The organism is Parerythrobacter aestuarii, assembly GCF_030140925.1.
Lineage (GTDB): Bacteria > Pseudomonadota > Alphaproteobacteria > Sphingomonadales > Sphingomonadaceae > Parerythrobacter > Parerythrobacter aestuarii.
Map to the genome: position 1 here is coordinate 732,986 of NZ_JARBWD010000001.1, position 115,343 is coordinate 848,328.

A 115,343-nucleotide genomic window follows, 5' to 3' on the forward strand; every position below is an offset into this window, starting at 1 on the left:
GCGTTCTGTGTTGCCGGCAGCGGCTAACGCCAGCTCGGCTTGCACCAGCGACACATGTTCCGGTGCCAACAGGTCGAAAAGTCGAGGCGGGATCAATAAGGGGAACCTGCCGTTGCTCTCATTTAGCGCCAAGTATTCGATGCCTTGCGAGGCCTGCAAGACAAATCCTTCTGCATCGGTTTTAAATACAATGTCTGAGAAAGTATCCGATGCGAGCGTGCACAAGCGTGCAAGCTCCGAAGCTGAAAAATCCAGCGCCATCCCGCGATTGCCCCCAATTGCGCCGATCACATAAATATTGCGACCAGTATAAAAGTAATAACCCTGTTAGTCGATTTATATAACTTGATTTATTTTCGAATCGACTTGACTTGTATTAACTATATTTCGCGAATTTGGGAAGGTTGCACTTACAGGTCGATCATGATCCGAACCTGGTGAGGAGCGCAGCCATAGGCTTCGGAAACAACGGCGCGGGCTTCGGCAATGGCTGCCTCGGCGTGGCTAACATCGCGCCCGGTAATGAGTTCGGCCTCCGCTACGCCCAGGGTTTCTGCCAGCGCTTCGATCCGGCTCGTCACCGGTTGTGAGCGATCATGCTCCCACGCCCATACCGTAGGCTTGCTGACCCCCAGTTGGTCGGCGACTTGAGCCAGTGTCAGGCCGCGCTCCTGTCGCAACTTCGCCAGCCGCTTGCCGAGCGAGCCGTGTGCTGCTCCGGTGACAGGGACGGCCTCCTCGGGAGGGGCGATCGCGCTCTTCAACTCGGTTGCGCTGAGGGTTGACGAAGGAAGGGCTTCGACGAACCGACACCCATGCAGGGATGCGCTGCGCCATACGACCTTGGCGACGGTCGGCCCGGCTTCCGGCAGGTCGATCACTACTTCTTCGCCAATTTCCAACGCGACGTCGCTTTCCAGCATCAGCCCGCCGGCCGAGATATTGTGCAGCCGGATGAGGGCCTCCTCACCATCTTCGCGCATGCCTTCGGTGGCGACACGAACGTTGCGGCGCGGGGCATCGCGTCCCGTTCCTTCGGTCTTGGTCAGGTTTAGCAGGCCGGGAATTGCCACGTTACAGATCTCCTCGAATGAGGAGAAAGGCTCGGCCTCAAAGAGTTAATTCCGGGTAAGGGGGGTTGGTTAACGGCAGTTAGCTAGCGCGACTGTCGAGCCAGCGGGCTACAGCGACACCGCCGGTGATCAGGAACGGCACCAACACGATGCTGAGTGTGACCTTGGCGAGCACCTGGCCGATCAGCAGGTTGGTAATGTCGAACTCGCCATAGAATGCGAGAGTGACGAAAATCACCGAATCGATTGCCTGGCTTAGCGCCGACGCGATCGCTCCTCGTACCATCAACGATGTCGTGCTGCTGCCACTGCTCTGGTCGCCGGCGAGCTTGGAGAAGATCCACACATTGAGCAGCAGCGATGTGATATAGGCGGCGGGTCCCGCCATCAATATGCGCGGGGTCTGTCCCAATACACGTTCGAAGGCTGCGAGATCCTCACTGCGGAAATCGGTCATCTCGGGTGACGGCGGCAAACTCAGCACCAGGAAGATAAGCGCTGCGGAGAGCGCCAGCGGCAAGAAACCAATCCAAACCAGCCGGTTGGCGAGCGCCTTGCCGTATAGTTGGGCGATGGTGCTGGTTATGACCACCAGCAGCAGGAACGGGAAGATCCCCGCTTCGACGGCAAGTTGCGAGGGCCACAACTGCACCTGCTTGAAGGCGACGACGCCTGCCAGCACCGTCATCCCTCCGTAGAGGACAAGAAAGGTAAACAGGCCCAGCGGCAAAGGTTGGGCGTTGGTGGATGCTGGTGCGTGTGCTGTCTCGGTCATCTTCGGGCCATAGGCCAAGCCGCCTGCATTTGGGAAGATTGCGGCCTGCGCTTCCCCCAGCCCGATGCGGCAAGTGATTTGACTGCGCGCGCGCGAGCGGCAAAGGGGACGAGACCTGTTCCATTCGAAAGAGACCGCATGCCGCCCTTCGTCATGAGCCTGCTCGGGATCATTGCCATCCTTGCCATCGCCTTCCTGCTGTCGACCGGCAAGAAGCGGATCAAGCTGCGAGTGGTTGGCGCGGCCTTTGCGCTGCAGGCAGTCATGGCGCTGCTGGTCCTGCGCACGCCGTTCGGGGTAAGCGCGATCCAGGGCCTTTCGAACGGGGTCATTGCGCTGCTCGACTATTCCAAGGTTGGTATCACCAGCGTGTTCGGCCCGATGGAAAACAACCCCTTTGCCAACACTTTCGTCATCGCTGCGCTGCCAGTGATCGTGTTCTTCGCTGCGATCGTTTCGATCCTTTATCACTGGGGCATCATGCAGCGGCTGGTGCGCTGGGTCGGCGGGGCGATCGGCTGGATCACCGGGATCAGCAAGGTGGAGGCGCTGGGCAGTGCTGCCAATATCTTCGTCGGCCAGTCCGAAAGCCCGCTGGTGGTACGCCCTTATCTCGCCGCACTGACTCCCAGCCGCCTGTTCACGCTGATGAGTGTCGGCATGGCTGGTGTCGCGGGCACCATCCTCGCCGCCTATGCCAGCTTCATCGGGGCGGAGGCCGTCCCGTTCCTGCTCGCGGCAGCCTTTATGTCCGCTCCGGGCGGGATCCTGATGGCCAAGATCATCATGCCCGACGACGAGAGCGACCTTGCTCGCGATGCGGCAGAGCTGGCAGGGGTCGAACCGGACAAGATCGAGCTTCCCGCAGCCCGCATCAGCGCTGAAGGTCCGGGTGCGCTGGTCGAAGGCGGCAAGCCGCACGAAGTCGAAGTCGCCGAGACTTTCGAAGACGGACACAGGCCCGCCAATGTGATCGAAGCGGCCGCGCAAGGCACGCAGACAGGTGTCAAACTGGCGGTCGCCGTCGGTGCAATGGTCATGGTCTTCGTGGCATTGGTTGCGCTTGCCAACGGCATCCTGGGCGGCGTTGGTGGCTGGTTGGGCTACCCCGACCTCAGCTTCCAGCAATTGCTGGGCTATGTCTTTGCGCCTGTCATGTTCCTGATAGGAATCGCTGATTGGCAGCAGGCGCAAGTCGCCGGCGGGCTGTTCGGGACAAAGATCGTGCTCAACGAATTCGTCGCCTTTATCGACCTGGGAGCGATGACTGCAGGCGAGCTGACCGATCGTAGCAGTGCCATCGTGACCTTCGCGCTGTGCGGTTTTGCGAATTTCAGTTCGATCGCAATCCAGATGGCAGTCACGGGCGGGCTTGCGCCAAATCAAAGACCGGTGATCGCCAAGCTCGGTATCAGGGCTCTCGCCGCAGGCAGCCTTGCCAATTTGATGAGCGCAGCCCTAGCGGGTTTGTTCCTGCCTTACTAAGTAGACGACCATGACCGACATTGCCTCCGTTTCGCTTGACCAGCCGCTAGAGAATATCGCTGATGAGCTGGGCGCATCCTTCTCCGAATTCGGCTTCGCCATCATCAAGGACCATGGCATTCCGCAGGAGCTGATCGATCGTGCGGAGGAGATGTCGAAGGCTTTCTTTGCCTTGCCGGCTGAAACCAAGCAGCAGTACAAGATTGAAGGTAGCGGCGGGGCGCGCGGCTACACGCCGTTCGGGACCGAGAAAGCCAAGGATGCCAATGTCCACGATCTCAAGGAATTCTGGCATGTCGGCCGGAGCCTGCCGGAAGGCCATGAGCTGGCCGAATACATGGCCCCCAATGTCTGGCCCGCGGAAGTAGAGGGCTTTGAGGAGACCTTTGCAGCACTCTACGCAGCGTTCGAAAAGGCAGGGCTGCGGGTGCTCGAGGCCATTGCGATTCACCTCGGCCTCGATCCGAAGTATTTCGAGACGACGGTCGAAGATGGCAATTCCGTGATGCGCCTGCTGCGTTATCCGCCGCTGGAAGGAGAGGAAGCCGAAGGAGCGATCCGCGCCGCAGCCCATGGCGACATCAATACCATTACGCTCCTGCTGGGCGCTGAAGAAGCCGGGCTCGAGCTTCTGACCAAGCAAGGCGAGTGGCTGGCGGTCAATCCGCCGCCGGGCGCGCTGGCGGTCAATATCGGCGACATGCTCGACAGGTTGACCAATGGGAAGCTGCGCTCGACGACGCACCGGGTGGTTAATCCCAAAGGCGAAGCAGCATACCGCGCGCGCTATTCGATGCCTTTCTTCCTGCACTTCCGGCCCGACTTCGTGATTGAGCCTTTGCCGTCATGTGGGAAGGAGGAAACCGGCAATGAGCCGCAGCCGGCAATCTCGTCGCATGAGTTCCTTCAGCAACGGTTGCGTGAGATCAATCTTGCCTGACCGGGCTCCCTGACGGGAGCGGAGTCACAATGTGAATCTGTGTTGCATTGCAGCAACATACTTACATCACTGTAAATAAAGCATTTTCGTAGAATCTGCACTTGCTGGGCCAAGTGGAAAACTGCGTGCCATGGCACTGTAACAATTCCCCCCTTTGGGCCATAGGCAATGAACCGGGTTGGGTTCCCGCCTACCAGATTCGTTCGTCAATTGCAGAGCTCTTCCAAGAAGGGGTTGTCCATGAAGCTCAAATATTTCCTCGCGGCCAGTGCTGCAGGTCTCACCACGGCCGTCGCGCTGCCGGCGCCGCTCGCCGCTCAGCAAATTACTTCGGGTGTCGAAGGTACCGTTACCGATGAGAGCGGTGCTCCGCTCGCGGGTGCGACTGTCGTCGTCACTGATACGCGTACTGGCCAGGTTCGTACGCTGACCACCAACGCCAATGGCGATTTCCGCGCCGTGTCGCTGGTTCCGGGCGGTCCCTACACCGTGTCCGTCACTGCCGGCGGCTTCGAAGGCCAGACCATCGAAGACCAGTTCATCAACATTTCGGGCAATACCGCCTACACCTTCACGCTGATGAGCTCGACCGGTGCTGACAACATGATCGTTGTCACGGCCGAGCGCGTGAATGTGCAGCAGCTGGCTGTCGGCCCCGGTACTGCCTTCGGCGAGACCACGCTGGAAGCCTTCCCGAGCCTGTCGCGTGACGTGCGCGACATCATCCGCCTCGACCCGCGCGTTAGCCTCGAGCGTTCGGATGAAGTCGACCGTATCTCCTGCCTCGGCGGCAACGATCGCTCGAACACCTTCACCGTTGACGGTATCGTCCAGGCCGACACCTTCGGCCTCAACGGTACGCCGTTCGCCGCGCGCAACTCGCTGCCCTTGCCGTATGATGTGATCCGCGAAACCTCGGTTGAGTTCGCTCCGTTCGACGTCGAATACAGCGACTTCACCGGCTGTCTCGTCAACGTCGTGACCAAGTCGGGCCAGAACAAGTTCCACGGATCGGCCTTCTACACCTTCTTCAACGACAGCATGTTGGCGGACACCATCATCGATGGTGACGGTGTCGAGCAGCCGCTCTCCTCGGGCAGCGAGAAGCGCTGGGGTGCCACGCTGGGCGGGCCGATCATTCCCGATCGCCTGTTCTTCTACCTCGGCTACGAAGAAACCGATCTTGGTGATGCCAATGATGAAGGTCCGGTCGGTGGCGGTTTCGCCAACGAAGTCGATGGCATCAGCCAGGCCGACTTTGACCGTTTCGCGCAGATCGCCCGCGACGTTTACGGCCAGGATGTTGGCGGCTACCCGCGCACGCTGGCTGAATCGAGTGTCCGCTATTTTGGCCGCATCGACGCCTACATCACCGATGGTCAGCGTCTCGAAGCCACCTACCAGCGCCTCGAAGAATCGAATGTCGAGCCGGACTTCGGTTCGGATGCTCTCGGCGGCCTGAACTCGTTCGAGGAAGAAGGCACCGTTTCGGACTACTACTCGCTGCGCCTGTATTCCGACTGGAGCGACAAGATCAGCACCGAAGTCCGTCTCAGCCGCGCTGAAGTGACTGACGTGCAAGGCCCGTTCGGCTTTGGCGAAGCGCAGTCGGACAACCCGACCGTGCGCCTGGCTGTCGCTGTCGAGAACAACGGCGACGTCGGCCTCCTCAGCACCGGCCCCGGCATCTTCCGTTCGGCCAACGCGCTGGCTCAGACCGTCAACCAGGCGAAGTTCCAGATGAACATCGATGGCGGCGATCACCAGTTCAAGATCGGTGCCGAGCTCAACGATCTTGAAGTCTACAACCTGTTCGCGATCAACGCGACGGGTACGCTGTACTTTGCCAACCTCGACAACTTCGAGCAGGGCATCGTCAACCAGGGATTCTCGTTCTTCCCGTCGAACGAGCAGATCCGCAGTGGCGCAGGCTATGGCGCTGATATCAACGCTACGCCGACCGGCGACATCAATGAAGCGGCCGCAACCTTCAAGCGCCAGATCTATTCGTTCTATGCGCAGGACGAATGGCAGGCCAGCGACCAACTGAGCCTGACGGCTGGCGTTCGCGTCCAGTTCTACGATGGTGACGCTCCGCGTGAGAACCCTGAGTTCTTTGCGCGCTACGGCTTCACCAACGCCAATCCGTTCAGCCGCCTTGACCCGGTAATCCTGCCGCGTCTTTCGGCTACATACGAGTTGGATAACGAAGGGTTCTTCTCCAACACCCGCGTGACGGGCGGCGTCGGCATCTTCTCGGGCGGGGACCCGATGGTGTACTTCTCGAACGCTTTCTCCAACAACGGCTTTTCGACGGGCCTCGGTACCTCGGTCTTCTGTGGTGCCGGCCAGTTCCCGACCGACGTCGTTGTTGGCGGCCAGTTCACCGGCTTCCCGCAGTGCGTCACCGCTGCCGGTTCGGCAACCGCTGCACGAGGCCTGGCCGACACGCAGTCGACCGATCCGAATTTCGACGTACCGACCGTGGTCCGCGCGAACCTCGGCATTTCGACCGACTTCGGCACGGAGAGCGGCTTCTTCAGCGACTGGCGCCTGAACGTCGACTATATCTACTCGCGGTTCAACGACACGCTGAACTTCGTGGATCTGTCGCAGACGCCTGACATCAGGATCAATGGTGGTTTCACCGTCGACGGACGTCCGATCTATGCAGCGATCGATCCGACCGATCCTGACGCGGCCGGCTGTAATGCGCAGCTCGTCAATCAGGGCGGTACTCCGCCGACTTGGATCAACGTAACACCGATCTGCTTCAACCGCATCGGTCGCGACGATGAAATCCAGCTGACCAACGGCCCCAGCTACGAAAGCCACATCGCGTCGTTCCTGCTGTCGAAGAACTTCAACCGGGGTATCTTCACTGAAGGCGGCAGTGTCGGCCTCCGCTTCGGCTATGCCTACACTGACTCGAACAACAACCGGAATGTCGGTTCGTCGACTGCAACTTCGTCGTTTGACGTCAGCGCAGCTTTCGACCGCCAGAACCCGGCGGTTTCGACCTCGAACTACGAGACGCGTCACAACATCACCGCTTCGATCTTCTTCCGCGAAGAATTCTTTGGTGATTATCGCACCTCGCTGGGCATGTTCTTCCGCGCTCGTTCGGGTCGGCCGTACAGCCTGACCTTCGACGGTGGTGGCGTCTTCAACGACAGCTCGTCGGGCAACGACAATGCTCTGCTCTACGTTCCGTCGGGCGTGAACGACCCGAACCTGTCGCCGCTTTCGGACCCCAACACGGTTCGCGAAGCCATCGACTACGTGGCAGCATCGGGTTGCGACTACACCCCGGGTGAGACGATCAAGCGCAACACCTGCCGCAACCCGTGGCACTTCGACCTCGACCTGCGCATCAGCCAGGAACTGCCGTTCATTGGAAAGATGACCGGACTGGTCGATGATCGCATCGAGCTGTTTGCCGACTTCGACAACTTCCTGAACTTCCTCGACAGCGGCTGGAACCGCCTGAAATTCCAGTCCGAGTTCACAGATGTTCTGGACGGCGAAATCGATGCACAAGGTCGCTACATCTTCGATGAGACCAATAACGATCCGCTCGATCCGTACATGTACATCAATCCGGATGACGACCAGTCTGTCGGCATCTCGAGCTCGGCCTGGAAGATCCAGGTTGGTGTTCGCTACGAGTTCTGATCCTCAACGATCGAACCTGAAATGAAGGGCGGCGGCTTCCGAAATGGAGGCCGCCGCTTTTCGTTGCCGCAACCGACTTGCGTCAGGCAGCTTGCTGGGTCGCAGTAGCGAGCTATTCGGTCGCCAGTTTGCGGGTCACATCCCGCGGCTGCTCCGATTTGAGAGCACGCTCCAATGCAGATGTCTTGGCTCCCAGTTCAGCTTCGCCAAAAACCCCGGCGGTGCCTGCGAGCTTGTGCACCAGCCTTGCGAGTTCGAGCCCCTCCGTCCCTGCCAGTCGCTCGCGTTCCAGTGCCTGTTCGACGGCCGTGATCGCTTCCTGGCGGCGTTCATCCCAGCGGTCGCGGATATCGGATGAGCTGGCAATATCGGGCGCGGCTACACCTGCTTGCGCCGTGTTACTCCGGCCAGTGTCGGGGTGCTCCAACCGGTGGCCGGTGTGATCATGATCGAGTATCTTGGTTGGCAACCAGCGCCGCAAGACAGCACCCAATTCAGCAAACACCAGTGGTTTGGCAAGGTGCCCCTGCATGCCGGCGTCGCGCGCGGCGGCGATATCTTCCGGGAAGGCATTGGCCGTCAAGGCGATGATCGGAAGGTTTCTGGAAGCGATACCCATGGCACGGACCCGGCGTGCTGCGGTGTAGCCATCGCAACCCGGCATCTGGATATCCATCAGCACAAGGTCATAGGGATTGTGCGCTTCGTAGGCTTCGCGGATCATTGTAACGGCCTCGTGTCCGTCACGCGCTACTGCGACTTCCTGGCCGCACCGCTCCAGCATGGTCGTGGCCAGGATACGGTTGATATCATGATCTTCTGCGAGCAGCACCCGCGACGGTCGCAGTGCCTCTTCAGCATTGCCTGACTGGCCTGGCCCATTGACGGGTGTTGCTGCTGCTTCTGCAAGTTCGAGCGGAATCGCGAGTGTAAATTGCGAGCCCTTGCCCGGGGTGCTGATGCAAGAAAGCGAACCGCCCAGCAGCTCTGCAAGGTTGCGGCTGATCGACAGGCCAAGGCCTGTCCCGCCAAAACGCCGCGAGGTCGTGCTGTCAGCCTGCTGGAAGGGTTTGAAGATGTCATCGTGCCGATCCTGCGGAATGCCAATCCCGGTATCGCTGACCTTGATGGCCAGCTTGTCGTTGCAAACTGCCGTTGAGACTTCGATCGTTCCCCGCTCCGTGAATTTCACGGCATTGCCGATCAGGTTGAGGACGATCTGCTTCAGCCGCAACTGATCGGTGAGTATATGCCGGTGGAGGATGTCGCTTTCGCGGAACACAAGCTGCAATCCCTTTCGCTGGGCGTAGGCGGCGTGCAAGCTCGTGCAACTGCGTAGCAGGTGGTGAATATCGACCGGCTCGTGGTTTATGACGACCTGACCGGCTTCGATTTTCGAAAGGTCGAGGATATCGTTCAGCAACAGCATCATTGACCGCCCGGAATCGTGGATCATCTCGGCTTGCCTGCGCTGCTCGTCGGCCAGATCCCCTTGCAACAACAATTCAGCAAAACCGAGCACGCCGTTCATGGGCGTCCTGATCTCGTGGCTCATGTTGGCAAGGAATTCCGACTTTGCGCGCGCTGCTTGTTCGGCATGGCGACGGGCATTGACCAGGTCGCGCTCAAGGCGGACTCGCTCGGTTACGTCTCGTGCAGAGACGATAATGCCGCTGTGCTCGCCTGTCTCGCGGTCGAAGGTGACGGCACAATCGGCTTCGATGTAGACTGGCTCGCCCTGGTCGTCGTCTTCCAGTCTCCGATAAGTGAGCCGCTCTTTGCGACTCTCGCCGGTCAGAAGGCGTCGCTCAGCTGCGGCAATGTCTTCCTTCGCATCGGGGTGAGTTTCCTGCGAGGCAGGCCGCCCGAGATAGAAGGCACGAGGCCGTCCCAGCACTTCATGGACCGACGGCGAAGCGTAGGTGCATACTCCCTGCTGGTCAAACCGCATGACCGCATCGGTGATCGAATGGGCAAGCGTATCGAGCTCTTCGCGACTGGAAGCTATCTCGCGCAGCATTGCATCACGTCCATGCAGCACCGCTGCCACCGGGAGGCCGATCAGGAACGCCGTCGCGAGGAACGCCTGCAGGGTCATGAGCTGAGCGGTCAACCCGCCATCGATCAGATGGATGGGACCTTGTCCCAACCAGGTGAAGGTGGTCGAAATCACAGCGACCTTGACCATGGAAAATGCCGTTCCGAGGCTGCCGAGGCGGAAAGCGTGGGATACAACCACGGGAGCGACGAGAAAAAGCAGCGGATATTGTGCCTGGCTGAAGACATAGATCGTCAGCAAGGTCCCGGGAATCGTCAGGAGAGCCCAGTCGAGCTTCTCCTGCCGCGAGGCCGGTCTTTTGCGCGCCATCGCATCAGCAAAAATCAGGATCGCCGGAACGAGGATGATCATGCTCAGCCCATCGGTGACCATCCACTCGAACCAAACGATGGTTGAGGTCTGTTCTTCGAAGGACAGCGCCGCGAAGGCAAAGGAAGCTGAAATCACCGGCGCGGAAATCCCTGCCAAAGCCACGAAGATCATCAATTGCCGGATGTCACGCATATCCGGCCGGCGCGTCCCGAAATACCGCAGCAGTAGGATCGCAGCGAACATCTCAACGCTGTTGGCTGTAGCCAGCGCCATCGCTCTGAAAGGTGTGTCGCCAATCCAGGTATTGGCAATGAAGTTTGCAATCCACAGGCTCGACAAGAAGGTCGCTTCGCCATTGAGCTTTGCGCGCAGGAGGAATGCGACCGCCAGGGCATTGGGGATCCAGACGGCAGCGATGCGGTCATCGCCGCGAGTGAAAGCGATGCTGAGGTAGGCGGCAAGGCCGAACAGGCCAGCGCCGATCACACTGGCAAGAAGTGTCCTCGTATCCCAGGCCCACGGTCGTAGCAGGGGCGGCTTGTTCGAATGCGTCTCTGCCATTGCCCTCCCTTCCTTTTGCGCCATAAGTAGGCGACAAATATTGGCACTTGGCAGCAGCCACCTAGGTATCTTGACGGAGGGTCGATTGGCGACAGGCGAGCGGTTTACAGAGAAGAAGCGCCGCCCAAGCGTTCCGGTGCTGCTGCTCATCGCCCTGTTGCATGTGGCCCTGTTCTACGGCCTCCTGAAGGCGCTGGCACCGGATTTTACCGGCGAAGTGGAGGACAAGGTCCTCTCGGCAATTACGGTTACGGTCACTACGCCGCCTGAAGACTTGCCGCCAAACGATCCCGAGCCTGACGAGGGCTCGCAGGGCAATCCGGGGGACCGGGCGGTGCCCAAACCGACATCTGCCCCGTCTCCCAAAATCCCGATCCGCAAGGATGAGCCGCAGCCCAGAGCCACATCGACCGGATCGGATATCAACTCGGGCGCCAACCAGGGCGATGGCACAGGGTCAGCCGGCGAAGGGCTCGGCACCGGAGCCGGGCGTGGTGGCAGTGGGCGCGGCGGCATTCCCGTCACCCGGCCGGTGCTGGTAGCGACCATTACCGACGCCAGCTCGTTCCCGATCCCACCGGGTGGGCGCAAGGAAAGGATCGGCAAGTCGGTAGATGTGAGACTTGGCGTTTCGACCCAGGGACGGGTCACCAGCTGTTCGATCGTGCGCGCCAGCCCGTTCCCGGAAACCGACGCCAAGGTTTGCGAGCTTGCCTATGAACAGGTCCGGTTCGAACCGGCACGCGATGCCAATGGCGATCCGGTCGCATCGACCTTCACTTATCGGCAACGGTTCTTCAATTAGCGCGGATCGAGCCTAATCCTTGGCCAACAGCTTCTGGCCCTGATCCTTCATCGCGCCAGAGATCACGGGCTCCATGAAGCCGAGTAGCGGGGGCAGGGTTACTTCAACGACCAGCCGGTTGTCCTCGATATCGACGGTGCCGACCAGGTCGTGCCCCATGGCGCGGATGGTCATGTTCATGCGGTCATCGTTGGGCCAGTCGGTGACGACCTCGGCCATCGGGCCGGGGATGTGCTCTGCCATTTCGTGGCTGCGCTCTTTCAGGCGGCGGCGGACCTCTTCCTTGGGAAGCTCGTGCGGAATGGGGACTTTCATCAGCCTGCCGTTGTCTGCTTGTCGAAATCGGGCAAGGGCACACCGTAGTCGGCATTCTCGCCCTCGATGCCTTCGCTGTATTTGTAGTCGAGATAGCGGCCGCGAATGGCAAGGTCGTCGATCGACCCTTGCGCCAGCTGGCGATTGATCGAGTCGAGTTCGCGGCTGATCACTTCGAGGCCGTTCTCGAGCTGCTTCACCGGTGTCGTCCCGCTGCGTTCTTCATAGCGCAGGCTTTCCGGGATCTTGAGGAATCCTTCGATCATGTCGGGCAGGTCCTCGCCCACCAGCTTGCGGATTTCCTTGGCGGTCGGGTGCATCTGGTCGACTTCGGCCAGCTGCGGCTCGAGCTCATCGAGCTGGCCACCGATGACGGAAAGGCTGGCGGCGATCGGCTTGGGCAGGCGGCTGCGCTGCATTTCCAGCCACAGCTCGGTCTTGGCGACCAGCTGGCGCACGTTCTCGGTGTTGAGATCGGCCCGCTTGGGCACCTTCATCTTGGGATACTTGCCGAGGAAGAACAGCGTGGCGAGCGTAGCGGCACCGACCGCCATCACGCCTGTGAAACCGAGCCCGCCAATGATCGAGCCGATGACCGAGGCCCCGACCCACAGGGCGAACACGCCGATGGCGATGTTGCGCACCTTCTTCATCCAGTGCTGGCTCTTGAGCTTGAACGAGCCGCGCCCGACCGAGCGCGCCCGGCGATGCACGCCGCCGTTGCGCTGCTCCACCAGCGACTGGCTCGCCGCGCGGATGATGTGGTCGGACTGGGCAGTGGAATCGTTCATCAGTTGCCCAGCTCAAGCAGTGAAGGTTCGGAGGCAGCGACCTTGGCCTGTGCCTGGGCCTGGCCTTCGGCGCGAGCGATATAGCCTTTGGACTTCTCGACTTCCTGGCTCAGTACGGTGACGGTCTGCTTCATGGAATCGAGCGCGCGAACCTTGAACTGGTCGACTTCGTCCATCGTATCATAGATATTCTGGAAGGCACGCTGTAGTGTTTCCAGCGGGATGGTGCTGGCAGCGGCCTGTTCGTGGATCTTGCCGGTTTGCTCGCGCAGCATGGTGCTGGTCCCGTCAATGATACCGGCAGTGGTATCGTTGAGCGCAGTAATCTGCTGCAGCACCAGCCGCTGGTTGGTCATCGCTTCGCTGACCGTCACGGCAGTGCGCAGGGCACCCACAGTGGTTGTACTGGCGCGATCGACACCCTTCACCAGCTCGACATTGTTCTTCTTGACGAGGTCGAGCGCGAGGTAGCCCTGGACGCTCACCGCCATCTGCGTGAGCAGGTCCTGCGTGCGCTGGCGGACATAGAACAGCGCGGTTTCGCGCACAGCCTTGGCCTTGGCCGGATCGACACTGTCGAGCTCGTTGGCCTTCTCTTCCAGCCGCGCGTCCAGCGTCTGCGAGATATGGATCATCTGCTCGAGATTGCCCATCGCTTCCCACAGCTTGGCCCGCTCGACATCGATTGCGGCATTATCCATCAGCAGCTCGTCCTTGCCGTTGGACAGCTTGCTGAGGATGGCCTGGATATGGGTCTGGGCGCTCTGGTAGCTGCGGAAATAGCTGGTGAGCTTGTTGCCCCAGGGAATGATGCCGAGGATCTTGCGGGTACCGGTCAGCTTGCCGCGCTTGGACGGATCGAGGTCTTCGACGACGGTGCGAAGTTCAGCCAGGTTGGCCCCCACGCCTTCGTCCTTGTCCATGGCCCGGACCGGGCGATCGAGGAAGCGATTGGAATGGCCGGCCGCGGCAAGAATTTCCTTGCGGCCCATATTGGTGATCTGGTCGACCTTTTTCCCGAACTCCGGTGAATTGGCATCGATCGAGACCAGGTCGGTCACGAAGCTGTCGACTTTCTCGTCGAGCTTGGACTTCTGTTCTTCCGTGACGGGTACCAGGCCAGCCGCCTTTTCGACTGTGACTTCGGGCACCGGCGAAGGTGGCGTCAGTTCGAAATCGGTTGCGGTTGCGGTCTTGGTCTCATTGGTCGCCATGATCGGTTGCAAATCCCTCTTGCGTGCGCGTGCCATATGGCACTTGTCACTGTATTAAGGGCATAAGACACGTATTTCAAGCCGCGCCCATGCCGTTCGTCGAGCAGCAACATACGCCCCGCGAACCGCAGGGCAAATTGGTTTTTTGGGAGGGCTGAAGGCTAGGCTGCGAGCTCGAGCGGCTGGATTTCGCCCGAGAGGTACAGCTTCTTGGCCTTGGCCCGGCTGAGTTTGCCGGAACTCGTGCGCGGAAGGGTGCGCGGCGGGATCAGCTCGACCACACAGGGGGTGCCGGTCACTGCCTGGACCTTCTCCTTGATCGAATCACGCAAACGCAGGCGTTCTTCCGGATCGGAAACGCGGCAATGCACCAGTACTGCTGGGGCTTCTTCCCCGTTTTCCGTCTCCAGCGCAAAGGCGGCGATGTCGCCGTGGTTGAAGCCCGGCAACTGTTCCACCGCCCATTCGATATCCTGCGGCCAATGGTTCTTGCCATTGATGATGATCATGTCCTTCGCCCGTCCGACGATGAACAGGTAACCGTCAGCCATGTATCCCATGTCGCCGGTATCGAGCCAGCCATCGACGAGGCAATCGTCGGTCGCTTCAGGATTGCGGAAGTAAGAATGCATGACGCTAGGGCCACGGCACCACACCTTGCCAATCTGGTGATCGCCGCGAATGGCACCGCCTTCACCGCGGATCTCGACATCCATATCGGGCAGCGGCTTGCCGCAGTTGACGATTGCGCGATATCGAGCCGGGCGCGAGAGATCGCGGCGCGTGCCCGAGAGGCGCTCTTCTTCGACCAACTCGACCCGGATGCCTTCGCCGGGGGGCATGACCGTGACAGCAAGCGTCGCTTCGGCGAGGCCGTAGCTTGGAGTAAAGGCACTGGCCTTGAATCCCGCCGGCGCAAACGCGTTGACGAAGCTCTGCATCACGTCGGGCCGGATCATGTCGGCACCATTTCCGGCAAGCCGCCAGCGTGAGAGGTCGAAGCGCTCGGCTACATTGCTCTGGCTGGAAATGCGGCGCGCGCAGATATCGTAGCCGAAGGTCGGCGAATAGCTCATCGTGGCACCCTTGTTGGCGCTGATCATGTCGAGCCAGGCGAGCGGGCGGCGGGCAAAATGTTCGGTCTTGAGATAGTCGGAGCTGACCTGGTTGCCGACCATGGACAGGAAACACCCGACGAGACCCATATCATGGTACCACGGCAGCCAGCTGACCCCGCGGTCGCCTTCGCCGATGTTCATGGTGATGGCATGGCCTGAAAGGTTGTGCAGCAGCGCGCGATGGGTGACAGCGACGCCTTGCGGAAAGCGGGTCGAGCCACTTGAATACTGCAGGTAACAGATGTCTTCCGGGCCGACCTCCGGGAACACGCATTCCGGAGCGTCACGGGTGGCAAAGCTCTCCCAGTCGTAGCCTTCGCAGCCCTGCTTCCGGACCGCTGCTTCAGTCATTTCCGCAATCGCTGGCGGATAGAGCAGCATCTTCGGGTCACTGCTGGAAAGCTGGACGCCGAGCTGGTCGATGTAGCTTTCCTTGCCGCCGAAGGTCGTCGGCAACGGCAAAGGCACCGGCCAGGCTCCGACATAGACGCAGGCGCAGAACAGCGCGGTGAATTCCGGCACGGTCTCCGCGATCAATGCGATCCGGTCTTCCTTCTGCACCCCAGCCGCCACCAGGCGTCGGGCCATTGCCAGCGCATCTTCACGCATCCGGGAGTATGAATAGACACGCTCCAGCTGGCCGCGCATGTCATGGAAATTCATGCCTTTCTGGCTGCGTGCTGCGTAGTCGATGGCTTCGATAAAGGTATCGAAGTCGGCCCTGCGGCGCGGCAAGGGGCAATCATTCGGGGTTGGAATCAGCGTGCTGTCAGTCATCTTTTCTGGCGAAACCCGTGTAATTACGCGCGGTTAAGCGCTTCCTGTCCCTGTATGCGGCGCAATTAACCGTCCCTGCACCGTCATAAATCTTTCACTTGGCTTTTCCCATTTGAAAAGGAGTGTGGCACGAATATGGCCGATGCGTGAGGGTTCCCCATCCAAATCTCGCCGAAAACGGCCTCCGAAGCCGCTTGATGAGGTGCGGCTGAGGGACCTGGCGCTCGCCTATGTCGCGCGATTTGCCACTAGTGCGGGCAAGCTCGAACAATACCTCAAGCGCAAGCTGCGAGAACGTGGCTGGGAGGGAGAGAGTGCGCCGGATGTGCGAGCGCTGGTCGCGCGCTATGTCGAACTCGGCTATGTCGACGACACAGCCTATGCCAGGACGAAGGCAGGAGATCTCTTGCGGCGCGGTTATGGCCCGCGCCGGGTAGCACAGGCTCTGGGACAGGCAGGAATCGACGAAGAGGTACGCGGTCGGGTCGAAGCGAGCGAGCTTGAAGCGCGCGAGGCGGCTCTCCACATGGCGAGGAAGCGCCGTTTCGGCCCGTTTGCGCTCGATCCCGTCGATCGCGCGCTGCGCGAGAAGCAGCTTGCGGCCATGATCCGTGCGGGGCATGGCTTCGATATTGCCCGCGCCGTGCTCGATGCTGCGAGCGAGAAAGCGGCGGAGGACTGGGTCAGGGAAGCACACGATGACGTTTGACAATTTTCCGCTGCAGGTTTGCCTCAGGGCTGCACCTGTCGCTTTGCTGGTGGCCTCCTGTTCTCCAGTCGGCTCGGCAGACCAGCCCGCACCGACGCCGGCCGCAGCGCAAGAAACAGGCACGCATCCGATTTCCGGCCTGGAGATCATCCCTTTGACTGTGACCAGCGGTGCCACTGTCCATCGTTTCAAGGCCGAGCTGGCCGATACGCCCGCATCGCAGGCGCGAGGGTTGATGTTCCGGACCGAGATCGCCCCCGACGAAGCGATGATCTTTCCGCGCGATGTTCCAACTCCGGCCCGATTCTGGATGAAGAACACGCCGATCCCGCTGGACATCATCTTCATCGGCCCGGACAAGCGCATCCTCAATATCGCGGCAATGACTACCCCTTACTCGCTCGACGGGGTCGAATCCGATGGCGATGTAATCGGCGTTCTGGAATTGGCTGGTGGCCGCGCGGCCGAATTGGGGATAGCCGAGGGCGACATCGTCGAGTGGTGAACTTGACGCTTGGCCCACGCCGCCCAATCAGCTAATCGCGCCAGCGCAATGAACATTCTCGGCAAGATATTCACCTGGTGGGATGGGGCGACCATCGGCACCCATCTGTGGACCGCGCGCAAGGGCGAGCACGTGGGCACTGACGCGCAGGGCAACAGGTACTACCGGTCAAAGCCGAGAGAGGGCCAACGCGAACGGCGCTGGGTCATCTATGACGGCCCCAATGATGCCAGCCGCGTGCCCAGCGAATGGCATGGCTGGCTGCACGGTGCGTTTGAGGATGTTCCTGAGAGCTTCCTGCCGCAACCGCGAATCTGGGAAGCCGACTACACTCCGAATGCTACCGGCACCCCGGCAGCCTATCGCCCGGCTGGAGCGCTGGAGCGAGGCGGAAGGCGCGCTGCTGCTGTCGGCGACTACGAAGCCTGGACGCCTGGCGACTGATTGTGGGGCGGCTGAGCATGCGCCTGTCGCTCGTCCTGTGTGCCATGCTGGCGCTGGTTGCCTGCAGCGACGATCCGCCGCCGCCTGAAGCGGTGGAGACCGAGGTGCCCGAGGAACTGCAGAGCGGATCCGGGACCGGCCAGCCGATTCCCGATGCTGAAGGCGCGACACCGATGAACGAACGCGTCGCCACGCTGGGCCTGCTCAACAAACGCAACAATATTTCGCAGGATCTCGAAATGAAGCCCGGCGAATCGCGCCGCATCGGCGACATCATCGTGCGCCTGTCCGCATGCGAACGCACTGCGCCTTGGGAAATGCCGCAGGAAACCGGGGCATTCGTGCAGGTGCTGGTCGAAGGGAAGGGTGACGACGAAGGCGAGTGGACCAAGATTTTCTCGGGCTGGCTGTTCAAGCGCTCGCCGAGCCTCAACGTCGTCGAGCACCCGGTTTACGATGTCTGGGTCAAGGATTGCGCGATGAGGTATCCTGGCGAAAGCGCACCGGCCGCGCCATCCGGGCGGCCTTCTCCTGCTCCGGTACCAAGCCCGTCTGCTTCCGCCAATACTGACGCATAGGCCTGGGGCAACGTCAGCCGTTGTTGGCCACGCGCCTTCGCCAGAAGTGCAAGATAGTCTTTCTGGCTGATTTCGACGGCACCCAGCGAAGCGAGATGGCTGGTCATGAACTGGCAGTCGAACAGTTCACACCCGGCGCGCCACAACAATGCCATCAGCCAGGCCAGCGCGACCTTGGACGCATCACGTCGGCGGCTGAACATGCTTTCGCCGCAGAATACCTTGTCGAACGCAACGCCGTAGACCCCGCCGACCAGTTCACCTTCCTGCCAGCATTCGATCGAATGCGCGTGACCGGCCGCATGGAGCTGGCGATAGCTGGCAATGATCCGCTGGCTGATCCAGCTTTCGGGATGGTCGGGCCGGGGCGCGGCACAAGCGCGCACCACGCCTTCGAAATCGCGGTCGCAGGTTACTGTGAACCGGTCCTGCCGGATAGTGCGCGCCAGAGAGCGCGAGCACCTGAACCCCCCGATCGGAATGATCGCCCGTTCGCGCGGCTCTACCCAGAACACTTCCTGATCCTCGCGGCTGTCAGCCATCGGGAAGATGCCGTTGCGATAGGCCAGCAACAGCAGGTCGACCGGGATGGCATTGGGGCGGGGCGCATGCATGGTTTGCGCCCTATGCCACCGGTACCTTTGTTCGACCATGGTCAAACACGACATTTCGCGCTTGCACTATGCCAGCGCTTTGGCTTAGAGGCCCCCTCCGCTGCAGGGGTGTAGCTCAGCTGGTAGAGCATCGGTCTCCAAAACCGAGGGCCACGGGTTCGAATCCTGTCACCCCTGCCACTTCTACGGCCTATGCCAGCAAACGCACCAAAGTTGTTTAGCGCATTACCCTTCCCACGGCGATTGCTCCGCGCCTGAATGGAGTCAGCAAGACAGTAGCGAATTTATCTCGCTTCTGAACCTGCTTGTCGAACCAAACGCAGAGTGCTTCTTCATCGTCGATCGACGCAATCGTCATGGGCGGACCGCCCGACTTCAATTGCACAACGTCGCCAGCCGCAAAACTCATATCTTGCTTCCTTCTTCCTTGGCTTCAAACCGTGATTCTGATGTCGGACTAGTAGGTTCATATTCGAGACGAGGGGCCAATTCGTTCATCGCATAATGGACGAACTGTTGGCCAAGCTCTGTGAGTTCGTAGGGGTCTTCCCTGTCGAAGGCTGACTTCATCGTTCCTCCGCCTGAGCCCCGTGACCGCCCACGAGTTGATTGCTTGATGAAGTTGCCTTGATAGTCGGTCTGGCGATGCTGGCGGATGACTCCGCCTGTGCTCAAATCACGGATGAGCATCTTGTAGAGATCAGCTTCCGCCGAGTTCTCAGCAACGTGCGGCTTTGCAAGATTCTCCCAAATCTGACCCCGTGTGATCCCTTGGTGCTGATAAATCTCGGCAATAACCTCGAAATGAAAATCGGAGTAGTCAGCAATCCATTCAATAAACAACGAAACAACGTCGTCCGAGGTATACCTCGTCGCGGCAGCATTCGACAGTATATTTCTGATCTTCTCGCGCTTCTTGTCAGAATCAATGTGAGACCAACGACGGAAACTTTTCTTCAGAAGAGCTTGATATTCATCCGATTCAACCCGCTTCAGCACATCCTCGTCGGCCATATCCAACCGCGAAATGATTTCAGTGATAGTTTCGCCCTTCTCGCGAAGCTCATCTTCGAGCATCTGGACCCACTGGCGAAGCATGTTGTTTGCGTGTTCTTGTTCCTTCTCGCTCCAAGCCGCTGCGGCTGCTGCCAAGAATCCTCCGAAGAAGGGGATTAGGCCGGTAGCGGCGTTCATCCCAGCCCTGACTACCTTTGGTGTGTCTTCGTTGATCGACATCCGTGCCTCCTAGATTTGAGGAGGAACCAAAGACTTTCTCAAGGCGTCAGGAACCGCCCGCCAAGCGGTCTCGACTCTACCTTTTGCTTCGAGCCGTTGGCGAATGGCCTCATGAATTTGCAGCGGCGTTGGCCAAGCGTTTGCATCAAAACTCATAGTTTCCCGCGACAGCGACACCTCCATTGGCATTCCCTTATCGCCGCTAAGATTGGAGAACATCGTCTTCTCAGGATATCGTTCGAGTCGGTCAGCAAATTCCTTGAGGCTCCGGCTTAGGGTAAAAAGCGCGCTCTTGGCATCCTCATAGTCACTGTTCGCTTGCAGGTAATCTTCTACTGCACTCATCGTCTGTCTCCACCACCGCATCCGCAAATTTTACTTAACGCTCCTAATGGCATGGGGTTGGCAAGCTCACATTACAAGTGGTGGGCGGCAACGTTTTACGTAACTACTCTTCTTCAAGGGTTTAGCCTGTTCCAGAGCGCTCCCAAGAAGTCCGCTCTTGCAATGCTGTTGTTATTCAACCAAATCCGGGAGGCCACGCATCGGCTTAGTCACCGCTGTGGGGTGTGCGTTTTCGCGTACTGAACATGGGTCCGCCTATGTCGGGCGGCCCGCTGAATATAAAAGGCCGCAAGGCTGAATAGGTGGGGCGTGCTTACCCATGTTCGTGCGTGACTAACCGTCCCGGCACCAGCCGGGACCGAACATGGGTGTTGGTCGAATGCTATCTCTTCTCTCTCCACTCGTCGGCCTTGCACTGGCGGCGTCTGCTGATCCCGTTCTAGTCCGATTGACCTGCACTTTGGATGAGAGGCCGGACTGGATCATGGATGTGCAATTGAATGAGGCCAGTGGCACTGCGAGCATTCACTATCGACACGGTGGGCCAGGAGCCGTCCTCCGACAGGCTGCATTCGCTCCAGATCGTGTTTCCTTCGACGACTATACGGTAGACCGCACCGATCTAAGTTTCATCAAGGATAACCGGAGAAGCGACTGGGCCGTTGTGATGAAGCTCCCACCGATCGAGAGGGGTCAGTGCGTGAAGGACGAACGAGAGCGGGCGATCTAAGCAGCCTCGACGACGCATTCGATGCGGTTGAAGGCAATCATCACGCGCCGATAAACACCATCCTCATCAGGCTCAGTCAGGTTGCCAAGGACGAAGCGCGACTGACCCACCGCTTGGGCAAGCTCTTCAATGTCAGCGCAGTCGAGATCAACCGTCAACGGCACCGCCCGTCCCATCAAATGGATCGTGAAGGATGGCACTACGAGGCGGCCTTCCGATTGGTTCGCTGGTAATACCCGCGCATGGGAGTCGGCGGGTGATGCAGCGAAATTGCGAGTGCGTTGACGAACTGAGTTCCGTTGGATTGGCGACAGTGGCGCTCGCGCCAAGCGCATTCGCCGTTATAGAAATGAGCGTATTGGGGCGAGACCCAACGGTAGGTGCCTCGGATCATGTTCTTGTAGCGCGCCCACAGGGACTCAATGAGGTTCGTCGAGACGCCATCGGGACTGACATAGTTCTCCGCGTGTTTGACCTGACTGACTTTGGGAAACATGCCGAAAAGGTCACTCCATGAAAAATGCTCGTCCACAAACGGGTGAGCGTCGGGATCGGCGTGTTGGAGGATCACCTTCACGACAGCACTTTCATCACCAAGGATGGGCACTATGCGACCACCCGGTCGCCGCTCCCTCAAAGCTGAAATCTTGATGACTTTGCTCTCGTCTCTTCTCGGTTGCCGCTTCCGATCCTCTGCTCGATTGGCCTTGCGTATCTTGCCTCCGTGGACTGTGGTGTCGGTCTCGAACTCTCCTTCGATCAGTTCGGATTCAGTGTAGGTTGTGAGAGAGTATCGTAGACGCTGAATGATATGCCATCCGGTCTTGTGATTGACTTTGAGGTCTCTCCGCAAACGTCGTCCAGCGTGGCCGAATGCACCATTCGTCCATAGCAGGGTCGCCATCATGATCTTCTTGAATGGCAATTTCCGACCATGCCATGCGGTGCCCGATGTCACCGAGAACTGTTTGAGGCATTCCGCACACTTGAAGAGCTTGCGGTGACGGATGACTTCTCCAGTTTTTGTGTCTTTGACCGCGCGGTCGATTCGGTAGGCGACCATGCATTTGCAGTGGACGCAATGGGGCTCGCCATCATTCTTGGCAAAGCGGACTTTTTCAAATGCGCGCTCGCAATCCTCCTCTGACATCTCAGCGATGTCGAAGATGCTCAGGTCAACAGGGACCGATGAGGTAGGATTGTGTTTCGACTCTTCCTCCGATACGTTACTTTCGTATCGGATGTGACACATGGGTCCCACATTTGCAATACCGCTTGTGTCATTTCTGGCGTTAAATATGTCATATGTGAGATTTATGTCCCAAAATGGTGATAAGCAGGCAGCACGAATCCTCCGCGCCGAGATGGTTCGACGCGATGTGAGTTATGCTAATCTGGCGGTGCGGTTGGCGGAGCGAGGCATCGAGGCGACTGAGGCGTCGATGAGGAATAAGGTGAGCCGGGGCACGTTCTCGGCCGACTTCTTTCTCCATTGCTTGGCTGCGATGGACGTGCCGGTTCTCCGGCTCACCGAATGATCAATTAGCGCTGGACTCCTATGGTGGAATCAAGTAATAAAAACCCAGCGCGAGAATACATCTCACGTTAGCGCCCTCCTTTCATAGACTTGTGGGCGTGAAAATGAACCCTCTGACCGGAGCCACCCGGCAGGGGGTTCGCTTTTTATGGCGAACGAGAACCCCCTAATACCTATAAATACGCATTGCAAGATATTTTTATTGACAATCTCTGAAAAATGAGTCCGCTTTGTTTCAACTGATTCGTTATTTGTATTGTTCTAATATTTGCTTCCTCATATTTATTACTTCAATTCAGTGAGTGCTTGCAGTCAACCACGGTTTTCCAGCAATTTGGGCACAGCATTTTCCATCACCGAGAACCACCGCCTCGGGTAGCCATGATCGTGATCGATCGGCACGCCGCGTTTCTTCGCTGCCGTCAGGCCGTTGCCCACCGTCCGGCAAAGTCTGTCGATGGTCTCAGAATCGATGTCCTCGTGTCCCTCTCGACTGCACGCTTCGACAACAATTTCTCTGACGGTTAGCGGCCTATGGCTCTCACGGACGATCGCGTTGGCGAGCCTCGTGCCATTGCCGAAACGAATAGGGCTGTCGTGGACGTGGGGGACTTTCGGGCGAAGGTGATCGCCTGTCCAATCAGGGTGATCGAGCTTTATCCATTTCTCACCAAGTTCGATCTCCAGATCGATCTCAGCGATGCGGGCTCGCATATTTTCCAGATCAGCCATGACCCTTTCGGCCATGAGAACCTGTTGCTGTAGGTTTCTCTGCTCTCCGATGAGCATCGAAAGTTTGCGCTCGTTCGCAGCTAGTCGGTTTGTCTTTGCCATGCCGACATGATCGGGAAATCGGCAGAAAACCGCCAGACAGCAAAGGGTGCGTTTGCTGGCATAGGCCGCACTTCTATCCCTTTTTTGACCTCAGGCGCCGGCGCGCGCATCCGCGCGCTTGGCTTTCCTCCGCGCAAGCGCTCCGGGCGGGCGGTCGCCCTTGCGGCCCGAGGGGCCGTCTTACCAACCGCCCCAAATTCGGCATAGAAAGGTTTCTCAATAGAAAGCTGAACGATAGCCAACCAGGCAATTCAGGGTTGGGATAGACGAGTCGTGCGATTCCATCGATGAACCGAGCGAAGGCTCGATTGTCAGAAGGAGCACGACCATGAGCAGTTATTCGTTCCGCAGCAGCCGGCCCGACAGCTGGACCAGCCCGCGCCCCTATCGCGACGCCAGCCTGCGCCTGCATGCCTATGGCCCGATCCAGCCGATGGAGCAGCCAAGCCTGCTGACCCGCTTGTTCGGGGGTCGCTGAGCCACCAGGGCTGGTCCCGAACCGAAAAAGGGCCCGGAGCGCGTGTTGCGTTCCGGGCCCTTCATTCTTGGTGCCATCCTTGTGATGGATAGCCCGCCTAGCGGCAACAAGTTGAAGTTTGGTGACTAGTACTCGTTGGGTTCTTCCGGCGTGTCTGCCGTATGCGTGGGGCCAGCATCTTTCTGGCCCTTCGCCAGGGCAAACACGACGCCGCTGAGCAGGCCCAGAGCGAGGATGTTCGGCAAGAGCATGGCTGCATTGGAGATATCGCCAAGACGCCACACTAGCTCGCTCGGTTGGGCAGCGCCGACGAAGATCACGATGCACCAGAGCACGCGCCACGCCATGTGCAGTTTCTTCTCGCCGGCGCGGTTTGAACCCTTGAACCGATCGTAGATGAACGTGATTGCCCGCTCGCCGTAATAGCTCCACGTCAGCAGTGTCGTGAAGACGAACAGGATCAGCGCGATCGATGCGATCAGCGTTCCGATGGGAATGCTGCCGATCGTGGCGGGGAACGCCGCTGCGAAGGCACCGCTGGTCATTTCGAAACCGACCCGGTCCGACTGCCAGGCGTGAGCGACCGCTTCCGTACCGGCCATGAAATCTCCGCGCACCGTCAGGATCACAAGAGCGGTCATGGTGCAGATCACAACGGTATCGATGAAGGTGCCCAGCATGGCCATGCGGCCTTGTTGCTCTGGATCGTTGGTCTGCGCCACGGCATGGGCGATCGGCGTCGAGCCCTGCCCTGCCTCGTTGGAGAACAGCCCCCGCGCGACACCGGCACGGATCGCCATGATGATCGCAGCACCGGTGAAGCCGCCCACCGCGCTTTGCGGATTGAAGGCTCCATGGAAGATCAGGGCAAAGGTTTCACCGAGATCCGCAAAATTCAGGATCAGCGCGATAACGGCCATGATGATGTAGGCAGCGGCCATGAAGGGTACGACCTTCTCAGCCACATTGCCGATCGACTTGATCCCCCCGATAATGACCACGAACACGAGGATGGCGACGATCAGTCCCCCCAGCCATTCCTCGATCCCGAACAATTCGTTGAGGCCATCAGCCACGGCATTGGCCTGGATCGAGTTCCCGGTGACAAGCGCCGAGAACAGCGTGCCAAGGCAGAACACCACTGCGAGCCAGGTCCATTTCGGCCCCAGGCCCATCATGATGTAGCTCATCGGGCCGCCGCGATAGACACCGTCGCTGGTCTTCTCGCGATAGCGGATAGCGAGCGCGCCTTCGGCAAAGGCCAGCGCCATGCCGAACAGGGCGGTGATCCACATCCAGAAGATCGCCCCCGGTCCGCCCAGCGCGATGGCCGTCGCGACGCCAGCGAGGTTGCCGGTGCCGACCTGGCCGGAAAGTGCAGTAGAAAGTGCGGCAAACGGCGAAATTTCGCCGCTACCCGAACCCTTGCGGCCGGCGAACAGGCCGGTGATGGCCGACCACAGCTTTACGATGGGATAGAAGCGCAGGCCGATCATGAACCAGAAACCGACACCCAGCAGGATCAAGGCTAACGGCGGAAACGGGATCACCGCTTCCCCTTCCCAGGTCCCGCCCCATAGCAGGTCCGATACGTTCGTGACCGGCGCCACCAGTCGTTCGCCCAGCGTGGCTGTCTCGCTCGCCGCCATAATCATGTTCCCCTTCTTGCGTCCCCAGTGGGTAGGCGGCGCACGCTAGGGACATGCGGTTTCACCTGCAACGGCTTTCTCCCCCCTTCCCACGGTCGGCCATCAACCCGTCTTGCTTTTGCCGTGCAGCGCCCCTAGATGCGGTCGGGCCTCCCGACATCGGAGACTCACTTGCCCCTCCCGGTCCTCGACCGGGGCGGCGATGAGCCCTACCCGGAAGGCAGCAGAGAATTTTGGCTCCAGAGTTTAGGTGAGAGCGGCAATGGCCGAAGAAACCCAGAAGAAGACATCGCCACGCACGTCTCCGGGCGAATTCGTGCGCCAGGTGCGCAGCGAGACCTCCAAGGTCGTGTGGCCGACGCGCGAGGAAACCATTCGTACCGCGATTTTCGTCGGCATCCTGGTGCTGATCCTGTCGCTGTTCTTCCTAGGCATCGATTCCGCTTTCGGCGCAATCGTCCGCTGGCTGCTGACGCTGGCCTAAACCACACCATACTACGGGATTTCTGATGGCACGCTGGTACATCATCCACGCATATTCGGGCTTCGAGAACAAGGTCCGCGACGCAATCATTGCCGAGGCGGAACGCCTGGGCTTGTCCGACGGGGTTGAAGAGGTCGAAGTGCCGACTGAGACCGTGACGGAGATCAAGCGCGGCAAGAAGGTGCAGACCGAGCGCAAGTTCATGCCGGGCTATGTCCTTGCCAAGCTGAACATGACCGACGACGTCTACCACCTGGTCAAGAACACGCCGAAGGTGACCGGTTTCCTCGGCACCAACAACAAGCCGCAACCAATCTCGGAAAAAGAGGCTGCGCGCTATTTCGGCGGCGTGGAAGAGGCCAAGGCGGCCCCCAAGAAAGACATTCACGTCGACTACGAGATCGGCGATCAGGTCAAGGTGCTCGATGGCCCCTTCGCCAGCTTCAACGGCGTGGTGGAAGAGCTCGATTTCGACAAGGCCAAGGTCAAGGTTTCGGTGTCCATTTTCGGTCGTGCTACGCCGGTCGAGCTGGACTTCGAGCAGGTCGAACTGGTCAAGTAAGCCAGCTGGCATCGAAGGAACACGGGCCCGCCGGGAAACCGGCGGGCCTTTTCTTTACACCTGGTCCACCTGGCCTCGACTGGAATGACGCAATTCCGCCAAATCGATAGTTAACACGCAGTTTAGGCAATCCTTAGTGATTGCAACCTAATACGTCCGTGAAGGTGGGATGTAGCCCCCGGCGCGACGTATGACAGCGACGAGCGCCGCGCTGCGTCCTTTGACAAGGCTGTCGAGGTTGAAACACATGAGCGCACTACAGGATGTTGCCCAGCAATTGCGGGCGGAGGTCGGAAACGAGGAGGTTGGTGTTCCGCCTGCCACAGGCTTCCGTCTGACGCAGTGGTTTCGCGACCTCCCGCTGGCGCGCAAGCTGGGGGCTGTCTTTGGCGCGTTTCTCGGCCTGATCGCCATCATGGCGCTCCTGCTCGGCTTTGGCCTTAATGAACTCTATGGTCGCTACACCGTCTATACCGGGGTGCAGCAGGGCGTTGCAGCTTCTGCCGACCTGCGCAGCACGACGGGCGAATTCCGCTACAATGCCGTCCGATTCATCTTTGCCCGCGAAGAAGTCGCACTAGAGCGTCAGCGGACCGCCTACGACAAGGCCGGAGCCCGTGTCGCGGAAATCGAGAATGTTGTCGAAGAATACATACCGACAGCCCAGCCGGGACTGACTGACCTCAAGGCTGCGCTTGAGGCCTATGAAGCCAAGTTCGACCAACTCGTTGCGAATATTGCCCGCGAAGGTGCCAGCCAGCGCTCAAGCGACCTCGCGTTTGAGCTATCGGCACTCGGTGACGCGCTATACGGTGAAGCGGAAGGTTTCGAGACCAGCCTGATCGATCAAGCCGGCGCAATTGGCAGCGACAGTCTCGCTTACCTGACGCGGCTGGCGGTCCTGCTCATGGTTGCCGGCCTTTTTGCGACTCTCATCCTCGTCGTCGGCGTGCGCTCGCTGTCGAAGGATTTCGCAACCAAGGTCTCGGAAATCTCGGATGGGATGACCAAGCTCGCGCAGGGTGACCGCCATTTCGAAATCGATGGCATCGAGCGCAAGGACGAAATCGGCGACATGTTGCGCTCTATCGCATTGTTCAAGCGCGGCACCATCAAGCTGGAGCAATGGTCCAAGGAGCGCGCTGAACGCGCCAATGCCGAGCTTGAAGAAAAGAAACGCGCTGAAGCCGAGAAATCGCGCATGCTGGGCACGCTTGCGGCTGACTTTGAAGCTACCGTGGGCGACGTCGTCAGCGGCGTGGCGGCGGCTTCGAGCCAGCTCAAGGTCACGGCTGGGACCATGGCCGGGGCAGCAGAGGACACAACGCGGCAGACCACCGAAGTCGTGCGTTCGATGACGGAAGCCAATTCCGGTGCCAATGCTGCCGCTGCTGCGAGCGACGAATTCGCTGTCTCCATTGGCGAGATCAGTCGCCAGGCGGCGTCATCGGCCGAGCTGGCCCGTGAAGCGAGTTCGACAGCAGAACGAGCCGATGCGACCATTTCGACGCTGTCTGTATCGGCCAATGAAATCGGCCAGATCGTCGACCTGATCCAGTCGATCGCCCAGCGCACCAACTTGCTGGCGCTCAACGCTTCCATCGAAGCAGCACGCGGCGGCGAGGCCGGGCGCGGGTTCGCTGTCGTGGCATCGGAAGTCAAAGAGCTTGCCAACCAGACCAGCCAGGCGACGGAGAAAGTCTCCGACAAGATCCGCGCGATCCAGGAATCGACGGGAGCCAGCGTCGAGGCGCTCCAGCTCATTTCGCACCAGGTTGGCGAGCTGGAAACCACCGCGATTTCTATAGCTTCGGCTGTCGACCAGCAGTCGGTCGCCGGCCAGGACCTTGCCCGCAGTATCGACCTGGCGGCGCGGGCGACCAATTCGGTTTCCACGCATATCGAGGATGTGCGCGAGCTCTCGCTCTCCACCGGTGCCGCCGCGAGCCAGGTGTTGTCCTCCTCGACCGAGCTTGAACACCAGGCCGAGGAATTGCGCGAGCAAGTCAACAGTTTCCTGGCGAAGGTGAGGGCGAGTTAGCTCGCTTCTATCCAGCCTTGCACGCTGGCATAGCCCAAACCCATCATGATGGTGTCGACGGCGGCATGGGCGAACACCAGGGGCCACAGGTTCCAGCGCGCCACGACGCGGAGCCAGCCTAGCAAAAGGCCGATGGTCCCGGTGACAAGGACGCCGCCCCAGCCCTGGTAGATGTGTGGCAGGCCGAACAATCCCGCCTGGATCACGATGGCGATCCAGAGCCGACCGGAAATACCCGGGAGCCGCATCAGCCTGTCCAGCAAAAAACCGCGCCACAGCAGCTCTTCGCCAAGACCCGCTGCCAGCCATGCTACCAGCACGATCCAGAGCGCCAGGCTAAGCGGGCTTTCGGTCACGAACTGCATCACCAGCTCGACATCGACGGGCTCGAACCCCAAGGCTTCCACGGCTGCCCCGCCGGCGACGAAGATGGCGAAGATCGCAGCAGTTCCGCCCAGCGCGACGCCGCTGGCACGTGGCCATTCGCGAGGCACCTTGAGGTTCCAGGCCTCCGCCAGCGCTCCGTCGCGCTGTAGCCATGCCCATGCCACCAGCAAGGCTGCGACCATGCTCATGAAGACGGAGAGGAGATAGCCGGTGTTGCTCTCGCCGAATACCAGGACCGCAGGGACCGATGCGGCAAGATAGACGATGACGACCGACACGAACTGCAAGACAAACCTGCCCCATCCCAGAGGGCGAATGTCGGTTTCAGTGCTCACTCGGGCTCTCCTTTGCTCTCGTTCTAGTGAGCACAGGCTGCGCTGACCACCGGACGGTCGCACCTCATCCGCAGCTAAGATCGCAGCTCAGAAATGTTCGAGATTGATCAGGCAGGTGGCTTCCATCCCGCCATTGTCGATACACATTGCATAGGCACCGAGTTCAGCTTCATCGACATTGTAGGATTGCGCCCCGCCAACCTGCCCGCACGGCATCGGGCCGTTGGGACAGCAATCGCTGCAATAGGTCCGCACCCGTGTGATCCCGGTCGGGTTCGCCGGTGCCGGCCCGTAGGGATTGGCGATAAAGCCGGGCTGCAAGGCTGCCAGCTGCTGCGGCTGGATGGTTTCCTGCGGCGCAGGGGTGGCTTGCGCCGGCGGCTGGGAGGAATCCGCAACGGTGGGTGGGGCGGGTTCGACCTTTGCGACTTCATCCGTGCTGCCACCAGTCTCTTCTCCAGCGACTTCGGTCGGGGTTCCCGCCTGCGCCGGGGCGGACCCATCTTCGGTGTAAAAGAGGAAAATCAGTGTTGCGACAAAGAAGGCCGCGCCACCGGTGGCCTGGAAATTGGCTCCGAGCGGTTTGATTTTCTCGCCACTTATGGTGAGCGTATCGGGCAGCAGGCTGGCTGCGGTTACGCCGATCCCCAGAGCAGTAAGCGCGTAGATCAGGGCTCGCGTGCGTGCGCTCCCATCCATGCCCGTTCCATCCATCAGCAAGGAGAAGCCGAGGATGATAATGAACAGGCCGATTACCAGCCCCCCTATCCGCACCGCTGCCGTCTTCATTACTCAGCCCTCCACCATGGCTAGACTTGGTGGAAGATAGCATTGTTCGTTCCGATTGAGAAACCGGTGCAAACTATTGCTTGAAAAACTTATTTAGGCCCGGTGGTTGCCGTGGCCTAACAGTCTAGCTCTTGGACTTGCGTTTGCGGGCAGAAGGTTTCTTCGCTGACGACTTGAGTGCCTCCAGGTCGGCATCGACTGCCTTGTTGCGCGAGAGGGTTGCGAGTTCGGCCTCGATGGCCGCCGAGCTCTTGGTATCGCCTTCGGGAACTGCGAAACCGATCCGACGCTCCATTTGGTCGATCCGGTCCATCATGCGATCGGCCTTGCTGTCGCTCGAGGCGGAGGACGCCGCAGCCGCCGCGCTCGCGATATTCACCTCTGCATGACGTTCGCGGACTTCGGCCAGCTTGGCTTCGAGCGCCTCGCGATTGCTCTTCAGTTCTTCGAGCGACGCCTCCAGCGCATCGGCGTGCTTGCGTTCGCTTTGGGCCTGTACCTTGGCATCCTCCCGCGCGAGCAAGGCACCGCGGGCGAGGTCTTCCCGGTCGTGATCCATGGCAGTCCTGGCCTTGCCGTTCCAGTCATCCACGCTGGCGTCGAACTGTTCCGCCTTGGCGAGGTGTCGGGCGTGCTGGCGCGAGCCGCGCGAAATCTCGCCTTCGAGGCCGATCAGCGCTTCTTCGATCTCGCGCTGCAATTGCCGCAGCATCTTGGCCGGGTCGGAAGCAGAATCGACGGCGGCAGTAACATTGCTGGAAACCAGATTGCGGATCTGGACGATAACACTCATCAAAAGCTCCCCTGTTCAATTCTTTTTCTAAAGCGGGAACTCTTTCGGAACAATAAAGAATATTCGGCTTGCCCAATGCTCGATTGATACGCTGGAGAACCGACAGTCTTCCTCTCTGTCGCTTAGGCACCGGGCCAGCGACCTGACTGGGATAAGCCGCGAAATCCGTATAGCCTTTCCTCCCAGCGACGAATCCTTGCATCGCACGCGAAATCCGCTATGTGCGCGCATCCGCTTGCCCTTGCGGCAGCGGAACCGCGCGGGAGCCTCGGCCAGTCCGGGGCGTTGGACCGCTCAACATGAAGGCCCTTTGCGGGATCTCCGCAGGTGGCCTGACAGTGTGAAAGGAGTGGCCTCATGGCCAAGAAGATCGACGGCTATATCAAGCTGATGGTGCCTGCCGGCACCGCCAATCCCTCGCCTCCGCTGGGCCCGGCACTGGGCCAGCGCGGCGTGAACATCATGGAATTCTGCAAGGCCTTCAATGCTGCGACTGACAGCATGGAAAAGACCGCGCCGATCCCTACGGTCATCACCGTCTATGCCGACCGTTCGTTCAGCTTTATCACGAAGCAGCCGACGGCAACCTACCTGATCAAGAAAGCTGCCAAGCTGAAGTCGGGCTCTTCGGAGCCGGGCAAGAAGTCGGCTGGCACGATCAAGCAGAGCCAGGTCAAGGAAATCGCCGAGACCAAGATGCCCGACTTGAACGCGAACGATATCGACCAGGCCATGAAGATCATCGAAGGCTCGTGCCGTGCGATGGGCCTCGACGTGGTGGAGGGCTAAGGACATGGCAACGCTTACCAAGAAGCAGAAGGCTGTCGCCGAGAAGGTCGACAACGAGAAGTTCTACAGTGTTGACGAAGCCCTGGCCGTGCTGCGCGAGTTCGGCTCGAAGAAGTTCGACGAGACTATCGAAGTCGCGATGAACCTGGGCGTCGACCCGCGTCACGCCGACCAGATGGTTCGCGGCATGGTTTCGCTGCCCAGCGGCACCGGCAAGGACATGAAAGTCGCAGTATTCGCCAAGGGCGACAACGCAGACAAGGCTCTCGCCGCTGGTGCCGACAAGGTCGGCGCGGAAGACCTGATGGAAGACATGCAGAACGGCAATCTCGATTATGACCGCGTGATCGCCACGCCGGACATGATGGGTGTCGTCGGTCGTCTCGGCAAGGTGCTGGGTCCTAAGGGCCTGATGCCGAACCCGAAGCTCGGCACTGTCACACCGAACGTGGAGCAGGCCGTCAAGGACGCCAAGGGCGGCCAGGTCGAATTCCGCGTCGAGAAGATGGGCATCATCCACTCGGGCATCGGCAAGATGAGCTTCAAGGACGAAGACCTGAAGAAGAACTTCAAGGCCTTCACCGACGCCATCGTCAAGGCCAAGCCGACGGGCGCCAAGGGCAAGTACGTCAAGAAGGTCTCGCTGACTTCCTCGATGGGTCCGGGCCTGAAGGTCGACCTCGGCGAAGTCGAGGGCGCCTAAGCGGACGAATCTTCTGCACGGCAAACCAAGGGGCCGGGGGTGCAAACCTCCGGCCCTTTTGCTTTCACGGAAACGCGCGCTAGGGTCGCGGACTGGGAGGGCAAGGATGGACCGATCGACACTCGGCGGATGCGGGATGATGTTTGCATTCCTCCTGCTCGGCATGGGGTTATGGGAGCTGCTGGTGGATGGCTCCGGCGAGGGATGGGACGCGCTGATTGCCGGTGCCTTCTTCCTTGTCACCGGTTTCTTCGTCGCATCATGGGATGTGTGGGGTGGTGACAGTAGTAGCGGTGTGATCGACCCGGTCGAAGTCGAGGGCAATCTGGGCGAAATCAATGCCCGCGAAAAAGCCGAAGCAGAAGCTGCGGCACTTGCCGCATCGCCACCGCCCCAAGCCAGGGCAGAGAAGCGCTTCACTATTCACCAGACCGGTGACGATACCGCTGTCGACGAAGCTGCGAACATACTGGCCGGTGTAAAACAGATCACTTCGATTCATGCAGAATCGGGCCGTTGGTACTCGGTTCCCGACGGCGATGACCTGCCCGAATGGAACGCTTTGCGAATCTATTGCGAGGTCGAGGATCTCGATGCGTTCATGGATGAGATGCGGGCGCTGCTGAGGGCCCGAATGTCATCCAGCGACTATAACGAGTTGACGATCGCGCACTATTAGGCGCGCAGCAGCTTGCGCGCTTGCGCCAGCGCCCCACTTTTCGCAGCAATGGTGCGGGCCGCTGCAACCGATGTGTCGAAAGCCGCCAGCGAACCGAGCAGCAGCCGGTTGGCGACATCGCCTTTGAGCAGCAGGAACGAAGCACAATCGACGCTGTCGGTACCGAACATAGCCTTGTGCGCGCCTTCGCCTTCGGTGAAGTCGAAGTAGCGATAGCACTGCTCGGCAAACAGCCGGTCGAGCGCCTCCATGTGCAGCACCGTGCCGGGCGAAAGTCTCGCCCAGTCGGGGTGGTAGCCCAAGTGCGCGTAGACCAGTGTTGGGCCTGCAACCGGCAGTGCGAGATATGCGATGGCTTTGCCGGCCGCATGGAGGAGGAAACAGCGTATCTGCCCTGCCTCGGCCCTTTCCAGCATTGCCTGTCGGCTACCTTTGTCGTCAGGAAGCCCCGCATCGAGCAGCCGTGCCTGGTAAGTCTGCGCGGACAGAGGCAAGGCGTGGGCGAGGAAGGCCTCGACTTCTGCCGGAGTGCGATGTTCAGTAATGGCGTAACTGTTGCCCGCTTCCTTCGCCAGCTTGCGCTGTTTTCGGCGCAGGGTCGAACGGGTCTTGCCCGAAAAGCGTGCGAGATAGTCTTCGTAGCTGCAGGACATGTCGATGTAGAACCGGCGATAGTCCTGCCTCCCCCCCATGATGTAGCCGGGGTAGGTATTGGCAACGGCATCGACGAGACTTGTCGGTGCGGAAAGCACGCGATAGCCGTCATGCTCATCCATCGGCTCAGCTTGCGGAATGCAACCAGCCAAGGCCTGTTCGAGCGAGAACGCCAGCGGAGTCAGGTGACGTGGCACCGACAGCAGGCGACGCGAACCGAGGGTGAAGTGGATAGAGGTTGTTTGCGCTGTCATTCTGAGCTCACAACGCCCCGTAAAGCGTGTTGGAGACTAGCTGTTCGGCTACCCGCATTCCCGTACGGATCGGGCTGGCGGGCAGCGGTTCAAAAAACCCACCTTCGGCAATTCGGCCGTGCAGCGGGGGTGTAGCTTGGTAGTTTCCGGTCCGCACTCCGCGCATCGCAGCCAGGTCGCGACATAGCCCCTCGAAACGGTGCCGCACGACCTTGTTTATCGCCAGGCTGCGACGGTTGATGAGCTCGAAACTATGGGAGACGAGCGTGAAGCTGTTGGCCTCCGCATCGCGGGCGTGGCGGATAGCGGCGCGCATTTCCGCAAGCGAAAGCGCAGTAATCTGGGCATGGCGCAAACCGCCTCCCAGCGCGGCTATGCAGCCGACCGGAACTTCGATCACACCCTTGTGCAGCAGTGTTGCACGGTCATTTTCACCAAGTGAGATCTCGCAATCGCCGCTGCCGACAAGCGCGGGACAATGGCTGGTATCATAGCGCAGGCCGATTGCCGCGAGGGCGCGCAGCGTGTCATCGTTGGCCCCATAATTGCCGGCGCGGAAGGCCACTGGCCTGGGCGCGCCTGCGGCCACCAACATGTCGCGCGCATATTCAAGCAGCGTGCATTGTTCGTCGAAGCGGAAATCCTTGATGTTGCGCCCGGTGCGGTTCTTGATCACCGCGCGCTGCCCGGCGATTTCTAGCCATTCGGTGTGGCAATGCAGCTGCACGTCCTGCCCGGCTTCGAGGATCGGACCCACGATATCTTCAATGGCGGCGACGCCCCATACCATTGCTGGCATCGGATCGACGAAGAACACTGCGTTGATTCCATGGCGAGCAAAGACATCGAGCTTGTGCGTAATCCCGGCCGGGCCCTCCGGGGTAATACAGGCGATCGACCGGGCGAAATTCTCCTCCCGGTCGGCTTTGCCAGATCCGGTCATAAGGCCCGAAGAATACTCGGTATCGATCGTCAGGTAGACGGTAGTCATAGCTGCTATCAGCCCCGGCCGGGCTTCACACCTCCGCTGCAATTGTCGCAGCGGAGTAGCATCGGGGGGTTAAGACCGGGTTTGTGGTATCGGCCCATGTGCCAATGCGGGTCAGGCGCGGGCGGAGCCCTTAAGCAGGCGGGTGTAGAACCACCCCAGCCCAATCAGGCTGGCACCGGCCGCAGCAAAGGACGCGATCCGCAATAGCCCCTCCAGCCCCGAGGCATCGACGAGGAAGACCTTCATGACTGCTGCCAGCATGATGACCAGCGACCCAATCCGCCAGCTGCGCTGCTGTAGTCGCGCTCCAAGCCACAGGAACACCAGCGCCATGACGATCCCAACCAGCGAACGCAGCAGGTCTTCGGTCTGGCTCAGCGGGACATCGAACGGCGTCGTGCCGCCGAACGTCTGTCGGAGCAGCGCCAGCGCCCCGAGTGTTGCAAAGAACATGATCGCCCCGTCGACAGCTGGCCTTGCGAGCTCCGGCAACCAGCGGCGTAGCAGCAGGCAGGCCGTGATGGCGACTGCGTAACCGGCGAGAAACAGGTTCGCGACGGGGGTCGAACCCACGGCCTGGTCGGCAGTCATGGGGTTGTGCCACCACAGCGAATAGAGCGCAAAATGCCCCAGCGCTGCCAGAGCCAGGGCGATGGCGACCTTGGTGTTTGCGCCCAGTCGAGGCACGCCGTTGGCGGCGATCCATGCCGCCGCCACCAGTGCTGCTTCCCAGACGGTTCGCTCGGCCATGCCAAGGCTCGTGAATTCGGTCATGGTGGCGATACCGAACAGCTGGCGATACAGCATGTGCAGCACGACCAACCCGATCGGCAGCGCGAACCATTGTGTCGGCAGTGCGACCCGGTTCTGCTCTACTGGTGCATAGCGGATCGATCCGAGTGCCAGCGCGGCCGGCATGATGCGCAGAGCCAGCTGGCGCAGATCGGGCAGGCTAAAGGTCAGGATCGGATCGCCGATCAACGAATTGAGTGCGGCTTCCAGCCAGATGCCGAGCGGGTAGACCGCCCACAGGAATGCGATTGCTGTCCATGTGGCATAGGCTCCGGCGCGCTCGCGCTGCACGAAATGCAGGACAATGGCGGCGAGGGCTGCCGTCCAGGCCAACGCATCGGCCGGGATCGCCTGTGCCGCCAGCCCGTAGGTGAACAGCGCTGCCCCGATCTCCGCCACCCGCCGTGACTGGACCGATTTTTCCAGCAAGCAAAGCGCCAGCAAGGGCAGGCTCACCGCGGCCCAGCGCAACAGCGCATGCAACAATCCGGGCTGTTCGCGTTCCATGGCCAGCCGTTCGGCCTCGATGGCGAAGCCCGACGTCGCCATCAGCGCGACGAGGGTGGCCGCAGCGCCGATCCACAGCAGGATATGCAGCGGCTGCTCGCGCCGGTTGTGGGCGAGATAGCAGGGTGCAGCCAGCGCTGCGGCAGCCACCAGCGGGGCGCTCCAGCCCGGCGTCACCATCAGCCCGGCAGCGAACAGCAGCGCGCTGGCAATCCCGGTAAAGCCCGCGAACAGCGCGCTACTGTCGCGCCGCGCGACGAGGAAAGCGGCGCAGGCAGGCAGTGCCGCCAGCGCCAGCGTGGCGGCCGCAAGGCCGGTTTCGACCAGGTCCTGTTCAAACGCGCCGAAAGTACCATAGGCGGCAGCGGCAAGGGCCACCGGCACCAGTACCACCATGCCCCATTCGATTACGCCGTCCCTACCGCGCTGTACCAGCGCCAGCGGGACGCCTGCGAAGACCAGCGCCAGCCCGGCTCCCACCAGCGTATAGTGCACAGGATCGGGGGCCGGCCAGAAGGCGAACAGCAGCACGCCGATCAGCGCGGCGACGGGGGCGGCGATCCGCATGTCCTCGCGCTGCCAGCCGAACCAGGCGATGGTTGCGCCCAGCAGCAGGTAGAGGCCCCAGGCCAGCGGTTCGTGCCCGGCCTGGTTGACAAGGATCGCCAGCTGGAGGCTCGCCACGAAGGCTCCTGCCGCGCGCAGCGGCCTGGTGAACCTGTCATGCTCGACCAGCGCTGGAAGGACTGTGCCGAGGACGATGAAGTATATGCCGAGTGCGAGGACTTCCGAGAAACCGAAGTCGCCCGAGAACACAAGGATCGCACCCCAGCCCAGGCCTCCCACCAGGGCAGCGATGCCCAGCCACGCCCGACCCTGCTGCTTGCCGGTGAAGCATAGCCCGCCGGTGACCAGGCCGAGATAGAGCGCCAGCACCGGCAAGTTGGCTTCCTCGCCCCCGACCAGCATCGGTGCGGCAAAGCCGCCCACCAGACCCAGCACTGCGCTCGGCAGGCCGAACCGGAACGACAGCGCGATCGAAGATGCAGTGACTGCAGCAAGTCCCAGGAAGGCAGCTGCCTGCCCGATCAAGCCATATTGCGAACCGGCCAGGTAGAAAGCAGCATAAAGCGTGGCAATCCCGGCCCCCGCCAACGCTTGCCGCACGCGCTCGTCGGCAATGCGGTCTTCGTTGCGGTAAGCCAGTTCGGCGCCTGCCAGCAGTGCCGCCCCGAACAGGAACGACAGCAACACACGCACGGCAGGGGTCAGCAAACCCTGTTCGATCGAGTAGGCGACGGCGAACATGCCGGCGACGGCGAGCGTGATCCCGCCCAACCAGATCGGTAGGCGCCGCCCGAACAGGTCTTCGAAATCGAGCTTGGGCAGGCTGAAACCGGAATCCCGGCTTTCCTGCTCTTCCATGTCCCGCGATTGCGCAGGTGCTTCCGGGGCAGCGTAAGCCAGTGCCCGCTCAGGCTCGGTGGGTGGTTCTTCGAAAGGTGGTTCTTCTGTAGATGCGGTTTCGGCCTGGACAGGTTCTTCGGGGCGGGCCCGCTCAGGCTCAGTCTCCGGCTCGACGGGCGGCGTGGGAGCCACAGTGGGTTGCTGCTGGCTCGTTGGTTGTTCGGGTGGCTCCCGCAGCCAGTGCTCGATCTCTGCCAGCCGGTCCTCGCTCCTGCGCAGTCGTTGCCCCAGGACAAAGACAATGATCGGCAATCCGATCACATAAAACAGCAAGAGCAGGATGAGGAAGCCGAACTCCAAGCGTCAAATCCCGCCCGGGGTGAAGTCGTGCCCGGCTGTCGCCAGCGCATCGCATAGCGTATGGACGCAGCTCGCCAATTCTTCTGCGTCGGTAGAGCGGATTACAAAGTTCGCTCCGACCTTACCGTCGCGGAAGAACGGATAACTGCCGATCTGGCAGTTTTCGTGTGCCTGCTCGGTCTCGCGCAGAATATCGGCGACTTCGCTTTCCGCAGTCCAGCAGCCGATGGTCTCGTTCTTGAGCGGCATGCCGCCGTCAAGCGTGCCGGTCAGAGCGTCGAGCATACCGGCAGTGATATGCGGAACGCCTGCCATGAGGTGGAGGTTGCCAAACTTGATTCCCGGCGCGCCGGACATGCGGTTTGGGATCAACTCCGCGCCTTCCGGCACCCGTGCCATGCGCAACCGCGCTTCGGTCACTTCGATACCCTTGCTGGTGTAGTACCGTTCAAGGATGGCCCGCGCTTCTGGGTGGATCACCACGCCCACACCCAAGGCCTCAGCCACTGCATCGACGGTAATGTCGTCATGCGTCGGCCCAATCCCGCCGGTGGTGAAGAGGTAGTCATTTTCTACGCGCAATGCGTTTACCGCAGCGACGATCTTTTCGATCACATCGGGCACGACGCGGACTTCGGCCAGCCGGATGCCTTGCACCTGCAGCCAGCTCGCGACTTGCGCGATATTCTTGTCATGCGTGCGGCCGGACAGGATCTCGTCGCCGATCACGACAAGACCGGCGGTGTAGATTCGATCTGGATTCGCAGAGGTCGTCATACAGACTGCCTAAGCGAAGTCGGCAGGGGTTTCTACTCTGCTGCTTCCAGCACTTCATCCGGCTCCACGGCATTGGCCCCGGCGCGGCGGAAAGCGAGCAGGCCGTCGTCGACCGGGTCTTCGACCATTCGTTTGCGGTCGAGCACATATTCCTGGTTCAGGCGCCAGGGGTAAGCCACCGAGTTCTTCGGCATGATGTGCTTGCCACGCTGGATATAGCCGCTGGAGAAATCGAAGATGTCATCGTCCTCAATCGCGGCTTCATCGGCGGCGGTCAGCACCGGCTCCGCGATCTGCGTGCCGGTTGCCTTCATCCGGTTGAGCACGCGGCAGACATAATCGGAGTTGATATCCGCCCGCAGCGTCCAGCTGGCGTTGAGATAACCGAACACCACCGCCAGGTTGGGCAGGTTCGAGAACATGCAGCCCTTGTAGTAGTAACGCTGCGCGAAATCGACTTTCTGGCCATCGACCGAAACGTTGATCTTGCCGGCAACTGCCAGCTTTAGACCGGTCGCGGTGATGATGATGTCGGCTTCGATTGTCTCGCCGTTTTCGAGCTCGATCCCGCCTTCCACGAAGCGGGAAATCCGACCCGTCTTAACGCTCGCCTTACCGGACTTCATGGCGTTGAACAGGTCGTCATCCGGCACCAGGCACAGGCGCTGGTCCCACGGGTCATACGGCGGGGTGAATGCTTCCTTGTCGTAATCCTTGCCGAGCGCCTTCTCGATCCGCTTGTAGAGGTTCTTCTTGACCTTCTCAGGCTTGTTGCGGGCCATCTTGAAGGCGATGTCCTGCATCTTGATGTTCTTCCAGCGAGTGATCTTGTAGGCCAGTTCCTCAGGCAACACCTTGCGCAGGAAATTGGCCAGCGCATCCTTCGCCGGGCGGCTGAACATCCACGTCGGCGTGCGCTGCAGCATGGTGACATGAGCGGCCTTGGCCGCCATTGACGGGACGATGGTGACTGCGGTCGCGCCGGAGCCGATCACCACGACCTTCTTGCCGGCGTAATCCAGGTCTTCCGGCCAGAACTGCGGATGGATCACCTGGCCCTTGAAATCGCCGTATTCAAAGCCGGCATCATAGGGCTCGTCGTAATCGTAGTAGCCCGAGCCGAGATAGAGAAAATTGGCTGTCAGGCGCTTTTGCTCGCCGTCCTTCAGCTGGACGGTGACGTTCCAGCGTGCAGTCGAGCGGTCGAAATCGGCCGAGAGGACACGATGGCCGGTGCGGATGTGCTCGCGAATGCCGCGCTCGTCGACGATGCGGTTGAGGTATTCGAGGATCGACGGCGCATCGGCGATCGACTTCTCGTGCTTCCACGGTTCGAACACGAAGCCAAGCGTGTGCATGTCGCTATCGGAACGGATGCCGGGATAGCGGAACAGGTCCCATGTGCCGCCGAGGTTGTCGCGCATCTCGACGATGGCGTAGCTGTGATCGGGGCAATGCATTTCCATATGCGCGGCCATACCGATGCCGGAAATGCCGGCGCCGACGATCAACACGTCGAAATCGGTCTGCATGTCGCTCATTATTTAGGTCCTCTCCTGCAACTGATCGCAGATAAGCACAGTTGGAACGGATTGGCGAGTCCCGCGCTTCCATCCCAACGTGGCTGCTGACGCCGCGCGATTGACTCGCTAGGGCCTTCCGCATGTTTGTTTTCCGATCGCTTCCGCTTCTCGCTCTTACACTGGCCGCACCTGTCATGGCGCAGGAGGAGGAGGCCGAAGATGGAGAGGTGATCGTCGTGATCGGTGACGGTCTGGCCGACACGCCGGCCGAGCCCGCCTATTCCAGCCTCGAGCTGGACCGCGAGCTGGTCGTCACGACGCCCTCGGGCCGGATTGAGGATGCGTTGGGGGCGGTAGCCGGATTCCAGCAGTTTCGCCGGTCCGACAGCCGCTCGTCCAACCCCAGCGCACAAGGGGTGACCTTGCGGGCTCTCGGCGGCAACGCCACCAGCCGCGCGCTGGTGACGCTTGACGGGGTGCCGATGCAGGACCCGTTCTTTGGCTATGTCCCGTTTGCCGCACTGGTGCCGGAGCAGGTCGGCAGTATCCGTGTGACGCGCGGCGGGGGATCGGGACCGTTCGGTGCAGGGGCATTGGCGGGGACCATCGCGCTGCAGAGTGCGGGCATCGATGCGCTGGGTCCCGTCACGGCATCAGCGCTGGTCAACGACCGCGGTGAGACTGAAATCAGCGGCGGCGCTGCGGTGCGGCTCGGCGAAGGCTTCGTAGTCGCCAGCGGCAGGTGGGATCGCGGGCAAGGATTCTACACCACGCCTGAAGCGGATCGGGTGCCAGCAACGGCTCGTGCTGCATTCGACAGCATCGCGGGACAGATCAGAGCCGTAACACCGCTCAGCGAAACGCTGGAGCTTCAGGCGCGCTTGCTCGCATTCGACGATCGCCGCACGTTCCGCTTCGACGGGGCCGACAGCTCCGCCAGCGGGCAGGATGCCAGCATCCGCGTGATTGCGCGCGGGGATTGGCAGGTCGATGCGCTGGCCTATATCCAGGCGCGCAACTTCACCAATATCGTGGTCAGCTCGACCCGGTTCGTGCCGGTGCTGGACCAGAGCAACACTCCGACGACCGGCCTCGGCGGTAAGCTGGAACTGCGCCCGCCAGTCGGCGATGCGCATACGCTGCGCTTCGGTCTCGACTATCGTCGGGCCAACGGGGAACTGCAGGAGCAGCCGTATAGCGCCTTCACCGGGCAGCTCAGGTCGCGTCGCCGTGCTGGCGGAGCGACCAGTGACTTCGGGATATTCCTGGAAGATGACTGGACACTGGGAAAATTGGTGCTGACCGGTGGCGTGCGGGCTGATCGAACCACCATCACCGGCGGTTTCTATCGCGAAGAGGATCCTTCGGGATTGGTCACAACCGACAATGTGTTCGCAGACCAGAAGGACTGGACCGTCACCTGGCGCGGCGGCGCGCTCTATCGGGCCGGTGACACACTGGCATTTCGAGCGGCAGCCTACAGTGGCCTGCGATTGCCGACGTTGAATGAACTGTACCGCCCGTTCGTGGTGTTCCCTGTGGTGACAGAGGCCAATGCGGAATTGCAGGTGGAGAAGCTCAAAGGCTTCGAAGCCGGCCTCGACTGGACCCCGGTCGAGGGCGTGGCCTTCTCGTTGACGGCCTTCGACAACCGGCTCGAGAACGCCATTGCCAACGTTACGCTCACGCCGGTCTTGCGCCAGCGGCAGAACCTGCCAGCCATCGATGCGCAGGGGGTGGAACTCGGTGCCCGAATTTCGCGCGGCAAGGTCAGCTTCGACGGGACGCTCGCCTATACCGATGCAACGGTCGATGGCACCGGCGCTTCCTTGGCGCTCGACGGCAAACGACCGCCGCAGACACCGCGTTGGGCAGCTGCAGCGACGGTGAGCTGGAAACCTTGGGACGGCGGGCTGGTCTCGCTGACGCTGCGGCATGTCGGCAAGCAATTCGAAAGCGACCAGGAGACAGACGTGCTGCCCGCTGCAACGACGCTCGGCGCCTATGCCCAGGTCCCGCTGTTCGACGGTATCGCGCTGGTACTGCGCGGAGAAAACCTGTTCGACGAGACCATTGTCACCCGCAATGCCGGCGGATCGATCGACCTTGGCGTGCCTCGGACCTTGTGGGGTGGGGTGCGCTACGGTTTCTAGTGCGCGCGCCATCTTTGCCTGAAGGCCAATCTCTGCCAGAAAGCCGTAATGGCCGCAGACACTTCGCTAGATAATATTCCCCAACCGCCCGGCGCGCCGATCATCGGCAATGCGCTGACCGTCGATGCCAGCCGCATGATCCAGTCGCTGATGGAACTGGCCGACGAATACGGACCGATCTTCAAGCTGGAGATGATGGGCAATACGCTCGTCTTCGTTTCCGGCGCGGACCTGGTGGCCGAAGTCTGCGACGAGAAGCGTTTCGACAAGACCGTGCGCGGGCCCTTGAAGCGGTTGCGCTCGATCGCGGGCGACGGCCTGTTCACCGGGGATACCGATGATCCCAACTGGGCCAAGGCGCACAATATCCTGCTGCCATCGTTCAGCCAGAAGGCGATGGGTAGCTACCTGCCGATCATGATCGACATCGCCCGGCAGCTGGTGCTCAAGTGGGAACGGCTCAACTCTGACGATGTCATCGATGTGCCCAAGGACATGGTGCGGCTGACGCTCGACACCATCGGTGTATGCGGCTTCGGCTATCGCTTCAATTCCTTCTACCGCGAGGACTTCCACCCCTTCATCGAAGCGCTCAACCGCACGCTCGACACCACGCAGAAGATGCGCGGCCTGCCTGGGGAAAAGCTGATGAAGGGCGAGCAGATCAAGCAGCTGAAGCGCGACGCGGATTACATGAACAATCTCGTCGACGAGATCATTCGCGAACGGCGTACGACCGGTGGCGACGGGCCGGAAGACTTGCTCGATTTCATGCTGTCGGGCCGCGATCCGCGCACCGGCGAGCGGCTGTCGGACGAGAACATCCGTTTCCAGATCAACACCTTCCTGATTGCCGGGCACGAGACAACGTCGGGCCTGCTGTCGTTCACGCTCTATTACCTGCTCAAGAACCGCGACGTGCTGAAGCGTGCCTATGCGGAGGTCGACGAGGTCCTGGGCCGCAATATCGACCAGCCACCAACGCTCTCGCAGATCGGGCGGCTGGGCTATGTCCGTGCCATTCTGTTCGAAGCATTGCGCTTGTGGCCGACGGCGCCGGCCCTCGGGCTTGCGCCGTACGAGGACGAAATGTTGGGGGGCAAGTACCCGATCCCGAAGGGCACCTTTACCACGGTACTGATCCCTTCGCTCCATCGTGATACGTCGATCTGGGGCGACGAACCGGACAAATTCAACCCGGATCACTTCTCGCCCGAAGCCGAGGCGGCGCGCCCGCCGCATGCTTACAAGCCGTTCGGCAACGGCCAGCGCGCCTGCATCGGCCGGCAATTCGCGATCCAGGAAGCGATCCTCGTGCTCGGCATGCTGCTGCAGCGCTTCGAGCTTTACGATCACACCGACTACCAGCTCGACATCAAGGAAACGCTGTCGATCAAGCCGGACGAATTCTTCATGCGCGTGCGACTGCGTGACGATGTGGTGCGCGGCGGCGCGGTGGTTGCGGATGAAGCCAGGCAGGAAGGGCCCGAGGAGCCGCGCGTGCCCAAACACGGGACGCCCTTGACGGTCCTGTTCGGTTCCAATCTTGGTTCCAGCGAGAGCTTTGCCCGCGAGCTGGCGCAGAAAGCCGAATTCAGCGGGTTCGATGTGACGCTGGCCGATTTGGACGACTTCGCTGGCAAGTTGCCCAGCGAAGGTGCGGTGGCGATCGCTTGCGCATCCTACAATGGCATGCCGCCCGATAATGCAGCCAGGTTCGTGGACTGGCTGGATGAAGCCGACCCTGCAGCCACCGATTTGAGCGATGTATCGTACCTGGTCCTGGGCTGCGGCAACAGCGATTGGGCCGCAACTTTCCAGGATGTCCCGCGCAAGATCGATGCCCGGCTGGAAGCGCTGGGTGCCAGACGTATCGTCGCGACTGAAGAACTGGATGCCCGCGGCGATGTCGATACCCAGTTCCATGACTGGCTCGATGCGTTGATGCCCAAGGTTGGCGAGGCCTTCGGGATCGACCTCGAGGCGCAGGCAGATGCTGTCGCTGAACCGCTTTATTCGGTCGAAGTTACGCGAAGCATCACCGCCAACACCGTTGCCGACCGGATCGGTGCGCGGGACGTCGAAGTCGTCGAAAGCCGCGAGCTCAAGGACATCACCAAGGACGATGGCCGCTCGACCCGGCATATCGAAGTGAAGCTGGCCGATGGCATGACCTACAAGCCCGGCGATCACCTGTGCGTGGTGCCTGTGAATGACAGCGCCGTGGTCGATCGCCTGCTCAAACGTTTTGGCCTCGACAGGGATACCTATGTCCGCATCGAGTCACGGAGCGATATGCGCGGGCCGTTCCCCAGTGGCAGCACTTTCTCGGTGCTCAACCTGGCCGAGACCGCCGGGGAGCTTCAGGCCGTCGCGACCCGCAAGGACATGGCCGTGTTGGCTCGGTATTCCGAATGCCCGGATTCGCGCGCGAAACTGCAGGCGCTTGCCGCGCCGCCGGCGGAGGACGGCAGCGACCTCTACACCTCCGAGGTTATGGCAAAGCGCAAATCCGTCCTCGATGTGCTTGAGGATTTTCCGGCCTGCGACCTGCCGCTGGCGGTGTTCCTCGAACTGATTCCGTTGCTGAGCCCGCGCTATTACTCGATTTCATCGGCGCCTGGTGCTCATCCGGGGTATTGCTCGATTACCGTCGGAGTCGTGCGTGGACCGGCGCTTTCAGGCAAGGGCGAGTACAAGGGTACCTGTTCGAATTATCTCGTGGGGTTGGAACCAGGCGAGCGCTTCAAGGCCGTCGTGCGCGAGCCGACCGCGCAGTTCCGCCTGCCGGATGATCCTGCCACCCCGATCATCATGGTCGGCCCCGGGACCGGGGTAGCCCCATTCCGGGGCTTCCTGCAGCAGCGCAATCTGATGGCGGGCAGCGGGGCTGAGCCAGGACCAGCCATGCTGTTCTTCGGCTGTCGCCACCCTGACCATGACTATCTCTACCGCGAGGAACTGGCGGGCTTTGCCGAGCGGGGCCTGGTCGATCTGCATGCAGCCTTTTCCCGGCACGACGGCTCAAAGACCTATGTCCAGGACCTCATCGCCCGGCAGGCTGACAAGGTATGGGACCTGATCGAACAGGGTGCCCGCATCTACATCTGCGGCGATGGTGCGCGCATGGAGCCGGATGTGCGCAAAGCCCTTGTCGCCATTTGTGCGGAGAAGCGCGGTATCAGCGAAGTCGACGCAGAAGCCTGGATCAGCGAGATGAAGGAGCAGGGGCGCTACCTGCTCGATGTCTGGGTGGGGTAACGGCCTCAAGCAGCGAAGCGGTAGGCCGAAAGAACACACCGCCTCAAGCAGCGAAGCGGTAGGCCGCTGATACCTCGGAGGGATTGTCCTTCGCTTTGCTCCGGACGTCTCCGGCGCTTTGCGCCTCCGGCTCTGAACCCGGAGGGTTCTTTCCGCTCCCCCTAACGCCACAAAAGCCCGCCTTTTCCGGCGAGCTTTTGTGGCGGAGACGGAGGGATTCGAACCCTCGATACCCCGATAGAGGTATGGCTCCTTAGCAGGGAGCTGGTTTCAGCCACTCACCCACGTCTCCGCATGTCGCTCATCCGGCGGGCCGGTTGCGAGCCGCGCGCTATAACGAGGCTCCTTGCTGCGGGCAAGCATAGACTCGCAGCGGTCGGGTCCCGTTGGCAATGGGCATTACTCGACTCGGTTCGCCGCGTTTTCGATTCGCTTCGTCGTTCGTTCATTGCCGGGCAAGCAGCGAAGGATTCTTCTGCCCGATGAGGGGCAGTATGTCCGCAACACAGCTCGGGACAGGACCCGGGGTAGGGATCGACCATGACGACACTGATGCGCACCATCCGCTCTACTTTCGCCGCCGTTGCCACCTGTGCGGCGCTGGCAGCAGCACCGCTGGCAGCACAGGCGGTCGAGACGATCGACCCCGACACCGCCATCGACGGCGACCTGGTTGAACAGCCGGGCGACCAGCCGGTCTATTCCGACGCCCCCGCGACAGGCGTCGCCAGCCCGGCCGGGCCGAGCATCGAATTCACGCCGACCCCGCCTGCCGACGCGCCTGCAGAGGCCGGCGTCGCCCCGAGCTGGTCCGATCCCGGGGTGGTAGAGAGCTGGACGGGCGAGTCGCTTGGCGAAGAAGCCGGCACGGATGTACCAGCCGCCCCGCAAGCCAGCGCCACGACCTATGGCGAAGACGACCTGATTGGTGCCGCTGAAGGGGTGTTCGGCAAAGGTGCTGAAGGCCTCGCCAAGATGATCCAGAAGCTGCTCAAGGAGCAAGGCGAACCCAATGCCTACATCGTCGGACGCGAAGCGGGCGGTGCCTTCATCGTCGGTGCGCGCTATGGCTCGGGCAAGCTCTACCACAAGGTCGAAGGCGAACGCCCGGTTTACTGGACCGGCCCGTCGATCGGCTTCGATGCCGGTGCCAACGCGGGCAATACCTTCGTGCTGGTCTACAACCTCTACGACACCGAGGAACTGTACGAGCGTTATCCGGCGGGCGAAGGGCAGGCCTATCTGATCGGCGGCCTCAACGCGAGCTACATGCGCAAGGGCGATGTGGTGCTGATCCCGATCCGGGTCGGCGCGGGGCTGCGGCTCGGCGTCAATGCCGGCTATATGAAGTTTTCCAAGAAGCAGCGTTGGCTTCCTTTCTAGGGGCTGCCCTTCTAGTCGCACGAGAACAACTACGGCCCGCAAAGGGTCACTCGATACGAATTCAGGTTGCGAGTGGGCCGCGCGCACGGCAATAGCGCGCACATGCTCGATGCACTCCAACCACAAGCTCCCGACGCGCTGCTGGCGCTGATCAAGCTCTATGCCGCTGATGACAGGACCGACAAGATCGACCTTGGCGTTGGCGTCTATCGCACCGATGACGGAGCGACGCCCGTGTTCAAGGCCATCAAGCTGGCCGAACAGAAGCTCGTCGATACACAGGATTCGAAGGGGTATCTCGGCCCTGAAGGCGACATGGGCTTCGTCAATGCGCTGATGCCCCTGATTTTCGGCAAGGATGCGACCATGGGTGGGCGCATCGAAGGGATGCAGACTCCCGGCGGGACCGGCGCGTGCCGCCTGGCTTTCGCACTGGCCAAGAAAGCTGGCGTTTCTCGCGTGCTGATGGGCGTGCCAAGCTGGCCCAACCATGCCCAGATCCTCGCCGATGTCGGGCTGGAAGCGGTGCCGTTCGAACACGCCAAACCCGATGGCCATGCCAACCTCGATGCCTTGCTGGGTGCGTTGCGGACCGGCCAGGCGGGTGATGCCGTGTTGATCCACGGCTGCTGCCACAACCCGACCGGGGTGGATTATTCCACCGATGACTGGGCCGCGATCGCCGAAGCGCTGGCGGATAGCCCGGTGCTCCCGATCATCGACACCGCCTATCACGGTTTGGGCTACGGACTGGAAGAAGACGTGGCCGGGATGCGCAAGGTGTTGCAGGCTGTGCCGGAAGCACTGGTCGCCTATAGCTGTGACAAGAATTTCGGCCTTTATCGCGATCGTGTCGGTGCATTCTATGTCAAGGCGAAGAGCGCCGACCAGCTCGATACCATCATCAGCAATGCTGCAGCGCTGGCGCGGGCCAACTGGTCGATGCCGCCCGATCACGGCGGCGCAGCGGTGCGGGTGGTGCTGCGTGACGAGTCGATGCGCAAGGTGTGGCTGGAAGAGCTGGAGAGCATGCGCAAGCGGCTTCGCTGGGTGCGTGAGCGGCTGGCGCAGGCCGACAACGAGGTAGCGGGCCTCAACCTGGCGCCCATGGGCCAGCAGAACGGCATGTTCGCCATGCTCCCGCTCAGCAAGGAACAGATCCAGTCGCTGCGCGATGAGCACGCGATCTACATGGCCGGTTCGGGCCGCATCAATGTGGCCGGACTGACCAAAGGCAATATCGACAAGTTCATTGGCGCACTGGCGGCGGTGACGGCGGGCTGACGGAGAATGGATCGCCAGCCGACTCTCGAGACCGAGCGGCTGGTTCTGCGGCCGCTGACCGAGGCAGACCGCGAGGCTGTCTTTGCGGTCGCGTCCGACCCGATGGTGTGGGAGCAGCATCCCATCCACGACCGCTGGCGGCGCGAGGTGTTCGACGCTTTCTTCGATGAAGGCCTGGCAAGCGGCGGAGCGCTCGCAGTGGTGCGCAAGGACGGCGACAAGGTTATCGGTTCGACGCGCTATGACAAGTACGATCCCGATGAGGGCGGGGTTGTCGAAATCGGCTGGACCTTCCTCGAGCGGGCCTGCTGGGGCAAGGGCATCAACCCGGAAATGAAGCGCGCCATGTTGGCGTATGCTTTCGAGCATGTGGCGCTGGTCGAGTTTCGCGTCGGCGATACCAACTACCGTTCGCGCAATGCGCTGGAGGCGATCGGCGCAGTGCGCACCGACCGCTACGAGCTGGGCCGCTACGACGGCAAGCGGGTGGTGCACCTTGTGTACGAGATAACCCGGGACAGCTTTGCCGAAGGGCCGCTTTGCGCCTGATCGCTTGACAGATGCTTGACGAAGTTGACACCGTGTCAAGTTTGAGAAACGGCAATTAATCGCAATAATTCATATATTTAGCTTGAAGTTGACAGGTCGAGGCAAAGGGGGAGGGCCCCCGCCCACCTGGCGTGTCTTTCACATGCAATGCTGAATGGTGATCGGCTCATCCCGCAGGGTGAAGCAAATTTCGCGCGTGTAGGAAAGCAAAAGCCCTCTCCCCTTGCGGGAGAGGGTTGGGAGAGGGGTCGGTAGCGCAGCTCCCGCCAGCACCATCACAGCCCCCTCTCAACTCCGACTAGGTCGCTGCGCGACCAAGTCTGCGTATCTCTCCCGCGAGGGGAGAGAGTTGGTGGAACTATCCCCGCAGGCTCTCCATCCGCTTGAGATAGCGCGCCAGCACGTCGATCTCGAGATTCACCTGTTCGCCGCCGGACAGCCGGCCCAGCGTCGTCACTTCCCAGGTATGCGGGATGATGTTGAGCGTGAAGCTGCACGATCCGTCGGCATTGTCGGTCACCTGGTTGACGGTCAGCGACACGCCATCGACGGTGATCGAGCCCTTGGGGGCGATGTAGGGAGCAAGCGCCCGTGGTGCGCGGATGGTGACGGTGTGCGATCCGCCGGTCTCGACTGCGCTATCGACTTCGCCGACCGCATCGACATGGCCGGTGACGATATGCCCGCCCAACTCGTCCCCCAGCCTGAGCGCGGTTTCGAGATTGAGTTTCGCCCCTGCTGCCCACATGCCGCCCGCGGTCTTGGAGACGCTCTCGCCCGAGACATCGACGGCAAACCATGCGTCGCCCGTCGAGCCGCCCCGATCGACCACCGTCATGCAGGCGCCCGAGCAGGCGATCGAGGCACCGATGGCAATGCTGTCGGGATCATAGGGGCACTGCACGCGGACATGCAGGTCGCCCTTCTGCTCGACGCTTTCGATGGTGCCGATGGCGGTGACGATACCGGTGAACATTCAGGCTCCTGTTTCTCGAACGCGCTCATAGGCTTCGTAGCAATCGCTGCCAAGCTGGCGGCGCTCGGCGAGCTTCCAGCGACCATGGGCGCTGGTCAAATCGGAGAGGCCGATATCGCCGAAGGCCCGCAAGCCGTCGCCGATAATGATGGGCGCGCGGTAAATGTCCAGCCGGTCGACAAGGTCTTCGGCGAGGAAAGCAGCGGCGACCTGCGCCCCGCCTTCGACATAGAGATATTGCGCAGTTTCCAGATCGGCGACCTGCGATGGCCGATTGATGATCCGGGCGCCTTCGAGCGGGACGCCGCGAGTGAGGACAATGCGTTCGGGCGAGCGATGCTCCAGTCCCGGAAGTCGCACATCGAGCCTCGGCTTGTCGGCGCGCCACGTGCCGCCGCCAACGAGGATGGCATCGCTCATCGCCCGGCGCGAATGGACATGCGCGCGAGATACCTCACCGGTGATCCATTGACTGGTACCGTCGGCCAGCGCGATGCAGCCATCGAGCGATACAGCGAGCTTGAGCGTGACGTGCGGGCGGCCCAATCGTTCGCGGGCGAGGAACCCGGCGAGGCTGGCGCGCGCTTCCGCACAAGGTAGCGTGTCAACGCGAATCCCGGCCTCACGCAGCCGCTCGGCGCCGGCACCGTTGGTTCGCAGGTCCGGATCGGTTTCCGCTATGACGACGCGGGCAGGCTTGGCGGCAACCAGCAGGTCGGCACAGGAGGGCCCGCGCGGGGACTCGTGGGCACAGGGCTCAAGCGTGACATAGGCGATTGCACCGCGCGCCTGCTCGCCAGCCTGCTCCAGCGCTACGGCCTCGGCATGGGGGCGGCCTCCAGCCCGCGTCCAACCGCGTCCGACGACAACGCCCTCTTTCAGGATAATGCAGCCGACCGCCGGATTGGGGCGCGCCAGCGGCCTCCCGCGCGCAGCCAGTCGCGCAGCATTCGCCATCCACCTTGCGTCCTGTAGGGCGTTAATTGCTGTCGGGTGCACCCGTATCGCCCGCTTGCTGTGCCTGTTGCTGTGCCGCTTCTTCCCGGGCGCGATCTTCTTCGATCTGCCGTTCCATGGCATCGACGTCGAGCCCGGTTGCGCGTCCAAGGGCGCGATAGGCATCCTTCTTGCGTTCTTCGATCTCGGCCCGCCGCGCAGCCAGTTCTTCCTTGAGCTTCTGGTTCTCGAGGTTGGAGGCCATGATCTCTTCGTCGGTCCGGCCCGGCTCGAAAGTGGTGATGTAGAACACTTCGGGCCGCTCCAGCGCGGCTTTTTCGCTCCTGACCCCGACGAATGCGAAGATCAGGACGATCGGGAACGCTGCCGAAACCAGCAGGATCGGGATACGATAGGGCTGTGGACGGCGGAATTCGTTCCAGAAATCCTGGATGCCGCTAGTGGGATTGAAGCGCGTAAGCATTCGCATGCGAACCAACATAGGGGGCCAGAGCAACCGGCGCCAGTGCTGACAGCCGCGCGCGCTAGCCGAAGGGTGCGTAGAGGCTGCGCCCGTGCTCTTTCAGCCAGCGGTCGGCTGCAGGAAGGTCGCCCTCGAACAACTGCCCCAACAAGCCGTGGAAGGCGGGCGAATGATCGAAATGGATCCGGTGCGCGGTCTCGTGCGCAGCGACTGAACGGCGAACAGGATCAGGCGCCATGACAAGCCGCCAGTTGATCCGCATCTGCCCGCTGGAGGAACAGCTGCCCCACCGCCGCCGCGCACTGCTGAGCGCGAGGGGAGGAGGAGCAAGGCCGGCCCGGTCGGAATAGAATGCCAGGTCACTTTGCAGCAATTCGCGCGCTTCCGCCTGCAACCAGCGTTTGAGTCGCGCCGGCAGGGTCTCTTCCGGCCCGCCGAGGCGGATTGTTGTTTCGTCTAGGCTGGGCTTGCGCGGTAGCGGTCGATCCCAGTGGATCCGCAGCTGGCGGCCTCGCCATGCCAGCGTGCCGCCCGGCTTGGGGGCTTGCTGCTGCGGGCGCTTATCGAGCTGTGTTTGCAGCCATTCGCGACGGCTGTTGGCGAAGTCGAGAGCTTCAATGGTGCGGCCCCATTTCGGCAAGGTGACCCGCACGCTCCTGCCATCGTCGGCCAGCCGCAGCACCATCCTGCGCGCTGTAGGGTGGCGACGGACGTCGAGTGGAAGTGTCACATTGTCGAGTGTGACGGACAGGTCGTCCGGGTCGCGGCGCAGCCAGTCGATCACGCGTCGCTCCAGTCGACGATGTGGTGCTCCAGCGGCCCGGCGCGGGTTTCGCTCACAACACGTCCCGCAACACCCGCGCCTTCGCGATGGACCGCGTCCGGATCGCCTGACATCAGGTAGTGCCATTCAGGCAAGGCACGACCGTCTGCGCGGCGGCGGTAGGCGCAGCTGTCGGGTAGCCAGGTGACATCTTCGACGATCTTCAGCGTCAGCCGCAGGCAATCGGGCACGAAGGTCTTGCGATTGGGATAGTCGGTGCAGCGCGCGGTTGCGATGTCGAGCAGCTTGCAGGCAACATTGGTGTCTTCGATCTCGCCGGTATCGGCATCTTCGATCTTGTGCAGGCAGCAGCGACCGCAACCGTCACATAACGCTTCCCACTCCGGCTCGCTGAGCTGGTCGAGTGGCAGCTCCCAGAAGCGATCCCTCAGCGCACCCACCCGGCCAGCTCCGCTGCGATGGCTTCGGGGCCCTTGTCCGCCGGCAGGATCCCGAGCGCTTCACCGTCCGGGCCGAACAGCGTGACAAAGGTCGAATGGACCATGTTGTAATTGCCGCTCTCGTCCGGCGCTTCCTTGGCTGCCGATGTGCCGAATTGTAGTGCGACCGACTCGATTTCTTCCTTGGATCCGGTCAGCCCGACAAAGCGCGGATGGAAGTTGTCGATGAATTGCGCCACCACCTCGGGGCTGTCGCGCTCCGGATCGATACTGATGAAGATCGGCGTAACCTTCGCCCCGAGTTCGGGGTGCTCGCGCTCGAAGATTTCCAGGCCCTGGGTCATCCGCAGGACATCGGTAGGGCAGATGGCCGGACAGGATGTGAAGCCAAAATAGACCATGCGATACTGGCCGTCGAAATCGGACCAGCTTACCGGCTTGCCGTCGGAGCCTGTCAGCGTGAACTCGCCGCCCACACTTGCGCCGCGCATGTCGACACCGTCGGCCGATGGGCCCGGGCCAGTGGGCGCGCCGTTGCAAGCGGCAAGCGTCAGGGCGAGGCCAAGGGCGAGGTGGCGGATCGGGGCAGGCATAAAAGCGGGAACCATGGCGAAAGTGTTCAGCCTCTGCTAACGGCGGCAAGTGAAAGGCGAGTCACTCGCCATCAATAGAATTTTATCGGAGTGTGCAACGGTGTCGCTGCCTGTTTTTCGCAAATCAGTCCTGGCTGCCGTGCTGTCGCTGGCGGCAGTTTCCGGGCCGCTGTCCGCGCAGGCGGGTCTCAATTCCGACAGTTACAACTTCCTCGAGGCTGTCCGCGACCGTGACGGCAGCAAGGTGACTTCGATCATCGATGAACCTGGCAGTACGCTGATCAACACGCGCGACTACGCCACGGGCGATACCGCTTTGCATATTGTTGCCGAGCGTCAGGACACGACCTGGATCAAGTTCCTGACGCAGAAGGGGGCCAACCCCAATATCGCCAACAAGAAGGGTGTCACACCGATCATGATCTCGGTCGGCTACGGGCATGTCGAAGGTGTCGAGGCACTGCTCGATGCCGGAGCGCGGCTGACCGACCAGAACGGCCTTGGCGAGACTCCGCTGATCCTCGCAACCCATCGCCGCGACATCGCCATGGTCCGGCTGCTGCTGGCAAAAGGGGCGGATCCCGACCGGACCGATAATTCCGGGCGCACTGCGCGCGATTATGTCAGGGCTATCGGCAGCAAGCGGCTGACCGCAGAATTCGACGAAGCCGATGCCAAGCGCGACGGGCAGTCCGGCCCGAGCTATGGCCCGGGTTTCTGAATCGATGATCGACAACGCTGAAGACCTGACGCTCGATGAGCTGCGGTTGGCAATGGCGCATGCGATTGCCGATGCCGCCGTGTTCGATGGCTGGAGCGATGACGCGCTGGTCATGGCGGCGGAAAGCGAAGGCGTGGATATCGACGTCGCGCGGCTGGCGTTCAAGGGCGGCCCGATGGCGATGATCGACGCCTGGATCGAAAGCGTCGACGTACAGATACAAGAGGAATGCCCGAAGGAGAAGCTCGCCGAACTCAAGATTCGCGAGCGCATCCGCACGCTGGTGCAGTTCCGGCTCGATGCGGTGGCGGGGCAGGAAGAGGCCGTGCGGCGCGCGATGGCGATCATGGCGATGCCGCAGAATGCCGCGCAGTCCCTGCGCATAGGCTGGCGCAGCGCCGACCTGATGTGGCGGCTCGCAGGCGATACGGCGACCGACTACAATCACTATACCAAGCGCACGATCCTCGCCGGGATCTACACCGCAACGCTGACGTGCTGGATGAATGATGAGAGCGAGGACAAGGCCGAAACCCGCGCCTTCCTCGACCGGCGGATCGAAGGCGTGATGAAGTTCGAAAAGGTCAAGGCGCGCTTGCTGAACCCGGAGCGCGAGACCTTCAGCGTGACGCGGTTCCTCGGCCGTCTTCGCTACCCGGCGAAGTAGCTTCCGCTATTGATAATCGGTTGCAATTAGCTGACTGCTCTGGCAGCGGGGCGGTATGACTTTGGAAGGCCTCGAGCCCGGCCACAGCGCCACCATTACCGCGATCGATTGGCCCAGCATTGCGCTGGAGGATGGCAAGCGCCTGCGTGCGCTCGGCTTCGATACAGGCGTGCAGGTGTCGGTCGCCCATCGCGGCGTATTCGGCGGTCGCGATCCGTTGGCGGTGACACTAGGGCGGATGACGATTGCCCTGCGCCGGGTCCATGCCGCCGCCATAGCGGTCGAACTGGATTGACCGGCATATGAGCACGCCTCGCACGATCGCCCTCGTCGGCAACCCCAATGCCGGGAAAAGCGCGTTGTTCAACAAGCTGACCGGCGCGCGGCAGAAGATTGCCAATTATCCGGGCGTAACGGTCGAGCGCAAGGCAGGGCGGATGGCGCTCGCCAGCGGCGAAGCGGTCGAGCTGCTCGACCTGCCCGGCAGCTATGCTTTCGATGCCGCCAGCCCCGATGAGGAAGTGACCCGAAAGGTCGTGTTCGGCGAGCAGGAAGGCCAGCGCCAGCCAGATGTGCTGGTGATCGTGATCGATGCCGCCAATCTCGAACAGCACCTGGTCTTCGCGCAGGAAGTGATTGCCCTCGGCCGCCCGACTGTGATTGCTCTCAACATGATCGACCTGGCTGAACGCGATGGGCTTACGCTCGATCCCGATGCCTTGTCTGAAGCGCTGGGTGTCCCGGTTGTCCCGACCGTGGCCGTGCGTAGCCGCGGGCTCGATGCGCTGGTCGATGCTGTCACTCAGGTCGGCAAGACCGACCCGGAACCGCGCCCGCATCTCGATCTCACCGAGCGGCGACTGGAGGCGCGGAACATCGCCAAGGCGGCGATCCTTTCCGTTTCGGCCCGCCACACCATCGAAAGCAATCTCGACAAGGTGTTGCTGAACCCGTGGCTGGGCCCGGTCATCCTGTTCGCGCTGCTGTTTGTGATCTTCCAGGCGGTGTTTGCCTGGGCCGATCCTTTCATCGGCTTGATCGAAGGGGCGACCGAATGGGTTTCTGCGCAGGTCGTCGCGGCAATGCCTGAAGGGTTCGTGCGCGATCTCATCACTGAAGGGTTGATCGCAGGCGTCGGATCCGTGGTCGTGTTCCTGCCGCAGATCGTGATCCTGTTCGCCTTTATCCTGGTCATGGAAGCGAGCGGTTACATGGCCCGTGCGGCGTTCCTGATGGACCGGCTGATGGCAGGCGTGGGCCTGTCGGGCCGCAGCTTCATCCCGCTGCTGTCGAGCTTCGCCTGCGCCATTCCCGGTATCATGGCCACGCGCTCTATCGCCGACCCAAAGGATCGCCTGACGACAATTCTCGTCGCGCCCATGATGACCTGTTCGGCACGCTTGCCGGTCTATGCGGTGATCATTGCTGCAGTCATTCCGCCGACCAGTGTCGGTTTCGGTATCGGCCTCCAGGGGCTGGTGCTGATGGGGCTCTATGTGGCCGGTATCCTCGGTGCACTGGTTGTAGCGCTGGTGCTGCGCCGGTCTGTGACCAAAGGCGATGCCTCCGGCTTCATCATGGAGCTGCCGCGGTACCAGCTGCCGCGGGTCAAGGACCTGCTGATCGGATTGTGGCAGCGCGCCTGGGTGTTCCTGCGCCGAGCAGGGACGATCATCTTTGCTGCGACGGTCATACTGTGGTTGTTGCTGACCTTCCCCAAGGCCGATCCGGGCGAGAGCCAGCTCGACGCCAGCTTCGCCGGGCAGATTGCCCATGCCATGCACCCCGCATTCGAGCCGATCGGTTTCAACCACGAAATGACGCTGGCGCTGGTCCCGGCCATGGCCGCGCGCGAAGTGGCCGTAGCCTCGCTTGCGACCACCTATGCCGTTGATGCCGATGATGACGAGGAAACCGAAAGCGCCTTGCGTGACCAGATCGCAGCACGCTGGAGCCTGCCGACAGCGCTGGCCTTCCTCGCGTGGTTCGTTTTCGCTCCGCAGTGCCTGTCGACCATCGCAGTCGCCCGGCGCGAAACCAACGGATGGAAATGGCCGGCGTTCATGCTCGCCTACCTGTTTGCGCTAGCCTATATCTTTGCCGGCGCGACCTATTGGCTGGCGCTGGCAGCAGGATTGTAGCCAAAACCGAGCCGACTGCTTGTGGATTGCCCGGCGTGGGGGTGGCGACTCACCCGGCGCTCCGATAAGCCCGTTCGACATTTCGACAAGGGAAGAGATTCGATGGCGGGTTCACTCAACAAGGTCATGCTGATCGGCAATCTGGGGCAGGACCCGGAGATCCGCAGCTTCCAGAATGGCGGCAAGGTTTGCAACCTGCGCATCGCCACCAGCGAGCAGTGGAAAGACCGCAACACCGGCGAACGGCAGGAGCGGACCGAGTGGCACACTGTGGCGATCTTTTCGGAAGGCCTCGTCAACGTCTGCGAGCGCTACCTGAAGAAAGGCAGCAAGGTCTATGTCGAAGGCCAGCTGCAGACCCGCAAGTGGCAGGACCAGCAGGGCAATGACCGCTATTCGACTGAAGTCGTGCTGCGCGGTTTCAACGGCACGCTGACCATGCTTGACGGCCCCGGTGGAGGCCAGGGCGGCGGCGGTGGCGGCAACTACGGTGGCGGCGGCCAACGTTCGGGTGGTTCGAACGGTGGAGATGGCGGCTGGAACCAGGGCGGTGGTGGCTCGGGTGGCGGTTCGGGCGGCGGTGGCGGCTCGAACTACGACGACCTCGACGACGATATTCCGTTCTGATCTTCCTCCCCACAATGGGGCGGAATTATCTTTTCAAAGCCTTGAGAGCATCGGCCAGCGGACCGCTCGGTTCGTCGTCATTGCTCAAACCGGCCTTTGTACGCGCAGCTTCGGCGTTCGGCCCCTCGGCATAGGGATCGATCGCCAGCGCAAGGGTTTGTGCCACAGCTTCGCCGAGGTCGAAGCTGTCGCCGTCATATTCGATTTCGTCGAGCTCTTCGTCATCAAGTTCGAATTCGATTTCCTCTTCCTCGTCCGAAACAGGTGCCGCTTCAGCGGGTACGAAGACGATATCGAGCGGTTCCTCGACATGCACCGGGAAGTCCTCGCCTGAGATCGCGCAGGCCTGCACGATTTCGGCGGTCAGCGTGCCGCCCGCTGACACACGCTCGCCATCGGGGTCTAGGCTGACTTCTGCGCGCAGGCTACCGATTGCGGAAATGCCGAATCGCTTGGCCAGCGCCGCGCGCTCGGTTTCATCGGCTTCCACGATCACGGGGTCGTGTTTGATCGCCTTCAGCTTGATGATGCGGCTGAGTTCGGGCGCGCTCACAGCATCAGCTCCGCATGCAGCAGCTGGTCATAGGTCAGCGCATCCAGCGCCTCAGCGAAGCGTCGCAGCCTGGGCGCGACGCAGGCAGTCGATCCACCTTCAACGAAGGTGACATTGCGCTCAATGGCAGCGACCAGTGCCGTGTCACCATCCTGCGCCAGTGCTTCGCGAAGCGCGCCGGTGCGGCCGCCCAGCGCGCTCACCAGCTTGCCAAGCTTCTTGCCAACAGTCGGGTCGCCAATTCCCGCCTCGCGCAATTGCCCATCCATATCGTCGACAAACAGTTCCGTGAGCCGAGCCGATGCAGCGACCGTTTCCGGGTCGCGCTCGACCCGCAGCATGGCGATGGCAAGCACGGTCGAAAGCATGTCGAAACGCCCTTCCAGCGTGTCGGCCACGCCGCAATCGGCATAGAGTTCGCGCGTGCGAGCGACCTTTACCAGCTGGTGCCATAGCGGGCGCAGGGCTTCCTTGGGATCGGTCGAGCGACCGAAAAGGCGTTGCATGAAGCTCATCTTCTGTATCTCGCTCCCCTGTGATCCGATGGGCGATCACGTGTTCATCGGCAATTCAAGCCGCTTTGCGCATCCGGCTCACGCACAGGCAAGGTCGGATGCGCCGTTGCAGTCCGGCGAGTGACGCCGTAAGGCTTGCCGCCGATATAGGGAATGATGCCCCGCAGGTTAAAGGGGCGCATTCGAAGAAGTACGCGAAGGAAGGTTCTCGATGGCATTTGGTAAGGCTCTTGGTGGGGCAGCGCTGCTGGCTCTGGCATTGGGCGCAAGCGGCTGCGGCACGATCCGCGAAAGCCGCGGCTATGTCGTCGACCAGCTGCTGGTCGAAGCCGTCCAGCCGGGGATCGACAACCAGCGGTCGGTAGAAGCGACGCTGGGTCGGCCAACCTTCACCAGCCAGTTCGGCGATCCGACCTGGTACTATGTGTCGAGCGTTACCGGCCGCAAGCCCTTCGTGCGCCCGCGTATCAATACCCACCAGGTATTGGCGGTGAAGTTCGATGGTGCAGGCAATGTCACCGGCACGGAAACCAGCGGTATCGACCAGGTGGTCTATCTCCAGCCTGATGGTGCCAAGACGCCGACGCTGGGTCGCGAACGCGGTTTCCTGGAGGACCTGTTCGGCAATATCGGCACGGTTGGTGCACCGGGTGCCGGCGCTCCCGGTCGGTAAGCGTCACTTGACCCGTTTGTCTTGACCACGGGCGGGCGCGCCCCATATCGCGCGGCATGGACAACAACTCACAGGCGCACGGGCTGACCCCGTGGCACGGCACCACCATCATCGGCGTCAAACGCGGCGAGAAGATCGTCGTTGCTGGCGATGGCCAGGTTTCGATGGGCAACACGGTGATGAAGCCCAATGCCAAGAAGGTTCGCCGGATCGGTGACGGCAAGGTCGTGGCCGGTTTCGCCGGGGCCACTGCCGATGCCTTCACCCTGTTCGAACGGCTGGAGCGCAAGCTGGACCAGTATTCCGGCCAGCTGATGCGGGCCGCCGTCGAGCTCGCCAAGGACTGGCGTACCGACAAGTATTTGCGCAATCTCGAAGCGCTGATGATCGTGGCCGACAAGGACACGCTGCTGGTGCTGACCGGCAATGGCGATGTGCTGGAGCCGGAAGGCGGGATTGCCGCGATCGGCAGTGGCGGCAATTATGCGCTCGCGGCCGCCCGCGCGCTGTCCGACTATGAAGAGGATGCCGAGCAGATCGCGCGCAAGGCCATGGCCGTGGCCGCCGAGATATGCGTCTTCACCAACGACAATGTGACTTTGGAAACGGTCTGATCCTTCCCATGACAGAATCCCTCACCCCGAAGGCGATTGTCGCCGCATTGGACGAGCACATTATCGGCCAGAAGGATGCCAAGCGGGCTGTGGCAGTCGCCCTGCGCAATCGCTGGCGGCGGCAGAAGCTCTCGCGCGAACTGCGCGATGAGGTGACGCCCAAGAACATCCTGATGATCGGCCCGACCGGTTGCGGCAAGACCGAGATCAGCCGCCGCCTGGCGAAGCTCGCCGATGCGCCCTTCGTGAAGGTCGAAGCGACCAAGTTCACCGAGGTCGGATATGTCGGGCGCGATGTCGAACAGATCGCCCGTGACCTCGTCGAAGAAGCGATCCGGCTGGAAAAGGACCGCCGCCGTGAGGCCGTGCGCGAAGCCGCCAGCAAGGCTGCGATGGACCGGTTGCTCGATGCGCTGGTCGGCGACAATGCGAGCGAAGCCACCCGCGAGGCCTTCCGTGAGCGCATCGTCCAGAATGCGATGAACGACACCGAGGTTGAGATCGAGGTCAAGGATGCGCCGTCGATGCCGATGGATATCCCGGGCCTCGGTGGCAGCGTCGGCATGATCGACCTCAGTGACATGATGGGCAAGGCATTAGGCAAGGGCCCGGCCAAGCGGCGCAAGCTCAAGGTGCCCGACGCCTGGGACAAGCTGGTCGACGAGGAAGCCGAAAAGCGCATGGACCAGGACGACGTTGCGCGCGTCGCGCTGGAAAACGCCGAGACCAACGGCATTGTCTTCCTCGACGAGATCGACAAGATCGCGGTCAGCGACGTGCGTGGCGGCAGTGTATCGCGCGAAGGCGTGCAGCGCGACCTGCTGCCTCTGATCGAAGGTACCACTGTCAGCACCAAGTACGGCCCGATGAAGACCGACCACGTGTTGTTCATTGCTTCGGGCGCGTTCCACGTCTCCAAGCCCAGCGACATGCTGCCCGAACTGCAGGGGCGCCTGCCGATCCGTGTCGAGCTGCGCGCGCTCGAGGTCGAGGACTTCGTCCGTATCCTCAGCGAAACCCGCGCCAACCTGGTCGAGCAATACCGCGCGCTGCTAGGGACGGAGGATGTCACCGTCGAGATCACTGAAGACGCCATCCACGAAGTCGCCCGCATCGCCGCTCAGGTCAACGAGAGTGTCGAGAATATCGGTGCCCGCCGCTTGCAGACCGTGATGGAGCGGCTCCTGGAGGAGCTCAGCTTCGAAGCAGAGGATCACGCGGGCGAGACCATCGTAATCGATGCTGGCTATGTGAAGGACAAGCTGGCCGACCTCGCTGAAGACACCGACCTATCGAAGTATATCCTGTGACGCAGCCGATCAGCGACACCGCGGCCATGATCGCCGGGATGGACCCGGTGCTCGACGCGCGCTGGTGGAGCTTTGTCGGCGGCGAGGATCCTGACGTCGTGTTCCAATTGATGGGTCATGCGCTGGCGACCTTCCGCGAGGAGGAAGGGTTGTCGTTAATCGTGCCGCATGAGGTCGCGCTGGCGAATGAGATCGAGGCCGATCCCTATAGCCGCATCACGCTGCAGGTACATTCCGCACTGGCAGGTGTGGGGCTGACGGCCGCAGTCTCCGGGGCGCTCGCCGAGGCGGGAATATGCTGCAACATGGTCGCTGCGCTGCGCCACGATCATGCGTTTGTCCCGGCTGAGCGGGCAGACGAGGCGCTGGCCTTGCTCAAGAAATTGCAGCATTCTGCTCGCTAGCAACGAGCAGGAGAACGACAATGCCGAAGGGCAGGTGCCATTGCGGGGCGCTAGTCTATCGATTCCAGGGCGGTGTCAGGCATTCATCGGTATGCCATTGCGAGGATTGTCGCCGCTGGGCCGGGGCCACCGGAGTGGCGTGGATCGGCGTAGCTGCCGATGACTTCGCGATCGAGCAGGGCGAGCCCTTGCTCTACCGCTCTTCTCCCGATGTCGAGCGCGCTTTCTGCGGCAACTGCGGCACCGGTTTGTGGTACGTCTGCGAGAATGTCTCTCCCGGCGCGGTCGACATTCAGACCGCCACGCTCGACGACCCTGAGGCATTCCCACCCGACAAGCATGTCCAGATGGCCGATGCGCTCAGCTGGGAAGAAACGCTCCACGCCCTTCCGCGCTTCGAACGGTTCCCGTCGGACAGCTGACCATTCCCGGCCCTTGCATCGGCTAAGCCGAACCGCAGGTGTCGCATCTATACTATCGTCTGCTCCCGACCCGGGCCATTCTCTCACCTGCAGGACAGCGCAAAACTGATTCGATAGTCGGCTCCGCTTGGCGGAGCGGATCGTTCGACATCGGGGGGAGAGCGTTCATGTCCAGTGATTTCACACGTTTCACCAGTCCTGCCCATCAGGCACCGAAGGATTTCAGTGATACCGGCAATGAGCAACAGCTCGCGGCCTTCGAGGCGATCTGGAGCAATGCCGTCGACGGCTGGACGCAGACCTCGATCATCGGCAATCCCTGGACCAACCTCTATGATGCTCCGCGCGATGGCTATTACAATCCGCTGATTTCAGGATTCGGCGAAGGTGCGGCTGTCATCAACTGGACTCCGTTTCCGAACCGGTTGAAAACATTCTTCACCAATTCCAGCATCCAGTCCGGATCGAACCTGCCTGGTCCGCTGACAGATGACCAACTGCTGGCGCTGGCCGATCATGGGTCGATCACGATCAACGGGTCGACTTATTACCTCTATGGTGCACCCAGTGCCGATGTGGCGATCAACATCCCCGCCACGCTGTGTCCGCAAATCGACTGGAACGGGAGTTATGTGCCTTTCGCCCCGGTCGGGCCACGCGGCTGGCTGGACGAATATTGCGAATGGTCGATCGAACGCGACGACCAGGGGCATATGACGGCCATTACCTATACCGCAGAAAACCCGACCTATTTCCTCGCACTCTGGCGGCAGGACCCGCAGATCGTGCTGGAGCTGTATCAGCGTTACATCGATCCCGCGGTGGCGATGGAGGATCTTTACCTGCGGTATGTTGCCGACAATCCGTTCGGCAAGGCCGGCGATCCGGTGCGTTCGGGAACGACTGGGCTCTATGCCTATAACCCCATCAACAAGTGGAACAGCGGTACCGCACGGGTCCCGGGCCAGTATGGAGGTGCCATGCACCTGACTTCGCCGCCCAACACCTTGTCGGCGGAGATCTATCTCGCGGCCGCTTCGGTTATCCAGCGGACCAATGCCCTGCCCAGCGATCCCAACAAGCTCATCTGTTGTTCGCAATACGGACAAATCTATCGCAATTCCGATCCGCATATCGGTGCCTCCGGCAACAGCGTGGCGCAGGCCAATTACATCTCGCTGACCGATCCGATCGGGCTCTACCTGCAACAGCCTGCCAGTCTCGACTGGCGCGGTCCCAATAACGAGGACCTTTCCGAATGCTGGCAGATCACCCGCGGTGCCGCCGGGATCGGGCCCAATGGTTCGGACCAGATCCTGCAGGCCCGTTTTGCTCTCCCGCCGAACGCGGGCTTCACCATTGAGCAATGCACTCTCAATGGGACAGCCATCATTGCCGCGGGCGTGATCGCCAACCAGATGCATGTGGCGCTGGCCGTAACCCCGAAATCGCGCAGCTCTGCGCCGCCGACTTTCGACTGCGTCAGCAGCAAGACCACTGGGATCCAGCCGGCACCGGTGCAGCTGGTTCCGGCCGAATGGTTCTACGGCGAGTCTCCGACCGATCTCCCGCTCGATATCGAGCCGGGCAACTGGTACTCGGCGGTGCTTTCCGTCTCAGGTGCCTCAACCGATACGACGGTCGAGAATGCGCGGATCGAATTCGATCAACCCGGCGTCGTGTGTCACGTGGTCCAGTTCCTGAAAAATGGTTCGCCGACCCCGGGGCAAACTTCCAGCAGTAATCAGGCGTTCGTTCTGATGATCGGAGCTACCAATGACACCGATCCCGGCCAGATCGGCTTGCGGGCGCTCAATCCCGATGAGCCCGACCGGCCGAGCGCAGAGGACCATCCCTTCCAGTATGGATTGTTGAATGTGGTTGCGGGTGGCTCGCTGGGCATCGCCGACGATCCGGCTATCGTCGCCATGCGGGACAAGCTGCACGACAAGTTTGGAGATCTCTGATGCGCAGTCTGTTGGTGGCAGCCGTAGCGGCTGCATCGCTGGTCCTGGCCGCATGTGGGCAAGAGGCCGATCCGGAGAAGCGGCTGGTTGCGGCCAATTTCGAAACGCAGGTCGAGGACACGACGGGCTGCGGAATTCCGCTCAGCTTCGATCCCAATTCCCCGGCCTTCATGACGACCGATATCTCCGGAGGGATTCTGACCGACCAGGCAGCGGTCGATTGCTATGCTTGGCAAATGTTCATCGCGCTCAACTGGCCGGTGGATTCGGGCTGGCCGGCAACCGCTTCGCAGGCCGGTGTTCCCAATCGTTCAGCCAGCGCCAGCAGCTGGGGTGTCAGCATTCAGGGCCAGCCCACCCCAACGACGGTGTGGCAGAGCTACAAGGGCGCAGACGAAACTTTCCTGCCCGGCGGAGCTGCTCCGAGTGGATGGGGTGAAGTGGCCGCGCTTCCCGCGCAATGCACGAGCGACAATCGGCTGCTGGCCGGCGTCGCTGCGAGCCCGGCGATGCCTATGCTCTCTCAGATCAGCAAGGCACCGAAGCGACTGAGCCAGAACGAGTTGCTCGCTTCGGCTGCAGACACCGGCTTCAGTTCGTCGATCAACGAAGCCTTCGGCGGCTGGCTGACAGACCAGAAGGGCAAGCTGGCCTATTTCGACCGGCGCATGGGCAAGGCGGAATTCGACTATATCGTTTCGAACCAGCTTTACCTTGCAGCCAACCAGGCCAAGGTTGCCACGAGCGCGGATGCGGGGATTTCCTTGCCTAAAGGTGCTGCCTTCCGCGGCACGCCTTCGCTTCCGCTTGCCACGCAAGACCAGCTGGGCGCGATCGAGGTCAAGATCGCCTGGCGCGACCTGACTACCGAGCAGGATCTGTGGAACCGCTACCTGACCAGCTCGGTCTATCTGCAGGATCCCGACACGGGCCAATGCCGGCAGGCGGTGGTCGGAATGGTGGGGATGCACATCATCCACAAGACCGACCATTTCCCGGACTTTGTCTGGTCGACCTTCGAGCATGTCGACAACGTCCCTGATCCCTCTCGGCCGGCACCCGCTGGCGGGTATTCCTTCAATGACGGGAAGGGCACAACGCCATCGAACCAACCTCGGGTGAAATGCGATTCTGCGGGCAACTGCAAGCCGCTGTTCCCTATGTCCGAACCGGTGCAGGTGACGCGGCAGTTCCCCATTCCGACCGAAGTCGCGACGCTCAATGCAGCGGTGCAGAAGATGATCGGCGAAATGACCGGGGGCAGCTCCGTTTTCCAGTATTATGAACTGGTCAATGTCCTGTGGGACCAGGCACCCAATCCGCCGAGCCCGGAACCCGGCAAGGGGGCGACGTCTCCGCTCAGCTACGGTAGCTTCATCTCTGCCGGGCCGAACACCGTCGTCGCCAACACGACGTTGGAAACCTACATCCAGGGGACCAATTGCACCGGGTGTCACAAGTTCGCCAAGATCGCTTCGACGACTTCGGACCAGGACCAGCTTGCGGCCGATTTCTCATTCCTGTTCGGGAGCGCACACTGATCCGGCGACGGGTCACGCCGGCCGCCAGAGACACCCTATTCAGCCGCTTCGGCGGGTGCTTCGGCTTCGGCCTGCTGGCGGGCCCACATTTCGGCATAGAGGCCGTCGCGCCGGAGCAAGTCCGCGTGGCGGCCTTGCTCTTCCAGCCGCCCCTCATTCAGCACCAGGATGGTGTCGGCATCGGCAATGGTGGAGAGCCGGTGGGCGATAGCGAGCGTGGTTCGGTCGCGGCTGACGCGCTGGAGGGTCGCCAGAATATCCTGCTCCGTGCGCGAATCGAGCGCGCTGGTGGCTTCGTCAAATAACAGGATCGGAGGGTTCTTGAGCAGCGTCCGCGCGATCGCGACGCGTTGCTTCTCGCCGCCTGACAGCTTGAGCCCGCGTTCGCCGACCTGCGTTTCGAACCCCTCGGGCAGTTTCTCGATGAAGGGCAGGATCGCCGCGTCCCGGGCGGCGGCAATGACCGCTTCCTGACCGGCACCATCTCGCCCATAGGCAATGTTGTAGCGCAGCGTGTCGTTGAACAGAACGCTGTCCTGCGGAACGATGCCGATCGCTTCGCGCAAGGACTCCTGCGTCACCCTGGCGATATCCTGTCCGGCGATGAGGATGCGCCCGTCCTTAGGATCGTAGAAGCGGAACAGCAGTCGCCCGATGGTCGACTTGCCGGCACCGGACGGTCCGACAATGGCGACCCGCGATCCGGCAGGAACCTCGAAGCTCAGGCCATGCAGGATAGTACGGTCGGGTTCGTAGCCGAACACCACATCCTCGAACGCAATCGTCGGTGGGTTGGCTATGAGTGCCGGTGCGCCGGGCACATCCTCGACTTCGACCGAAGTATCCATCAGCTTGAACATGGCGGCCATGTCGATCAGCCCCTGCCGGATGGTGCGATAGACGAAGCCGAGCATGTCGAGCGGGCGGAACAGCTGCATCAAATAGGTCTGCACTGCGACGAGGTCGCCGACTGTGAGCAGGCCCTTGCTCCATTGCCAGACAGTAAAGCTGAGCGCGAACAGCATCAGCGCGTTCATGATGAAAGCCTGCGTCATATTGAGCAGGCCGAGAGAGTTCTCGGACTTGATCGCCGCTTCGGCATAATCCTTAGCCGCTTGCGAGTATCGCTGCTGCTCGCGCTGCTCGGCCCCGAAGTATTTCACCGTCTCGTAATTGAGCAACGAATCGACCGCCCGTGCCAGCGCCGTGCCGTCGAGGTCGTTCATGCGCTTGCGCAGTTGCGTCCGCCATTCGGTAATCCAGCGAGTCAGTGCGATATAGATGACGACTGTCGCAGCCGTCGCCAGCACCAGCTCAAGTCCGAACAATGTGTAGAAGATCACGCCCACTGCCAGGAGCTCGACGATAGTGGGCCCGATATTGAACAGCAGGAAGTAGAGCATGGTGTCGATGCTCTTGGTCCCGCGCTCGATGATCTTGGTTACTTCACCGGTGCGGCGCGACAGGTGGAAGCGCAGCGATAGCCGGTGCAGCCGGTCGAACGTATCCTCGGCGAGGTTCTGTGTCGCTTCCTGCCCGACCCGCTCGAACACGATGTTGCGGAACTGGTCGAACGCGCCGCCAAGGAAGCGTCCGGCGGTGAAGGCAATGACGAAGCTCAGCGCCACCCACAACAGCTCGTCACCTGTGCTGGCCATGGTATCGACCACTTGCTTCATCGCCAGAGGCGTAGCGAGGATCACCGCCTTGGCGAGCAGCACCAGCACCAGCGCGCCGATGATGCGGGCCTTCAGGTCGGGCCTGTCCTTGGGCCAGAGATAGGGCAGGAACCGGCGCAGTGTTGCCCAGCCATCGACATCGACCTGGGTGTCCGAAGTGGGGAGAGGATGCGCCATGGCCCCACTAGATGGGCCTCGCGGTCATCAAGCGCAATGACGGCGCGCTGCAGTGTGGCGTCAGTTCCCGACCCGGCTCGGGAAGAAGACGCGTTCGTAGGGGTTCACGTTGTACGAACCGGCCGGCAAGTCGAACAATATCCGGCGGCTGGAAAAATCGATCGCTATCCGTTCGAAGTTCTGCAGGTTGCGCATGCCCATGATGATGGTTGGCTGGTCTTCAAGGCCCAATGCGGCAAAAGCCGGACTGTCGGCAAACGAGATCGGGACATTGGTCAGTTCCATGCCTTCGATCTTCAGCTTGCGGACGAAGCCGAGGTTGCCGATCACTTGCACACCGTTGACGTCGGTCGAAAGCACTTGCGTTTCCGCCCGCGAGCGCAGCTTTTGCTGCAAGGCGCGGTTGCCGACGGTGTTCTGCGCACCGGTATCGATGATGACAGCGGTCTTCACCCCGTCGATACGGGCATTGGTGATGATCATCTGGCCGAGGCGGCGGCGCGCCTTGACGACGATCTCATACCCCTTGTTACCGCCCAGCGAACCGGCGTCGGCGACCAGCATGCGATCTTCCTTGAAGTCGATCAGCACGCGCATGTCCTGCAGGGAATCGAGGCCGAGGATGCCATCGGCGCCGACATGACGCGCGTCGAGCAGCGGCGATTCGAGATTGTCGAACAGCCGCCCGGCAAACTCGAGCCCGTTGAGCTGCACCATGTCGACTTCGCGCCGACTGCCCATGGCCACCAGCGTGGCTGTGCCGAGCGAGGGCAGTTCCAGCTCATCGGACACATTGCGACTGATCGCCGTCGCCTGCGCGCCGGTGTCGACCATGAACCGATAAGGGCCCTTGCCTTCGATGGTGACGGGCACGGTCAACCGCTCATAGCGGTCCTTTTGCGCCTGGATAAGGTCGGGCGTCAGCGCTTCTTCGTCTTTCGCCGCAGGGTCGTCTGCCTGCGGGAAATAGGCCGTGCTATTGGCCAAGAGCGGGGTTGCTACGACGAGGGCTGCGACACCGATGAGCCGTTTCAGCATGTTTCTCTCCCATGGGGCATTCGGGGCTGCCCGCTTGCCTGCGCAGGATACCATGTCGCCCTTGACCGACCAATCCTGCGCCTCGCGATGCAATTTTGATAGTTAATCGAATATTCTGGAAAGGGGTTTTCGAGTAAGGGCGGGGCGTGATCGACCAAACGCAATCGTGCGGTGCGCCTGAGGCCCGGCAGCCTGTCTGCATTATCGTCCTCGCCCACAACGAGGAGGAGCGGATCGGCGCATGCCTGGCGAGCCTGCCCTGTGGCGAACCCGGTTATGCCGTGCATGTAGTCGTGAACGGCACAACCGACCGCACAGCAGCAATCGCTCGCGAGACTCCCGGGGTCATCGTTCATGACTGGGAGCAGGGTGGCAAGTCGCGCAGCTGGAACCGTATCATGTTCGATACGCCCGCCATGCAGGGCCGGGCATATGTCTTCGTCGATGGCGATGCGGTGGTGCTTCCGGGATCGATCGAAATAATGGTGGACGCGCTGGCACTGCGGGGCACCAATGCTGCATCAGCCATGCCCGCCAACGGGCGGCAAGCCTCGACCTACCAGCGGAGCATAGTGGCCGAGCATGGCATGTTCGGCGATCTTTATGCGCTTAGCGGGTCGTTTGTTGAGCGGATGCGGGCTGGCGGCGTACGGCTGCCCGAAGACCTGATCGGCGATGACAGCCTCGTCGGTGCTCTCGCCAAGACCGACCTCCAGCACGAAGACCATTGGGATGACGAGCGGGTCGTGCCGTGTCCGGGGGCGCGATTCCTGTGCGACCCGGTGACGCTCTCTGCGTCCGGCCTGAAGATGCAGTATGCCCGCATGCGCAATTACAGCCTGCGGCATTTCCAGAACCGGATCGTCAGCGCAATCATGCGCAGCACCGGCCCTGCGGGCCTGCCGCCACAGATGGCGTCGCTTTATGAGGAGTACCTGCCGCTGCTCAAGCCGCGGCTGGATCCGCGCTATTGGTGGTTTGACCGGCAAGCGTTGGCGCGGATGCAGGCTCTCGCCGCAGCATTGCCCAGGTCTCGGCAATCAGGTGCGGCCAAAGCAGCCTGATCGTCAGCACGTAAGTCGCTGCGCCGGTTGCACCTTCGATAGCCAGCATGGCGATATGCGGGAGGGGGGGAAGTGCCGCTCGGACCGCCAGCACCATCAGCACCATTAGCCCGTTCGCCAGCAGCACCGGTGCCAGCTCACGCAACAGCTCGCCCCATGCCAGCCCGACACGAGGCAGGGTGTTGAACAGGGTAAAACCGAGCAACAGCGGCGCGGCGAACCACCAGGCGTGCACCAGCCCTTGGGGGCCATAGGCAATCGCGAAAAGGAAGCTGGCGGGAAACAGTACCGCACCAAAGGCATTGTTGCGCAGGTAGATGCCGGGGCGGCCCATGGCATTGGTGGCTGGGCTGCAGACGATCTGCAGCGCCATCGCCGGCATTGCCAGCGCCAGTCCGGCGACAATCGGTGCCATCTCGGCCCATTTCTCGCCGAACAGTGTCAGCACCGCAGGTTCTGCCGTGAGCGCGAGGCCGAAATAGATCGGTGCCGTCACCAGCAGGACCGTGCGCTGGGTCCGCAGGAAATAGGGTCCAATGCTTTTTCCGGCCTTATGCAGCTCTGCATAGGCCGGGTAAGCGACGTCGTTGATCGGAGGCAGGAAGCGCCCGGTCACGATCAGCGTCAGGAACAGTGCTTCCGCGTATAGGCCGAGGTCGTGCGTGTCGAAGCTGCGGCCGGCAATGAAAATGTCGCTTTGGCTCTGGAAGATCCAGAACAGCTGGCACAGCGTCAACGCGCCGCCGAAGCGCACCAAATCGCCCGCGCCGCGAAAGTCGAATACCGGTGGCACCAGCGACCGGGCGGCTATGGTCAGGCCGATGGCGCGGGCCGTGAAACCGGCAATGGGGGCGTAGACCAGAGCCCATACCCCGAACCCGAGCCAGGCGAGTGCGAGCGCCACGACGGCGGAAAGAATCGCGGCTGCCATGCTGATCTTGCCCTGGATGCGAAACTCGAGTCGCCGGGCGAGCAGCTCGGTCGGGAGCGCGGTAAACGGCACGGTGAGAAAGATGATGGCTTGTATGCGGAGCATGTCGGCCACCAGAGGTTCGCGATAATAGGCAGCCATCAGTGGTGCGCCGAGGAACTGGATTGTCGCCAGCGTCCCGTTGAACAGCAGCAGGAGCCCGAAGACCTGGCCGATCCGCCGCCGGTCGAGATGGTCGGTCTGGACCAGCGAGGTGGCAAAGCTCTGACCGTTGAGAAAGGCGAGGGCGGTCAGTACCACTTGCGTCATGGCGAACAGGCCATAGTCGCTGGGGTCGAGCAGCCGCACGACCATGATGGTGGAGGTCCAGGCGATGACCTGCGCCACGATCTGCGAGCCCCAGCGCCAGGCCACGGCGCTTCGCACGCGATTCGCGAATCCGCCGTCGCTGGGCGGGACTTGGGCTTCAGGATCCATCACAGGGCGCGATTAACCCAAAAAAGTGAAGATTTCCGTGCGATAGCACGCGTGACTCGCGCTATCAGATGGAGCGGTAGCCCCCGATTCACTCGTTACGCCCGTTGAAAATCGAACCCCTCGCACCATATTGGCTGGGCTAGGGGGCTCTGAAACCCGCAGAAATCCGGGATTTTTTCGGCCCCTTGAAATAAAATTGCAAAAAGGCGTTGACCGAATCCGGAAGCGCGCCTAGATGGCCCTCACCGACGCGGCGCTGACGGTCTCCAAGCCGCCCACCACGTTGGTCGCCAACATAAACGGATAGCCGGTCCCCCGGTGTAAATCGGGGAAGCCTTCGCTGTCCGCTTTTAATGTTGGATGGCTCTTTGACATTGTTAGTTTTTGATGAAGGGACATGTGGGCGACGGCGCCCGGTCCGGGGACCTCAAGGCTCCGGTAACCGGTTAAATCAAGCCGACGCCACATCCTGATCGCCTCCACAGGCGGTCTGTGATGATGCATGTTCATTCGTATCCATTACGTTTGACAGTGCAGGTATCGGCTCCTTGAAGCTCATGCCTCTCAGGTCGGCGATCTTCGGATCGTGCCTGGTTGGTATGTGACACAAACTTGAGAGTTTGATCCTGGCTCAGAACGAACGCTGGCGGCATGCCTAACACATGCAAGTCGAACGAAGCCTTCGGGCTTAGTGGCGCACGGGTGCGTAACGCGTGGGAACCTACCTTTAGGTCCGGAATAACTCAGAGAAATTTGAGCTAATACCGGATAATGTCTTCGGACCAAAGATTTATCGCCTTTAGATGGGCCCGCGTTAGATTAGATAGTTGGTGGGGTAACGGCCTACCAAGTCGACGATCTATAGCTGGTCTGAGAGGATGATCAGCCACACTGGGACTGAGACACGGCCCAGACTCCTACGGGAGGCAGCAGTGGGGAATATTGGACAATGGGCGAAAGCCTGATCCAGCAATGCCGCGTGAGTGATGAAGGCCTTAGGGTTGTAAAGCTCTTTTACCCGGGATGATAATGACAGTACCGGGAGAATAAGCTCCGGCTAACTCCGTGCCAGCAGCCGCGGTAATACGGAGGGAGCTAGCGTTGTTCGGAATTACTGGGCGTAAAGCGCGCGTAGGCGGCTATTTAAGTCAGGGGTGAAATCCCGGGGCTCAACCCCGGAACTGCCTTTGAAACTGGATGGCTAGAATCCTGGAGAGGCGAGTGGAATTCCGAGTGTAGAGGTGAAATTCGTAGATATTCGGAAGAACACCAGTGGCGAAGGCGACTCGCTGGACAGGTATTGACGCTGAGGTGCGAAAGCGTGGGGAGCAAACAGGATTAGATACCCTGGTAGTCCACGCCGTAAACGATGATAACTAGCTGTCCGGGCTCATGGAGCTTGGGTGGCGCAGCTAACGCATTAAGTTATCCGCCTGGGGAGTACGGTCGCAAGATTAAAACTCAAAGGAATTGACGGGGGCCTGCACAAGCGGTGGAGCATGTGGTTTAATTCGAAGCAACGCGCAGAACCTTACCAGCCTTTGACATCCTAGGACGGCTTCTGGAGACAGATTCCTTCCCTTCGGGGACCTAGTGACAGGTGCTGCATGGCTGTCGTCAGCTCGTGTCGTGAGATGTTGGGTTAAGTCCCGCAACGAGCGCAACCCTCGTCCTTAGTTGCCATCATTTAGTTGGGCACTTTAAGGAAACTGCCGGTGATAAGCCGGAGGAAGGTGGGGATGACGTCAAGTCCTCATGGCCCTTACAGGCTGGGCTACACACGTGCTACAATGGCATCTACAGTGAGCAGCGATCCCGCGAGGGTTAGCTAATCTCCAAAAGATGTCTCAGTTCGGATTGTTCTCTGCAACTCGAGAGCATGAAGGCGGAATCGCTAGTAATCGCGGATCAGCATGCCGCGGTGAATACGTTCCCAGGCCTTGTACACACCGCCCGTCACACCATGGGAGTTGGTTTCACCCGAAGGTAGTGCGCTAACCGGCAACGGAGGCAGCTAACCACGGTGGGATCAGCGACTGGGGTGAAGTCGTAACAAGGTAGCCGTAGGGGAACCTGCGGCTGGATCACCTCCTTTCTAAGGATAACTGCGAAAGCGCCGGGTTTCGGCCCGGAAGAGCTTCGCATGTTTCCAAAGAACATTGCCGTCGTCCTCATGTCCTTTCATCACTGGAGATTACGCTCACGAGCGATCGTGTGCGTGATATGCCTGAGCCGGCTCACGCCACCTGCTGATTATTCGGCCTGGCCTTTTGGCCGGCTGTGGCTAGCGTGGGCCTGTAGCTCAGTTGGTTAGAGCGCACCCCTGATAAGGGTGAGGTCAGAGGTTCAAATCCTCTCAGGCCCACCATTACATTGCGCTTTTTGGGCAATGGGGCCTTAGCTCAGCTGGTAGAGCACCTGCTTTGCAAGCAGGGGGTCAGCGGTTCGAACCCGCTAGGCTCCACCATCCCAAACAGTTTCTCCAGGATGAAAAGAAAACGGATCCCGCATTTGGCGGGTAGGCGGTTTCGACCGCTGTCTTTGACATTGTGAATGGGTTTTATAATCGATGCCGCGATACGTGGCGTTCGATCTTCGGATTGGGCGTGGACGTATTGCATTGATCAGATGAAATATCTGGCTGAGATTATCCTCCGCATCATCGTTTCGACGAACAGGCTTTTATGCAGGCCTGTCGTTGATGGTGTGGATTCTCAAGCGTGAGGTAAGAGCATTTGGTGGATGCCTTGGCATGTACAGGCGATGAAGGACGTGGCACGCTGCGATAAGCGTCGGGGAGTTGTGAGCAAACTTTGATCCGGCGATTTCCGAATGGGGAAACCCACCTTCACCATTTCTTCCTGCTTGTCTTCGGACAGACCGGAAGAGGTGGACAAGGTATCACCGAGCTGAACACATAGGCTTGGTGAAGCGAACCCGGGGAACTGAAACATCTCAGTACCCGGAGGAAAAGACATCAACCGAGATTCCCGTAGTAGTGGCGAGCGAACCGGGACCAGGCCAGTGCCTTTTCATAAATTAGCAGAACACTCTGGAAAGTGTGGCCATAGCGGGTGACAGCCCCGTATGCGAAAGTGATTGAAAAGGACTTGAGTAGGGCGGGACACGTGAAATCCTGTCTGAACATGGGGGGACCACCCTCCAAGCCTAAATACTCGTACATGACCGATAGCGAACACAGTACCGTGAGGGAAAGGTGAAAAGCACCCCGATTAGGGGAGTGAAACAGTACCTGAAACCGGATGCTTACAAGCAGTTGGAGCCCCATAGGGGGTGACAGCGTACCTCTTGCATAATGGGTCAGTGACTTAATCTAGCATGCAAGCTTAAGCCGTTAGGTGTAGGCGAAGCGAAAGCGAGTCTGAATAGGGCGACTGAGTATGTTGGATTAGACCCGAACCCCGGCGATCTAGGCATGACCAGGTTGAAGGTGCGGTAACACGCACTGGAGGACCGAACCGTTGCATGTTGAAAAATGCTCGGATGAGTTGTGTTTAGGGGTGAAAGGCCAATCAAGCCGGGAAATAGCTGGTTCTCCGCGAAATCTATTGAGGTAGAGCGTCGGATGTATGCCGATGGGGGTAGAGCACTGGATGGGCTAGGGCTGCGCGAGCGGTACCAAACCTAACCAAACTCCGAATACCATCGAGTCTTGTCCGGCAGACAGACGGCGGGTGCTAAGGTCCGTCGTCAAAAGGGAAACAGCCCTAACCTACAGCTAAGGTCCCCAAGTCATATCTAAGTGGGAAAGCATGTGGGAATCCCAAAACAACCAGGAGGTTGGCTTAGAAGCAGCCATCCTTTAAAGAAAGCGTAACAGCTCACTGGTCTAAATAAGGGTTCCTGCGGCGAAGATGTAACGGGGCTAAAGATATGCACCGAAGCTTAGGGTTGCAGTTTACTGCAGCGGTAGCGGAGCGTTCCGTAAGTTGATGAAGCCGAAGGGTAACCGACGGTGGAGATATCGGAAGTGCGAATGCTGACATGAGTAGCGATAAAGAGGGTGAGATGCCCTCTCGCCGAAAGACCAAGGGTTCCTGCGCAACGCTAATCGGCGCAGGGTTAGCCGGCCCCTAAGACGAGCCCGAAGGGGGTAGTCGATGGGAACCACGTAAATATTCGTGGGCCTGGAGATGTGTGACGGATGGCGGAAGTAGTTCAACCTTATTGGATTGGTTGGGCTGCCAAGTCGTTCCAGGAAATAGCCTCTCCGTATAGACCGTACCCGAAACCGACACAGGTGGTCAGGTAGAGTATACCAAGGCGCTTGAGAGAAGTATCCTGAAGGAACTCGGCAAATTGCCTCCGTACCTTCGGAAGAAGGAGGCCCTGAATCGAGGCAACTCTTTTCAGGGGGCACAGGCCAGGGGGTAGCGACTGTTTATCAAAAACACAGGACTCTGCTAAGTCGGCTTCAAGACGACGTATAGGGTCTGACGCCTGCCCGGTGCTTGAAGGTTAAGAGGAGGAGTGCAAGCTCCGAATTGAAGCCCAAGTAAACGGCGGCCGTAACTATAACGGTCCTAAGGTAGCGAAATTCCTTGTCGGGTAAGTTCCGACCTGCACGAATGGCGTAACGACTTCCCCACTGTCTCCAGGATATGCTCAGCGAAATTGAATTCTCCGTGAAGATGCGGAGTACCCGCGGTTAGACGGAAAGACCCCGTGCACCTTTACTGCAGCTTCAGAGTGGCATTAGGAAAGAGTTGTGTAGCATAGGTGGGAGGCTTTGAAACTTGGGCGCCAGTCCGAGTGGAGCCATAGGTGAAATACCACCCTGCTGTTTTCTGATGTCTAACCACCTACCGTTATCCGGTAGTGGGACCCTCTGTGGCGGGTAGTTTGACTGGGGCGGTCGCCTCCTAAAGAGTAACGGAGGCGCGCGATGGTAGGCTCAGGCCGGTTGGAAACCGGCTGCGAGAGTGCAATGGCATAAGCCTGCCTGACTGCGAGACTGACGAGTCGAGCAGAGACGAAAGTCGGTCATAGTGATCCGGTGGTCCCTCGTGGAAGGGCCATCGCTCAACGGATAAAAGGTACGCCGGGGATAACAGGCTGATGATTCCCAAGAGCTCATATCGACGGAATCGTTTGGCACCTCGATGTCGGCTCATCACATCCTGGGGCTGGAGCAGGTCCCAAGGGTTTGGCTGTTCGCCAATTAAAGTGGTACGTGAGCTGGGTTCAGAACGTCGCGAGACAGTTTGGTCCCTATCTGCCGTGGGCGTCGATACTTGAAAGGAGTTGCCCCTAGTACGAGAGGACCGGGGTGAACATACCTCTGGTGTACCTGTCATCCTGCCAAGGGTGCCGCAGGGTAGCTATGTATGGACGGGATAACCGCTGAAAGCATCTAAGCGGGAAGCCTCCCTTGAGATTAGGTATCTTCGAACCGTCATAGACCATGACGTTGATAGGCCGGGTGTGGAAGCGCAGTAATGTGTGGAGCTAACCGGTCCTAATAGTTCTGATCGCGCTTGAGAGTCTGCACTGTCAATGACAGTCCTGAATGGACCTGTTGTTGATGAGGAGGATCCTCACAGCCAGATCGCCCACTGATTTCTCACCAACCAGGTGCATCGATTATACCCGTCCGCAAGCTCTATTGCTTCGTGGTCTTAGCGTCTGTGACCCACCCGATCCCATCTCGAACTCGGCCGTGAAACCAGACAGCGCCGATGGTACTATGTCTTAAGGCATGGAAGAGTAGGTCGCCGCGAGGCATTACAGCTTGCGGGCGTGGTAACGAAACCCATTCACAAGTCGAAGGGCTGACCCGATAAGGGCGGCCCTTTTGGCGTCTCTGGCACACGCCGGGATGCCTGGCCCAATCGACCCGCAGGGTCGCAAGGGCGACCGCCCCCCGCGCGGTTAGCGCGGAAGCCAAGCGAGCCGGAGGGCTCGCGCCCGGCGATTGAGGGCGTGACAAATAGGTGCCGCGGGGTGGAGCAGTCCGGTAGCTCGTCAGGCTCATAACCTGAAGGTCGTTGGTTCAAATCCAACCCCCGCAACCACCGCATTCCCGACCAGGTCGTTAGCAGCGTTGTGATGGCAGTCGTCTTGCGACTGTCGCAAATGTCCTATGCATTCTGACATATTATCGCGTATCCCCCCATCAGGGACAGGAGGGGGTGATGCGCAAATATCAGCGCCTCGCAGGTTTGATCGCGTGCCTGCTAGCTATTGCCTTGCCAGTAGCCAGCATGGCGCAGGACCTCGAAACAGGGCCTGTTGTACAACCTGACGAGAGTGGTGACATTCCGGTAGTCACCTTGGTCGAACCGCCGGAAAGCGCGCCAGCACCTGTTCGTCCGCCGCATCGCGATCCCCTCCGGGTTCGCCTCCATCCAAATTTGGATGATGGCCAGATCACGATGTTGGAAGCAGCCATTGCCGAGCGGCCCGAGCTGGTTCCTGGTCCCAATCCAACCTATGAATTTGCCGCCAACCCGGAATCTCCGGAAGATATCCTGCTCCTGCCGATCAAGGGCATGACGCCGGAAACCCAGCAGGGATATGACAAGCGCTTTGACATCGAAGGCGCGATGTCGCTGGAGCAGATATACACCTATTACGACAGTTACCCCGCACGGCGGTATCGCTGGGCCACCAACGTCCCGAAGTGGATAGGCCTTGGTTCGCTGACCAGCGAGGGTTTCGGCCAGCGGCTCGACTTGGCGCTGGCGCCCCTCTTGCGTCGGCACATCCTGTTGGGACTGGAATACCCGACCGACAGGATCAAGAGTTCCACCTGCCTGTCGAACACGCCGGCTACCCCGGGCCAATGCCCATTCCCATTTACCCGCGAACCAGGAACGGTCGACGCGGGTTCTCCCTTGTTCGTCCAGGTGCAGGCAAGCGACCGATCCGGTGAGCCTTATGTCACTGTGATCGCGATCCAGCCTGACTTCACCATAAAGCCTTTGCTGGCGACACGCGCCAGCCAGCCATCGCAGGAGGGAGCATCCGATGGCCCGGCAGTCGACGCCGAGAGCGAAGCACCACCGGGCATATCTCTCGCGACAGGCAGCGATCCCTCGGTCACGCTCACTGAACCGGGGCGGTACGAGATCATCACCTTCATCACCGAGGAGCCGATCAATCCCCGTGTGTTCGACCGACTCCTGGGCCAGGACTTCGACACGACTGTGTGTTCGACTGAGTATGAAAAATGGCTGTGTTCTTATCTGGTAGGCGGGCGCTCAGGCTTCCCGAATACCTTCACCAACAACATTGCCATCCAGACGGTGACGGCGGTAGAAGAGCTGAGCTATCCCTCACCGATCGTAATGGGCGAGCCGACAGACGACCGCGAGGCGCGGTTCCAGGCCCAATTGTTCTTCCGGCGCGACGGCGGGCCGTTTGAATTGACCGGGTCGAAGGGTCCCGGGGAAGTGCATCGCCAGAACTACGAAAAAGCACACAAGTGCGGAGGCACATATATCGGCGAAGGCTTCGTCCTGACGTCGGCACACTGCATACCACCAACCGGCGGCGATACCCCGCCGCAGATACGGCTGCACAATCTTCGCATCAGGCTCGGAACCAATGATATCGCTAGCGGAGGTGTCGCCTTCCGCATCGAATCCGTCGCGTTCCATCCGCGCTCAAGCAATAGCCGCCGCCGCGCGGATCTCGCCGTCATCAAGCTCCTGCCCAGCACCACCCTTGGCGAGATGGAAAAGGCAGGACAGGTGAAGAAGCTCGATATTGCCGTCGGCTCCGCTGCCATCCTGCCGGTAGAGACCGACGTGCGCGTGACCGGCTGGGGCTACACCGGCGCATCGATCGAAGGCGACAACAAGCTGCTCGACATAAAGGGCGACACACAGCGCAACCCGCGCATCCTGCAGAAGCTCGATCTCAAGGTCGCCCGGGAAGACCGGTGCTCGATCGACAATTTCAGATTCTATGACAAGCAAGAAAGCCTGTGCATCTACTCGCCAACGGAGGGCGCAGATGCATGCTACAAGGACAGCGGCGGTCCGCTTACCCGCGAATTCGATGGCACGCGGTACCTGATTGGCATCGTCACTGCCGGGGTCGGCTGTGCCTATGGCGACTTTCCAAGTCTCTATATGCGTGCAAACAAGTTTCGGCACTGGGTATCGAACGCCAAGGATCGGTTGAATCTCGAATATCGAAAACGCCTCGAAGCAAATGAGGCCTACAAGACGCCGGCCGTGTTCGTCGTACCGTAGGCAGCAAGGGGAGGACCATGTGAAAGCGAGCAAATGGCTTGGCGGCCCGGCGGCCCTGGCGCTGGCATGGCTGACTCCGCAGTTGGTGGTGGCGCAGGATGCTGAACCACCTGCTGGGAGCGAGGCCCCGCTGTCCGCCGATACCACTCCACCTGCCACACCGGTAGACGGCGAAGTCGCCGCTGCTTCCGAAGCTGTGCCGGGACCCGACTGGGCCAGCGCAGACGATGATTACGTAGTCGAATACCCAGAGACGATAATGAAGACCGGCATTGCCGTTTCGCCGGATATCGTCGACCGGCGCGAGGAAATCATCGCCTTCATCGAATCGCAAGCCGGATGGGCGGTGGTGGAGGAAGACGCAGCCGAATTCCAGGTCACGCCCAATCCCGAATTTTTCCAGGACCTGCTGTTTTCACGGATCAAGCGCTACACCTTCGACCGGGCGAACGGGCGCTATTCGTCTCCGGCGATGGATATTGCCGAGATCATGAACTTCAATGTTCCCAGCGCCGGCGTGATCTTCCGGGAAGGCCGGAGCGGGAAGCAGATCGATCCTCCGGGCAAGCCGAGCCGGCCCGAGTGGGCATCGGACGTACCCGTACCTACCAATCTGGGCGCTGCCGACAGTCCTGATCTTCTCATCCGCCTCGGTCAGGCGATGGCACCTGTGGCGCGCCATCATGGGCTCCTTGGCCTCGTCAACGACCAGGGGCGCTGGTTCGACATTTGCGTCTCGCATGTTCCGGCCGAACCGGGATCCTGCCCGATGGTCTCGGTCAGCGATCCGCCGCAGCTGATGTACTTCAAGCCGATTTTCATCCGGGCGTGGAGCGATCTCGAAATACAGGATGTGAGCGAGATTTCCCTGATCGCCATCGGGCCCGACCGCAAGCTCACCCACCTCTATTCCGCCCCGGTCGTAGTTGAGATCGTTGTCGACCAGGACGGCAACAGGGTAGAATCCGTAACCTGGGGCGACAATTACGATGCTCCAGCGCGCCTGGAAGAATTCGGGAACTATCACATTCTGGCGATTGGTTCGCCCGATCCGCTCGATCCGCGGATATGGTCCATCGAGCCGGGAGATGATTTGCCGCCAGGCATGTGCGAGACCATTGCCCAGCTGCGCGTGTGCGAAGCCTTGCGCGGGTACTATGACAATTCCGGCGAGCGGCCTCTGGTGACCGGCCTCAAGGAAATCCGGATCTATTCCAACCAGATCATCGGCATTGCCCCGGTCGGCGGAAGGGTGGCCGCGCGTTCTGAAGGTTTGTGGCAGGCGCAGCTGTTCCTGCCGCGCCCGGGCGACCCATTCGGCACATCGGGCACACGCCGGCCCGGTGCGGAGCAACGCCAGAACTTTGAGAAATCGCACAAATGCGGGGGCTCCTACATTGGTGACGGGTTGATCGTCACCGCGGCGCATTGCGTCGCCAAGCGAAGCATGGGTGAGATGCAGGTAAGGCTTGGCACGCTCGATATCGCCTCTGGCGGGAGCAATTTTCCGATCCTATCGATGGTAATCCACCAGGACTACGGCAAGGCGCGCGGCAATGCCGATATCGCCGTGCTTCGGATCAGGACCGACAGCCGGCTCGACCGGCTACGGCGCAAGGGGCTGGTGGCTCCCATCGACCTTGCCCCGGCATCGACCAGCCTGCCTTCGAACACGCCGGTGCTGGTGACAGGTTGGGGCTATACGGGCGCAACCGAGGAGGGCACTGACCCGCTGCTCGACATCCATAACCGGACCCAGCGCAATGCCCGTTTCCTGACCAAGATCACGTTGGGCACGCTGCCGACGTCGCAATGCGCGCGGTACGACCAGTTCAGCATGTTTGCCGCGCAAGATATCATTTGTGCCCGCTCGCCGATTCCCGGGCGCGATGCCTGCTATACCGACAGCGGGGGGCCGATGACGCGCAAGGTCGGGAATCGGCGTCAGCTGGTGGGGATCGTGTCGGCCGGGATCGGCTGCGCAGAACCTGGGGTTCCGTCGGTCTATACCAATGTCGCGGCGTTCCGTGACTGGATCGAGCGTGCCAAGGCCAAGGCACGCGAGCCTGGCAAGCATCGTTTGCCCTAGCAGCGATCGCCCACCGGCAAAGAAAACGGGCCGCCTCCTCTCCCGGTGACGGCCCGCATCCTGTTGGGTCTACCTAGTCTTCGTCAGGGCCGGTGCGTTCATCCGGGCCGGTCCGCTCATCGGGACCGGTGCGTTCGTCCGGCCCCGTGCGCTCGTCGGGACCGGTGCGCTCGTCAGGGCCAGTGCGTTCATCCGGTCCGGTCCGCTCGTCGGCACCCTGGATCTCGCCTGCCGTTGCAGTCTCGTCCGCCGGCGCTTCTTCGACGACCGGTTCTTCAACCGGCACTTCGGTTGTTTCTGTGGCCGGGTCACCGCAAGCCGCCAACAACAGGCCGGTGGCCAGCGGGGCTGTCCAGATCAATCGTCTCGTTTTCATTTGCTGTCTCCGTTTATCGTTCTCGACCCTCAAACAAACCCGATCCGTTTGGCAAGCGCCTGATATTCGCGCGTTTCGCGGATCGGTGCAAGCAGGGGATCGTGAAAGAGCTGCGACAGGCCGCTGTCCTTCAGCCGCCAGGCGTCCTCGAGTGCCGCCAGCGCCTTGTCGATCTCGCCCCATTGCGCATGGACTTGCGCATATTGGTAGCTGCTCTTGTTCCCATACTCCGACTTGAGCTGGGCGAGGTGATCCTGGGCAGCGGCCAGATTACCCAAACGGTGCTCGGCGATGGCACCGCCGGTATGCTGCCAGACGACAAAATTATCCTGAGCAAACGAATCGCGGGCGGCCTGGTTGTCACCCAGTTCGAGCTGAGCGAGGCCGACGCGCCAATGGTAGGAAGAGATGCTGTCCTGGATCGCCTTGGCTTGCCGGAAGCTCGCCAGCGCCTCGGTCGGTCGTCCTGCGGCATACTCGATATCGCCCTTGAGCCGGAAGACCCGGGCATTGAGCGGGTCAAGGCTGGCAGCCTGGCTGATGGCCGATTGGGCCGAACTCGAATCCCCGATGCGTGAACGGAAAATTGCATATCGGCTGAGGATATCGGCATCGCCTGCGCCCAGTTCGTAGGACCGCTGGTAGGGCTCGCGCGCGCTCTTCATGTCGAGCTGGCCCATGGCGATGGCAAAGCCGAGGTTCGAGTGCCCGTCTGCAAAATCGGGGGCAATCCGGATCGCTTCGCGGGCGGCATCGACTGCGCGGCTATAGATGCCCTCGCGCTCGGCCGGGCCGGTATAGAGATTGCCGATCAGGGCCAGCGAGCGGCTCTTGCCGGCATGGGCGGCAGCATACTGGGGATCGATCCTGATCGCTTCCTCGAACTTGGCCAGCGCTTCCCGGTCGCTGGCCTCGTCGCTGCCCAGGTCATAGAGTTCGCGCCCGCGCAGATAGGCTTCATAGGCCGCGACGCTGTGGGTGCCCCCGATCGTTGCGGCAGGATCGCTCCCGTCGAACTGCGCGGCCAGTTCACTTACAACCTTGGCGGCGATAGCATCCTGGATATCGAAAATGCTGTCGATCGACTGGTCGTAGTCAAGCGGGACCACCACTGTCCCGTCCCCGCCGTCGATGAGATCGACCCTGACCTTAACGCGTTCACCTTCGCGAGCGACACTGCCTTCCAGCAAATAGGCGACCTTCAGCTGGTCGGCGATGTCGCGAGCGGTGGCGTTGCTGTCACGGAAGCTTTTGGACGAGGCTTCCGCCGCGACCTTGAGCAGCGGGTTGCGGGCCAGCCGGGCGCGGATTTCCGCAGCCAGCCCGTCGGAGAAATAGGCCTGGTCGCTGCTTTCGCCGATCCGGTTGAACGGCATGACTGCAACACTGTTGCTGTGCTCTCCGCCAAACAGCCCACTGCGCCATGCCAGTGTGCCGCTGGCAATGGCCGCGAGGGCGATACCGCCGCCGATCGCTGCGCGCCGGTTGATCCTGAACCCGGCCCCGGCAGGACCAGCCGCCGCTTCCGTTACCTTTTGTCGAGGTGCAGGCGGAGTCTCGCCCGCAAGGCCGGGGTGCAACCGCTCGACCGACTGGACCAGAGTTTCCAGCCCCTGCTGGTTGAGCTTCCCGCCCGGTGCGCCCAGCGCAATCCACTGGAACTGGCGAAACCCGAGCGGGGGTTCGCTGCCATCGATAGAGGCAGGGAGCAGCACGCCGCGATCGCGCCCGCGCATGGCTTCATCGTGGACCCAGTGCGAATGCGTGGATGTTTCGGACCACAGAACAATGACGGCATAGGCATTTTCCAGCTTATGCTCGGTTATGTCGTTGTAGCGTGCACCGCCCTGCAGCAGACCGTCCCACCAGACTGTGACGCCGGCAGCCTCGAGTGCAGCGATGACTTCGCGCGCGTGCGGCTGATCGTCCCGGGAATAACTCAGGAACACCCACGGCGGTTCGGCACCAGTCTGGCTCATTGCACGTAGCTCATTGGAGCGCGCTGTCCTCCCACCCCATGACAAGTCACGGAAGTAGCTTACAACTTCTCTGCTGTCGAATGTCCAGATGCTTGTGATGCAGAACCCAAGCCACTAGGCTCGATCGGGTCAGGGAGTTTGGGGGCAGTAGCGAAGGTGCAAGGGGAAACAGCAGCGACGCCAGCCCTGGCACCTCCCTTGCCACAAGCATGCCTGGTGGTGGGAGTGACCGGGCATCGCACGTCTCATCCCTCTTTCCCGGATACGACGAGCGGTCTCGACGCGATAATCGACGCCATACTCGATCAGGTTGACCAGGCTGTCTCGTCTGCGGAGACACCGGCGGGCGGTGGATGCAGTTGCACGACCCGTATGATTACCTTGCTCGCCGATGGCGCTGATCACCATGCGGCCATGCGGGCACTGGAGCGAGGATGGGAACTCGTCACACCGCTACCTTTCGGACGCGCGCTCAATGCAGCGATCAATGCCGGCGCGGCGACTGTCGCCGATGCCGAAGCCATCCTCGCCGGCAAAGTGCCCCCCGATAAAGACACCGCAGCCCGTGTTGCTGCTATCGAAGCGCTGGCGCACAAGGCGCGATTGTTCGAGTTGGCAGAGCAGGACGAGGCTGTGGCCGGACTGTTGCTGGCGGCGCTTGGCTCCGAAGGGCCTCACAGCCCCGAACACGAGCGATTGCGAGTCGCCACATCGCGGCGGGCCTCCATGGCTGGCCAGCTGCTGGTCGAACAGGCCGATATCCTGATTGCCGTGTGGGATGGGCAATCAGTCGATTCGGTGGGTGGGACGGGGCACACCGTTGCCGCTGCGCTAAGCCTTGGCGTTCCCGTAGTATGGATCCATCCCCAGCGACCCGAAGCATGGCAGATCTATCATACCGCAGAGGAGATGGCTGCTGCCGGGGCCGGCACGAAACCTCCTCAAGAACAGCTTGCATTGCAGGTGCGCAATGCGCTGGTGCTGGACCCGCCGCGCACGGCAGGGCGGTTCGCCGGAATCGCAGCGATTGGCGCGGAAAGCTGGCGCGATCACAGCCGCTCGGCAAGCCACGTATATCGGCGGGTCGAAGCGCTTTTTGGAGCCAGGAAGTGGAGCGAACGGCTGGCCTCACTGCGTCAGCGCTACGAACGACCCGAAGAGATCGGGACAGGCAGCGGCAAGGCATTGCTTGATGCCGTAGCAGCGCTGCCCGGGCAGGACCAGGAACTGGCAGGGAGCATCGAGCGCGAGATCCTGCGTCGTTTCGCCTGGTCCGACGGGATCTCCTCAAGCCTCGCCGATCGCTATCGCTCGGGGATGGTGCTCAATTTCATTCTCGGTGCCGCTGCGATCATTGTCGGCACGCTGTATCTTCCGCTCACGGATACTGCCCACAAATGGGTCTTCGCCGGCTTGGAGCTGGCGCTGCTGCTGGCGATTGTCGCCAACACGGCGCGCGGTCAGAAGCGGCGCTTTCACGGGCGCTGGTTCGAAAGCAGGCGGGCAGCCGAATATCTTCGCCATAGCCCTTTCCTGGTGACGCTGGGCGTGGCGCGCGCAGTTGGCCGCTGGCCGCTGGGTGTCTCCAGCTGGTGGCCTGAATGGTACGTCCGCCATACGCTGAGCGGGATCGGGTTGCCGCAAATCAGGGTCGGGACCGACTATCTTCGCGGGGTGCTGGAACTGCTGCGCGATCATCATGTCGACCCGCAAAGATCCTATCATCGGTTCAAGTCGGGCCGGCTGGAGCATGTGCATCACCAGCTCGATCGGCTGTCCGAATATTCCTTCGCCGCAGCCGTTTTCTTCGTCGGGCTCTATCTGGTCCTGGCCGCGCTCGGGGCGCTTGGCGTGATCGATGGCTACCTGATTGAGAAGAGCGCCAAGTGGTTCACTGTGATTGCTGTGGCCTTGCCGACAGTCGGCGGTGCTATCGCTGCGATCCGCTATTTTGCCGACTTCGAACGTTTCGCTGAAATTTCCGAAGCGACCGCCAATGAGCTCGACCAGGTTGCCCACCGGATCGAAGCCTTGCTGGCGGCCCCCGCCGAACGACTCGATTTCGCGCAAGTCGCGCAGATCGTGCATGACACCGACGACATCGTCTTCTCGGAAATCGAGAACTGGCAAGCTGTCTTTAGCGGCAAGAGGACCACGATACCGGCATGATCACCGCTTTCGCCATTTCTTTCGTGCTGGTCGCGCTGACGCTGGCGATCCACTACGAAGTCCTGCGTTCGACGTCCAACTGGATTGTCGACCTGCCTATCAACCCGCGCACCCGCATGGTGGTGGTGCTGGCGCTGGCGATGCTCTCGCACCTGTTGCAAGTGGTGCTCTATGCCGCCGCCTACCTCTGGATGATCGAGGACGGCAGTCTCGGAGATGTTGGCGGGATCGACGCCAACCCCGGCTTTGCCGACCTGTTCTACTTCTCCATCACATCCTACACCACGCTGGGGATCGGTGACCTGTTCCCGCATGGTGCGATCCGTATCGTTTCGGGGATCGAAGCTCTCAACGGGCTGGTACTGGTCGGGTGGACGGCCTCATTCACTTACCTCAAGATGGAGCGCTACTGGCGTGTCCCGGAAGAGACCGCCCGTGACGAAATCGGCACCACGTCCGACGACTAGCCCATAAACCAGATGGCGAGGTCGTCCTCGCCGTTTCCGCGTGTGATCGTGCCGCCACGACCGACCGGCTCGGTTGAACCGTCCGTCAGGGCCGCGATGCCTGCTTCGTCTTCGGCCGGAACCATTGCCAGCGTGCGCGCGCCGCTGGGCGTGCGGGCCACGACAGTGCCCATGCGCGGGGAACCATCGCGCTTGTAGTGGACGGTGTAGGTCTCGATGGTGGCTGGGCCGACATAGTCCTTGTCCAGTGTCGGTACGTCGCCCCGGGCCGCATCGGCTGCCGCATTGACGTCGAAATCCTGCGGGAAACTGACGCCTGCGATCGGCTGCGTGCTCACGGCGATGGTATGGCTGTGGGTCGCGTAGCCGCCGTTGGCGAACATGAGGCCTGTTCCCCCGCCATCGCGCAACTTGTCCACCATACAGGCGACGACGTGGCTCATATAATTGCCGATGGGGCCGCCGCCAAAGGTGAGCCCGCCGAACACCGTCATCGGCTTGTCGACCGGCCAGCCAAGCGTGCGCCGCGCCAGCTTGGGCACGCAGGGGAAACAGGAATAGAGCTCGACATGGTCGAGATCGTTCACGGTGAGATTGTTGAACTCCATCGCCTTGCGGATGGAGGTCTCCATGCCGGCGGAGTGTGTGTAGCTGTCGCGGGCGAGGATGCTGTCCGGTTCGAAGGCGCTTGCCCCGGCTCCAACATAGATCAGGTGATCCTCCGGCACCTTGCGCCGCCTGGCCTCTGCCAGTGATGTGACGATGAAGCCTGCACCCTGGTTCACGGAGGAATTGGCGACCTGCAGCTTGGTATAGGGGAAGGCGATGGGGCGGTTATCGGTGGTGACTTCGATGATTTCCTGCGCACTGCGCACCTCGTGGATCCAGGCCGCAGGCGTCTCCGCCGCCACTTGCGAGAATCGCGCCCAGATCGCCCCGCTTTCCGCCTGGCCCTCGGCGAGGCTCTGCCCCTGAGCGGCGCGAAAGGCGTTTTCGTAGAGCGGATAGACATCGACCGGGACCACCAGGCCGTAGCTCTGGGCATAGCCGACCCGCACCCTGTGCGAGGCGTCACGCAGGGCGTTGTGCTGTTTGGGCTTCTCGTCCGGTTTGGCCTCTGCAGCCTTCAGCTTGGCGAGGCCGCCCGCCGTCCGCAGCGCTTCGCCGCCGGTGATGGCGCAGATGGTCGCTTCGCCCGCACCAATGCGATTGGCGGCTTCGTTGAGCAGGCGGATCGGATTGTCTCCATGCGGACTGGTCTCGTCGACATGCGCAGGGGTGATTCCCAGCAGGTCCGATACCTTCGCGGCCACGGGATTCAAATGCGGCCAGGCGATCTGCCCGACAATGCCAAGCGAGTCGCAATCCGCTAGCCATCCACCGCCGGCATCGGCATCGGCGCGGCGTAGCGCCTCGGCCATCAGCCCTGGGGGATCGAGCCCTTCGCGCGGGTCTGCGGGCCGGTCGTTGACCTGCCCCACGCCGATGATCACCGGGATGCGTTCTTCATTGGCTGCCATGCGCCGCCTCTCCATTTTGAGTGCCTGCTTAGCCATGGTCATCAACAGGTTGCAAAGCGAAATTGAACGAATGCGCCTTGTGCCCTGCGGCTGACGCTCTAGGCTAGGAGGCCAAGAGAGAGGACAAGGCCCCCATATTTTGACCGACGCCAGCAAACCTGACGTCCCTGCGCTGCCCGCGCGCACGCGCTGGCTTTACGGCACGGGCCTGCTCGCAAGCGGAATCAAGACGACTGCGTTCAGTACGTACCTGTTGCTGTTCTTCAACCAGGTCATGGGCGTGCCCGCCTATATCGTCTCAACGGCGATTGCCCTGACACTCGTGGTCGATGCCATCGTCGACCCGATCATCGGCCGGGTCAGCGACAGGACCCGCAGCAGGCTCGGCCGGCGCCATCCGTACCTGTTTGCTGCGGCGATCCCGGCGGGTTTCTTCTTCGCGCTGACATGGTTCCCGCCAGAAGGGCTCTCGGACATGGGCATGGGAGTATGGGTGTTCTGCGCTGCCGCCTTCACCCGCGCCTGCATGAGCATGTTCGAAATTCCCTCCAGCGCGCTCGGAACGGAATTGACCGACGACTATGTCGAACGGACCAAGCTCTTCGCGTTGCGCTTCTGGTTTGGCTATATCGGGGCGTTCGGCTTCGGCGCAATGAGCCTCTACTTCTTCTTTGTCCCGACCGAGGAGTATCCGCGCGGGCAGCTCAATCCCGAAGGCTATGTCTGGTTCGCCATTGCAGGCGGCATCCTGATCGCCCTGGCGGTTCTTGCCAGCGCTTTCGGCACGAAGAGCCGCATCCCGTATTTGCGGCAAGTCCGTGAAAGGCCCCAGAAGCTGACGCTGGTCGACCACCTGCGCGAGATGGCCGATGCTTTCACGCACCGGCCGTTCCTCGCGATCTTCGGCTATTCGCTGTTCAAGCAGACAGCAATCGGTCTCTATGTTGCCACTACGATCTATTTCGGAACCTATGTCTTCCAGCTCACGGCTGGCGAACTCGCCATCCTGACGCTGGAAAACCTTGTTGCCGCGACGCTCGCAACACCGCTCGCCCCGAGGCTGGCGAAGCGGTTCGGCAAGCGCAATGCCGCAATGGCGATGGGTTTCGGCGGGATATGCATCGGGGTGATGCCGCTGATCCTGACCTATCTCGACCTGTTCTTCCCGCCCGGGCACCCGCTGTTGTTACCCACTCTCTTCGCTGTCGGTGCCACCTACCATTGCATGACCGCCAGTTCGTTGATGAATTCCTCAGGCATGATCGCGGACACCGTCGAAGACCATGCGGTCAAGAGCGGGCGGCATAACGCAGGCGTATTTTTCTCCGTCAACAGTTTTACCACCCAGGCATCGGTGGGGCTGGGTGTCCTGGTCGCAGGCCTGGTGCTGGAAGCCTCCAGCTTTCCGATCGGTGCCGACCCGCTAGGGGTCAGCGAAGCGATCAAGGATAGCCTCATCCTGTTCTACGTGCCGACCACAGTCGTATTGTGGGCGATCGGCTCGTCGCTGTTGCTGTTCTATCCCATTACCGAAGCATCGCACCGGGCGAATCTGGAAATTCTCAAGGCTCGGGAAGCCGAGATCCGGGAGCAGACGATGCGCGATTCGCCCGTTGGCGGGACCGGTCGCTAAGGCCTTCCGCTACGTCATCGCAGACCAAAGACCCCTGTTGCCGGTCGCTCAACTCGTGCATAAGTGGCAAAACGAGACTCAAGCAGGAGAGACAGTATGGCTACCGCTGCCGATACGCGCCCCGAGGACGATCTCGAGGGCTTTCGCGGGGAGGTGCAGACCTTCCTTGCCGAACATTTCCCCCCATCATTGAAGGGCAAGAGCAATGCTATGCGTTCGGTCGAAGGGCCGGGCGACGAAACGCCGGAAGAAGAGGCGTGGCGCAAGGCTATGGGAGAGCGTGGCTGGGGCACGCCGACCTGGCCGAAGGAATATGGTGGTGGCGGCCTGTCGAAGGCGCAGGCCAAGGTCCTGACCGAGGAAATGAACAAGGTCGGGGCATGGAACCCGATCGGTGGCATGGGCGTGATGATGTTCGGCCCGACCATGCTCGAATTCGCCAGCCATGAGCAAAAGCTCGAGCATATCCCGCCAATCTGCAAGGGCGAGATCCGCTGGTGCCAGGGCTATTCCGAACCCAATGCCGGGTCGGATCTTGCTGCGCTCCAAACCATGGCCGAAGACAAGGGCGACCATTATCTCGTCAACGGGCAGAAGACCTGGACCAGCGGCGGGCAATGGGCGGACAAGTGCTTCTGCCTCGTCCGCACCGACCGTAGCGAGAAGCACCGGGGCATCAGCTTCCTGCTGATCGACATGGATGCGCCGGGCGTCGAAGTGAAGCCGATCACCATGATCAGCGGCCTCAGCCCGTTCTGCGAAACATTCTTCACCGATGTGAAGGTGCCCAAGGAAAACCTCGTCGGCGAGGAAGGCAATGGCTGGACCATCGGTAAGCGCCTGCTGCAGCATGAACGCACCAATATCTCCGGCGCCGGCAATGCCATGGGGCTCAACGCCAAGCCGCTGAGCAAGATTGCCGAGGAATATATCGGTCTCGACGAGAACGGTGAGCTGGCCGACCAGGAATTGCGCGGCAAGATCGCCGAGTTCGAACTGGCCTGGTCGAGCTTTCTCCTCACCGCGCGCCGCGCGACCGAGGAATCGAAAGCCAAGGGTGGCGTTTCCGAAATCAGCTCGATCCTCAAGAAGGTCGGCACCAAGCTGAGCCAGGAACGCGCCGAGCTGCTGATCGAAATCATGGGCTTTCGCGGCTTGGGCTGGGAAGGCGATGGCTTCGAGAAGCACGAGCTCGAGCACGTCCGCGGCTGGCTCTTCGGCAAGGCCTTCACCATCTACGGCGGCTCGACCGAGATTCAGAACAACATCATCGCCAAGCGTATCCTTGGCATGTTGGACCACCAGTAAGAGAGGCGCGGAAACAATGGCTATTCTCAACGAAGAACAGACCATGCTGCGCGACATGGCGCAGGAATGGGCGAGCAATGAAAGCCCGGTCGGCAACTGGCGCAAGACGCGCGACGCCGGTCAGAAGACCGATACCGGCGCGTGGTCGGCGATGGGCGAAATGGGCTGGACCGGCATTGTCGTGCCGGAAGAGTTCGGCGGCACCGATTTCGGCTGGATGAGCCTCGGCCTGGTGGTCGAGGAACTGGGCAAGACGCTCACTGCCAGTCCGCTGGTGGCAAGCTCGCTGGCGGCCAGCGCGATCGTGCTGGGCGGATCGCAGGCGCAGAAGGAAAAGTACCTGCCACGGCTTGCGAGCGGTGAGCTGGTGGGCACGCTCGCTTTCGATGAAGGCCCGCGCCACGAAGGTGCCAAGGCATCGGCCAGCGTTGCGGGCGGCAAGCTCAGCGGCAGCAAGAGCTTCGTGCAAGAAGCCGATAGCGCAGGCCTGTTCGTGGTCTCGGCCGCGGACGGGGTCTATCTGGTCGAAAAGGGCGACGGCGTCAGCCTCTCGAACCGGGAACTGACCGACCGCCGCGACCATGCTGAGGTGACCTTCGATGGCGCAGCGGCGGAGAAGCTGGCCAATGGCGGCGACGATCTTGCCGAAGCCATCCTCGACCGGGCCCGCATCCTGACCAGTGCCGAAATGCTGGGCATGGCGCAGGCGGTGTTCGACACCACGCTCGACTATCTGAAGCAGCGCGTGCAGTTCAACCAGGTGCTTGCCAGCTTCCAGTCGTTGCAGCACCGCATGGCCGATCTCTACGCCGATCTCGAACTGATGCGGAGCGCGGTCGAAGCCGGGTTCCAGGCACTCGACACGGGCTTCCGCATTCCCGAAGCGGCCTGCCTCGCCAAGAGCCGGGCCAACGAAGTGCTGCACGTGATGAGCCGCCAGGGCATCCAGCTCCACGGCGGGATCGGGATGACTGACGAATATGACGTCGGCTTCTACCTCAAGCGTGCGCGCGTGCTGGAAGCGAGCTGGGGCAACACCGGCTTCCTCAAGGATCGCCACGCCAAGCTCGCCGGCTATTGAAGATAGCCCAGTCACCCCAACCCGTTCGGGCTGAGCCTGTCGAAGCCCAGCCGCAACGTCGTGGCTGCCCTTCGACAAGCTCAGGGCGAACGGGTGTGGTGCAGTGATGGAAGAATCGCTGGAGGCGCGCCCGGACGACGAAGTCTGGGCGCGCCATCATTCTTTTGTCGAGCGCAAATTGCGCCGCAACTACGCCGCCACGCTGGTGCATGGCGTGTTCGGGATGACAGGCTTCCGCCTGATCTATGCCCCCACGATCATCCCCGCCTATCTCTACATGCTGACCGGTAGCGCCGCGACCGTGGGGGTAGGCATGGCACTACTGCAGCTGGGCGGGACACTGTCGCCGATCCTGTCCGGCGCGCGGGTCGAGAGTCGCAGCCGGATCCTGCCCTATTCCATCGCCGTCGGATCGCTGATGCGGCTGATGGTGCTGGCGCTGGCGCTGACGGCGTGGTTCCTTGACGGTCCCCCGCTGCTGCTGGCGACGCTGGCGATCTTCCTCTTCCTCGGTTTCTTCCAGGGCGCGCAGCGGGTCGCGTTCCAGATGCTGATGGCCAAGGTTATCCCGATCGCTCAACGCGGGCGCTTGCAGGGCGTGCGCAATTTGTTGGGTGGAGGCATTGCAGCGGTGCTGGCGTGGGCTGCGGGGACGTATTTCATCGAGGAGAAATGGCTCGGCAACGGCTTTGCGACCACATTCCTGTTCGCGTTTTTGCTCACGTCGGTCGGCCTGTTCGTGCTGCAATTCGGGATTCGCGAGCCCGATGCACCGCGGCTACGTCAGCCGGTGCCGATCCGCGAGCGCTGGGGGCAATTCGGCGAACTGCTGCAGCATCGCGGTTATCGCGCTTTCCTGTTCGCGCATGGCTTTTCCAGCATTGCCCGGGTCGGACTGCCGTTCTGGACGCTCTATGTCGGTGAGCAACTGGGGTTGAGCGGGGCGCTGATCGGATCGCTCAGCCTTGCCTATCTCGCTTCGGAGACGATCAGCAATGTGGCGTGGGGCTCTTTGGGTGACCGCGTCGGCTTCCGGCTGGTCTATCTCGGAGGTCTGGCTTGCAGCCTTGCGGGGATGACACTCCTGGTGACAGTGGATGGCTGGTGGCTCCACCTGGCCTTCGTCGCGCTCGGTTTCGGCATGTCCGGCTGGATGATGGCGGCCATGACGCTGGTGCTGGAATTCGGCGCTCACGAGGACATTCCCATGCGCATCGCGCTCACCACCACGGTGGAAGGCGCGGTTTCATCCGCGGGACCTGTCATCGCGGGGCTTGCCATCGCGGCGCTGGGCTTCGCGCCGCTGATCGTGGCGAGCTTCGTCTCGCTGGCACTGGCGCTCGCGGTCATCGTGTGGCGCGTGGCCGAGCCTCGCCATCAGCCGTCCTGAAACAGCGCCCCGAGGTCCTTCTTCAGGATCTTGCCATTGGCGTTGCGGGGCAGCGTTTCCTCGACGAAGACGATCTTCACCGGCACTTTGAACCTCGCCAGTCGCTCGGCGACCCAGCCCTGCAGTTCCTCCTCGCTCGCGCTCATCCCGGGCGCGAGGTGGACCACCGCCGCCGGTTCCTCGCCCAGCGTCCGGTGCGGAATGCCGATGATCGCGGCATCGGTTACCGCCGGATGATCGTAGAGCACGTTTTCGACTTCGCTCGAGTAGATGTTCTCGCCGCCGCGGATGACCATGTCCTTGGCCCGGTCGACGATGTAGCAGAAACCTTCTTCGTCGAGCCGCGCCAGGTCGCCGGTGCGGACCCATCCGTCGACAAAGGTCTCGGCCGTCGCTTCGGGGCGGTTCCAATACCCCATCACGATCATCGGTCCGCGGGCCCAGAGCTCGCCGACCTGGCCGGTGGACAGAACGTTGCCCGCTTCGTCGGTCACCTTGAGATCGGCCACCGGAACGGGTGGCCCGGCGCTTTCGGGGCGGTTGAGGTAGTCGTCGGCAGAGTGGCTGGTAACGGTGGCCATGGTCTCCGTCATGCCCCAGCCATTGCCGGGCATGGAGCCGAACACTTCGTGTATCTTGCGCACCAGCTCGGGCGCGGCAGGCGCGCCACCATAAGCAATCGCTTCCAGGCTGGAGAGATCGTAGTTGGCGCGATCGGGGTGTTCGATCATCTGCCAGGCGATGGTCGGGACGCCGCCGGTCAGCTGGACCCTTTCGCGCTCGATGATCTCGAACGCCTTCACTGTGTCCCATTTGCGCATGTAGATCAGCGTGTGCCCGGCAAAGAGCTGGCCCATCATGCCTGCGGAGCAGGCGGTGACATGGAACAGCGGGATCACCGTCAGGCCGATCTTGGGCGCAGGCGGCGGAATCTCTTCGCCCCGGCGCAACACACTGCGCGCAGCGGCATAGGCGCTGGAGAAGATATTGGTGGTGAGGTTGCGGTGGCTCCCCAGCGCGCCCTTGGGCTGGCCGGTGGTGCCACTGGTGTAGAAGATCGTCGCCGGATCATCGGGTGCGATCTCGACATCGGGGATGGCATTGCCGGGCAGGGCTGGCCAGTCGTGCGGCGTGCCGATCACCGCTTCGAGCGGCTCGGCTGGTGCATCGAGCGAGGCCGCACGCGAGACCATGATGTGAGCGAGGTCCGGGCAATCGCCCAGGTGCGGGGCGATCCGCTCCCACCGCTCGTCGTCGCAGATCAGCGCCTTGGCACCCGAATTGGCAAGCCCGAAGGCCAGTTCCTCGCCGGTCCACCACGCATTGAGCGGCACGCAGATCGCGCCGATGGTGGTCGCGGCGAAAAAGCTCACGGGCCATTCGGGTAGGTTGCGCATCGCCAGCGCGACCCGGTCGCCCTTGCCGATGCCCCGCGAGCGCAGGTTGGTGGCTAGCTTCGCTACCGCGCGGTACCATGCTTCATAGGTCACCCGCTCGTCTTCGTATATCGTCATCAGCCGCTCGCCATGGGTGCGGGCGTGATCGGCCAAGACACGGAGCGAGGCCGGGGCGTGTTTCCAGACCCGGGTAGGGATCCCGCGGATGTCCACGGTCTCCATTTCGAAGCGCTGGCCGGGCGCGCACAGCATGGCTTCCACTTCGGCCAGGCTCATGGCCGGCCAGTTCGCAGGCTTTTCCCATGCGAGGGAGGCGCCCCCACCTTTCACGTCGCTCAAATCGATTCTCCCCAATCGGGTATGTTTTTATTCGCAACCGATGCTAGGTGGTATTGGCAAAGCGCTCAAGCATTGAGCCGAGGGAGAGATCATGAGCACACCATTCGAGCTGGCCGATCCGGCGGCGTTGGGCTTCGATGCCGAACGGCTGGACCGCATCGCCCCGTTCCTCAAGACCAGCTATCTCGACAGCGGTCGCTTGCCGATGACCCAGCTGGTGATCGCCCGTGACGGGCAGCCGGTCTATTACGACAGGCAGGGCCGGATGGGCGAAGGTCGTGAAGAGCTGCGCGACGATGCGATCTTCCGCATCGCTTCCATGACCAAGCCGGCAACTTCGGTCGCGTTCATGCAAATGGTCGAACAGTGCAAGGTCGCGTTGGAAGAGCCGGTGACCAAGGTCCTGCCCGAGTTTGCCAATCTCAAGATATACAAGGGCGGCGGCGGATCCATTCCTTTCGCACCGGGCGACCCCTCGCATCCGATCCGCTTCGTCGATCTGATCACTCATATGTCCGGCCTGACCTACGGGCTGCAGAACCGCACCAATATCGATGCGGTCTATCGCGAGCATAATCTCGATTTCGCGCGCGGGCGGATGGATAGCGACGAATACATCCGCATACTCAGCGAACTCCCGCTGGAGTTCGCGCCGGGCGAAGGATGGAATTACTCGGTTTCGACCGATGTCCTTGGCATTTGCGTCGAACGCCTCTCAGGCATGCGGCTGGGCGAGTATTTCCAGCAGCACATCTTCGGCCCGCTCGGCATGACCGACACCGCCTTTGGGGTGGAAGACGACACCCGGCTGGTCGATGCCTACCAGTACATCCCCGGCAAGCCGCCCAAGATGATCGACGCCGGGATCGGCAGCAACCTTGGCAAGCCGGGCAAGTTTGACAGTGGCGGCGGGGGCCTGTGCGGCACGATCGCCGACTATCACCGCTTCACCACCATGCTGGTGCGCGGCGGCGAGCTGGACGGTGTTCGCATCCTCAGCCCCAAGACCGTGCGGCTGATGCGGACCAATCACTTGCCGGACAATGCCGACCTGACGGAAATGTCGAGCAGCCTGTTTTCGGAAACCAACAATGCCGGTACCGGCTTCGGGCTCGGCTTCGCCATGGTAATCGATCCGTCGAAAACGCTGATGCCTTCGAGCATGGGCGAATTCTACTGGGGCGGGGCCTATTCGACCGCCTTCTTCGTCGATCCGGTGGAGGACATCACCATGGTGTTCATGACGCAGGTCTATCCTTCGTCGACCTATCCGATCCGCCGCCAGCTCAAGACTTTGATATACAGTGCGCTAGCTGAGAGTCGCGCAGACTGAGGAGACCTCCCATGACTTCACCCATTCGCACCGAACGCCACGACGACGTGCTCGTCATTATTTCCGACAACCCGCCAGTCAACGCGCTGGGCCAGGCCGTGCGGCAGGGCCTGAAAGAGGGCGTTGAAGAAGCAATGTCGGACGACAGCATCAAGGCGGTGGTGATCCGTTGCGACGGACGCACCTTCTTCGCCGGGGCCGACATCACCGAATTCGGCAAGCCGCCGCAGGGACCGAACCTGCCCGAAACGCTCGACGCGATGGAAGCGGGTGACAAGCCCGTCGTCGCCGCGATCCATGGAACCGCGCTGGGCGGTGGCTGCGAAGTCGCGCTGGCATGCCACTATCGCGTAGCGGTGCCTTCCGCGAAGCTGGGCCTGCCTGAGGTCAAGCTCGGCCTGATACCGGGTGCTGCGGGTACCCAGCGCATGCCACGCGTGGTCGGCGTCGAAGCGGCGCTGCCGCTGGTCGTCGGCGGCGATCCGATTTCCGCCAAGAAGGCGGAAGCGATCGGGCTGGTCGATGCCATCGTCGGCGAAGACAGCCTGGAGGCCGATGCCATCGCCTTTGCCCGCAGCAAGATCGGTCAGCCGGTGCCGCGTTCCAGCGAAGGCACCGCCAATGAAGACGGCATCCGCAACCCTGATCTGTTCGACGAATTCCGGGCCAGGAACGCCCGCAAGCTGCGCGGCTTCGACGCTCCCAATGCCGCGATCCAGGCGGTCAAGGCTTCGACCGAGCTGCCCTATGCCGAAGGCGTGAAGAAAGAGCGCGAGCTGTTCATGCAGCTTATGGGCGGCACGCAAAGCGCCGCCATGCGGCACTATTTCTTCGCCGAGCGCGCTGCCAACAAGATCGACAATGTCGATCCCAAGGCACCGCTGATCCCGATCCGGAAGGTTGGCGTGATCGGCGCCGGGACCATGGGCGGCGGTATCGCCATGAACTTCCTGTCTGCCGGGATCCCGGTGACGATCCTCGAGATGCAGCAGGAAGCGCTTGACCGTGGCACTGGCGTGATGCGCAAGAATTACGAACGCACGGCCAAACGCGGACGGATGACGATGGAGCAGGTCGACCAGGCCATGGGCTTACTCACGCCGACGCTCGACTATGCCGACCTCGCCGATTGCGACCTTGTGATCGAAGCTGTTTATGAGAGCATGGACGTAAAGAAAGACGTCTTTGGCAAGCTCGATAGCGTTGTGAAGCAGGGCGCAATCCTCGCCTCCAACACGAGCTACCTCAATATTGACGAGATCGCGCAGGCTACCAAGCGGCCGGGCTATGTCCTGGGTCTGCACTTCTTCTCGCCCGCCAATGTCATGAAGCTGCTGGAGATCGTCCGCGGGGCCGAAACCCGCGACGATGTGCTGCTGACTTCGATGAAGCTCGCCAAGACGATCGGGAAGATCGCCGCGGTGGCAGGCGTGTGCCCCGGCTTCATCGGCAACCGCATGCTGAGTCCGCGCCAACAGCAGGCCAATGCACTGATCCTGGAAGGCGCGAATTACTGGGATGTCGATGACGTGCTGCTGGAATTCGGCTTCCCCATGGGCCCGTTCCAGATGGCGGACCTCGCCGGGATCGATATCGGCTGGCACCGCGACCCGTCCAAGGTCACCACGATCCGCGAAGCGCTGTGCGCGGCGGAGCGGTTCGGCCAGAAGAACGGCAAGGGCTTTTACGACTATGACGAGGCCCGCAATCGCACCCCGTCGGACGAGGTGAAGGCGATCATTGCCGATTTCGCCGCCAAGGAAGGCCACGAGCAACGCAGCTTCACCAAGGACGAAATCCGCGAGCGGTTGCTGTACCCGATGGTCAATGAAGGAGCGATGATCCTCGAGGAAGGGATGGCCCAACGTGCCAGCGACATCGATGTGGTTTGGATAAACGGGTATGGCTGGCCGCTTTGGACCGGCGGACCCATGTTCTGGGCCGACACGATCGGGCTTGAAACCGTGGTGGCCGGGCTGGAGAAACACAGCCTGCCGGTGTGCGAATTCCTGCGTAAAAGGGCTGAGACAGGCGAACGCTTCAACTGATTGATGCTTGATCCCCACGGCAATTGCGATAGCCTTGGCTGGAGGGAGAGGTGACAATGCAGGCGCGCAAGACTGCACGCTATACTGACAAGCGCGAACGGATCCTCGCTGCTGCGGGCGAATGCCTGGCCCGGCAAGGATTGCAGGGCCTCGATCTTGCCATTGTCGCTCAAGCCATTGGGTTACGCCGCTCCAGTCTGACTTACTATTTTGCCAATGTCGAAGATCTGGCGGCAGCGGTGCTGGAACGAACGATTGCGGAATTGCGCGAGCAGGTACGCCGTATCGCGGCCCATTCCAGCGTCGAGCAAAGAGTGCGCGAGCTGCTCTGGTCAGAAAGCGAAGTCTATTTCGCCTGGCGCGAAGGCAAAGGTTCAAGGCGCCAGCAGCTGGGCGAGATACGCGCTCTCAAGTCCGATCACCGCAAGCGGCTGGGCCAGCAATATGCCGAGCTGGTTCAGGAGGTCGCGCAGATGCTGTCCGGGCATGCGAACGATGCCCAACCGCCTTCACCGCACGAAATGCTCGCTGCGCACCTGGTGCTGGAGAACATGTTCTGGCTCCCGGCATGGCTGGGCTTTTACCATCATTGGGAGGCTGACCGCGTTCTTGACGAGGTCGTGCGCAACCTGCTGGGTGGTATCGCTGCCAGGCCGGTGGCGCTCGACGGTCCGATCCTGGAGGTGGAAAGGGAAACGGAGGAGGAAGGCGTGTCGCTGCAGGCCTATCTGCGTGTTGCCACGCGGCTGGTTTGCGAGCGCGGCTATCGCGGGGCGTCGATCGACCGGATCGCCAGCGAACTCAACGTAACCAAGGGCAGTTTCTATCATCATATCGCGATGAAGGACGATCTCGTCGAGGTCTGCTTCGAGCGGAGCTATGATCGGCTTGCACAGTTGCAGCAAAGGGCGGAGCAGGAAGGCGCTGGTGCGTCCGATGCTGTCGCATTAGCAATGCGCAGCTTCATTGCCACGCAATTCGAAGGGGAAATCCCGTTCCTGCGCTCTTCGGCCCTGGTGGGAATGGAAAGCGATATGCGGGCCCGCATGATCGAACGATCGCAGCGGACCATTCGGTGGTTCTCCAGCCAACTTGGTGTCGCCATGCGCGACGGGGACATACGGGCGGGTGAGGCGCTGGTGGCTGCGCAGATGCTCTATATCGCCGGAAATTCCGCGTTCGACGTTCCACGCATGATCCGCTGCTCAAATCGAGAGCTGGCGCGGGATTACCTGCAGATGGCAATGTGTGGAATCAAGCAACACTTATCCGCATCGGCGGGGAAATCTTCATAAAGCGCTTGCCTATCATTTTTGCCAAGCGCAGTATGGTCAAGCGGTTGGGAGAGGCCGTGAAACTCGTGTGATCGGTATCGGGCTATCCCGTATCGGCGCGCGGCTTGCAGGGAAACAGCCCTGCCGCGTCGCTTTCCCGCCTTTGGATTGAATGGATCCGATTGGGAGAGGAAAATGAGAAAGCCACTTCGTCATTCGATTGCCCTTGGTGCGCTTGCCGGGGCCCTGGCCTTGTCGCCATCGGCCGCGTTTGCGCAGGACGCCGATGAAGGCGACAGCGCGGGTGCCGACAACAACCGGACGATCGTCGTCACCGGCTCGCTGATCCGCGGCACGCCGGAAGATGCGGCGTTGCCGGTCGACGTTTTCACCAGTGAAGACCTCGTCAAGCAAGGCGTCGACAGCCCGCTGGAATTCATCAAGGAACTGCCGTCGGTCGGCGCCGTCCTTGGCGATACCAACCAGTTCTCGACTGCGGCACAGGGGTTCCAGGGCGTTGGCTCGATCAACCTGCGCGGCCTTGGTCCGCAGCGCACGCTGGTGCTCCTGAACGGCAAGCGCACGATCCTGACCCCGGGGGCAGGCTTCGTCGATACCCAGCTGATCCCGCTGTTCGCACTTGAGCGGGTCGAATTGCTCAAGGATGGTGCAGGGACGACCTACGGCTCGGACGCCATCGCAGGGGTTGCCAACTTCATCACGCGCAGCAATTTCACCGGCGTCGAACTGGCGGCGGACTACACGTCGATCAGCGGATCGGATGACGATTATTCGCTCAGCGCGCTCGCCGGGTTCGAATTCGGCGATGCCAACCTCGTGATCGGGGCCGGCTGGCAGCACCGTTCCGAACTGGCAACGACCGCGCGGTCCTATACCCAGACCAACTATGCGGTGAACCCGTCAGCCTATTCGGCGCTTTCAACCCCGGGCCTGTTCGCGGTGACCTATTTTACAGGTGGCGGTCTAAGCACACAGGTGCGTCCGGATGCGGGCTGTAACGACCTTGGCGGCTTCCAGGACGGGGCATTCTGCCGGTTCACCTATGTGCCGTTCGACAACATCACTGAGGATGAAGACCGTTACCAGGTCTTCGGCCAGTTTACCGTCGATCTCAGTGACCGGGTCCGCTTCCAGGCCGATGCCCTGTGGGCGCGCAGCGACCTTGAATCGCTCAACTACTCGCCGGCATTCCCGCCGACGCAGGGGCCACGTGGTTCGGGCTTCGTGAATGCCTTCACGACTTCGCCCAACAACCCGGGTTTGGCCGCATTCCTGGCCCAGCAAGGCCTGCCGGCCAGCTCGCCGCTCGCGCCGATCGTGGCCGTCACCAATGTGGTGTTCCGCCCGTTTGGCTACCTCGGCAACCCGCTCGATCCTGAGCGTGGCTCGGGCACCGGCTTTGCCAGCAACCAGGCCTATCGCGTGAGCGGCGGTTTCGACATCGAACTCAATGACAGCCTGACACTCGATATCGACGGTACTTTCTGGGATTCCGACCGTACCGCCTTCGCGCCGGGCATCCTGGGCAGCCGCCTTCAGAATGCACTCAACGGCCTTGGCGGGCCAGGCTGTAATCCGGCCACCGGCACCCCCGGTGCGGGTGCCTGCCAGTGGTTCAACCCGTTCGTGAATGCCGGTCCGGGCAACCCCACGCTGGGGCTGGCCAACCCGTTCTATGTGCCGGGCGCTGAAAACAGCCCCGACCTGATTCGCTGGCTGCAAGTGCCCAACGGCACCGTTGAAGAGGAAAGCCAGTTCGTCTTCGATGTCGTCGTTTCAGGCGACACCGGGTTTGAATTGTCGGGTGGCAATGTCGCTTTCGCGCTGGGCTTCCAGTATCGCAAGACCAACTACAACAGCCGTCCGATCAGCGACGAGTCCAACCTCGATGTCAATCCGTGCTTCATCGAAGGTGACCAGAGCTGCGTCGGCACCACCACCGAAGGCGTTGGCCCGTTCATCTTCCTTGGCGGTTCGCGACCATCGAACCTCGACCAGAGCGTCTACGCCTTCTTCGGCGAATTGCAGTTGCCGGTCACCGATCGGCTGGAAGTGCAGGCCGCGATCCGGTTCGAGGACTACGGTGGCGCAGTCGGTTCGACCATCAACCCCAAGGGTTCGTTCCGCTTCGAAGCGACTGACTGGCTGACGTTGCGCGGCTCGGTCGGCACCACCTTCCGCGGCCCGATCCCCAGCCAGGTCGACGCTAACGGTGTCACTGCGCTGCAGGGCTTCACTGCGGCGGGCGGCAACTACAAGTCGCTCGATATCTTCGGCAACCCGACCGATCTCGGCCCGGAAAGCGCCTTCACCTACAACATCGGTGCAATCGTCGATGCACCGCTTGGCGGGGGCGGGGTGACCTTCAGCGTCGACTATTGGTCGATTGACCTGAAGGACCGGATCACAACGACTCCGGGTGATGCCATCGCCAGCCTCGTCGGCAACGGCCAGACGACCGGTGCTGCACCGGTCGACTGTTCGCACCCGCTGGCGAACCTCATCACCTTCAGCGGCAACCAGTGTATCCAGGGGACCACGACCGGCATCGACATCAGCCGCGTGCGCACAGACTGGGTCAACGGTCCGGATGTGAAGGTTGCGGGTCTCGACTTCGCACTGAACTTCGACTTCCCGCTGGGCGAGAAGGCTGACCTGAACTTCGGCGCGAACGCTTCATGGTACCTCGACTACAGCTTCGATGAATTCGTGGTCCAGGGCGTCGTGGCGCAGCAGGGCTATGATGCGGTCGGCTTCGGCAACTATTTCCGCGATCCGAACACGGTTCCGGAATGGCGCGCCAACGGCTTCGTCAACCTCGCGTATGACATCTTCAATCTGCGCTACACCATCAGCCACATCGATGGTGTGACTGACGATCGCTGTATCAACCGCAACCCTTGCTTCCAGACGTCGCAGGGTCCGACCGATTACGGCATCAACAGCGGGTCCTACACTCAGATGGACATCGCGCTGACTGTCGATCTCGACCTGATGGGCGTTGAGGCTCAGCTGCAGGCCGCGATCGAGAACTTCACCAATGAGGAACCGGCCCAGGCGCAGCTGCCGCTTGGCTACAACCCGTTCATCGGGAACGCCATAGGCCGCAACTATCGCTTCGGCATCCGGACACGGTTCTAAGCGAAACCAACATCAGGGGCCGGGAGTGAGAACTTCCGGCCCCTTTTGTATGGACTGACGGGAGAGGATCATGGCTACAGCTGCCCCGGCATCGGCAGGCGTCGAAGTTTCAGCGACTGCGCGCAAGGTGACGCTGTTCCTGCTCACCGTCACCTATTTCTTCAGCTACATGGACCGGCAGATCCTCGCGATCCTGCTGGAGGACATCAAGGCCGACCTGCTGCTCACCGATACGCAGCTCGGCTTCCTGTCGGGTCTCGCCTTCGCGCTGTTTTACGCCACCTTGGGCATACCGGTTGCGGCGCTGGCCGACCGGATGAACAGGGTCAACATCATCTCCATCGCGCTGGCGCTGTGGAGTGCGATGACGGCCGTGTGCGGGCTTGCCCAGAACTTCGCCCAGTTGCTGGCCGCGCGCATCGGCGTCGGGATCGGCGAGGCCGGCTCCAGCCCGCCCAGCCACTCGATCATCGCCGACCTCTATCCGGTTGAAAAGCGGGCGCTGGCGCTGTCGATCTACGCCCTGGGGGTAACGCTCGGCAGCGCGGCCGGGCAGATGTTCGGCGGCAATCTGACCTATTTCTTCGACTGGCGCGTGGCGTTTATCGTTATCGGCTTGCCTGGCGTTGTGCTGGCGATTTTCGTCAAGCTGTTCGCCACTGAACCGCCCCGCCGGGCCGAGCCCAATGCCGTGGCCGATGCAGACCAGCCCAGCGTAGCCGACGGGTTCCGCAGTATCCTCTCCAATCCGGCCGCGCGCTGGATGATCGCCGGGGTCACGATCACTTCGGCAATCGGCTATGCATTGACCGGGTTCACCCCCTCCTACCTCCAGCGCAGTTTCGAGCTCAACACGCTCCAGATCGGCAATATCGTCGCCCCGCTGCTGGCAATCGCCGGGGTGGCCAGCGGGTTGGGTGGCGGCTGGCTCGCCAACCGCATGACAGCCAGGGACGGGCTGTGGCGGCAGCCATGGATGATCGCTGCGCTCAAGACCATCGCGCTGCCGTTCCTCGTGTGGTTCTATTGGGCTGACAGCGCGTGGATCGCAGTGGGGGTCTATTTCGTCGCCCTGCTGTTCCAGTCGAGCTACCTCGGGCCGACCTTTGCGGTGATCCAGACGCTGGCCCCGCTCAAGATGCGCGCGGTGTGGGCAGCGATCACCCTGCTGATCATCAACCTGATCGGGCTTGGGCTGGGTCCGACGCTGACAGGCGTCCTCTCCGATATGTTCGCGCCGCAGTACGGCACGGAATCGCTGCGGTACGCGCTGCTCGTCATCGCCAGTTTCACGCCGGTGGCGATCTTCTGTTACTGGCGGGCGTCGGTGCTGCTCAAGCGTGACTATCCGAAAGCCGCTGCCTAGGCCGAGCAGCTCGCCCCGCCAAGCACGCAGAAGCGGGCGCAATGCGGATGGTTGAGCTTCACTGCCGCTGAGGCTTCCTTCAGCGTCCGGCCCAGATCGAAACCCTTGTCATAGGGAATCAGCGTGCAAGCGGCGACGCGCGGGAAGCGTTCGCCCTTGCGATGGACGACCATGCGGCTGGCGGCGCACATGATGCTGGCCGGGTCCTTGTCTAGGATGCTCCAGCAGGCGGTGGTGATCTCGGCAATATCCTTGGCGGCGTCCATTTCCGGGAACAGCACGAGCCGCGCCGGGTCGGCGGCATCCACCGCGATTGCCTTGTCCGCGAACAGCCGGGCATAGCCCTCGCGCTCGTCAGTTTCACTCTCGCCCGGCAACATGCGCCCGGCGACCGCCAGCGAAAAGCCATGGGCGGATAGCCATCGCAGCCCGTCGATAGCGGCGTCCCAACTGTTGGGTCCGCGTTCGGCTTCGTGAACGGCCTGCGTGTGATGGTCGAGGCTCACGCGGATGGTGAGCTTGTCACCGAAGCGTTCGTGCAATTCCAGTAACGCGACCTCGTGCCGTCGCATTGGCTTCATGGCGTTGCTGAGCACCAGGGCTTCGAACCCGCGTTCGAGCGCGTCGGTCAACATCGCCAGGAATTCGGGGTTCATGAATGGCTCGCCGCCGGTGAAGCCGATCTCGCGCGTGCCCATCTCCTCCCATGCGATCTCGTCGAGATAGCGGGCGACATCCGCAGCCTTGATATAGACCAGCGCATCGTTGGTCGGGCTGCTTTCGATATAGCAGCTGGCGCAGGCGAGATTGCACAGCGTGCCGGTGTTGAACCACAGGGTATCGAGCCGGGTCAGCGGCACCGAGGCGCGGGGTTCGCCCTTGGCCGTCCAGTCCGGATCGGAAAATTTCGCATCGGGCAAGCGCTCTGCTTCAACCGCGAAGGGAGATCCGCCGGTTGGGGAGTTGCGACTCTTGGTGCGGGCTTCGCTCACGCGAAGATCCTCCGTAGTTTGGCGAGCGATCCCGCCCATTTCTTAGGGATCGCTCCGAATACGGTGGGCTCCCATGCGGCAAAGGCAACGGCCTTGGTGATCTCACTCCGGGTCGGATAGCTGATGACGGCTGAACCCAGCGCAAAGGTGCTGGCCTTGCCGGTGATCGTCTGGCTCAGCGGTAGCAGCAGTTCGCCCGCATTCTTGCCGACGATGCTCGCGCCGATCACTTTCTTGCCCTTGAAGATGACCTTCATGTGCCCCTTGGTATCGCCCTCGGCGATAGCGCGTTCATTGTGGTCGAAGCCTTCCTTCACCACTGTCACGCGCTCGCCGAACTTTTTCCTGGCTTCGGATTCGGTCAGGCCAATCTGCGCCACTTCGGGCTCGGTATAGGTGCACCAGGGCAGGGCCTCCCAGTCGACCTTGGTCGGTAGCCCGAGAGTGATCTCGAGCGCCACGTTGGAGCCTTCATAACCCGAAACATGCGTCAGCCGCGGTCCTTCGCGGCAATCGCCGACAGCGTAGATCGACTTGATCGAGGTGCGGCGGCGTGCATCAACAGCGATCCCGTTGCGGCCAAGCTCGATGCCGAGCTCTTCCAGGCCGTACCCCGAAACGCGTGCCTTGCGCCCCACCGCCACCAGCAGGTGCGAACCCGTGATCGTTTCGCCGTTGTCGACATGAACCGCCACGCCATCTGCGCTGCCTTCGACCTTCTGCGCCAGCCCTTTGACGAAGCGCACGCCTTCGCGTTCTATCACCTCGATCACGACCGCGACTGAGTCCTCGTCGTCGCGGCTCATCGGGCGGTCGGGCTCGATCACAGTTACTTGCGATCCGAGGCGGCAGAAGCTCTGCGCCATCTCCATCCCGATCACGCCGCCGCCGATGATGACCAGGTGTTCGGGCTGTTTGGTCAGATCGAAGATGTTCTCATTGGTGAGATAGGGCACATTATCGAGGCCTCGGATCGGCGGTACGAAGGGCTCGGATCCGGTGGCAATCACGATACGCGGTGCGGTCAGCGTGCGGCCGCCGACTTCGACAGAGTGCTTGCCAGTCAGCTTCGCCCAGTCGCGAATGACTTCACAGCCCATTTCCTCGAACCGCTCTTCGGAATCGTGCGGGGCGATCTCGGCAATGGCATCATGGATATGCTGGTGGACACCCGCCCATTCCACTTTCGGAGCCGCCAGTGTCACGCCCATGCGCTTTTCCTCGCGAGCTTCGGCGGCGCGCCTGGCGGCGGTAATCAGCGCCTTGGAAGGCACGCAACCATTGTTGAGGCACTCGCCACCCATCTTGTGGCCTTCGATCAGCGCAACCTTGAGCCCGAACAGCGCGCACCCTCCGGCCGCGACCAGCCCACCGGCCCCGCCACCGATTACAATGACATCATGCGTGAATTTCATCCCTGCCTCGCGTAACCTATCCAGCGAAAATTGCGAATCACAATTGCCGGTCGCCCTGCTTTCCGACCTGGAATGAGCGCTGGTTACATATGAGTGGGGACTGCCGGCCGATGCGAATTTTGGTGACCGGTGCTGCCGGGCTGATCGGCGGCGAAGTCAGCGCGCGGCTCGCGGCGGCGGGTCATCACGTGACGGCACTTGTTCGTTCCAACCCCGATGTCCTGGCGAATGACGGCACGCAGGCGTCGGTGGCCGAAATGGTGGCCGGCAACCTGGCGCAGGAGGACATGGGCCTGGAGCCTGCGACACTCGACCGGCTGGCGCGTGAGCTCGACCTTATCCTCCACTGCGCCGCGCTTACCCGGTTCGACCTCGAGAAAGACGCGTATCGTGCCACCAATATCGATGGCACGGCGCGGGTATTGGACCTTGCCCGGCGCGCCGGGGCCGGAGTCCTTCATGTCAGCACCGCCTATGTCTGCGGCGAACGCTCGGGACCGATCGGCGAGGACGATCCCTTGCCGACAGAGGGCTTCACCAATGGCTATGAAGCCAGCAAGGCCGAAGCCGAAGCGCTGGTGCGTGCCAGCAGCGTGCCTTTCGCGATCGCTCGCCCCAGCATCGTTGTCGGCGACAGCCGAACAGGCGCGATCCGCCAGTTCGATACCATTTACGCCGCTTTCAAGCTGATCGCCGAAGGTCGTGTCCGGCATATGCCGGTGAGCGCGGGCGCAACGCTGGATTTTGTCCCGCTCGATCATGTCTCGGCAGGAATCGTGGCGCTGGTGGAGCAGTTCGAGGCTGCGCGGGGCGGGGCCTATCATCTCGTTTCGGGCGGTCCGGTCTCCGTCGAGGACTTCGCTGCTGCGATTGGCAGCTTTGCTCACTTTCACGAACCCGTGCTGGCCGATGCGGCCACCTTCGACCCGTCAGGCCTGCCCGCAATGGAGCGCAGGCTCTACAAGCGCGTGGCCGGACTCTACGCCGCCTATTTCCAGCGCGACCCACGGTTTGATGATACGAAAATGCGCGCGGTCACTGGGCTGGAACCGCCCACGATGGATGTAGCGATGTTGCGCAAGCTGATACGGTATTGCGTGGATGCGGGTTTCCTGCGCCAGCCGGAACATCAGCGCACGTCGGGGTAATTCTTCTCCATTCGCTCACGCAGGCCAAAGGCCCACAGCATTCCGACCTTGAAATAGATCCAGTTGGCCTTGAGCGGGCCCCATTCCGCAATCCTCCGGTCAGAGGTTCTCACCACGCGTCGCACCATCTTAATGCGCCCAAGCCTGGCGAACTTCACGCACAAGTCGGCTTCTTCCATCACGGCATCGCTGGGCGTGCACCCGCCAATGGCGAGAAAATCTGCCCGGCGAAAAAACATCGCGTGGTCGCCGAACAGCAACCGCACACCTTGGAAGAACAGGTGCGGGCGGGTCAGCAACGGGGCGTACCAGGTCTTGATGAAATTGTGCGCGCTGGTGAACCAGCGGGTCTTCTCCCCTGTGATCAGAGGGGTGAAGCTGGCCAGTGCAATGCGCTGGTCGGCCATGGTATCACGGATAACCTGCGCCATATCGGTAGGCGGCGTGGTGTCGGCATGGAGCACGCAGGCGAGCTCGGACCGGGCCGCATCGACACCGGCATTAATCTGGATTGCGCGGCCCCTGGGGGTTTGGATCAATTGCCACCCGGCCTCTCGCACCAGTTCCCGGGTGCGGTCACCGCTGCCGCCATCGACCGCGATCACTTCATCAGGCTGGGGGTCAAGACCACGCAAAGTCCTGGCCAGCGCGGGCAGCGCTTTCTCTTCGTCGAGCAGGGGCAGCACCAGCGCGACTGTCTGGCTCACGGGAGGAAATCCGGCCAGTCTTCGAGATCGGCGGCGGTGTCGATATCCGACAGCTCCGGCATCACCGCCGGGCGGACGCCCCTGGCGACAAAGCGTTTCAGCGTCTCTTCGAACACCTTGTCGGTGCTCCACGGCATGTCCTCGAAGGCGTAGCGGGCGTCGTGGTTGTAACCCAACAGGTAATAGCCGCCATCGCTGGCGGGGCCGATGACCATTTCTTCGGTGGCGAGTGTGTCATGCGCAGCCCACAGGTGCTGCGGGGTCAGCCCCGGGCAATCGCTGCCAATGACGATGGCGGGCGGAGCGACGCGCGAGAGTTTGTCGGTGAGGTCGCCATCGCCTTGCTCTACCACATTCAGCTCTTCGCCGAGGCCTGCCTTGAACGCTTCGACCGATGCGCCTGTCACCCGCAACTCGAATGGGATGCCGGTGGCGCGAACCACTTCGACTGTATGCGCCAGCAGCTTGGTATAGATCGCCGCTGCACCCTCTGCTCCGAAACCAGGAATGAGGCGGGTCTTGGCCTTGCCCGGCTCTGGCCAGCGGCAGAAGATCGATATGCGAGCGCCGTTCATGCGCCTTCGTCTTCTTGCCGGCGTCGCAGTACCTGCCAGACTACAAGGGCTGCCAATGCCCCCCCAAACAGGTTTGCCGCCAGTTCGGCGGCGTAGATCGCATCGGCACCCCATGCCCCGCGGAGCAGCCATGCGATGGGTAGCATCACCAGGAAGACGCGCGCTGCACTCTGCACCAGCGCGTAGCCCGATTTGTCGACCGCGTTGAGTGCGCCATTGCCGACGATCAGCAGACCGAACCCGGCATAGCCCCAGGCCGCGATGGTCAGGTAGCGCGCAAATTGCTCGATCACTGCAGGGTCGGTGGTGAAGAAGTCCGCAAACCATTCTCCAGCAGCAAACAGGATGACAGCGATGGCGAGGCCCCAGCCGATGCAGAACAGGCTGGCGTATAAAGCTGCCTGGCGCGCCCTGCCATATTGCTTCGCGCCCCAGTTCTGCCCGACAATTCCGCCGATTGCACCGGAGAGGCCAAGCAGCGGGACTACGGCAAAGCTCTGCAACCGGCCTGCTGCACCGAAGCCGGCGACTGCCGCCTGCCCTTCGATGGCGACCAGCGCGGTCAGGATCGACAGTCCGATCGGGTTGATCGCGTTGGAGAAGGCCGCCGGGCCTGCCACCCGCATGATCGAGACAGCCGGATCCACCAGGCTACAGTTGCGCAGCACCATTGGATTGAGCCTGATGAAGGTGCGCCGGATCAGGAACACCGCCACGCCCATCCCGATCGCCCAGCCGATAATGGAGGCATAGGCAGCCCCGAGGATGCCAAGCCCCTCGAACCCGAATGCGCCAGTGATCAGGATCGGGTCGAGGATCCAGTTGGCGAGGGCATAGGTGATGGAGACGTAGCTGGTCTTGCGCGCTTCACCCTGGCCGCGCAGCACACCGTTCATCCCCATGTTGGCGAGCAGCAGGGGCAGTCCCAGCGCATAAGGGCCCATATAAGTGCGGATATAGGGCATCAGTGCGTCGTCGGCATTCATCAGGCGAAACAGCGGATCGATCAGGGCAAACAGCAAAAGGCCCAATGCGAGCCCGCAAACCACCGCAAACATCACGCCGAAATTGGCGCGCCGTTCGGCCTTGGCATCGTCGCCTTCGCCCAGTGCGCGGGCGACCACCGAATTGATCCCGACCATCACGCCGACACCGAGGCTGCCGAGCGCAGTGCCAATGGGGAAAATGAAGCTGACGGCCGCGAGCTGTTCCGGCCCGAGTTGGCCGATGAAATAGGCATCGACGAGCCCGATCGACATCATGGCCGCGACGCCGATGATCATCGGCAGGGTTTGCGAGACGAGATGGCCGGGAATGCTCCCGCGGGTCAGCTTGGCGTTCTCGCTCATTTTGGCTCGCTCATCGTTTCCCGCCTAGCGAGGGGTGAGCGTCGGGGGAAGGGAAAAGGCAGCGCGCAGGCTTGTCCGCCCGCGCCATGTCATGTGATAGGCAGTCCAAGGTAAAAGGAAGCAGCGACTGTGCCACGCCTGACGGTCAATGATCGCCCCGTCGAATACGAGCTGGATCCGCAAACCCCGCTGCTGTGGGCGCTGCGCGACGCGTCGAACCTGACCGGCACAAAATACGGTTGCGGCAATGGTGATTGCGGTGCCTGCATGGTGCTGGTGGATGGGGCTGCGTTGCGTTCGTGCCTGATCACCCTGGAGGAAGCCGAAGGCCGGTTTGTCACGACCATTGAAGGGCTGAGCCGGGATCGTTCGCATCCGGTGCAGCAGGCGATGGTTGCGGAGCAGGCGATCCAGTGCGGCTTCTGCACCCCGGGGATCGTTATCGCAGCGGCAGCGCTGCTGCAACGCAATGCCGCGCCTTCGCAAGAAGAGATCGAACAGGCGATCCCCAACCTGTGCCGTTGTGGGGTCTATCCCCGCTTGGTTCGGGCAATCCAGCGCGCCGGACGGGTCGAGCGACGGCAAGAACGGATCAGCGCGGCTCCCGCTCCTGGCATCGATCCCGAAGACGCGGCAAAGGCGGTGCCTGCGATCGCCCCGCCTGAGCCGGAAGAATGACCTCCCGCGACTAGTTCACTTTCGCATAGGCGGTCTCGACGCTGCTCATCTGGTTGCTCGACGTGTCGCCCAGCGTCTTGAATGCGCCGAGCGCGGCGATCGAAATGACCGCCGCAACGATGGCGAATTCCACAGCAGGACTGCCGGCTACGTCCCCGATCAATTTCCTCAGCATGGCCTGTACTCCCCTTAGGTGGCTGTCGCCTCTAAGGGGGTATGGTTATTTTGAGGTAAATCAGGATTTTACATCCTTACGCGCACTCCGAAGCGGGCGCTGAAGGGTTCTGCCGGCTGGATGTTGTTGTCGCCATGTGCGGCCGGGTAGTATGTTTCGTCGAACAGGTTCTCGATATTCACCTGCAGCGAAACGCGCTCGTTGATGTCGTAGAACACCGCTGCATCGACCCGCCAGTAGTCCGGCAAGGTCACCGCATTGCTCACGGAAGCAAATTGCTCGTCCTGGTACACGACGCCAAGCCCTGCAGCGAAACTATCGGTGAACTGGAAGCGGTTCCACAAGCTGATCTGGTGTTCGGGGAGCTGTTCCAGCCTTGTGCCCGCCGGAGCAGACTCGGTGTCGTTGCGAATTTCACCGTCGAGATAGGTGTAGCCGATATTGGCCTGCCACTGCGGAGTGATCTTGCCAACGAGGTTGAGCTCGATCCCCTTGGTGCGGGTGCTGCCGGTCAGCACGACGTTGCCCGGTGTCAGCGGATCCGGTGCTGTCGTGTTGGTGCGGTCGAGCTGGAACAGGGCAGCGGTGAAGAACAGGTCCGAACGGATCAGCCACTTGGCACCGATCTCGTAGTTGGTGAACTTTTCCGGTTCGAGCCCGGCGTCGAGTGTCGACAGGCTGGTGAACTGGTCGCCTGATTGCGGCAAGAAGCTCTGCGCATAGCTGGCATAGAGCGACAGGTTCTCGTTCGGCTTGATCACAAGGCCCGCGCGTGGGCTGAATTTCTCGTCCATGCGGGCGTTGATGCCGCCCCCGATCTGGTCGCGCGATTCAAGATCGAACCGGTCCCAGCGCACGCCGGCGATGATCTGGACGTGATCGCCAATGTCGATCTGGTCCTGCAGATAGGCTGAGAAAGTCGTCAGCTGGGTGTCGCGGGCGCGGATGGGCGCGGTCAGCGAAACAGCCGGAATGGCCAGCACATCGGCCAGCGGGATCGTTACCCGGGATTCCGGCCCGGTGGCAGTAGCGAAGCTGATACCCAGGCGGCTGTCGTCAGTGTTCTGGTCGCCGGCCTCAAAGCCGAATAGCACCATATGGCGCGCGCTACCGGTATTGACCTGCCAGATGAAATTGGCCTGGCCGATCAGGTTCTGCCGGTCAGTATCGTTGCGATAGCCGGAGAGTGTCACGCTGGCTCCGTCGCTGCCTGAAGGCACGACATTGGCATAGAGCTTGTCATAATCGGCGAACTGGACTGAGACATTGGCGCTCAAGGCATCCGAGAAATCATGATCGATCCGGGCCCGGGCGATGTTGACTTCGGTATCGGAGATGTTGAAGTCGGCGACGCCGAAGAGAGTTTCTTCGAAGCCGAAGAGCGGTGCACCGTTGAAGGACGGGATACCGCGGTCGGCGAGGCGACTGTCGTCGTCATAAGTGTAGCTCGCGGTAAGGCGCGTGTCCGGGCCGAGCTGGGCGGTGATTGTCGGAGTGATGCCGATGAAGCGGCCGTCGTAGAAATCGCGGTCGTTGTTGAATTCCTCATAGGTACCAGCGATGCGCAGCGCGACGCTATCCGACAACGGCTGGTTGAGGTCTGCGCCGATGGCAAAAGCACCGAAGGTGTCGGCCGAAGCGTCGCCTTCTATAAAGCTGTCGCCGACCTTGGCGGTCTTGCTGACGCGGTTGATCGCGCCGCCGCCACCGCCGCGCCCGAAGATCAGCGCATTGGGCCCCTTGAGCACTTCGACGCGTTCTACGTTGTAAAGTGAGCGATAGTACTGCGCATCATCGCGCAGGCCGTCGAGATAGAAGTCGGCGGTGGTTTCCTGGCCACGGATGAACACGGCATCGCGGTTGCCTTCGCCCGATTCGGTGCTGACCCCGGGTACATAGCGCAGTGCTTCGGAGAGCTGGGTGATGGCCTGGTCTTCAAGCTGGTCATCGGTAATCGTGGCGACCGTCTGCGGAACATCGATCAGCGGCGTCGGAGTCTTGGTGCCGCTCGACCCGTCATCATTGCTGTAGCCGTCTACACTTCCGGTCACGACAATTTCCGCCGGAAGGTAGTCGCGCTCCGGAGCCTGATCGGCAGTTTCTGCCGTAGCGAAAGCCGGGGCAGCAACACAGGTGAGGGCGGAACCGGCCAGGAAGGTAGCGCGGCGGAGTGCAGAGGTCATATAATGTCTTTCTTGCGAACGATTCTCGATAACTGATTCCGTGCTATTGAGAATAATTCGCAATTGCAAGCACTGTGTGTTGCTTGGCGGGAAAAACTCTTGCTGCTAGCGGAATTCGCCACGTACCCGATCAGCGATTCACGAGGCAGGAACACATGAAAGCGACCATCTGGCACAACCCCAAATGCGGCACTTCGCGCAAGACGCTCGCCATCCTCGAGAACCTGTCGAAGGTCGATGTGACAGTGGTGGAATACCTCAAGGAACCGCCCAGCCGCCACAAGCTGGCGCAGCTTTTTGCCGACGCCGGGATGACGCCGAACGAAGGCTTGCGTCTGCGCGGCACCGACGCCGAGGAGCGCGGCCTGCCCGATGCGGATGCGGACACCGTGCTCGATGCCATGGCGGCCGATCCGATCCTCATCAACCGCCCGCTGGTCGAAACGGACAAGGGCGTGCGGTTGTGCCGGCCTCAGGACACAGTGCTGGATATCCTTTGATCCACGCGGTCAGCCCCGGTCGCGGGTGAGGTATTCGTCGCTTTGAAGCGAGCGATGACCCAGCGCGAAAACCGCCAGGCAGAACCCGATGATGACAGCGAAGCCGAGCCAGTCGGAATGGCCGTAGAGCCAGACTCCCAGTGCCGGGGCGTAGATATAGCTGGCACCGTTGATGCTGGCGACCTTGCCGGAAACCTGCCCTTGTTCGGGCCGGGTGACGGCAAGTGAGGAACCGGCTGTGAAGCCGGGCCGGTAAAGGCCGAAGCCCAGCGACGCGACAGCAAAGCCCAGTGCAATGGCATGCAGGTCTTGCGCGACGGCGATGATGGCAACGCCGACGATCGCCAGCAGCATTCCCCACAGGGTCGAGGCCTTGGGGCCGAGCCGCAACGTCGGGATCAAACCCCATTGTGCGAGCAGCGTGGCGACTGCCCCCACCATCAGCACGATTCCGACCGGGCCTGCCCCGGCCTCCGGCGTATCGCGCAAATGCAACCGATCGAGCACGAGGAAGCCGGAAATGCCGAGGATCATGGCTTGCGCATGTCCGCCTAGCAACCCGGCCACCATCCACGGCAGCAGGCGCTTGTCGGTCCATTTCAGCTCAGGCGGTTCGCTGTCACTTGCGGCCTGCATTTCGCCGCTGTCTTCCTCGTCGTCTTCGGATCGGTCGCTGTCGCGGACATGGCGACCGGCCCCGCTGCCGTAGGGTGCATCGAATGCCCGGCCCCGGGCGGCAAATTGTGGCTCATCGTTGGGCAGGCGCAGCCGCAACGCGATCAGCACCACCACTGCGACTGCGGCAAAGGCATAGAAAGGGCCGGTCAGCCCGGTCCCGGGGAACAACAGCAACGGCGCCAGTGCCGGCCCGAGGACCGTGCCAAGCCCGAAGCTGGAAGCGACCAGCGCCAGCGCCTGGGTCCGCTCGCTGCGCGGCGTGCGGCTGGCGACATAGGCTTGTACTGCCGGCGGTGCGGCTGAGCCGAGCAGGCCATAAAGCGAGCGGCAAAGCGCGAACAATACCAGTGTCCAGAAAGCGGTAAGAACGCCAGCGAGGCCCAGCTGAAGAGCGATCCCGCACAAGGTCATGGAGGAGATGAAACCGACCATCCCCAGCGCCATCATCGCCTTGCGACCGCGTTTGTCGGAACGCTTGGCCCACATCGGGGCGCAGGTGACCCACAGCAGCGCCGACCAGGTATAGGCGAGGCTGATCCAGACATCGTCCACCTGCAGCGCCGTCCCGATCGAAGGCATCACCGATTGCATGGCTGTGTTGCCAGCTGCCGTCACCAGCATGACCATGAACAGCAGCACCAGCCGCCCACGCGAAATCGCCTGGCCGGCAACAGGAAGAGGGGCGAGCGGTATCGCTTCGGTGGGATCGGCATCGGCCATGGCGCACCGCTACGCCTGCGCCCGCGCGGTTGCAATGGGCCTGCGAAGCTGCCACCTGTTGCCGCGCAAGCCCGTGGAACAGCGCGCCTGTTCGAAATGCCGGAGGACCAGCTTGAACGACAATGCTTCAACCGCGATCGAGCGTTTGCGCGATCGATTGAAACACAGGGTCGGGCGGTATCTCGGACAATGGGGTGTATTTTTCCGGGGATTCCTCGAGCACCCGCGCATGGTGGGCTCGATCATCCCCTCTTCGCGCTTCACCATCGACAAGATGCTGGCGCCGGTCGACTGGCAGAGGTGCAACCTGTTTGTCGAAT

The 115,343-nt window shown here is 61.5% G+C and carries 98 protein-coding genes, 5 tRNA genes, 3 rRNA genes and 1 pseudogene (2 of these 107 running past the window's edge); 59 read left to right on the top strand and 48 right to left on the bottom strand.

Going from position 1 to position 115,343, the window contains the following annotated elements; all coding sequences use genetic code 11:
• The 3 genes from QPW08_RS03590 to QPW08_RS03600 form a co-directional block, all read right to left on the bottom strand.
• Positions 1-261: the start of a GGDEF domain-containing protein gene (locus tag QPW08_RS03590; RefSeq protein WP_284124379.1), read on the bottom strand. It extends 693 nt beyond the left edge of the window; the window shows 261 of its 954 coding nt (coding positions 1-261); it begins with the start codon at positions 259-261; its stop codon lies beyond the left edge, outside the window.
• Positions 262-410: 149 nt separating this feature from the next.
• Complete coding sequence (locus tag QPW08_RS03595) at positions 411-1,073, bottom strand: helix-turn-helix domain-containing protein (RefSeq protein WP_284124380.1); 663 nt, start codon at positions 1,071-1,073, stop codon at positions 411-413.
• A gap of 79 nt (positions 1,074-1,152) precedes the next feature.
• Positions 1,153-1,848 (bottom strand): queuosine precursor transporter, encoded by a 696-nt coding sequence (locus tag QPW08_RS03600; protein ID WP_284124381.1) that lies wholly within the window; start codon positions 1,846-1,848, stop codon positions 1,153-1,155.
• Between the two features lie 138 nt (positions 1,849-1,986).
• Here QPW08_RS03600 and QPW08_RS03605 point away from each other — a divergent pair, with 138 nt between their 5' ends.
• The 3 genes from QPW08_RS03605 (at position 1,987) to QPW08_RS03615 (ending at position 7,948) form a co-directional block, all read left to right on the top strand.
• Positions 1,987-3,333 (top strand): NupC/NupG family nucleoside CNT transporter, encoded by a 1,347-nt coding sequence (locus QPW08_RS03605; protein WP_284124382.1) that lies wholly within the window; start codon positions 1,987-1,989, stop codon positions 3,331-3,333.
• Positions 3,334-3,343: 10 nt separating this feature from the next.
• Positions 3,344-4,273, top strand: coding sequence for an isopenicillin N synthase family dioxygenase (locus QPW08_RS03610; RefSeq protein ID WP_284124383.1), 930 nt, complete (start codon positions 3,344-3,346; stop codon positions 4,271-4,273).
• A 240-nt stretch (positions 4,274-4,513) separates the two neighbouring features.
• Positions 4,514-7,948: a TonB-dependent receptor gene (locus QPW08_RS03615; RefSeq protein WP_284124384.1), complete on the top strand. Its 3,435-nt coding sequence runs from the start codon at positions 4,514-4,516 to the stop codon at positions 7,946-7,948.
• A gap of 112 nt (positions 7,949-8,060) precedes the next feature.
• Here QPW08_RS03615 and QPW08_RS03620 read toward each other — a convergent pair whose 3' ends face one another.
• On the bottom strand, positions 8,061-10,880 hold the full coding sequence (locus QPW08_RS03620; RefSeq protein WP_284124385.1) for an ATP-binding protein: 2,820 nt from the start codon (positions 10,878-10,880) through the stop codon (positions 8,061-8,063).
• 85 nt (positions 10,881-10,965) lie between these two features.
• On the opposite strand from QPW08_RS03620, the gene QPW08_RS03625 reads away from it, so the two are divergent.
• The gene (locus tag QPW08_RS03625) at positions 10,966-11,685 is read left to right on the top strand and encodes an energy transducer TonB family protein (RefSeq protein ID WP_284124386.1); all 720 of its coding nucleotides are present in this window, start codon (positions 10,966-10,968) and stop codon (positions 11,683-11,685) included.
• A 12-nt stretch (positions 11,686-11,697) separates the two neighbouring features.
• Here QPW08_RS03625 and QPW08_RS03630 read toward each other — a convergent pair whose 3' ends face one another.
• The 4 genes from QPW08_RS03630 to QPW08_RS03645 form a co-directional block, all read right to left on the bottom strand.
• The gene (locus QPW08_RS03630) at positions 11,698-12,000 is read right to left on the bottom strand and encodes a polyhydroxyalkanoic acid system family protein (protein ID WP_284124387.1); all 303 of its coding nucleotides are present in this window, start codon (positions 11,998-12,000) and stop codon (positions 11,698-11,700) included.
• A complete protein-coding gene (locus QPW08_RS03635; RefSeq protein ID WP_284124388.1) occupies positions 12,000-12,791 on the bottom strand; it encodes a hypothetical protein in 792 nt (263 codons plus the stop codon). Before QPW08_RS03635 ends, QPW08_RS03630 begins: the two co-directional genes overlap by 1 nt.
• Positions 12,791-14,005 carry a toxic anion resistance protein gene (locus QPW08_RS03640; RefSeq protein WP_284124389.1) on the bottom strand — a complete coding sequence of 405 codons (1,215 nt, stop codon included), beginning with the start codon at positions 14,003-14,005 and terminating at the stop codon, positions 12,791-12,793. Before QPW08_RS03640 ends, QPW08_RS03635 begins: the two co-directional genes overlap by 1 nt.
• A 161-nt stretch (positions 14,006-14,166) precedes the next feature.
• Positions 14,167-15,900, bottom strand: a complete 1,734-nt coding sequence (locus tag QPW08_RS03645) for a fatty acyl-AMP ligase (protein ID WP_284124390.1) — start codon at positions 15,898-15,900, stop codon at positions 14,167-14,169.
• A gap of 142 nt (positions 15,901-16,042) precedes the next feature.
• On the opposite strand from QPW08_RS03645, the gene QPW08_RS03650 reads away from it, so the two are divergent.
• From QPW08_RS03650 to QPW08_RS14720, 4 genes and pseudogenes are all read left to right on the top strand, one after another.
• Positions 16,043-16,609: a regulatory protein RecX gene (locus QPW08_RS03650; protein WP_284124391.1), complete on the top strand. Its 567-nt coding sequence runs from the start codon at positions 16,043-16,045 to the stop codon at positions 16,607-16,609.
• On the top strand, positions 16,599-17,114 hold the full coding sequence (locus QPW08_RS03655; protein WP_284124392.1) for a DUF192 domain-containing protein: 516 nt from the start codon (positions 16,599-16,601) through the stop codon (positions 17,112-17,114). Before QPW08_RS03650 ends, QPW08_RS03655 begins: the two co-directional genes overlap by 11 nt.
• Positions 17,115-17,162: 48 nt before the next feature.
• On the top strand, positions 17,163-17,558 hold the full coding sequence (locus QPW08_RS03660) for an NADH:ubiquinone oxidoreductase subunit NDUFA12 (protein ID WP_284124393.1): 396 nt from the start codon (positions 17,163-17,165) through the stop codon (positions 17,556-17,558).
• A 239-nt stretch (positions 17,559-17,797) separates the two neighbouring features.
• Positions 17,798-17,974, top strand: a pseudogene (locus tag QPW08_RS14720) (DUF2155 domain-containing protein); the annotation flags it as partial.
• Between the two features lie 35 nt (positions 17,975-18,009).
• Here the strand turns inward: QPW08_RS14720 and aat are convergent.
• Complete coding sequence (aat, locus tag QPW08_RS03670) at positions 18,010-18,750, bottom strand: leucyl/phenylalanyl-tRNA--protein transferase (protein WP_284124394.1); 741 nt, start codon at positions 18,748-18,750, stop codon at positions 18,010-18,012.
• A 104-nt stretch (positions 18,751-18,854) separates the two neighbouring features.
• Between aat and QPW08_RS03675 the strand changes: the two genes are divergently transcribed.
• A tRNA-Trp gene (locus tag QPW08_RS03675) sits at positions 18,855-18,930 on the top strand.
• Between the two features lie 37 nt (positions 18,931-18,967).
• On the opposite strand, the gene QPW08_RS03680 is transcribed toward QPW08_RS03675, so the two are convergent.
• The 5 genes from QPW08_RS03680 to QPW08_RS03700 all read right to left on the bottom strand — a co-directional run bounded on the left by QPW08_RS03680 (position 18,968) and on the right by QPW08_RS03700 (position 22,211).
• The gene (locus QPW08_RS03680) at positions 18,968-19,159 is read right to left on the bottom strand and encodes a YodC family protein (protein ID WP_284124395.1); all 192 of its coding nucleotides are present in this window, start codon (positions 19,157-19,159) and stop codon (positions 18,968-18,970) included.
• Complete coding sequence (locus QPW08_RS03685; RefSeq protein WP_284124396.1) at positions 19,156-19,986, bottom strand: hypothetical protein; 831 nt, start codon at positions 19,984-19,986, stop codon at positions 19,156-19,158. The genes QPW08_RS03680 and QPW08_RS03685 overlap by 4 nt, the downstream gene beginning before the upstream one ends.
• A gap of 9 nt (positions 19,987-19,995) precedes the next feature.
• Positions 19,996-20,331: a hypothetical protein gene (locus QPW08_RS03690; protein ID WP_284124397.1), complete on the bottom strand. Its 336-nt coding sequence runs from the start codon at positions 20,329-20,331 to the stop codon at positions 19,996-19,998.
• A gap of 726 nt (positions 20,332-21,057) precedes the next feature.
• The gene (locus QPW08_RS03695) at positions 21,058-21,261 is read right to left on the bottom strand and encodes a hypothetical protein (RefSeq protein WP_284124398.1); all 204 of its coding nucleotides are present in this window, start codon (positions 21,259-21,261) and stop codon (positions 21,058-21,060) included.
• Positions 21,261-22,211: an IS1595 family transposase gene (locus QPW08_RS03700; protein ID WP_284124399.1), complete on the bottom strand. Its 951-nt coding sequence runs from the start codon at positions 22,209-22,211 to the stop codon at positions 21,261-21,263. The genes QPW08_RS03695 and QPW08_RS03700 overlap by 1 nt, the downstream gene beginning before the upstream one ends.
• Before the next feature lie 148 nt (positions 22,212-22,359).
• On the opposite strand from QPW08_RS03700, the gene QPW08_RS03705 reads away from it, so the two are divergent.
• Complete coding sequence (locus tag QPW08_RS03705; protein WP_284124400.1) at positions 22,360-22,599, top strand: DUF6471 domain-containing protein; 240 nt, start codon at positions 22,360-22,362, stop codon at positions 22,597-22,599.
• 311 nt (positions 22,600-22,910) lie between these two features.
• Here the strand turns inward: QPW08_RS03705 and QPW08_RS03710 are convergent, their stop codons facing one another.
• Positions 22,911-23,432 carry a hypothetical protein gene (locus tag QPW08_RS03710; RefSeq protein WP_284124401.1) on the bottom strand — a complete coding sequence of 174 codons (522 nt, stop codon included), beginning with the start codon at positions 23,430-23,432 and terminating at the stop codon, positions 22,911-22,913.
• A 328-nt stretch (positions 23,433-23,760) separates the two neighbouring features.
• Here QPW08_RS03710 and QPW08_RS03715 point away from each other — a divergent pair, with 328 nt between their 5' ends.
• Positions 23,761-23,910 carry a hypothetical protein gene (locus QPW08_RS03715; protein WP_284124402.1) on the top strand — a complete coding sequence of 50 codons (150 nt, stop codon included), beginning with the start codon at positions 23,761-23,763 and terminating at the stop codon, positions 23,908-23,910.
• Positions 23,911-24,035: 125 nt separating this feature from the next.
• Here the strand turns inward: QPW08_RS03715 and QPW08_RS03720 are convergent, their stop codons facing one another.
• Complete coding sequence (locus QPW08_RS03720; protein ID WP_407674564.1) at positions 24,036-25,559, bottom strand: alanine/glycine:cation symporter family protein; 1,524 nt, start codon at positions 25,557-25,559, stop codon at positions 24,036-24,038.
• Between the two features lie 262 nt (positions 25,560-25,821).
• Between QPW08_RS03720 and secE the strand changes: the two genes are divergently transcribed.
• The 3 genes from secE to QPW08_RS03735 all read left to right on the top strand — a co-directional run bounded on the left by secE (position 25,822) and on the right by QPW08_RS03735 (position 28,646).
• Positions 25,822-26,043 carry a preprotein translocase subunit SecE gene (secE, locus tag QPW08_RS03725; protein ID WP_284124404.1) on the top strand — a complete coding sequence of 74 codons (222 nt, stop codon included), beginning with the start codon at positions 25,822-25,824 and terminating at the stop codon, positions 26,041-26,043.
• A 25-nt stretch (positions 26,044-26,068) separates the two neighbouring features.
• Positions 26,069-26,605 (top strand): transcription termination/antitermination protein NusG, encoded by a 537-nt coding sequence (gene nusG, locus QPW08_RS03730; protein WP_284124405.1) that lies wholly within the window; start codon positions 26,069-26,071, stop codon positions 26,603-26,605.
• A 247-nt stretch (positions 26,606-26,852) separates the two neighbouring features.
• Complete coding sequence (locus tag QPW08_RS03735; RefSeq protein WP_284124406.1) at positions 26,853-28,646, top strand: methyl-accepting chemotaxis protein; 1,794 nt, start codon at positions 26,853-26,855, stop codon at positions 28,644-28,646.
• Here the strand turns inward: QPW08_RS03735 and QPW08_RS03740 are convergent.
• The 3 genes from QPW08_RS03740 to QPW08_RS03750 all read right to left on the bottom strand — a co-directional run bounded on the left by QPW08_RS03740 (position 28,643) and on the right by QPW08_RS03750 (position 30,950).
• Positions 28,643-29,368 carry a CPBP family intramembrane glutamic endopeptidase gene (locus QPW08_RS03740; RefSeq protein ID WP_284124407.1) on the bottom strand — a complete coding sequence of 242 codons (726 nt, stop codon included), beginning with the start codon at positions 29,366-29,368 and terminating at the stop codon, positions 28,643-28,645. The genes QPW08_RS03735 and QPW08_RS03740 overlap by 4 nt on opposite strands.
• Positions 29,369-29,455: 87 nt before the next feature.
• Entirely contained in the window at positions 29,456-30,157 is a 702-nt protein-coding gene (locus tag QPW08_RS03745) for a ribosomal eL19 family protein (protein ID WP_284124408.1), read from the bottom strand.
• A gap of 124 nt (positions 30,158-30,281) precedes the next feature.
• The gene (locus QPW08_RS03750) at positions 30,282-30,950 is read right to left on the bottom strand and encodes a PspA/IM30 family protein (RefSeq protein ID WP_284124409.1); all 669 of its coding nucleotides are present in this window, start codon (positions 30,948-30,950) and stop codon (positions 30,282-30,284) included.
• A 357-nt stretch (positions 30,951-31,307) separates the two neighbouring features.
• On the opposite strand from QPW08_RS03750, the gene rplK reads away from it, so the two are divergent.
• The 3 genes from rplK (at position 31,308) to QPW08_RS03765 (ending at position 33,121) form a co-directional block, all read left to right on the top strand.
• Entirely contained in the window at positions 31,308-31,739 is a 432-nt protein-coding gene (gene rplK, locus QPW08_RS03755) for a 50S ribosomal protein L11 (RefSeq protein ID WP_284124410.1), read from the top strand.
• A 4-nt stretch (positions 31,740-31,743) separates the two neighbouring features.
• Positions 31,744-32,442, top strand: a complete 699-nt coding sequence (rplA, locus tag QPW08_RS03760) for a 50S ribosomal protein L1 (protein WP_284124411.1) — start codon at positions 31,744-31,746, stop codon at positions 32,440-32,442.
• Positions 32,443-32,548: 106 nt separating this feature from the next.
• A complete protein-coding gene (locus QPW08_RS03765; RefSeq protein ID WP_284124412.1) occupies positions 32,549-33,121 on the top strand; it encodes a hypothetical protein in 573 nt (190 codons plus the stop codon).
• Here QPW08_RS03765 and QPW08_RS03770 read toward each other — a convergent pair.
• The 5 genes from QPW08_RS03770 to QPW08_RS03790 all read right to left on the bottom strand — a co-directional run bounded on the left by QPW08_RS03770 (position 33,118) and on the right by QPW08_RS03790 (position 40,404).
• Entirely contained in the window at positions 33,118-34,029 is a 912-nt protein-coding gene (locus QPW08_RS03770; RefSeq protein ID WP_284124413.1) for a GNAT family N-acetyltransferase, read from the bottom strand. The genes QPW08_RS03765 and QPW08_RS03770 overlap by 4 nt on opposite strands.
• A 7-nt stretch (positions 34,030-34,036) precedes the next feature.
• On the bottom strand, positions 34,037-35,020 hold the full coding sequence (locus QPW08_RS03775; protein WP_284124414.1) for a polysaccharide deacetylase family protein: 984 nt from the start codon (positions 35,018-35,020) through the stop codon (positions 34,037-34,039).
• A 111-nt stretch (positions 35,021-35,131) separates the two neighbouring features.
• Positions 35,132-38,086 (bottom strand): DUF2339 domain-containing protein, encoded by a 2,955-nt coding sequence (locus QPW08_RS03780; RefSeq protein WP_284124415.1) that lies wholly within the window; start codon positions 38,084-38,086, stop codon positions 35,132-35,134.
• 3 nt (positions 38,087-38,089) lie between these two features.
• Positions 38,090-38,863, bottom strand: coding sequence for a competence/damage-inducible protein A (locus QPW08_RS03785; protein ID WP_284124416.1), 774 nt, complete (start codon positions 38,861-38,863; stop codon positions 38,090-38,092).
• Positions 38,864-38,895: 32 nt separating this feature from the next.
• Positions 38,896-40,404, bottom strand: a complete 1,509-nt coding sequence (locus QPW08_RS03790; RefSeq protein ID WP_284124417.1) for a flavin-containing monooxygenase — start codon at positions 40,402-40,404, stop codon at positions 38,896-38,898.
• A 176-nt stretch (positions 40,405-40,580) separates the two neighbouring features.
• On the opposite strand from QPW08_RS03790, the gene QPW08_RS03795 reads away from it, so the two are divergent.
• Both QPW08_RS03795 and QPW08_RS03800 read left to right on the top strand, forming a co-directional pair.
• Entirely contained in the window at positions 40,581-42,539 is a 1,959-nt protein-coding gene (locus QPW08_RS03795; protein ID WP_284124418.1) for a TonB-dependent receptor plug domain-containing protein, read from the top strand.
• A 48-nt stretch (positions 42,540-42,587) separates the two neighbouring features.
• Positions 42,588-45,800: a bifunctional cytochrome P450/NADPH--P450 reductase gene (locus QPW08_RS03800; protein ID WP_284124419.1), complete on the top strand. Its 3,213-nt coding sequence runs from the start codon at positions 42,588-42,590 to the stop codon at positions 45,798-45,800.
• Positions 45,801-46,000: 200 nt separating this feature from the next.
• Here the strand turns inward: QPW08_RS03800 and QPW08_RS03805 are convergent.
• Positions 46,001-46,092 (bottom strand) — tRNA-Ser (locus QPW08_RS03805).
• Positions 46,093-46,340: 248 nt separating this feature from the next.
• Here QPW08_RS03805 and QPW08_RS03810 point away from each other — a divergent pair.
• From QPW08_RS03810 to QPW08_RS03820, 3 genes are all read left to right on the top strand, one after another.
• On the top strand, positions 46,341-47,183 hold the full coding sequence (locus tag QPW08_RS03810) for a DUF1134 domain-containing protein (protein ID WP_284124420.1): 843 nt from the start codon (positions 46,341-46,343) through the stop codon (positions 47,181-47,183).
• A gap of 102 nt (positions 47,184-47,285) precedes the next feature.
• Positions 47,286-48,467, top strand: coding sequence for an amino acid aminotransferase (locus tag QPW08_RS03815; RefSeq protein WP_284124421.1), 1,182 nt, complete (start codon positions 47,286-47,288; stop codon positions 48,465-48,467).
• A gap of 6 nt (positions 48,468-48,473) precedes the next feature.
• Positions 48,474-49,016 (top strand): GNAT family N-acetyltransferase, encoded by a 543-nt coding sequence (locus QPW08_RS03820; protein WP_284124422.1) that lies wholly within the window; start codon positions 48,474-48,476, stop codon positions 49,014-49,016.
• A gap of 358 nt (positions 49,017-49,374) precedes the next feature.
• On the opposite strand, the gene QPW08_RS03825 is transcribed toward QPW08_RS03820, so the two are convergent.
• The 6 genes from QPW08_RS03825 to QPW08_RS03850 are packed head-to-tail and all read right to left on the bottom strand — an operon-like array spanning position 49,375 to position 53,229.
• A complete protein-coding gene (locus tag QPW08_RS03825; protein WP_284124423.1) occupies positions 49,375-49,992 on the bottom strand; it encodes a riboflavin synthase in 618 nt (205 codons plus the stop codon).
• On the bottom strand, positions 49,993-50,949 hold the full coding sequence (ribD, locus tag QPW08_RS03830; protein WP_284124424.1) for a bifunctional diaminohydroxyphosphoribosylaminopyrimidine deaminase/5-amino-6-(5-phosphoribosylamino)uracil reductase RibD: 957 nt from the start codon (positions 50,947-50,949) through the stop codon (positions 49,993-49,995).
• A 22-nt stretch (positions 50,950-50,971) separates the two neighbouring features.
• Positions 50,972-51,418 carry a hypothetical protein gene (locus QPW08_RS03835; RefSeq protein WP_284124425.1) on the bottom strand — a complete coding sequence of 149 codons (447 nt, stop codon included), beginning with the start codon at positions 51,416-51,418 and terminating at the stop codon, positions 50,972-50,974.
• Between the two features lie 55 nt (positions 51,419-51,473).
• Positions 51,474-52,196, bottom strand: coding sequence for a M48 family metallopeptidase (locus QPW08_RS03840; protein ID WP_284124426.1), 723 nt, complete (start codon positions 52,194-52,196; stop codon positions 51,474-51,476).
• Positions 52,193-52,636 (bottom strand): YcgN family cysteine cluster protein, encoded by a 444-nt coding sequence (locus QPW08_RS03845; protein ID WP_284124427.1) that lies wholly within the window; start codon positions 52,634-52,636, stop codon positions 52,193-52,195. The genes QPW08_RS03840 and QPW08_RS03845 overlap by 4 nt, the downstream gene beginning before the upstream one ends.
• Positions 52,624-53,229, bottom strand: coding sequence for an SCO family protein (locus tag QPW08_RS03850; RefSeq protein WP_284124428.1), 606 nt, complete (start codon positions 53,227-53,229; stop codon positions 52,624-52,626). Before QPW08_RS03850 ends, QPW08_RS03845 begins: the two co-directional genes overlap by 13 nt.
• Positions 53,230-53,329: 100 nt before the next feature.
• Here QPW08_RS03850 and QPW08_RS03855 point away from each other — a divergent pair, with 100 nt between their 5' ends.
• The 5 genes from QPW08_RS03855 to ssb all read left to right on the top strand — a co-directional run bounded on the left by QPW08_RS03855 (position 53,330) and on the right by ssb (position 57,385).
• Positions 53,330-53,950, top strand: a complete 621-nt coding sequence (locus QPW08_RS03855; RefSeq protein WP_284124429.1) for an ankyrin repeat domain-containing protein — start codon at positions 53,330-53,332, stop codon at positions 53,948-53,950.
• A gap of 4 nt (positions 53,951-53,954) precedes the next feature.
• Positions 53,955-54,617, top strand: coding sequence for a COQ9 family protein (locus QPW08_RS03860; RefSeq protein ID WP_284124430.1), 663 nt, complete (start codon positions 53,955-53,957; stop codon positions 54,615-54,617).
• Between the two features lie 55 nt (positions 54,618-54,672).
• The gene (locus QPW08_RS03865; protein ID WP_284124431.1) at positions 54,673-54,912 is read left to right on the top strand and encodes a FeoA family protein; all 240 of its coding nucleotides are present in this window, start codon (positions 54,673-54,675) and stop codon (positions 54,910-54,912) included.
• A gap of 7 nt (positions 54,913-54,919) precedes the next feature.
• A complete protein-coding gene (gene feoB, locus QPW08_RS03870; RefSeq protein WP_284124432.1) occupies positions 54,920-56,758 on the top strand; it encodes a ferrous iron transporter B in 1,839 nt (612 codons plus the stop codon).
• Between the two features lie 102 nt (positions 56,759-56,860).
• The gene (ssb, locus tag QPW08_RS03875) at positions 56,861-57,385 is read left to right on the top strand and encodes a single-stranded DNA-binding protein (protein WP_284124433.1); all 525 of its coding nucleotides are present in this window, start codon (positions 56,861-56,863) and stop codon (positions 57,383-57,385) included.
• 25 nt (positions 57,386-57,410) lie between these two features.
• Here ssb and QPW08_RS03880 read toward each other — a convergent pair whose 3' ends face one another.
• Both QPW08_RS03880 and QPW08_RS03885 read right to left on the bottom strand, forming a co-directional pair.
• Positions 57,411-57,938 (bottom strand): YceD family protein, encoded by a 528-nt coding sequence (locus tag QPW08_RS03880; protein WP_284124434.1) that lies wholly within the window; start codon positions 57,936-57,938, stop codon positions 57,411-57,413.
• Positions 57,935-58,444, bottom strand: coding sequence for a ubiquinol-cytochrome C chaperone family protein (locus QPW08_RS03885; RefSeq protein WP_326521297.1), 510 nt, complete (start codon positions 58,442-58,444; stop codon positions 57,935-57,937). Before QPW08_RS03885 ends, QPW08_RS03880 begins: the two co-directional genes overlap by 4 nt.
• Here QPW08_RS03885 and QPW08_RS03890 point away from each other — a divergent pair.
• The 8 genes from QPW08_RS03890 to QPW08_RS03925 all read left to right on the top strand — a co-directional run bounded on the left by QPW08_RS03890 (position 58,443) and on the right by QPW08_RS03925 (position 65,384).
• Positions 58,443-58,577, top strand: coding sequence for a hypothetical protein (locus QPW08_RS03890; protein WP_284124436.1), 135 nt, complete (start codon positions 58,443-58,445; stop codon positions 58,575-58,577). The genes QPW08_RS03885 and QPW08_RS03890 overlap by 2 nt on opposite strands.
• Positions 58,578-58,664: 87 nt before the next feature.
• Positions 58,665-59,126: an outer membrane protein assembly factor BamE gene (locus QPW08_RS03895; protein WP_284124437.1), complete on the top strand. Its 462-nt coding sequence runs from the start codon at positions 58,665-58,667 to the stop codon at positions 59,124-59,126.
• A 56-nt stretch (positions 59,127-59,182) separates the two neighbouring features.
• Positions 59,183-59,740, top strand: coding sequence for an ATP-dependent protease subunit HslV (hslV, locus tag QPW08_RS03900; protein ID WP_284124438.1), 558 nt, complete (start codon positions 59,183-59,185; stop codon positions 59,738-59,740).
• An 8-nt stretch (positions 59,741-59,748) separates the two neighbouring features.
• Positions 59,749-61,050, top strand: coding sequence for an ATP-dependent protease ATPase subunit HslU (gene hslU, locus QPW08_RS03905; RefSeq protein ID WP_284124439.1), 1,302 nt, complete (start codon positions 59,749-59,751; stop codon positions 61,048-61,050).
• On the top strand, positions 61,047-61,454 hold the full coding sequence (locus tag QPW08_RS03910; protein ID WP_284124440.1) for an ACT domain-containing protein: 408 nt from the start codon (positions 61,047-61,049) through the stop codon (positions 61,452-61,454). The genes hslU and QPW08_RS03910 overlap by 4 nt, the downstream gene beginning before the upstream one ends.
• A gap of 20 nt (positions 61,455-61,474) precedes the next feature.
• On the top strand, positions 61,475-61,876 hold the full coding sequence (locus QPW08_RS03915) for a GFA family protein (RefSeq protein WP_284124441.1): 402 nt from the start codon (positions 61,475-61,477) through the stop codon (positions 61,874-61,876).
• 167 nt (positions 61,877-62,043) lie between these two features.
• Positions 62,044-63,843, top strand: a complete 1,800-nt coding sequence (locus QPW08_RS03920; RefSeq protein ID WP_284124442.1) for a hypothetical protein — start codon at positions 62,044-62,046, stop codon at positions 63,841-63,843.
• Positions 63,843-65,384, top strand: coding sequence for a hypothetical protein (locus QPW08_RS03925; RefSeq protein ID WP_284124443.1), 1,542 nt, complete (start codon positions 63,843-63,845; stop codon positions 65,382-65,384). Before QPW08_RS03920 ends, QPW08_RS03925 begins: the two co-directional genes overlap by 1 nt.
• A 35-nt stretch (positions 65,385-65,419) precedes the next feature.
• Here the strand turns inward: QPW08_RS03925 and QPW08_RS03930 are convergent, their stop codons facing one another.
• Positions 65,420-67,240, bottom strand: coding sequence for an ABCB family ABC transporter ATP-binding protein/permease (locus QPW08_RS03930; RefSeq protein ID WP_284124444.1), 1,821 nt, complete (start codon positions 67,238-67,240; stop codon positions 65,420-65,422).
• A 60-nt stretch (positions 67,241-67,300) separates the two neighbouring features.
• On the bottom strand, positions 67,301-68,278 hold the full coding sequence (locus QPW08_RS03935; protein WP_284124445.1) for a retroviral-like aspartic protease family protein: 978 nt from the start codon (positions 68,276-68,278) through the stop codon (positions 67,301-67,303).
• A gap of 146 nt (positions 68,279-68,424) precedes the next feature.
• On the opposite strand from QPW08_RS03935, the gene QPW08_RS03940 reads away from it, so the two are divergent.
• A complete protein-coding gene (locus tag QPW08_RS03940) occupies positions 68,425-69,342 on the top strand; it encodes a glycosyltransferase family A protein (RefSeq protein ID WP_284124446.1) in 918 nt (305 codons plus the stop codon).
• Here the strand turns inward: QPW08_RS03940 and QPW08_RS03945 are convergent.
• Positions 69,224-70,750: a lipopolysaccharide biosynthesis protein gene (locus tag QPW08_RS03945; RefSeq protein ID WP_284124447.1), complete on the bottom strand. Its 1,527-nt coding sequence runs from the start codon at positions 70,748-70,750 to the stop codon at positions 69,224-69,226. The genes QPW08_RS03940 and QPW08_RS03945 overlap by 119 nt on opposite strands.
• Positions 70,751-71,358: 608 nt before the next feature.
• On the opposite strand from QPW08_RS03945, the gene QPW08_RS03950 reads away from it, so the two are divergent.
• From QPW08_RS03950 to QPW08_RS03985, 8 genes are all read left to right on the top strand, one after another.
• Positions 71,359-72,845, top strand: a 16S ribosomal RNA gene (locus QPW08_RS03950).
• A gap of 196 nt (positions 72,846-73,041) precedes the next feature.
• Positions 73,042-73,118 (top strand) — tRNA-Ile (locus QPW08_RS03955).
• Positions 73,119-73,141: 23 nt separating this feature from the next.
• A tRNA-Ala gene (locus QPW08_RS03960) sits at positions 73,142-73,217 on the top strand.
• A 248-nt stretch (positions 73,218-73,465) separates the two neighbouring features.
• Positions 73,466-76,253: ribosomal RNA gene (locus QPW08_RS03965) — 23S ribosomal RNA — on the top strand.
• 126 nt (positions 76,254-76,379) lie between these two features.
• Positions 76,380-76,494: ribosomal RNA gene (rrf, locus tag QPW08_RS03970) — 5S ribosomal RNA — on the top strand.
• The 16S, 23S and 5S rRNA genes sit together here with 3 tRNA genes alongside, the layout of an rRNA operon.
• A gap of 214 nt (positions 76,495-76,708) precedes the next feature.
• Positions 76,709-76,785: transfer RNA gene (locus QPW08_RS03975), tRNA-Met, on the top strand.
• Between the two features lie 120 nt (positions 76,786-76,905).
• The gene (locus QPW08_RS03980) at positions 76,906-78,972 is read left to right on the top strand and encodes a serine protease (RefSeq protein ID WP_284124448.1); all 2,067 of its coding nucleotides are present in this window, start codon (positions 76,906-76,908) and stop codon (positions 78,970-78,972) included.
• A gap of 19 nt (positions 78,973-78,991) precedes the next feature.
• Entirely contained in the window at positions 78,992-81,061 is a 2,070-nt protein-coding gene (locus tag QPW08_RS03985; protein ID WP_284124449.1) for a serine protease, read from the top strand.
• Between the two features lie 73 nt (positions 81,062-81,134).
• On the opposite strand, the gene QPW08_RS03990 is transcribed toward QPW08_RS03985, so the two are convergent.
• Together QPW08_RS03990 and QPW08_RS03995 are read right to left on the bottom strand one after the other, a co-directional pair.
• The gene (locus QPW08_RS03990) at positions 81,135-81,437 is read right to left on the bottom strand and encodes a hypothetical protein (protein WP_284124450.1); all 303 of its coding nucleotides are present in this window, start codon (positions 81,435-81,437) and stop codon (positions 81,135-81,137) included.
• A 29-nt stretch (positions 81,438-81,466) separates the two neighbouring features.
• Positions 81,467-83,416 carry a TIR domain-containing protein gene (locus QPW08_RS03995; RefSeq protein ID WP_284124451.1) on the bottom strand — a complete coding sequence of 650 codons (1,950 nt, stop codon included), beginning with the start codon at positions 83,414-83,416 and terminating at the stop codon, positions 81,467-81,469.
• A 372-nt stretch (positions 83,417-83,788) separates the two neighbouring features.
• Between QPW08_RS03995 and QPW08_RS04000 the strand changes: the two genes are divergently transcribed.
• Both QPW08_RS04000 and QPW08_RS04005 read left to right on the top strand, forming a co-directional pair.
• Positions 83,789-85,585, top strand: a complete 1,797-nt coding sequence (locus QPW08_RS04000; RefSeq protein ID WP_284124452.1) for a hypothetical protein — start codon at positions 83,789-83,791, stop codon at positions 85,583-85,585.
• Positions 85,582-86,052, top strand: a complete 471-nt coding sequence (locus QPW08_RS04005; protein ID WP_284124453.1) for a potassium channel family protein — start codon at positions 85,582-85,584, stop codon at positions 86,050-86,052. Before QPW08_RS04000 ends, QPW08_RS04005 begins: the two co-directional genes overlap by 4 nt.
• Here the strand turns inward: QPW08_RS04005 and QPW08_RS04010 are convergent.
• Positions 86,049-87,608 (bottom strand): acetyl-CoA acetyltransferase, encoded by a 1,560-nt coding sequence (locus QPW08_RS04010; protein ID WP_284124454.1) that lies wholly within the window; start codon positions 87,606-87,608, stop codon positions 86,049-86,051. The genes QPW08_RS04005 and QPW08_RS04010 overlap by 4 nt on opposite strands.
• Positions 87,609-87,711: 103 nt before the next feature.
• Between QPW08_RS04010 and QPW08_RS04015 the strand changes: the two genes are divergently transcribed.
• The 4 genes from QPW08_RS04015 (at position 87,712) to QPW08_RS04030 (ending at position 92,984) form a co-directional block, all read left to right on the top strand.
• Positions 87,712-89,205: an MFS transporter gene (locus tag QPW08_RS04015; protein WP_284124455.1), complete on the top strand. Its 1,494-nt coding sequence runs from the start codon at positions 87,712-87,714 to the stop codon at positions 89,203-89,205.
• A 96-nt stretch (positions 89,206-89,301) separates the two neighbouring features.
• On the top strand, positions 89,302-90,513 hold the full coding sequence (locus tag QPW08_RS04020; RefSeq protein WP_284124456.1) for an acyl-CoA dehydrogenase family protein: 1,212 nt from the start codon (positions 89,302-89,304) through the stop codon (positions 90,511-90,513).
• Positions 90,514-90,529: 16 nt separating this feature from the next.
• Positions 90,530-91,594, top strand: coding sequence for an acyl-CoA dehydrogenase family protein (locus QPW08_RS04025; protein WP_284124457.1), 1,065 nt, complete (start codon positions 90,530-90,532; stop codon positions 91,592-91,594).
• Between the two features lie 106 nt (positions 91,595-91,700).
• Positions 91,701-92,984, top strand: a complete 1,284-nt coding sequence (locus QPW08_RS04030; protein ID WP_284124458.1) for an MFS transporter — start codon at positions 91,701-91,703, stop codon at positions 92,982-92,984.
• On the opposite strand, the gene QPW08_RS04035 is transcribed toward QPW08_RS04030, so the two are convergent.
• The gene (locus tag QPW08_RS04035) at positions 92,972-94,657 is read right to left on the bottom strand and encodes a class I adenylate-forming enzyme family protein (protein ID WP_284124459.1); all 1,686 of its coding nucleotides are present in this window, start codon (positions 94,655-94,657) and stop codon (positions 92,972-92,974) included. The two genes, QPW08_RS04030 and QPW08_RS04035, sit on opposite strands and share 13 nt — an antisense overlap.
• Positions 94,658-94,811: 154 nt before the next feature.
• Here QPW08_RS04035 and QPW08_RS04040 point away from each other — a divergent pair, with 154 nt between their 5' ends.
• The 5 genes from QPW08_RS04040 (at position 94,812) to QPW08_RS04060 (ending at position 103,903) form a co-directional block, all read left to right on the top strand.
• A complete protein-coding gene (locus QPW08_RS04040) occupies positions 94,812-96,053 on the top strand; it encodes a serine hydrolase domain-containing protein (protein WP_284124460.1) in 1,242 nt (413 codons plus the stop codon).
• Positions 96,054-96,064: 11 nt separating this feature from the next.
• Positions 96,065-98,101: a 3-hydroxyacyl-CoA dehydrogenase NAD-binding domain-containing protein gene (locus tag QPW08_RS04045; protein WP_284124461.1), complete on the top strand. Its 2,037-nt coding sequence runs from the start codon at positions 96,065-96,067 to the stop codon at positions 98,099-98,101.
• A 56-nt stretch (positions 98,102-98,157) separates the two neighbouring features.
• Positions 98,158-99,396, top strand: a complete 1,239-nt coding sequence (locus QPW08_RS04050) for a TetR/AcrR family transcriptional regulator (RefSeq protein ID WP_284124462.1) — start codon at positions 98,158-98,160, stop codon at positions 99,394-99,396.
• A gap of 174 nt (positions 99,397-99,570) precedes the next feature.
• Positions 99,571-102,537, top strand: coding sequence for a TonB-dependent receptor domain-containing protein (locus QPW08_RS04055; RefSeq protein WP_284124463.1), 2,967 nt, complete (start codon positions 99,571-99,573; stop codon positions 102,535-102,537).
• Positions 102,538-102,607: 70 nt separating this feature from the next.
• The gene (locus QPW08_RS04060) at positions 102,608-103,903 is read left to right on the top strand and encodes a spinster family MFS transporter (RefSeq protein ID WP_284124464.1); all 1,296 of its coding nucleotides are present in this window, start codon (positions 102,608-102,610) and stop codon (positions 103,901-103,903) included.
• On the opposite strand, the gene QPW08_RS04065 is transcribed toward QPW08_RS04060, so the two are convergent.
• Both QPW08_RS04065 and QPW08_RS04070 read right to left on the bottom strand, forming a co-directional pair.
• Positions 103,900-104,895 carry a radical SAM protein gene (locus tag QPW08_RS04065; RefSeq protein ID WP_284124465.1) on the bottom strand — a complete coding sequence of 332 codons (996 nt, stop codon included), beginning with the start codon at positions 104,893-104,895 and terminating at the stop codon, positions 103,900-103,902. The genes QPW08_RS04060 and QPW08_RS04065 overlap by 4 nt on opposite strands.
• Entirely contained in the window at positions 104,892-106,310 is a 1,419-nt protein-coding gene (locus QPW08_RS04070; RefSeq protein WP_284124466.1) for a dihydrolipoyl dehydrogenase family protein, read from the bottom strand. The genes QPW08_RS04065 and QPW08_RS04070 overlap by 4 nt, the downstream gene beginning before the upstream one ends.
• 110 nt (positions 106,311-106,420) lie before the next feature.
• Between QPW08_RS04070 and QPW08_RS04075 the strand changes: the two genes are divergently transcribed.
• Positions 106,421-107,458, top strand: a complete 1,038-nt coding sequence (locus QPW08_RS04075; RefSeq protein ID WP_284124467.1) for an SDR family oxidoreductase — start codon at positions 106,421-106,423, stop codon at positions 107,456-107,458.
• On the opposite strand, the gene QPW08_RS04080 is transcribed toward QPW08_RS04075, so the two are convergent.
• Genes QPW08_RS04080 through QPW08_RS04090 form a run of 3 tightly spaced genes read right to left on the bottom strand, consistent with a single transcriptional unit; the run spans position 107,440 to position 110,089 of the window.
• Positions 107,440-108,165, bottom strand: coding sequence for a glycosyltransferase (locus QPW08_RS04080; RefSeq protein WP_284124468.1), 726 nt, complete (start codon positions 108,163-108,165; stop codon positions 107,440-107,442). The two genes, QPW08_RS04075 and QPW08_RS04080, sit on opposite strands and share 19 nt — an antisense overlap.
• Entirely contained in the window at positions 108,162-108,740 is a 579-nt protein-coding gene (locus QPW08_RS04085; protein ID WP_284124469.1) for a TIGR04282 family arsenosugar biosynthesis glycosyltransferase, read from the bottom strand. The genes QPW08_RS04080 and QPW08_RS04085 overlap by 4 nt, the downstream gene beginning before the upstream one ends.
• A complete protein-coding gene (locus QPW08_RS04090) occupies positions 108,737-110,089 on the bottom strand; it encodes an MATE family efflux transporter (protein WP_284124470.1) in 1,353 nt (450 codons plus the stop codon). Before QPW08_RS04090 ends, QPW08_RS04085 begins: the two co-directional genes overlap by 4 nt.
• A 129-nt stretch (positions 110,090-110,218) precedes the next feature.
• On the opposite strand from QPW08_RS04090, the gene QPW08_RS04095 reads away from it, so the two are divergent.
• On the top strand, positions 110,219-110,767 hold the full coding sequence (locus tag QPW08_RS04095) for a (2Fe-2S)-binding protein (protein ID WP_284124471.1): 549 nt from the start codon (positions 110,219-110,221) through the stop codon (positions 110,765-110,767).
• A 10-nt stretch (positions 110,768-110,777) separates the two neighbouring features.
• On the opposite strand, the gene QPW08_RS04100 is transcribed toward QPW08_RS04095, so the two are convergent.
• Complete coding sequence (locus QPW08_RS04100; RefSeq protein ID WP_284124472.1) at positions 110,778-110,942, bottom strand: Flp family type IVb pilin; 165 nt, start codon at positions 110,940-110,942, stop codon at positions 110,778-110,780.
• A gap of 68 nt (positions 110,943-111,010) precedes the next feature.
• Positions 111,011-113,125 carry a TonB-dependent receptor gene (locus QPW08_RS04105; RefSeq protein ID WP_284124473.1) on the bottom strand — a complete coding sequence of 705 codons (2,115 nt, stop codon included), beginning with the start codon at positions 113,123-113,125 and terminating at the stop codon, positions 111,011-111,013.
• Positions 113,126-113,280: 155 nt separating this feature from the next.
• On the opposite strand from QPW08_RS04105, the gene arsC reads away from it, so the two are divergent.
• A complete protein-coding gene (arsC, locus tag QPW08_RS04110) occupies positions 113,281-113,625 on the top strand; it encodes an arsenate reductase (glutaredoxin) (protein ID WP_284124474.1) in 345 nt (114 codons plus the stop codon).
• A 9-nt stretch (positions 113,626-113,634) separates the two neighbouring features.
• Here the strand turns inward: arsC and QPW08_RS04115 are convergent, their stop codons facing one another.
• A complete protein-coding gene (locus QPW08_RS04115) occupies positions 113,635-115,023 on the bottom strand; it encodes an MFS transporter (RefSeq protein ID WP_284124475.1) in 1,389 nt (462 codons plus the stop codon).
• A gap of 112 nt (positions 115,024-115,135) precedes the next feature.
• Between QPW08_RS04115 and QPW08_RS04120 the strand changes: the two genes are divergently transcribed.
• Positions 115,136-115,343, top strand: the 5' end (the start) of a protein-coding gene (locus QPW08_RS04120; RefSeq protein WP_284124476.1) for a class I SAM-dependent methyltransferase. Its footprint extends 422 nt past the window's final position; the window shows 208 of its 630 coding nt (coding positions 1-208); its start codon is at positions 115,136-115,138; its stop codon lies off the right edge, out of view.

Bases quoted from the DNA above. Each gene is read 5' to 3' on its own strand.
- QPW08_RS03995 (WP_284124451.1), bottom strand. From the start codon at position 83,416: ATGAGCCAGACTGGTGCCGAACCGCCGTGGGTGTTCCTGAGTTATTCC.
- QPW08_RS04055 (WP_284124463.1), top strand. From the start codon at position 99,571: ATGAGAAAGCCACTTCGTCATTCGATTGCCCTTGGTGCGCTTGCCGGG.
- QPW08_RS03770 (WP_284124413.1), bottom strand. From the start codon at position 34,029: ATGACAGCGCAAACAACCTCTATCCACTTCACCCTCGGTTCGCGTCGC.
- QPW08_RS03710 (WP_284124401.1), bottom strand. From the start codon at position 23,432: ATGGCAAAGACAAACCGACTAGCTGCGAACGAGCGCAAACTTTCGATG.
- aat (WP_284124394.1), bottom strand. From the start codon at position 18,750: ATGCATGCGCCCCGCCCCAATGCCATCCCGGTCGACCTGCTGTTGCTG.
- QPW08_RS03810 (WP_284124420.1), top strand. From the start codon at position 46,341: ATGACGACACTGATGCGCACCATCCGCTCTACTTTCGCCGCCGTTGCC.
- QPW08_RS03885 (WP_326521297.1), bottom strand. From the start codon at position 58,444: ATGCAACGCCTTTTCGGTCGCTCGACCGATCCCAAGGAAGCCCTGCGC.
- hslU (WP_284124439.1), top strand. From the start codon at position 59,749: ATGACAGAATCCCTCACCCCGAAGGCGATTGTCGCCGCATTGGACGAG.
- QPW08_RS03735 (WP_284124406.1), top strand. From the start codon at position 26,853: ATGAGCGCACTACAGGATGTTGCCCAGCAATTGCGGGCGGAGGTCGGA.
- QPW08_RS03850 (WP_284124428.1), bottom strand. From the start codon at position 53,229: ATGCCTGCCCCGATCCGCCACCTCGCCCTTGGCCTCGCCCTGACGCTT.
- QPW08_RS03795 (WP_284124418.1), top strand. From the start codon at position 40,581: ATGGCGCAGGAGGAGGAGGCCGAAGATGGAGAGGTGATCGTCGTGATC.
- QPW08_RS03835 (WP_284124425.1), bottom strand. From the start codon at position 51,418: ATGCGAATGCTTACGCGCTTCAATCCCACTAGCGGCATCCAGGATTTC.
- QPW08_RS03700 (WP_284124399.1), bottom strand. From the start codon at position 22,211: ATGTCAGAGGAGGATTGCGAGCGCGCATTTGAAAAAGTCCGCTTTGCC.
- QPW08_RS03820 (WP_284124422.1), top strand. From the start codon at position 48,474: ATGGATCGCCAGCCGACTCTCGAGACCGAGCGGCTGGTTCTGCGGCCG.
- QPW08_RS04035 (WP_284124459.1), bottom strand. From the start codon at position 94,657: ATGAGCCTGGCCGAAGTGGAAGCCATGCTGTGCGCGCCCGGCCAGCGC.
- QPW08_RS03800 (WP_284124419.1), top strand. From the start codon at position 42,588: ATGGCCGCAGACACTTCGCTAGATAATATTCCCCAACCGCCCGGCGCG.
- QPW08_RS03605 (WP_284124382.1), top strand. From the start codon at position 1,987: ATGCCGCCCTTCGTCATGAGCCTGCTCGGGATCATTGCCATCCTTGCC.
- QPW08_RS04040 (WP_284124460.1), top strand. From the start codon at position 94,812: ATGAGCACACCATTCGAGCTGGCCGATCCGGCGGCGTTGGGCTTCGAT.
- QPW08_RS04060 (WP_284124464.1), top strand. From the start codon at position 102,608: ATGGCTACAGCTGCCCCGGCATCGGCAGGCGTCGAAGTTTCAGCGACT.
- QPW08_RS03935 (WP_284124445.1), bottom strand. From the start codon at position 68,278: ATGCTGAAACGGCTCATCGGTGTCGCAGCCCTCGTCGTAGCAACCCCG.
- QPW08_RS03765 (WP_284124412.1), top strand. From the start codon at position 32,549: ATGGACCGATCGACACTCGGCGGATGCGGGATGATGTTTGCATTCCTC.
- QPW08_RS03720 (WP_407674564.1), bottom strand. From the start codon at position 25,559: ATGGCGGCGAGCGAGACAGCCACGCTGGGCGAACGACTGGTGGCGCCG.
- QPW08_RS04105 (WP_284124473.1), bottom strand. From the start codon at position 113,125: ATGACCTCTGCACTCCGCCGCGCTACCTTCCTGGCCGGTTCCGCCCTC.
- QPW08_RS03860 (WP_284124430.1), top strand. From the start codon at position 53,955: ATGATCGACAACGCTGAAGACCTGACGCTCGATGAGCTGCGGTTGGCA.
- QPW08_RS03615 (WP_284124384.1), top strand. From the start codon at position 4,514: ATGAAGCTCAAATATTTCCTCGCGGCCAGTGCTGCAGGTCTCACCACG.
- QPW08_RS04090 (WP_284124470.1), bottom strand. From the start codon at position 110,089: ATGAGCGAGAACGCCAAGCTGACCCGCGGGAGCATTCCCGGCCATCTC.
- QPW08_RS04000 (WP_284124452.1), top strand. From the start codon at position 83,789: ATGATTACCTTGCTCGCCGATGGCGCTGATCACCATGCGGCCATGCGG.
- QPW08_RS03775 (WP_284124414.1), bottom strand. From the start codon at position 35,020: ATGACTACCGTCTACCTGACGATCGATACCGAGTATTCTTCGGGCCTT.
- ribD (WP_284124424.1), bottom strand. From the start codon at position 50,949: ATGGCGAATGCTGCGCGACTGGCTGCGCGCGGGAGGCCGCTGGCGCGC.
- QPW08_RS04085 (WP_284124469.1), bottom strand. From the start codon at position 108,740: ATGAACGGCGCTCGCATATCGATCTTCTGCCGCTGGCCAGAGCCGGGC.
- QPW08_RS03785 (WP_284124416.1), bottom strand. From the start codon at position 38,863: ATGACGACCTCTGCGAATCCAGATCGAATCTACACCGCCGGTCTTGTC.
- QPW08_RS04115 (WP_284124475.1), bottom strand. From the start codon at position 115,023: ATGGCCGATGCCGATCCCACCGAAGCGATACCGCTCGCCCCTCTTCCT.
- QPW08_RS03645 (WP_284124390.1), bottom strand. From the start codon at position 15,900: ATGACTGACAGCACGCTGATTCCAACCCCGAATGATTGCCCCTTGCCG.
- QPW08_RS03865 (WP_284124431.1), top strand. From the start codon at position 54,673: ATGACTTTGGAAGGCCTCGAGCCCGGCCACAGCGCCACCATTACCGCG.
- rplK (WP_284124410.1), top strand. From the start codon at position 31,308: ATGGCCAAGAAGATCGACGGCTATATCAAGCTGATGGTGCCTGCCGGC.
- QPW08_RS03690 (WP_284124397.1), bottom strand. From the start codon at position 20,331: ATGAGTGCAGTAGAAGATTACCTGCAAGCGAACAGTGACTATGAGGAT.
- feoB (WP_284124432.1), top strand. From the start codon at position 54,920: ATGAGCACGCCTCGCACGATCGCCCTCGTCGGCAACCCCAATGCCGGG.
- QPW08_RS03660 (WP_284124393.1), top strand. From the start codon at position 17,163: ATGAACATTCTCGGCAAGATATTCACCTGGTGGGATGGGGCGACCATC.
- QPW08_RS03610 (WP_284124383.1), top strand. From the start codon at position 3,344: ATGACCGACATTGCCTCCGTTTCGCTTGACCAGCCGCTAGAGAATATC.
- QPW08_RS03650 (WP_284124391.1), top strand. From the start codon at position 16,043: ATGCGTGAGGGTTCCCCATCCAAATCTCGCCGAAAACGGCCTCCGAAG.
- QPW08_RS03925 (WP_284124443.1), top strand. From the start codon at position 63,843: ATGCGCAGTCTGTTGGTGGCAGCCGTAGCGGCTGCATCGCTGGTCCTG.
- QPW08_RS03640 (WP_284124389.1), bottom strand. From the start codon at position 14,005: ATGGCGACCAATGAGACCAAGACCGCAACCGCAACCGATTTCGAACTG.
- QPW08_RS04025 (WP_284124457.1), top strand. From the start codon at position 90,530: ATGGCTATTCTCAACGAAGAACAGACCATGCTGCGCGACATGGCGCAG.
- QPW08_RS04070 (WP_284124466.1), bottom strand. From the start codon at position 106,310: ATGAAATTCACGCATGATGTCATTGTAATCGGTGGCGGGGCCGGTGGG.
- ssb (WP_284124433.1), top strand. From the start codon at position 56,861: ATGGCGGGTTCACTCAACAAGGTCATGCTGATCGGCAATCTGGGGCAG.
- QPW08_RS03635 (WP_284124388.1), bottom strand. From the start codon at position 12,791: ATGAACGATTCCACTGCCCAGTCCGACCACATCATCCGCGCGGCGAGC.
- QPW08_RS03980 (WP_284124448.1), top strand. From the start codon at position 76,906: ATGCGCAAATATCAGCGCCTCGCAGGTTTGATCGCGTGCCTGCTAGCT.
- QPW08_RS03705 (WP_284124400.1), top strand. From the start codon at position 22,360: ATGTCATATGTGAGATTTATGTCCCAAAATGGTGATAAGCAGGCAGCA.
- QPW08_RS04005 (WP_284124453.1), top strand. From the start codon at position 85,582: ATGATCACCGCTTTCGCCATTTCTTTCGTGCTGGTCGCGCTGACGCTG.
- QPW08_RS03815 (WP_284124421.1), top strand. From the start codon at position 47,286: ATGCTCGATGCACTCCAACCACAAGCTCCCGACGCGCTGCTGGCGCTG.
- QPW08_RS04075 (WP_284124467.1), top strand. From the start codon at position 106,421: ATGCGAATTTTGGTGACCGGTGCTGCCGGGCTGATCGGCGGCGAAGTC.
- QPW08_RS03915 (WP_284124441.1), top strand. From the start codon at position 61,475: ATGCCGAAGGGCAGGTGCCATTGCGGGGCGCTAGTCTATCGATTCCAG.
- QPW08_RS03825 (WP_284124423.1), bottom strand. From the start codon at position 49,992: ATGTTCACCGGTATCGTCACCGCCATCGGCACCATCGAAAGCGTCGAG.
- nusG (WP_284124405.1), top strand. From the start codon at position 26,069: ATGGCACGCTGGTACATCATCCACGCATATTCGGGCTTCGAGAACAAG.
- QPW08_RS04100 (WP_284124472.1), bottom strand. From the start codon at position 110,942: ATGCTGAGGAAATTGATCGGGGACGTAGCCGGCAGTCCTGCTGTGGAA.
- QPW08_RS03930 (WP_284124444.1), bottom strand. From the start codon at position 67,240: ATGGCGCATCCTCTCCCCACTTCGGACACCCAGGTCGATGTCGATGGC.
- QPW08_RS03600 (WP_284124381.1), bottom strand. From the start codon at position 1,848: ATGACCGAGACAGCACACGCACCAGCATCCACCAACGCCCAACCTTTG.
- QPW08_RS03890 (WP_284124436.1), top strand. From the start codon at position 58,443: ATGAAGCTCATCTTCTGTATCTCGCTCCCCTGTGATCCGATGGGCGAT.
- QPW08_RS03680 (WP_284124395.1), bottom strand. From the start codon at position 19,159: ATGAGTTTTGCGGCTGGCGACGTTGTGCAATTGAAGTCGGGCGGTCCG.
- QPW08_RS04050 (WP_284124462.1), top strand. From the start codon at position 98,158: ATGCAGGCGCGCAAGACTGCACGCTATACTGACAAGCGCGAACGGATC.
- QPW08_RS03715 (WP_284124402.1), top strand. From the start codon at position 23,761: ATGAGCAGTTATTCGTTCCGCAGCAGCCGGCCCGACAGCTGGACCAGC.
- QPW08_RS03620 (WP_284124385.1), bottom strand. From the start codon at position 10,880: ATGGCAGAGACGCATTCGAACAAGCCGCCCCTGCTACGACCGTGGGCC.
- hslV (WP_284124438.1), top strand. From the start codon at position 59,183: ATGGACAACAACTCACAGGCGCACGGGCTGACCCCGTGGCACGGCACC.
- QPW08_RS03920 (WP_284124442.1), top strand. From the start codon at position 62,044: ATGTCCAGTGATTTCACACGTTTCACCAGTCCTGCCCATCAGGCACCG.
- QPW08_RS04030 (WP_284124458.1), top strand. From the start codon at position 91,701: ATGGAAGAATCGCTGGAGGCGCGCCCGGACGACGAAGTCTGGGCGCGC.
- secE (WP_284124404.1), top strand. From the start codon at position 25,822: ATGGCCGAAGAAACCCAGAAGAAGACATCGCCACGCACGTCTCCGGGC.
- QPW08_RS04020 (WP_284124456.1), top strand. From the start codon at position 89,302: ATGGCTACCGCTGCCGATACGCGCCCCGAGGACGATCTCGAGGGCTTT.
- QPW08_RS03790 (WP_284124417.1), bottom strand. From the start codon at position 40,404: ATGAGCGACATGCAGACCGATTTCGACGTGTTGATCGTCGGCGCCGGC.
- QPW08_RS04010 (WP_284124454.1), bottom strand. From the start codon at position 87,608: ATGGCTAAGCAGGCACTCAAAATGGAGAGGCGGCGCATGGCAGCCAAT.
- rplA (WP_284124411.1), top strand. From the start codon at position 31,744: ATGGCAACGCTTACCAAGAAGCAGAAGGCTGTCGCCGAGAAGGTCGAC.
- QPW08_RS03685 (WP_284124396.1), bottom strand. From the start codon at position 19,986: ATGTCGATCAACGAAGACACACCAAAGGTAGTCAGGGCTGGGATGAAC.
- QPW08_RS03895 (WP_284124437.1), top strand. From the start codon at position 58,665: ATGGCATTTGGTAAGGCTCTTGGTGGGGCAGCGCTGCTGGCTCTGGCA.
- QPW08_RS03655 (WP_284124392.1), top strand. From the start codon at position 16,599: ATGACGTTTGACAATTTTCCGCTGCAGGTTTGCCTCAGGGCTGCACCT.
- QPW08_RS04045 (WP_284124461.1), top strand. From the start codon at position 96,065: ATGACTTCACCCATTCGCACCGAACGCCACGACGACGTGCTCGTCATT.
- arsC (WP_284124474.1), top strand. From the start codon at position 113,281: ATGAAAGCGACCATCTGGCACAACCCCAAATGCGGCACTTCGCGCAAG.
- QPW08_RS03990 (WP_284124450.1), bottom strand. From the start codon at position 81,437: ATGAAAACGAGACGATTGATCTGGACAGCCCCGCTGGCCACCGGCCTG.
- QPW08_RS03745 (WP_284124408.1), bottom strand. From the start codon at position 30,157: ATGAAGACGGCAGCGGTGCGGATAGGGGGGCTGGTAATCGGCCTGTTC.
- QPW08_RS03750 (WP_284124409.1), bottom strand. From the start codon at position 30,950: ATGAGTGTTATCGTCCAGATCCGCAATCTGGTTTCCAGCAATGTTACT.
- QPW08_RS03630 (WP_284124387.1), bottom strand. From the start codon at position 12,000: ATGAAAGTCCCCATTCCGCACGAGCTTCCCAAGGAAGAGGTCCGCCGC.
- QPW08_RS03945 (WP_284124447.1), bottom strand. From the start codon at position 70,750: ATGGATCCTGAAGCCCAAGTCCCGCCCAGCGACGGCGGATTCGCGAAT.